This is a genomic window from Pseudomonas sp. PAMC 25886, from assembly GCF_000242655.1.
Taxonomy (GTDB): domain Bacteria; phylum Pseudomonadota; class Gammaproteobacteria; order Pseudomonadales; family Pseudomonadaceae; genus Aquipseudomonas.
The window spans coordinates 1-103753 of the sequence record NZ_AHHC01000023.1; the positions used below are offsets into that span (position 1 = coordinate 1).

Consider the following 103753-nt stretch of genomic DNA (forward strand, 5'->3'; position numbering starts at 1 on the left):
CTGCCGCCAGTGTCTTCACCCGTGATCGGGGTGGTGACTTTCAGCAGCATCGGGCCCGTGTCCAGGCCGGCCTCCATGCGCATCACGGTCACGCCGCTTTCGGCGTCACCGGCTTCGACCGCACGCTGGATCGGCGCTGCACCGCGCCAGCGCGGCAGCAATGAGGCGTGGCTGTTGATGCAGCCCAGACGCGGGATATCCAGCACGGCCTGGGGCAGGATCAAGCCGTAGGCCACCACCACCAGCAGGTCCGGCTTCAACGCCGCCAATTCAGCCTGGGCATCGGCGTTGCGCAGCGTCGGCGGCTGCAACACCGCAATGTTGTTCTCAAGTGCAAGCTGCTTGACCGGGCTGGGCATCAGTTTTTGCCCACGACCGGCCGGGCGATCGGGCTGGGTGTAGACCGCCACGATTTCATAAGGGCTGGCGAGCAGGGCCTTGAGGTGTTCGGCGGCGAATTCGGGGGTGCCGGCAAAAACGATGCGCAGTGGCTCGGTCATGGGAAACGTCTCACAAAAGAAAAAGGCTTGCCGGAGCAAGCCTTTGAAAGAAGGGAATCAAGCTTGCTGGCGATGCTTCTTTTCCAGTTTCTTCTTGATCCGGTCGCGTTTAAGCGTGGACAGATAATCGACAAACAGCTTGCCGTTGAGGTGGTCGCATTCGTGTTGGATGCACACCGCCAGCAGGCCTTCGGCAATCATTTCGAACGGCTTTCCGTCACGGTCCAAGGCCTTGATCTTGACGCGCTGGGGACGGTCGACGTTCTCGTAGAAGTCCGGCACCGACAGGCAGCCTTCCTGGTACTGGCCCATCTCGTCGGTCAGGGTTTCGAACTCAGGGTTGATAAACACCAGAGGCTCGCTGCGGTCTTCGGACAGGTCCATGACCACGACGCGCTGATGCACGTTGACCTGGGTCGCGGCGAGGCCGATACCCGGGGCTTCATACATTGTTTCAAACATGTCATCGACCAACTGACGAACCTTGGCGTCCACTACGGCCACTGGCTTGGCGATAGTGCGCAGGCGTGAGTCCGGAAATTCGAGGATGTTCAAAATAGCCATAAGCGTAATTGCTGCACATGTGAGGTAAAGGCAAGTCGGCGCCGGGGATGGACCCCTGCTGTACCGGTGTAAGTGCCGTGGGAAAACGTCCGAGAGCCGCGAAGGCCAAGGCGTTTCACGCGAATGCACATAATAAAGGAGATTCACCCCATGAGGAAATCGCTACTCGTCTTGCTGCTGTGGGCCCAGGCCGTTGTTGCCCAGGTTCCTGCGAGCTTTCCACAGGCCGGTCAGCCGCTGGCGCTTCATACGCAGCAAGCCATCCAGCGCTTTTTACTGCACAACCACATGCTCGATTCGCCCCAGGAACTGGACCACGCACCCTATATTGTTGCAGCAGATGCCGGCCGGGTACTGGGCGCCAATGGCGAGCGTGTTTATGCGCGGGGCACACTGGACCCTGCCGTCCAAAGCTACGGGATCTTTCGCCGGGGCAAGGTCTACACCGACCCGCAAAGCCAGGAATTGCTGGGCATCAACGCTGACGACATCGGCACTGCACGCTTTGTGACCGCAGGCGATGTCAGCACGCTGGGTGTGCAGCGGGTCACTCAGGAGGTGCGCCCCGGCGACCGATTACTCCGCCCGCCAGCACCCACGGACCTGGCGAGCCTGGTGATGCAGTGGCCTGCCCGCGCCGTTGCCGGACGCATCATCGACGTGCCCCGGGGCGTGACGCAGATCGGCGTACTGGACGCGGTCACGTTGAACAAGGGCCGGCGTGACGGCCTGATGGAAGGTCATTTGCTGGCCGTGGTGAAAGCCGGAGAAACCGTTCGGGACAGGGTAACCGGCGCTCCCGTGAAGATTCCCGACGAACCTGCCGGGACGTTGTTGGTGTTTCGCACTTACGAAAAGCTCAGTTATGCCTTGGTCCTCGACGCGTCGCGGTCCCTGGCCGTAATGGACCGTTTCGAGGTGCCTGAACGAAGGCAATAATTAGGTGGCTAAATAAGTTACCAACAGAGTTATCCACAGCTTGTTCCGATCAAGGACGATCAAATGTTACCGACGAATAACCGTGAAATTTCCCCGGCAGAACTGGAAGCTCGACTACGCTTGCACAGGCTGCCGGAACTGGGTCCCAAGGGCTTTCAAAAACTCATCGAGGCGTTTGGTTCTGCGTCAAAAGCCATCAGTGCACCGGCCAGTGCCTGGCGCTCCCTGGGCCTCAAGATGATCAGCGCCGATGCCCGTCGCAGCGAAGAAGTACGCGATGGCGCCAGCGCGGCACTGGCCTGGCTGGAGCGTCCGGCCCAGCATTTGCTGATGTGGGACCAACCCGACTACCCCGCGTTGCTCGCCGAACTGGATGACGCGCCCCCGCTGTTATTCGTCGCCGGCAACCCGGCGATTCTGGAAAAACCGCAGCTGGCGATGGTCGGCAGCCGCCGTGCCTCCCGGCCAGGAATGGACACCGCCGCCGCGTTTTCCCGCAGCCTGGCGAGTGCCGGTTTTGTCATCACCAGTGGTCTTGCCCTGGGTATCGACGGCGCGGCTCATCAAGCGGCTTTGGATGTTGGTGGACATACAATCGGCGTGCTGGGCACCGGGCTCGAAAACTTTTATCCACAGCGCCACCGTCGCCTGGCCGAGGCGATGATTGCCCAAGGCAGCGCCGTGGTTTCCGAGTTTCCGTTGGACGCCCCGCCCCAGGCCGGCAATTTTCCACGGCGCAACCGCATTATCAGTGGCCTGTCCCTGGGGGTGCTGGTGGTGGAGGCCAGCATGGCCAGCGGTTCGCTGATCACTGCACGGCTGGCGGCGGAGCAAGGGCGCGAGGTATACGCCATCCCGGGCTCCATCCATCACCCTGGCGCCAAAGGTTGCCATCAGCTGATTCGCGATGGCGCCGTGCTGGTGGAAACCATCGAACACATTCTCGAGAACCTGCGCGGCTGGCAGGCGTTATCCCGCCCGGCGCCGATCGCGGTCACTCACCCGCTGGTGGCACTGTTGCACGCCGCGCCCCACACCAGTGAAGCCTTGGCGATTGCCAGCGGACGGGCCTTGTCCGAGGTGCTGGCCAGCCTCACGGAGCTGGAACTGGAGGGCCGGGTGATCTGCGAAAGCGGACGCTGGCTTGCGCGCGGCTAGGTTTTGTAACGAAGATCGGTAAACTGCGCAGAGCTTTAGTCCGGAGAGTGAGCAATGGTCAACAGGTGGCGTGTGCGAGAAGCCGCACGAGAAATTCGCGCAGGCGCAGTGATTGCCTATCCAACCGAGGCGGTCTGGGGCCTGGGCTGTGACCCTTGGAACGAAGAGGCCGTGGATCGTTTGCTGGCGATCAAGGGTCGGTCTGTGGATAAGGGGTTGATCCTGATTGCCGACAATATCCGTCAGTTCGATTTTCTCTTCGAAGACTTTCCCGATGAGTGGATGGACCGCATGGCCAGTACCTGGCCTGGCCCGAATACGTGGCTGGTGCCCCATCAGGACTTGTTGCCCGAATGGATTACCGGGGTGCATGACACGGTGGCGTTGCGGGTGACCGATCATCCGCAAGTGCGGGATCTGTGCTCGCTGGTCGGGCCGTTGATTTCCACCTCGGCCAACCCACAGGGCCGCCCGGCGGCGCGCACGCGGATTCGTGTGGAGCAGTATTTCCGTGGGCAGGTGGATCTGGTGTTGGGCGGGAATCTGGGGGGGCGCAAGAACCCGAGTCTGATTCGGGATCTGGCGACGGGCGAGGTTGTGCGGCCGTCTTAAGGCCGAGTCGCGGCCATCGCGGGCAGGCCCGGCTCCCACACGGATCTCCAGCGAACACAAAATTTATGTTCACCGCAGACTCCAGTGGGAGCCGGGCTTGCCCGCGATGAGGCCCTTACAGGCCCCAGAGACCTAAAGCCCTAAGGCAACAGAATGGTCGACCCAGTCGTGCGCCGCGCCGACAACTCTGCCTGCGCCTTCGCCGCATCCCCCAGCGAAAACCGCTGATTGATATCAATCTGCAGCTTCCCACTGATGATCATCGAAAACAGATCATCCGCCATCGCCTGCAGGTTTTCCGGGTTGTTGGCATAGGTCGCCAAAGTCGGCCGGGTGACATACAGCGAGCCCTTGGCCGCCAGAATCCCCAGGTTGACCCCATCCACAGCACCCGAAGCATTCCCAAAACTCACCACCAGCCCGCGTGGCGCCACGCTGTCCAGCGAGGTGAGCCAGGTGTCTTTGCCTACGCCGTCGTACACCACCGGGCATTTCTTGCCGTCAGTCAGTTCCAATACGCGTTGTGCGACGTTTTCCTTGCTGTAGTCGATGGTTTCCCAGGCGCCGAGGGATTTGGCCAGCGCCGCTTTTTCCGGCGAACTGACGGTACCGATCAACTTCACGCCCAACGCCTTGGCCCATTGGCACGCCAGCGAACCGACGCCACCGGCAGCGGCATGGAACAGAATGGTTTCACCACCTTTCAACTCATAGGTCTGGCGCAGCAGGTACTGCACGGTCAGGCCCTTGAGCATCGCGCTGGCGGCCTGTTCGAAGCTGATATCGTCCGGCAGGTGCACCAGGTTGGCAGCCGGCAGCACATGCAATTCGCTGTAGGCACCCAATGGGCCGCTGCCGTAGGCCACGCGATCGCCGACCTTGAATTGAGTGACTTCGCTGCCCACCGCATCAACCACGCCGGCACCTTCCGCGCCAAGGCCCGACGGCAAGGCCGGTGGTGCATACAGGCCGCTGCGGAAATACGTGTCGATGAAGTTCAGGCCAATGGCCTTGTTCTGCACGCGAACCTGCTGCGGGCCGGGTTCGGCCGGGGTGTAGTCCACATACTCAAGCACTTCGGGGCCGCCATGGGCACGGAACTGGATACGTTTGGCCATCTGCACTCTCCTTAAGTCATTTCGCGTAGCCCCCTATCGGACTCCTAAGCTTGATCTTCGTCAACTGCGGCAGTAGCGGGTGCAGTGGTATCCTGTGCGCCCATTTGCCGCCGACGCCCAATGGCCTCGCGTAGCTTTGCCCGATTCAAGGTGATGTCATGACTACCCGCACCGAGGCTGTCAAAGCCTACCTGCTTGACCTGCAAGACCGCATTTGCAGCGCCCTGGAAACCTTCGAGACGGACACTCGCTTTATCGAAGACGCCTGGACCCGGCCTGCCGGCGGCGGCGGTCGCACCCGTGTGATCGAAAACGGCTCGGTGATCGAGAAAGGCGGCGTTAACTTTTCCCACGTGTTTGGCAGCGGCCTCCCACCGTCCGCCAGTGCGCATCGCCCGGAATTGGCCGGTCGCGGTTTTGAAGCCCTCGGCGTGTCGCTGGTGATTCACCCGCACAACCCGCATGTGCCGACTTCCCACGCCAACGTGCGGTTTTTCATCGCCGAAAAAGACGGCGAAGAGCCGGTGTGGTGGTTCGGTGGCGGCTTCGACCTGACGCCCTACTACGGCAACGAAGAAGACTGCATCCACTGGCACCGCGTGGCCGAACAGGCCTGTGCGCCGTTTGGCCCCGACGTGTATTCGCGCTACAAGGCCTGGTGCGACACCTACTTCCACATCAAGCACCGCAACGAACCGCGCGGCATCGGCGGTTTGTTCTTCGATGACTTGAACGAGTGGGACTTCGACACCAGCTTCGCCTTCATGCGTGCCATCGGCGATGCCTACATCGACGCCTACCTGCCGATCGTCCAGCGCCGCAAAGCCATGGCCTATACCGAGCAGCAGCGCGAATTCCAGGAATTCCGCCGTGGCCGCTACGTCGAGTTCAACCTGGTCTACGACCGTGGCACGCTGTTCGGCCTGCAATCGGGCGGGCGCACCGAATCGATCCTGATGTCGCTGCCACCGCAAGTGCGCTGGAGCTATGACTGGAAAGCCGCACCCGACAGCGAAGAAGCGCGCCTCACCGACTACTTCCTGCAAGACCGCGACTGGCTGGGCGTGCTGCCCAAGGCGGCGGTCTGATGGATCGTTATGTCGTCTTCGGCAACCCCATTGGCCACAGCAAGTCACCGCTGATTCATCGCCTGTTCGCCGAACAAACCGGTGAGCAACTGGACTACAGCACCTTGCTCGCGCCGCTGGAGGATTTCACCGGCTGCGCCCGTGAGTTTTTCCAGCAAGGCCGTGGCGCCAACGTCACCGTGCCGTTCAAGGAAGAGGCTTATCGCCTGGCCAACACCCTGACCGAGCGCGCCCAGCGCGCCGGCGCGGTGAATACCTTGAGCAAGCTCGCCGATGGCAGCTTGTTGGGAGACAACACCGACGGCGCCGGCCTGGTGCGGGATTTGACGGTGAATGCCGGGTTCAGCCTGCAAGGTAAACGCATCCTGCTGCTAGGGGCCGGTGGCGCCGTGCGCGGAGCCCTGGAGCCGTTGCTGGCCGAGCAACCGGCGTCGCTGATCATCGCCAACCGCACCGTGGAAAAGGCCGAATTGCTCGCCGAGCTGTTCGACGACCTCGGCCCGGTCTCTGCCAGCGGTTTCGACTGGCTGCGTGAGCCGGTGGACCTGATCATCAACGCCACGTCCGCCAGCCTGTCAGGCGATGTACCGCCGATTGCAGGCAGCCTGATCGAACCCGGAAAGACTTTTTGCTACGACATGATGTACGGCAAAGAGCCTACGGCGTTCTGCCGCTGGGCCAGTGAGCAGGGCGCAGCGGTGGCGATGGATGGGTTGGGAATGCTGGTGGAGCAGGCGGCGGAAGCGTTCTTCCTGTGGCGCGGGGTGCGGCCGGATTCGGCACCGGTTTTAGCTGAGCTGCGCAGGCAACTGGCCTGACGCCAATCCAAATGTGGGAGCTGGCTTGCCTGCGATAGCGGTGGGTCAGCTACACACTTGGCACTGATACACCGCTATCGCAGGCAAGCCAGCTCCTACAGTTTTAACCGTGCTCAGTCTTCGAAATGGAGGGGGCACTTGTCGGCCCCTTCCAGTTTCTTCAACTCATCCACCACCTGCGGCCGGGCTTTGCGCAACGCCAGGCTGCGCCCCAGTCCATTCAATCGGCGCGCCTCCTGGTGCAGCATCTCCACCCCGGAATAGTCGATAAAGTTGATCTGCTGCGCCTCGATCACCACGCGCTGGCCGTGGAGGCTTTGCAGCCGCACTTGCAGGTAATGGCTGGCGCCGAAAAAGATCGACCCGCCGACTCGCAGCACATCGTCCTCACCGTCGCGCCATTGCTGGACCCGCGGCTGCGAGGTGCGCTTGAGGTAGAAAAACAGCGACGCCAGCACCCCCGCGTAAATCGCCGTTTGCAGCTCCAGCAACAGCGTGGCGATGCAGGTCAGGCTCATCACCACGAACTCCGCACGGCTGACCCGGAACAACGCCCGAATACCACGATGGTCCACCAACCCCCAGCAAATCAGCAGGATGCTCGCGGCCATGCTCGGGATCGGAATATGCGCGATCAATGCTGCGCCGAACAGCGCAAACAGCGCCACCCACAGCGCGGAAAACACCCCCGCCAGCGGCGAACAGGCGCCTGCCTCGTAACTCAGGCCCGACCGTGTGAAGGAACCCGCCGACAAGTACCCGGAGAAAAATCCGCCAACGATGTTGGATAAACCCTGGGCGCGCACTTCCTGATTCGCATCGAGCAATTGCTGAGAGCGAGCCGACAACGAGCGCGCAATCGACAGGCTGGTCACCAGCCCCAGCATGCCCACGGCCACTGCGCTTGGCAGCAGTCGCAGGACCATGTCCAGGTCCATCGACAGCGGGCTGAACGGCGGCAGCTTGCCAACAAATGAACTGACCAGCGCCACCTGCCCGAACATCGCCGGCCACAGCCACGGCACGAGACTGCCCAGGGCTAATGCGATCAACAGCGTGGGCCAGCGCGGTACCCAGAGCTTGAGCAGTATTCCTGCCAGCAAGGTTCCGAGCCCGAGCACCAGGGAAGGATGATTCCACTCCCCGGCATGGTTGATCAGCGCCAGCAGGCTGTTGATCGCCGTGGCCTGGCTCGGAAGGTCCAGCCCCAGCAAGTTGGGCAGTTGGCCCAGGGCGATCACTACCGCAGCGCCAAGGGTGAAGCCGAGTACCACCGAATGCGAGACGAAATTCACCAGGGCGCCGAAGCGCAGCATGCCCAGCAGCCATTGGAAGACGCCGGCCAGGAAGGTCAGCAACAGGATCAGCGTGATGTAGTCCTGGGAGCCGGGCACGGCCAGTGGGCTGACGCTGGCGTAGAGCACGATGGAAATCGCCGCCGTGGGGCCGCAGATCAGGTGCCATGAGGAGCCCCACAAGCAGGCGATCAGTACGGGGATGATTGCAGCGTACAGGCCGTATTCCGGTGGGAGCCCGGCGATCAGCGCGTAGGCAATGGATTGCGGTAATGCCAGGACTGCACCGCTCAGGCCGACGATCGCGTCTCGCCCGACGCTGGCGCGGGTTTGGCGCGGGAGCCAGTTGAGGAAGGGGAAGAGTGTATGGCGGTTGGGCCAGGGCATTTGGGGCTCGGATTGATAGGTTTGAATCAGGGTATCAGGACAAACGCCGGACTGTGGGAGTCCGCTGACTGTGGGAGCCGGGCTTGCCCGCGATGCAGGCGCCTCGGTCCTACAGGGACACCGCGGTGATGCCATCGCGGGCAAGCCCGGCTCCCACAGGGTGCGGCGTCAGCCGTTAGAGCTTGGCTTTTACAGCGGCCAGCGCATCTTGCCCATCGACGGTTTTAACCCCGTCCAGCCACTTGTCCAGCACCGTCGGATTCGCCTTGATCCACGCCTTCGCCGCCTCGGCATTACTGACCTTCTTGTTCACCACCTCAGCCATGATGGCGTTCTCCATCTCCTGGGTGAAGCTCAGGTTGGTCAGCAATTTGCCCACATTCGGGCACGCCTGCGCATAGCCCTTGCGGGTCAACGTATACACGCTGCCGGTGTCACCAAAGTACTTTTCCCCGCCCTTGAGGTAATGCATCTTCAGCTGCACGTTCATCGGGTGCGGCGTCCAGCCGAGGAAGGTCACGAACTTCTGCTTCTTCACCGCTCGCGACACTTCCGCCAGCATCGCCTGTTCGCTGGACTCGATCAGCTTCCACTGGCCCAGGTCAAAGTCGTTCTTCTTGATGATTTCCTGCAGCGAGATATTCGCCGGCGCACCCGAACCGATGCCGTAGATCTTCTTGTCGAACTTGTCGGCAAACTTGTTCAGGTCGGCAAAGTCATGCACCCCGGCGTCCCACACGTAGTCCGGCACGGCGAGGGTGAACTCGGTGCCGTCGAGGTTCTTCGCCAGTTGCACCACATCGCCATTGGCCACGAACTTGTCGTAGAAGCCCTGCTGCGCCGGCATCCAGTTACCCAGGAACACATCCACCTGGCCGTCCTTGAGCCCGCCAAAGGTGATCGGCACCGCGAGGGTGTCGACCTTGGCCTTGTAGCCCATGCCGTTCAGCAAAAATCCGGTAATGGCATTGGTGGCGGCGATATCGCTCCAGCCCGGATCGGCCATCTTCACGGTGTCGCAGCTTGTGTCCGCGTAGGCGCCGGCACTGCTCAATGCCAGCAGCGCAACGCTCACCACGGTGGATAACTTTTGCATGGCCTTCCCCTCAGTTTTATTGGTTTTGGCAGGGTTGTGGAAAACGTGCCTTGCGCTCCAGATCGTCGAGGTCGATGTGGTTGCGCATGTATTGCTGACTGGCGTCTACCAGTGGCTGGTGGTCCCAGCTCTTCAGCTTGCCTTGGGTCAGTGCCTCGAACACCAGGCGGCGACGGCGTTGGCTGGCGAGCACCTTCTGGTGGATCGCCGAGATGTCCCATTTGGCCCGCGCCTCACTCAAAAACGCCTCGAACAGGGGCCGGTGTTCCGGTGACTGGCTGAGGTCTTCCCGCTCGTGCGGGTCGTTGTGTACATCGAACAATAGGCAAGGGTCGTCCTCGCTGTAGATGAACTTGTAGGCGCCACGGCGGATCATCATCAGCGGGCTGATGGTGCCCTCGGCCATGTATTCGCCGAACACTTCGTCATGCCCGCCCTGCCCTTGCAAGTGCGAGACCAGCGAGCGGCCGTCCAGCGGCAGCCTCGGGTCCAGCTCACCGCCGGCCAGTTCCACCAGGGTCGGCAGCAGGTCGGCGGTGGACACGGCGGCGGTCACGCGGCCGGCGGCAAACTGCCCCGGCGCGCTGATCAGCAGCGGCACCCGGGCAGCCATTTCAAACCAGTGCATTTTGTACCAGAGCCCGCGCTCGCCGAGCATGTCGCCGTGGTCGCCGGAGAAGATAATGATGGTGTCGTCGGCCAGCCCTGTGTCTTCCAGGGTTTGCAGGAGCTTGCCGACGTTGCTGTCGATGTAGCTGCACGCGCCGAAGTAGGCGCGGCGCGCATCGCGGATCTTGTTCACCGGCAGCGGCTTGTCCCACAGGTCGTAGACCTTGAGCAGGCGTTGGGAGTGCGGGTCCAGGTCAGCCTGTGGCGGGGTTGTGGGCAACGGGATGTCGTTGTCGTCGTACAGGTCCCAGAACGGCTTGGGAATGGTGTAAGGGTCGTGTGGGTGCGTCATGGAGACGGTCAGGCAGAAAGGCTGCTCGCCGTCCTCGCGGATATGGTCGAACAGGTATTGCTGGGCCTTGAACACCACCTCTTCGTCGAAATCCAGCTGGTTGGTACGCACGCACGGCCCGGCTTGCAGCACCGACGCCATGTTGTGGTACCAGGTGGGGCGCACGTCCGGCTCATCCCAGTTCACTGCCCAGCCATAGTCGGCCGGGTAGATATCGCTGGTCAGGCGTTCTTCATAACCGTGGAGTTGGTCGGGGCCGCAAAAGTGCATCTTGCCCGACAGCGCCGTGCGGTAGCCGAGGCGACGCAGGTAGTGGGCATAGGTCGGCACGTCGGCGGGGAAATCGGCTGCGTTGTCGTAGGCGCCGATCTTGCTCGGCAACTGGCCGCTCACCAGGGTAAAGCGCGAGGGTGCGCACAGCGGGCTGTTGCAGTACGCGGCGTCGAACACCACACCCTCAGCGGCGAGGCGGCTCAAGTTCGGCAGTTTGATAGGCGAAGGACCGTAGAACGGAAGCATCGGCGCGGCCATTTGATCGGCCATGATGAAAAGAATGTTCTTGCGCTTCATGGTTTCGCGGCATTCCATAGTCAACGTTTATGCGAATGAGCATGCAGGCCATGGAAATCGTGGTAAAGCCCATGAGAAGCAATGTCTAGGATAAGCCCAGCTTATGTATGAATCCCTCGGTCACCTGTCACTCGATTTGCTGCGCGCGTTTGAAGCCGCTGCGCGCCAACGCAGCTTTACGGCGGCGGCCATGGAGTTGGGCACCACCCAGCCGGCCATCAGCCAGCAGATCAAGCGCTTGGAAGAACAGCTGAAGGTGCGGCTGTTTGATCGCATTTACCGGGGCATCGAGTTGACCGACGCGGGCGCCCTGTTGTTCGAGCAGGTGCAGGCTGGTCTACAGAGCATCAACCAGGGCCTGAGTGCGATTGCCGAGCAGGACCAGCACGAAGTCCTGCAGGTGGCGACAGACTTTGCCTTCGCCGCCTATTGGCTGATGCCACGCCTGCACCGCTTCCATGAAGCCAACCCGCAGGTGGACGTGAGCCTGGTCACCAGCGAACGCAATCACGCCACGTTGCGCAGCGATATCGATGTGGCGGTGCTGTTCGGTGATGGCCGCTTCAAACAGGGCGACAGTCATTGGCTGTTCAACGAGGAAGTGTTCCCGGTGTGCAGCCCGCAGCTCATTCAGGGCCGCGACGCGCCGCTGCCGGTGCAAAGCCTGCTGGAGTTTCCCTTGCTGCACCTGCGCCAGCAAAACAACAACCAGTGGTTCGACTGGGGTGGCGTATTCCGCGAACTGGGCATCACCACGGCGCCCACTCCGGGCCAATTGCGTTTCGACAATTACACCCTGTTGATCCAGGCGGCGATTGCCGGCCAGGGCGTGGCCATCGGCTGGCGCCACCTTGTGGATAACTTGCTGGAGCAAAAGTGGCTGTGCCGGCCGATTGGCGACACGGTGATCTCGCGCTTCGGCTATTACGTGGTGCTGCCCCAGCGCAAACGTCGCAGCCAGTTGATCGAGCGTTTCGTCGACTGGCTGATGGCCGAGCAGGCCAGTAGCGCACAATCGCTGACCGGTCTGGCCCTGCCGTCCATTGCGGTCTAGGATTTGCCGATCATTGAGCCCGGAGCCTGTCATGCAACGTATCAAGGGCTACCACGCCCACATCTACTTTGACGCCAACACGATCGATCAGGCGCGCAAACTCTGCGAAGACGCCGCGCAAATGTTCCCGCTGCGCATGGGCCGGGTGCATGAGCGCCCGGTGGGCCCGCACCCGGACTGGAGCTGCCAGCTGGCGTTCGACCCGGAATACATCGGCGTCGTGCTGCCGTGGCTGGCACTCAACCGCAACGGCCTGGTGGTGTTCCTGCACCCCACCACCGGCGATGACCTCAAGGACCACACCGAACACGCGATCTGGATGGGGGCGATGCGCACGCTGGACTTGTCGATATTCTGAGTGTTCGTATTCCCTATATATGGGACTGATATTTATATATTGAGACTTTAACGGTCTTGGGTTTATATTCGCCTCATCCGCTCAGAACACTCAGGTGAAGCGATGCAGGCGCAATTGATCGCGCTCGATTGGGGAACCAGTTCCCTTCGTGCTTATAAGCTCGGCCCGGCAGGCGTCGTGATCGAACGACGTGCCCTGGCGTCGGGGATCATGCACTTGCCCACCGAACCCCGGGACATTGCCGGTGTTCGCAGCAGTAACGGTTTCGAGTTGGCATTCGACGCGGCCTGCGGTGACTGGCTCGACGCCCAACCCGGCCTCCCCGTCATCGCCTGCGGCATGGTCGGCAGCGCCCAGGGCTGGAGCGAGGCGGCTTACCGCGACACCCCGGCGGATGTTTCCACCCTCGGCCAGGCGCTGCAGGGTGTGCGCAGCTTGCGCGGCGCTCTGGTGCACATCGTGCCTGGCGTGATTCAACGCGGCGCGTTGCCCAACGTGATGCGCGGCGAAGAAACCCAGGTGCTCGGCGTGTTGCAAAGCCTGCCTGCGACGAACGGGCGCGACGTACTGATCGGCCTGCCGGGCAGCCACTCCAAGTGGGTGGACGTGGTGGAAGGCTGCATCACCCACTTCGACACCTTCATGACCGGCGAGCTGTTCGCCGTGCTCAGCCAGCACAGTATTTTGGGGCGAACCCAACGCCCTTCCGAACAGTTCCAGGCGGCGGCTTTTGATCGCGGCGTGCAGGTGGCGCAGTCGGCAGACGGCCAGGCCGGCCTGTTATCGACCTTGTTCAGCGCCCGCACCCTGGGCCTGACCGGCGAGCTGGCGCCGGACGAGCAGCCGGACTATTTGTCTGGCCTGCTGATCGGCCACGAACTCATGGGCCTGCGCACCCGCCAGCCTGCCCGACAGCGAGACATCGTCCTGGTGGGCGCAACCCAACTCTGCACCCGCTACCAGCGTGCACTCCAACTCTGCGGCTTCCCCCACGTGACCCTGGCGCAGGAGGCTACCGAACGTGGCCTTTGGCAACTGGCCATGGCGGCGGGGCTGCTGCCTGCAACCTGACGAGAGGCCCGACATGCTCAAGCAAGCACTGACACACAACGGTTTGATCGCGATCCTGCGCGGCCTGCGACCGGACGAGGCATTGGCGATCGGCGAGGTGTTGTACAAGGCGGGCTTCAGGGTCATCGAAGTACCGCTCAACTCGCCGGATCCCTACACCAGCATCCGTATCCTGCGGGACAGCCTGCCCGCCGATTGCCTGATCGGCGCCGGCACCGTGCTGACCCCGGAGCAGGTCCATCAAGTCAAAGCGGCCGGTGGCCAAGTGATCGTCATGCCCCACAGTGACGCCAAGGTGCTGCGGGCTGCCAAGGCCGCGGGCCTGTACCTGTCGCCAGGTGTGGCCACCCCGACCGAAGCGTTTGCCGCGCTGGCTGAAGGCGCCGACGTGCTGAAGCTGTTCCCGGCCGAGCAAATGGGCCCGGCGGTGGTCAAGGCCTGGCTCGCGGTACTGCCCGCCGGCACGGTGCTGCTGCCGGTGGGCGGCATCACCCCGGACAACATGCAGGTATTTTTCGACGCGGGCGTCAAAGGCTTCGGCCTGGGCTCCGGGTTATTCAAGCCGGGCATGAGCGTCGACCAGGTTGCCAGCAACGCCCAGGCCTACGTCACAGCCTGGAATGCCCTGGGCTGACCAGCGTTCTCCATCTACAAGAGAGATAAGAAGATGAAAATCACCAAACTGACCACCTTCATCGTCCCGCCGCGCTGGTGCTTCCTCAAGGTTGAAACCGACCAGGGCGTGACCGGTTGGGGCGAGCCTGTGGTCGAGGGCCGCGCCCACACCGTGGCGGCCGCCGTCGAAGAACTTTCCGACTACTTGATCGGCAAAGACCCACGCAATATCGAAGACATCTGGACCGTGCTCTATCGCGGCGGTTTCTACCGTGGCGGCGCGATCCACATGAGCGCCCTCGCCGGCATCGACCAGGCGTTGTGGGACATCAAGGGCAAGGCGCTCGGTGTGTCGGTCAGTGACCTGCTGGGTGGCCAGGTGCGCGACAAGATCCGCGTGTACTCGTGGATCGGTGGCGACCGCCCGGCAGACACCGCCCGCGCCGCCAAGGAAGCCGTGGCCCGTGGTTTTACCGCCGTCAAAATGAACGGCACCGAAGAACTGCAATTTCTCGACAGCTTCGAAAAGGTCGACCAGGCCCTGGCCAACGTGGCCGCCGTGCGTGATGCGGTAGGCCCGAACGTGGGCATCGGCGTCGACTTCCATGGCCGGGTGCACAAGCCCATGGCCAAGGTGCTGATGAAGGAACTCGACCCCTACAAACTGATGTTTATCGAAGAGCCGGTGCTCAGCGAAAACTACGAAGCGCTGAAAGAGCTGGCGCCGCTCACCAGCACCCCGATTGCCCTCGGCGAGCGCCTGTTCTCGCGCTGGGACTTCAAGCGCGTGCTCAGCGAAGGCTACGTCGACATCATCCAGCCGGATGCTTCCCACGCCGGCGGTATCACCGAAACCCGCAAGATCGCCAACATGGCCGAAGCCTACGACGTGGCCCTCGCCCTGCACTGCCCGCTCGGCCCGATTGCCCTGGCGGCGTGCCTGCAGCTGGACGCGGTTTGCTACAACGCGTTCATCCAGGAACAGAGCCTGGGCATTCACTACAACGAGAGCAATGACCTGCTGGATTACGTGCGCGATCCGGGCGTTTTCGACTATGACCAGGGCTTCGTGAAGATCCCCAACGGGCCGGGCCTGGGCATCGAGATCAACGAGGAATACGTGATTGAGCGCGCGGCCATCGGGCATCGCTGGCGCAACCCGATCTGGCGCCATGCCGATGGCAGTTTTGCGGAGTGGTAAGCCTTTATTCCTGACGGAACACGGTCTCTGTAGGAGCTGGCTTGCCTGCGGTAGCGGAGTGTCAGCTTGCATCTGCGGCACTGATACGCCGCTGTCGCAGGCAAGCCAGCTCCCACATGAACCGATGTTTCGTCAGTAAGACCTGTCCTCAATAACCATAAGAAGAGGCAACCCCCATGCAATCCGAGTCCTTCACCGGGCAGGCTTCTTTAGTCACGCCCAGCCGAAAGCGTTTCTTCATCATGGTGCTGCTGTTCATCACGGTAGTGATCAACTACCTGGACCGCAGCAACCTGTCGATTGCCGCCCCGGCCCTGACCAGCGAGCTGGGGATTGACCCGGTGCATGTCGGGCTGATTTTCTCCGCGTTCGGCTGGACCTACGCTGCCATGCAAATCCCCGGTGGCTGGTTGGTGGACCGGGTGCCGCCGCGCATTCTCTACAGCGTTGCCCTGCTGCTGTGGTCGGTGGCCACGGTGATGCTCGGCTTTGCCGCCAGCTTTATCGCGCTGTTCGTATTGCGCATGGCGGTGGGCGCCCTCGAAGCCCCGGCTTACCCGATCAACAGCCGCGTGGTCACCACCTGGTTTCCCGAGCGTGAGCGGGCCACGGCGATTGGGGTCTACACCTCCGGGCAGTTTGTCGGGCTGGCGTTTCTCACGCCGGTGCTGGCCTGGCTGCAACACACCTTTGGCTGGCACATGGTGTTTGTCGCCACCGGCGGCGTGGGCATTGTGTGGGCGTTGATCTGGTACGCGGTGTACCGCGAGCCACGGGATTTCAAGGGCGCCAATGCGGCGGAAATCGAGCTGATTCGCGCAGGCGGCGGGTTGGTGGACATTCAAGCGCAGGCGGCCAAGGCCCCGTTCAGTTGGGTCGACCTCGGCATCGTGCTGAGCAAGCGCAAGCTGTGGGGGATCTACCTGGGGCAGTTCTGCCTGAACTCCACGCTATGGTTTTTCCTGACGTGGTTCCCGACCTACCTGGTGAAATATCGCGGCATGGACTTCATCAAGTCCGGCCTGCTGGCGTCGCTGCCGTTTCTCGCGGCGTTTGTCGGCGTGCTGTGTTCGGGGTTGTTTTCTGACTGGCTGATTCGCCGGGGAACGTCGGTGGGCTTCGCGCGCAAGTTGCCTATCATTGGCGGGTTATTGATTTCCACGGCGATCATTGGCGCCAATTTTGTTGACTCCACGGCGTGGGTCATTGCCTTTCTGGCGGTGGCGTTTTTCGGCAATGGCCTGGCGTCGATCACCTGGTCGCTGGTGTCGACCCTGGCGCCGGCAAGGCTGCTGGGGCTGACGGGCGGGGTGTTCAATTTCATCGGCAATCTGTCGGCGATTACCACACCGATTGTGATTGGCTTTCTGGCCACCGGGGATTCGTTTGCGCCAGCGATCACGTATATCGCGGTGCTGGCGTTGCTGGGGGCGCTTTCGTACATCTTGCTGGTGGGCAAGGTCGAGCGCATCGAACTTTAGAGGACTGATAAGTATCTGTGGCGAGGGAGCTTTTGTGGCGAGGGAGCTTGCTCCCGCTGGAGTGCGCAGCGCTCCCATGATTCTGGGGCCGCTGCGCAGCCCAGCGGGAGCAAGCTCCCTCGCCACAAAAAAGCAGTCCGGCTCTAGTACAGCGCGCCATCCAGAATCTGATAGACGATGCTGGTGCCCACCGCGATCAACACGATGTCCCCTCCCGAACGGCGCCATTCGTAACCCGGGTATTGCGGCAGATGGCCCAGAGCCCGTGGGTCCAGACGCTCGCCATAGTAGTTCGGCGGCAGGCGCTGGCCGCGCACCAGATGGATACCCGGAGGCGGCGGCGCGCCACGGCGGAAGTCGCCGTGGTTATCGCGGATCACTTGCCGTACCGGGCCGAAGTCCTGAGGAGGCCCGCCACGGTGGTTGTCCTGCGGCCCGCGACGGTCATCGCCACGGTGATCGTTTTGTTGGCCCTGGGGGCCGCCACGGTCAGGACCGCCACCTTGGTCATACGGTGCCGCTTGCACCAGGGCACTGGCGCCGAGCACCAGCACGCCTACACCTGCGATCAAGCGTTTGGGGATTTTCATGGGGCTGCTTCCTCAGTACTGCACGAACAAAAAAGGGATTTCGAACCATGTTCGAAATCCCTTGGTCTTGTTAGCTTAGGTACTGATTTGCCAGCATGATTCCTCTGTATCAGGAACTTTACCTATCGCTTACGAGCCGCTTACTTACGGGCGTTGCGCACACCTTCCGACAGCGCCGAACACAGGGTCAATACACCGTCGATGGCCTGCTGATCGTTGCTGGCATTGGCGATGTGATCGATCAGCGCCGAACCCACCACCACACCGTCTGCCAGGCGGGCGATTGCAGCGGCCTGCTCCGGGGTACGGATACCAAAACCGATGCTGATCGGCAGGTCGGTATGGCGACGCAGACGGGTCACGGCTTCTTCGACGTGTTCCAGGGTCGCGGCGCCGGCACCGGTCACACCGGCCACCGACACGTAGTACACAAACCCGGAGCTGCCGTTGAGCACGGTCGGCAGGCGCACGTCGTCGGTGGTCGGCGTGGTCAGGCGGATAAAGTCGATACCGGCAGCCTGGGCCGGGTCGCACAGTTCGCCGTTATGCTCGGGCGGCATGTCGACCACGATCAGGCCGTCGACGCCGGCTTCTTTCGCATCACTGATAAAGCGTGGCACGCCGTACATGTGGATCGGGTTGAAGTAACCCATCAACACCAGCGGCGTGTCGCTGTTGTCCTTGCGGAACTCACGCACCATCTGCAGGGTTTTGGTGAGGTTCTGTTTGGCGGTCAGTGCGCGGATGTTGGCCAGTTGAATGGCCGGGCCGTCGGCCATCGGGTCGGTGAAGGGCATGCCCAACTCGATCACATCGGCGCCGGCCGCCGGCAAGCCCTTGAGGATCGCCAGCGAAGTGTCATAACCCGGGTCGCCGGCGGTGACGAAAGTCACCAGGGCGGCGCGGTTTTGTTCTTTCAGTTGCGCAAAACGTGTTTGCAGGCGGCTCATTTAGTGTTTCTCCTGCTGAGACTGTTCCATATGGTGCATCACGGTCTGCATGTCTTTGTCGCCACGGCCGGACAGGTTCACCACCATCAGGTGATCTTTCGGCAGGGTCGGTGCGCGTTTGAACACTTCGGCCAGGGCGTGGGCGCTTTCCAGTGCAGGAATAATCCCTTCCAGGCGGCAGCATTTGTGGAACGCGTCGAGGGCTTCGTCGTCGGTCACCGAGGTGTACTGCACACGGCCGATGTCGTGCAACCAGGCGTGTTCAGGGCCGATGCCCGGGTAGTCGAGGCCGGCGGAAATCGAGTGGGCGTCGATGATCTGGCCGTCGTCGTCCTGCAGCAGGAACGTGCGGTTGCCGTGCAGTACACCCGGTACGCCGCCGTTGAGGCTGGCCGCGTGCTTGCCGGTTTCGATGCCGTAGCCGGCCGCCTCAACGCCGATGATTTCGACGCTGGTGTCATCCAGGAACGGGTGAAACAGGCCCATGGCGTTGGAACCGCCGCCGATGCACGCCACCAGGCTGTCGGGCAGACGGCCTTCCTGGGCTTGCAGCTGGGTACGGGTTTCCTTGCCGATCACGGCCTGGAAGTCGCGAACCATCGCCGGGTACGGGTGCGGGCCGGCCACGGTGCCGATCAGGTAGAAGGTGCTGTCGACGTTGGTCACCCAGTCACGCAAGGCTTCGTTCATCGCGTCTTTCAGGGTGCCGGTGCCGGCAACGACCGGAATCACTTCGGCGCCCAGCAGCTTCATGCGGAACACGTTGGCCTGCTGGCGTTCGATGTCGGTGGTGCCCATGTAGATCACGCATTGCAGGCCAAACCGCGCGGCGACGGTGGCCGTGGCTACACCGTGCATGCCGGCGCCGGTCTCGGCGATGATGCGTTTTTTGCCCATGCGCCGTGCCAGCAGGATCTGGCCGATGCAGTTGTTGATCTTGTGCGCGCCGGTGTGGTTCAGCTCTTCGCGCTTGAGGTAGATCTTGGCGCCGCCGCAGAACTCGGTCAGGCGTTCGGCAAAATACAGCGGGCTTGGACGTCCGACGTAGTCGCGCTGGAAGTAGGCCAGTTCTTCGTTGAAGGCCGGATCGATCTTGGCCGCTTCGTATTCGCGGGCCAGATCCAGGATCAACGGCATCAGGGTTTCCGCCACGTAGCGGCCGCCGAACGAACCAAACAGGCCATTGGCATCTGGGCCGTTGCGTAAATCGGTCTGGGTCTGAGTCATGGGACGCTCCAGGTAGAAAATGTATAAGAGGCAATGACGGCCACTCTACCCCTGACGCTTCAAGGTGAAAACCGATAAGATCGCCACAACCTGTCAGGAAAACTCACAGATGAGCCGAGACCTTCCCCCACTGAATGCCTTGCGCGCTTTTGAGGCGACGGCACGCTTGAACAGCGTCAGCCAGGCTGCCGAGCAACTGCACGTCACCCATGGCGCGGTCAGCCGGCAGCTCAAGGTGCTGGAAGAGCACCTGGGCGTCAGCCTGTTCGTCAAGGACGGGCGCGGCCTCAAACTCACAGATGCCGGTGTCCGCCTGCGGGACGCCAGCTTCGAGGCCTTCGAACGTTTGCGGGATACCTGCGCAGAGCTCACGCAAAGCAGCGCCGACGCGCCGTTTGTGCTCGGCTGCTCCGGGAGTCTGCTGGCGCGCTGGTTTATTCCCCGCTTGGGCCGCCTGAATGCCGAGTTGCCGGATTTGCGCCTGCACCTGTCGGCGGGCGAAGGTGACCTCGACCCGCGCCGCCCGGGGCTGGATGCGTTGTTGGTGTTCGCCGAGCCGCCGTGGCCGGCGGACATGCAGGTGTACGAATTGGCCAGCGAGCGCATCGGCCCGGTCATGAGCCCGCGTTTTGCCCACTACGAACGGTTGCGCCACGCGCCTGCCGAGGCGCTGCAGAATGAAGCCTTGTTGCACACTACCTCACGCCCTCAAGCCTGGCCCAGCTGGGCGCAGCACCACGGGATCGACGCCGGAGCGTTGAAGTACGGCCAGGGTTTTGAGCATTTGTATTATTTGCTGGAAGCGGCGGTGGCAGGGCTGGGAGTGGCGATTGCGCCGCAGCCGCTGGTGGCAGAGGACCTGCGAGCGGGCCGCCTGGTTGCGCCGTGGGGTTTCAGTGAAACCCCGGCGCAACTGGCGTTGTGGCTACCCAAGCGCGCCGCGGATGGGCGCGCCCGGCAACTGGCGCAGTGGCTCAAGGCTGAGCTTGGGCGCCAGGACGTTTAGTCACCGCGTTTGCACAGCAAGTAAGCAGCCAGCAGGCCCAGCGCACCGACGGCGACGCCAGCGGTAGTCCATGGGTGCTCTTGCGCGTAGTCCCGTGTTGCAACACCGGTTTCGCGGATTTTGACTTTGCTTTCTTCGTAAGCATCGCTGATCAGGTGACGGGAATGCTTGAGGGCATTCTCGGCATTGCTTTTCAGGGCCTTCAGGGTTTTGCGCGACTCGTCAGACGCATCGTCCTTGAGGCTTTCCAGAGATTTGAGCAGGCTCGAAATCTCGGCTTCCATGCTTTCCAATGACGCTTTGCGTAAAGAGGTGTTGGCCATGTGGGCTCTCCTGGAGTGATTGAGTGGCGTGTGTTGTTTCCGACTGCGGCGGTTTCAGAAAGTGCAGTAAATCTGAACTTTCGCGTGGGAATGGTCGCCAGAAGCAGTACGAGAATTCACTGCTAGGCTTCATAAACCATCCAGGAGAAAAACCTTATGAGTGATCATCACACCTACAAGAAAGTCGAACTGGTGGGCTCTTCCACGACAAGCATCGAGGACGCCATCAATAACGCCCTGGCTGAAGCCAACAAGAGCATCAAGCACTTGGAGTGGTTTGAAGTGACCGAAACCCGTGGCCACATCAAGGACGGCAAGGCCGCGCACTTCCAGGTCACCCTCAAGGTGGGGTTCCGAATTGCCAGTAGTTGATCCCGCCGGTTGAACTTGCGCGCTGGCCGATTGCCATAAACTCCGCTACAACCTTTAGGCATGCCGACGTGACGAGCGTCGGCATGCTTCCTTTCGATCAACCCAAGGAAAGTGACGGATGAAGAACTTTTTGTTGGCGGTAGGTTTGTTGAGTATTGCGGGCACAGCCCTGGCGGCGGGCAAGCCTTGTGAAGAGCTGAAAAGCGAGATTGCGGCGAAAATCGACGCTAAAGGCGCTTCGGGCTACTCCCTGGAAATCGTGGACAAAGGTGCTGCACCTAGTGACCACACGGTTGTCGGCAGCTGTGAAGCCGGTACCAAGGAAATCGCCTACAAGCGCGGGTGATCCCGTGTTGCAGACGTAAAAAACCGACGCAAGTGCGTCGGTTTTTTTATGCCTGCGGTTTAGCCCTTCATGACCTGCGCCAGCAGCTCGTAGGAATGAATCCGGTCGGCGTGCTCGTACAGGTCGCAGGTAAAGATCAGCTCATCAGCGCCGGTCTGCTCGACCAACACCTCCAGCTTGGCGCGGATCTTCTGCGGGCTGCCAACCATCGCCAGACCAAGGAAACTGCCCACGGCGTCTTTCTCATGGGGCAGCCACAAGCCGTCCATGGTCTTGACCGGCGGGCGCTGCACCAGGCTTTGCCCACGCATCAGCGCGAGGATTCGCTGGTAAACCGAGGTGGCCAGGTAATCGGCTTGCTCATCGGTGTCGGCGGCCACCAGCGGGATGCCGAGCATCACGTAGGGCTTGTCCAGCACGGCTGAAGGCTTGAAGTGGTTGCGATAGACGCGAATCGCCTCATGCATCAGGCGCGGTGCGAAATGTGAGGCAAAGGCGTAAGGCAAACCGCGCTCGCCCGCCAGTTGCGCACTGAACAGGCTCGAACCCAGCAGCCACACAGGCACATTGGTGCCGGTGCCGGGTACGGCGATCACACGCTGGTCCGGGGTGCGCGGGCCGAGGTAGGCCATCAGTTCTGCTACGTCTTCCGGGAAATCATCAGCGCTGCCGGAGCGTTCACGGCGCAGCGCGCGGGCGGTCATCTGGTCGGAGCCTGGTGCGCGGCCAAGGCCGAGGTCGATGCGGCCCGGGTAGAGGCTTTCGAGGGTGCCGAACTGCTCGGCGATCACCAGCGGCGCATGGTTGGGCAGCATCACGCCGCCGGAGCCAACGCGGATCGTCGAGGTGCCGCCGGCCAGGTAACCCAGCAAAACCGAGGTCGCCGAACTGGCGATGCCGTCCATATTGTGGTGTTCGGCCACCCAGAAACGGTTGTAGCCAAATTTTTCCACGTGCTGGGCCAGGTCCAGGGAATTGCGCAGCGACTGTGCCGGACTGCCGTTGGCGCGCACGGGCACAAGGTCGAGGGTCGAGAATTTTACGTCGGACAGCGGTTTCATAAGCCTGCTTCTCCAAGGGGGCCGCAGGTTTTATGTCGAGCCAAAACCTGCCGCTTCATGTGCATGTCTATGCAATGAGGGCATATACCCGAGATTCAATAGCGACTGTGAAATTTCCTACTTAATCGCTAGGTTTCTCCGACAAGATGAACTTTGCCGGGGCGTCTATCCTCAGAACCCTTACTGACGCAAAACCACCGTTCGAGGAGACCGCTATGAGTATCGTTAAAAAAGCATCCGCGCATTGGGAAGGCGACCTGAAGACTGGCCTGGGTTCCATCTCCACGGAGACCGGCGTGCTGCGCGAAGCGCCCTACGGCTTCAAGGCCCGTTTCGAAGGCGGTAAGGGCACCAACCCTGAAGAACTGATCGGCGCGGCCCATGCCGGCTGTTTCTCCATGGCCTTCTCCATGATTCTCGGCGACGCCGGGCTCAAGGCCGACAGCATCGACACCCAGGCCGAAGTGACCCTGGACCAGGTGGACGGTGGCTTTGCGATCACTGCGGTGCACTTGATCCTCAAGGCGAAGATCCCGGGCGCCAGCCAGGCGCAGTTCGATGAACTGAGCAAAAAGGCCAAGGAAGGATGCCCGGTGTCCAAGGTGTTGAATGCAACCATCACCCTGGATGGCACCCTCGTTAGTTGATCCAGCCCCCTTGCAGGGGTGAGCTTGCTCGCTCCTGCAGGTGCAAGTGTGGTCGAATAGCCGATTGCAGACTTAGCGCACACCCGTGCGCGTGCATTCAGGGAGCTTCACACATGAAACGTATTGCCTTGGCGGTTATCTGCGGTGCGCTGGCCACATCAGCCCTGGCCGCGCCGAAAGACTGTGAAGAGCTGAGGAAAGAGATCGAGGTTAACATCCAGGCCAAAGCGATTCCGTCCTACACCCTGGAAATCATTACCGCCGAAGAGGCCAAAAATCATGACAGCGCCATGATCGTCGGCTCTTGTGAGAACGGAACCAAGCGCATCCTCTACCAGAAGAACAACGACTGATCAGATGCAGTTGACGCTACGTTCTTCCGCCAGCAACTGACCCGCTTTGTTGTACAGCCGGATATTCGGGTTGTAGCCCAGTGACCGCCCTTCCAGGCGATAACGCTGGCCTGCCTCGAAACGCTCGTATTGCAGGGTCATGAAGCAGGTGCGGTCAGTGGTTTGGCCAAACCCGCCGAAGCTTCCGCCGGTAGGCACCTCGAAATCAAAGCGCACCATCAATTCATGGCTGCCTGGCGGCACCTGGAAGAAGCGCCCGTCGTTCAGGTTCTTCCCGTCCAGGCGTTGCGCCATCACCAGCTTGGCACCGGGTGTCGGGGTGGCGAAGTCGACCCAGGCTTGCTGCGGGTCAACCGCAGGGAGCGGCGTCGACGCGCAGGCACTGAGAAAAATCGCGGCGACGGGAAGCAGTAGCTGACGCATGTTAAGCACTCAACTGTAGGAATGATTTTTCGAGCGGCTGCATTCGGCAGCAGACTCCCTATGAGTATAAACACGCCACGCCATGGAAAAATTCCCCACAGGCGAGATAGTCTGGCGGGATGATTACCGGTGAGAGGTTGGAATGGTCAGGCGTTTACTTCCCGGGTTGATGCTGTTGTGGCTCAGTGGCTGTTCCAGCGTCAGCTATTACAGCCAACTGGCAGACGGCCAATGGCAATTGCTGCGGGCCCGGGAGCCGGTCTCCACGGTCATCGCCGACCCGTCCCGCCCGCAGGTGCTGCGTGAGCATCTGGCGCAGTCGCAGAAAGCCCGCACGTTCGCGAGCGAGCACCTGCACCTGCCGGATAACCAGAGTTACCGCTTGTATGCCGATATCGGCCGCCAGTACGTGGTCTGGAACGTCTTCGCCACGCCTGAATTTTCCCTCTCGCCCCAGACCCACTGCTTCCCGATTGCCGGCTGCGTGGCCTATCGCGGTTATTACAACCAGGGTGCCGCGCGCGGCCAGGCGGCGTTGTTGAAGCAGCAAGGCATGGACGTGTCGATTGGCGGCGTCGAGGCCTATTCCACCCTCGGTTGGTTTAACGACCCGATCATGAATTCGATGATGAACTGGGGCGACGAGCGCCTGGCCACGCTGATTTTCCATGAGCTGGCGCACCAGCGGTTTTATGTGAAGGACGACACCGAGTTCAACGAGTCGTATGCCACCTTTGTCGAGCAGGAAGGCACTCGCCAATGGCGCGCAGCACGGGGTTTGCCGCCGGCCAGCGAGTCGGCGTTGAAACAGCGCGACCAATTCACTCGGCTGGTGCTCGACACCCGCAAGCGCCTGGAGCAGCTGTATGCGCAGCCGCTGGCAGCCGATGCCATGCGCCAGGCCAAGGCGGCCGAATTCGAGCGCCTGCGCAGTGACTACCGGCAAATGCGTGATAGCCAGTGGGGTGGTGACAAGCGCTACGACGCCTGGATGAACTTGCCGATGAACAACGCAAGGTTGTTGCCGTTTGGCCTGTATGACCAGTGGGTGCCGGCGTTCGCCGCATTGTTCCGGCAGGAAGGCGGGGATTGGGCGAAGTTTTTTGTCGCGGTGGAGAAGCTGGGCGGGTTGCCGGTGGATCAGCGCAAGGCGGCCCTTGCGCGGCTGGAGGCCGCGCAGAACCCCTAGGCATCAGCGTTGCAAAAACGCCTGATGCATCTCAGCCAATGTTTCGAAATGCCAGGTAGGCGCCTCGGCGCTCAGCTCTTCATGGCTGCCAAACCCATAACCTACCGCCGCCGAATCCAGCCCATTGCTGCGGGCGCCGATCAGGTCGTGCTTGCGGTCGCCAATCATCAAGGTGCTGGCCGCGTCCAGGCCTTCTTCAGCCATCAGGTGGGCGATCAGCTCGACCTTGTTGGTGCGGGTGCCGTCCAGCTCGCTGCCGTAGATCACCTTGAAATGCCGGGCAAAATCAAAGTGCCGGGCGATCTCCCGGGCAAACACCCAAGGCTTGGACGTGGCCACATACAGCTGGCGACCCTGGCCGTTCAGCGCCTCCAGCAGCGGCATCACGCCGTCAAACACGCGGTTTTCGTACAGGCCGGTGACTTTGAAGCGCTCGCGGTAAAAATTCACCGCTTCCCAGGCCTTGGCCTCGTCGAAGCCGTAGAACTGCATGAAGGCTTGCAGCAGTGGCGGGCCGATGAAGTGTTCGAGTTTGGTCAGGTCCGGCTCATCAATGCCCAGTTTGGCGAGGGCGTACTGGATCGAACGGGTGATGCCTTCGCGCGGGTCGGTGAGGGTGCCGTCCAGGTCGAACAAAACGGTTTGGTAATGCATGGGGGTCCTTGTCATTGGTCGAAGCCTTCGGCCAGGTGCAGGTCTTTGAGCTTCACGTAGTTCGCGGCGCTGTAGGTGAAAAACGCCCGTTCCTTGTCAGTCAGCGGGCGGATTTGTTTAACCGGGCTGCCCACATACAAAAAACCGCTTTCGAGTTTCTTGCCCGGCGGCACCAGGCTGCCGGCACCGATGATGACTTCGTCTTCCACCACGGCGCCGTCCATCACAATGCTGCCCATGCCGATCAGGATCCGGCTGCCCACCGTGCAGCCATGCAACATGACCTTGTGGGCGATGGTCACGTCGTCACCGATCAGCAGCGGGAAGCCATCAGGATTGAAGGGCCCTGCGTGGGTAATGTGCAGCACGCAGCCGTCCTGCACGCTGGTGCGCGCACCGATGCGGATGCGGTGCATGTCGCCGCGGATCACCGTCAGCGGCCATACCGAGCTGTCGGCGCCGATTTCGACGTCGCCGATCACCACCGCCGATGCATCGACGAAAGCCCCGGCGGCCAAGGCCGGCGTGTGATTCTGGTAGGTGCGAAGGGTCACGATAGGCTCTCTCTCTTCTGCTGATAGCTGCGGTGGGCGTTGATTGTAATTAAGATGGCCCCATCTTTGTTCTTACATGTTTCTTCAGCCAAGGTGCCAACCGTGAGCGCGAACAACCCTCTTCTGCAGTCCTACGACCTGCCGCCGTTCTCGGCGATCCGTGCCGAGCACGTACAGCCGGCCATTGAACAGATCCTCGCCGACAACCGCGTCGCAATCGAAGGCATCCTGCAAAGCCAGGGTAAAAATCCGACCTGGGCCGGGCTGGTCCTGGCCATGGACGAACTCAATGACCGCCTGGGCGCAGCCTGGAGCCCGGTCAGCCACCTGAATGCCGTGTGCAACAGCGCCGAAATGCGCGAAGCCTACGAGGCGTGCCTGCCGGCACTGAGCGCCTACTCCACCGAGATGGGCCAGAACCGCGAGCTGTTCCAGGCCTTCGAAGCTTTGGCCAACAGCCCGGAAGCCGCCGGCTTCGACGTGGCGCAAAAAACCATTCTGGAACACTCGCTGCGGGACTTCCGCCTGTCGGGTATCGATTTGCCGCCTGAGCAGCAAAAACGTTATGCCGAAGTGCAGAGCAAACTCTCCGAGCTGGGCAGCAAGTTCTCCAACCAATTGCTCGACGCCACCCAGGCCTGGACCAAACACGTCACTGACGAAGCGACCCTCGCCGGCCTGACTGATTCGGCCAAGGCCCAAATGGCCGCCGCCGCCCAGGCCAAGGGCCTCGACGGCTGGCTGATCACCCTGGAGTTCCCGAGCTACTACGCGGTGATGACCTACGCCCACGACCGCGCCCTGCGTGAAGAAATCTACGCGGCCTACTGCACCCGTGCGTCGGACCAGGGCCCGAATGCCGGTCAGAACGATAACGGCCCGGTCATGGAACAGATCCTCGACCTGCGTCAGGAGCTGGCACAGCTGCTGGGCTTCGCCTCGTTTTCCGAGCTGAGCCTGGCCACCAAAATGGCCGAGTCCAGCGACCAGGTGCTGAGCTTCCTGCGGGACCTGGCCAAGCGCAGCAAGCCGTTCGCCACCCAGGACCTGCAACAGCTCAAGGCCTACGCCGCCGAACAAGGCTGCCCGGACCTGCAAAGCTGGGACAGCGGTTTCTACGGCGAAAAGCTGCGTGAACAACGCTACAGCGTGGCCCAGGAAGCCCTGCGCGCCTACTTCCCGATCGACAAGGTGCTCAGCGGCCTGTTCGCCATCGTGCAGCGCCTGTACGGCATCGAGATCGCCGAACAGAAAGGCTTCGACACCTGGCACCCGGACGTTCGCCTGTTCGAAATCAAGGAAAACGGCCAACACGTCGGCCGCTTCTTCTTTGACCTGTACGCCCGCGCCAACAAGCGTGGCGGTGCCTGGATGGACGGTGCCCGTGACCGCCGCCGCACCCTCAATGGCGTGCTGCAAAGCCCGGTGGCCAACCTGGTGTGCAACTTCACCCCGGCGGACAGCGGCAAACCTGCCCTGCTGACCCACGATGAAGTGACCACGCTGTTCCACGAATTCGGCCACGGCCTGCACCACCTGTTGACCCGCGTTGAACACGCTGGCGTGTCTGGCATCAACGGCGTGGCCTGGGATGCGGTGGAGTTGCCGAGCCAGTTCATGGAGAACTGGTGCTGGGAGCCGGAAGGCCTGGCGCTGATTTCCGGTCACTACGAAACCGGCGAGCCGCTGCCTCAGGACCTGCTGGAAAAAATGCTCGCAGCAAAGAACTTCCAGTCCGGCCTGATGATGGTGCGCCAGCTGGAATTCTCGTTGTTCGATTTTGAGCTGCACGCCACCCACGGCGATGGCCGCAGTGTGCTGCAGGTGCTTGAAGGCGTGCGTGACGAGGTGTCGGTGATGCGTCCGCCGGCCTACAACCGCTTCCCCAACAGCTTTGCGCACATCTTTGCCGGCGGTTACGCGGCGGGTTACTACAGCTACAAGTGGGCGGAAGTGCTGTCGGCCGATGCCTTCTCCAAGTTCGAAGAAGACGGCGTGCTCAACGCCGAGACAGGCCGGGCGTTCCGCGAGGCGATTCTGGCCCGTGGTGGCTCCCAGGCGCCGATGGTGCTGTTCGTCGATTTCCGCGGACGTGCGCCGTCGATTGACGCACTCTTGCGCCACAGCGGCCTGAGTGAGGACGCGGCAGCATGAGTGAAGCACCTGTGAAAACCAAAAAACGCTTTATCGCCGGGGCTGTCTGCCCGGCGTGCAGCGAGCCGGACAAGTTGATGATGTGGAGCGAGGACGACGTGCCGCACCGCGAATGCGTGGCTTGCGGTTATTCCGACACGCTCAATGAGCAAGGTCTGTCAGTGCCCAAGGAATTGGGCACGCGGGTGAACACATCGGCACTGAAAGCACCGGATCCCAAGGTGCAGGCGGTGCAGTTTTTCCCGAATCCGAAGTTGAAAAAAGACTGACGGGTCTACGCCCCCTGAGCGGATGGCTCAGGGGGTGATCACCAAGGCTGTTTTTTCGGCTGCAGCGTCCTTGGCGGTGTCTGCGGTATTCAGCCAGCTTTTCATCGAGCACAGTGCAAACGCGCTGGTGCTGCATTCACCGTTGGCCAGTGCCGTGCGTAACTTGTCGACATCGGCCTTCATCATGTAGCGAACGCCGTCTTTAAACCCGCTGCTTGCACCAAAGCCTCCCAAGGTCATTTCGCTCAGCGCCTCCTCCTTGCTCCACCCCTGAACCACCACCCGATACATCGCCGCCATCAGGCCGGTGCGATCGGAGCCGTGTTTGCAGTGCATCAGCACGGGGCCATTGCCTTCTGCGTCCTGAATGGCGCGCAGCGCGGCCAGCACGTCGCTGTCGTCGACATGATTGGTGCGGTAGGTCAGTTGGACTTGTTTGATGCCTGTCGATTTCAGCCACTTGCCGTCGGATTCGGGCAGGAAATTGATCACCGTACCGATCTTCAGCTTTTCCAGGACCGGAACGGCGCTGCTATCCGGCAGTGCGCTGCGATAGAGGGTGGGCGACATTTGATACAGGTTGTATTGGTTGCCCACCGGCTGGGCCCATTCCGCTGACCGGATGGGCGTGAGCTCTTCGGCCTGGGCGTGGAAGGTAGTAAACAGCGCCATGAACGCCAGGCTGAGGGCGGGCAGCAATTGATGGTTGAACATGGGCGATGTAACCGAATAGGAAAGGGCTGATGGGGCCCAGATTCGCCCAAGGAGGGTCAATGCCGCGTGAGGCTCTCGTCAAAGAATCGTGAACGCATGCTGTTTTTTCCGGCTGAATCGATTCTCCTCGATCCTTAGCCTGCTATCCTTTGTAACTATTGATTGCTGCTGTGTTCTATCCCTTTGGGTCCTTTGGATCCCATTTGCTGCCAAAACTAATAAGTCGCTCCATGAAGCGGCTGATAAATCCGTGACCACATGATGAGGTGCCACCATGTCTGATCAAGATCAAGACAACCCCCGGCGTGAGTTTTTGCGCAAATCCTTGACCTTGATCCCCGTGGTCACTGTCGCCAGCACGGGCCTGGGCGGTTCGATGCTGATGGCCGTTCCCGAGCCGGTTCAAGCCAACCCCGAAAAGGCGCCTGTCAGCACCCAGGCGTATGAGCCGAGCTATTTCACTGTCGAGGAATGGGCCTTTATCAACGCGGCCGTGGCCCGCTTGATCCCGGCGGATGACCAAGGCCCGGGTGCCCTGGAAGCCGGCGCGCCGGAATACATCGACCGCCAGATGAACACGCCCTACGCGGCGGGTGCCCTGTGGTTCATGCAAGGCCCGTTCAACGCCGACGCGCCGCCTGAAATGGGTTGGCAGAGCAAATTGGTGCCCAAGGAGATCTATCGCCTCGGCATCGCCGCCACGGATGCCTGGTCGAAGGCGATGAACGGTAAGCTATTTGCCGAGCAAGACAGCGCTACCCAGGAAAGATTGCTACAGCGTCTGGAGGCCGGCGACGCGCAGTTCGACAGCGTCCCGGCGAAGATTTTCTTCAACCTGTTGCTGCAAAACACCAAGGAAGGTTTCTTCTGCGACCCGGTCCACGGTGGTAACAAAGGCATGGTCGGCTGGACCATGATCGGCTTCCCCGGCGCCCGCGCCGATTTCATGGATTGGGTTGAACGCAACGAGCAATACCCCTTCCCGGCTGTTTCCATCCGTGGCGAGAGGGCATAAACGTGGCGACTATCATGAAGAAAGTGGATGCAGTGATCGTCGGCTTCGGCTGGACCGGCGCGATCATGGCCAAGGAGCTGACGGAAGCAGGCCTCAACGTGGTAGCGCTGGAGCGCGGCCCGATGCAGGACACCTACCCTGACGGCAACTATCCCCAGGTCATCGACGAACTGACCTACAGCGTGCGTAAAAAACTCTTCCAGGACATCTCCAAGGAAACCGTGACCATTCGCCATAGCGTGAATGATGTGGCGATGCCCAACCGCCAACTGGGCGCTTTCCTGCCCGGCAACGGCGTCGGCGGTGCCGGCCTGCATTGGTCGGGCGTGCACTTTCGGGTGGACCCGATCGAGTTGCGCATGCGCAGCCATTACGAAGAGCGCTACGGGAAAAACTTCATTCCCAAGGACATGACCATCCAGGATTTCGGCGTCAGCTATGAAGAGCTGGAGCCGTTCTTCGACTATGCCGAGAAAGTCTTCGGCACCTCCGGCCAAGCCTGGACGGTGAAAGGCCAACTGGTGGGCGAAGGCAAGGGGGGCAACCCTTACGCGCCGGATCGCTCGAATCATTTCCCGCTGGAGTCGCAGAAGAACACCGTCTCCGCACAGTTGTTCCAGAAGGCCGCCACCGCCGTGGGTTACAAGCCCTACAACTTGCCTTCCGCGAATACGTCGGGGCCGTACACCAACCCCTACGGCGCGCAAATGGGCCCGTGCAACTTCTGTGGTTTCTGCAGCGGCTATGTCTGCTACATGTATTCCAAGGCTTCGCCGAACGTGAACATCCTGCCGGCCTTGCGCCAGGAGCCCAAGTTCGAACTGCGGCCCAATTCCCACGTGTTGAAGGTCAACCTCGACAGCACCAAGCGCAAGGCCACCGGCGTGACGTACGTCGACGCCCAAGGCCGCGAGTGCGAGCAGCCGGCAGACCTGGTGATCCTCGGGTCCTTCCAGTTCAACAACGTACGCCTGATGCTGCTGTCGGGCATCGGCAAACCCTACGACCCGATCTCCGGCGAGGGCGTGGTGGGCCGGAACTTCGCCTATCAGAACATGGCCACCATCAAGGCGTTCTTCGACAAGGACGTGTACACCAACAACTTCATCGGCGCCGGCGGCAACGGTGTGGCGATCGATGACTTCAACGCCGACAACTTCGACCACGGGCCTCACGGCTTTGTGGGCGGCTCACCGATGTGGGTCAACCAGGCGGGTAGCCGGCCGATTGCCGGTACGTCCAACCCGCCGGGCACGCCGGCGTGGGGCAGTGCCTGGAAGCGCGCCACCGCCGATTACTACACCCACCAGGTGTCGATGGATGCCCACGGCGCCCATCAATCCTACCGTGGCAACTACCTCGATCTGGACCCGGTTTACCGCGATGCCTACGGCCTGCCGCTGCTGCGCATGACCTTCGACTGGCAGGAAAACGACATCAAGATGAACCGCTTCATGGTCGACAAAATGAGCAAGATTGCCGAAGCGATGAACCCCAAGGCGATCGCCTTGTTGGGCAAAAAAGTCGGTGAGCACTTCAACACCGCGGCCTACCAGACAACCCACCTCAACGGTGGCGCGATCATGGGCACCGACCCGAAAACCAGTGCCTTGAACCGCTACTTGCAGTGCTGGGACGTGCACAACGTGTTTGTCCCAGGCGCGTCCGCGTTCCCACAAGGCTTGGGCTACAACCCTACGGGCCTGGTGGCGGCGCTGACCTACTGGTCGGCGCGGGCGATTCGCGAGCAGTACCTGAAAAACCCCGGCCCACTGGTTCAGGCATAAGGAGCGATGACGATGAAAGCATTTGTTATCGCGTCCCTGGCCTTGTTCAGCAGCTGCTCGGTGAGTGCGGCTGAAACCGATCTGGTCAAACAGGGTGAATACCTGGCTCGCGCCGGTGACTGCGTGGCCTGCCACACCGCCAAGGGGGGCAAGCCGTTCGCCGGTGGCCTGCCGATGGAAACCCCGATCGGCACTATCTACTCCACCAACATCACCCCGGACAAAACCGGCCTGGGCGACTACAGCTTCGAAGACTTCGACCAGGCCGTGCGCCATGGCGTCGCCAAGAACGGTAGTACCCTTTACCCGGCGATGCCCTACCCGTCTTATGCGCGGGTCAGCGAAAGCGACATGCAGGCGCTGTATGCGTACTTCATGAAGGGCGTGGAGCCAGTGGCGCAGGTGAACAAGGACAGCGACATTCCCTGGCCGTTGAGCATGCGCTGGCCGTTGGCCGGATGGCGCTGGATGTTTGCGCCCAAGGTCGAAGACTACAAGGCCCAGGCGGGCGCCGATCCGGTGATCAGCCGTGGCGCGTATCTGGTGGAAGGCCTCGGCCACTGTGGCGCCTGCCATACGCCACGGGCCCTGACCATGCAGGAAAAATCCTTGAGTGCGTCGGATGGCAGCGCTTTCCTGTCCGGCAGTGCGCCGCTGGAAGGCTGGATTGCCAAGAGCCTGCGGGGCGACCACAAGGACGGCCTGGGTAGCTGGAGCGAGGAGCAACTGGTGCAATTCCTCAAGACCGGGCGCAGTGATCGCAGTGCGGTGTTTGGTGGCATGAGCGACGTTGTAGTACACAGCATGCAGTACATGTCGGAAGAGGACCTGACGGCTATCGCCCGTTATCTCAAGAGCCTGCCGGCGGTGGATCCCAAGGACCAGCCGCACCAGTACGATAAGCAGGTCGCCGACGCGCTGTGGAAGGGCGATGACAGCAAGCCGGGGGCTTCGGTATACATCGACAACTGTGCAGCCTGTCACCGCACTGACGGCCATGGCTACACCCGGGTATTCCCGGCGCTGGCGGGCAACCCGGTGCTACAGACGGCGGATGCCACCTCGTTGATCAACATCGTGTTGAACGGCGGCACGTTGCCGGCGACTCACACAGCGCCGTCCACCTTCACCATGCCGGCGTTTGCCTGGCGGTTGTCGGACCAGGAGGTGGCGGATGTCGTCAGTTTCGTTCGGGGCAGTTGGGGTAATAAAGGCGCGCCGGTGAAAGCCAGCGACGTGGCGAACCTGCGCAAGAATGACATGCAGACGACCTCCGGCGATGACCTTGGCCAGGTGACCTCCAAGCACTGATTGGACATCGACCGCCCAACGGCACTGGTCAGAAACGCTGCGCCTCTATACTGTATAAAAAAACAGTATAGAGGCGCTTTCATGTCCACTCCTCTGCCGCCTCGCGGGCGCGGCACGGCCACCAACCGGCACAATCGTTTCGCGCCCACTGCCAGCGTGGCGGAAGACGACGGCTGGTATCAGGAAGTGCCACAGACCCAGGGCACCGAAGTCCGTATCGAAACCGCGAAAACCATCATCACCCGCAACAGCTCGCCGGATATCCCGTTTGATCGGGCGATCAACCCGTATCGCGGCTGCGAGCATGGTTGTATCTACTGCTATGCGCGGCCCAGTCATGCGTATTGGGACCTGTCGCCGGGGCTGGACTTCGAAACCAAGCTGATCGCCAAGACCAACGCCGCCGACGTGCTGGAGCAGCAACTGTCGAAGCCGGGCTACAGCTGCGCGCCGATCAACCTGGGCTCCAATACCGACCCGTACCAGCCTATCGAGCGCGAGTACAAGATCACCCGGCAGACCCTGGAAGTGCTGCTGCGCTATCGCCATCCGGTGACGATCATTACCAAGGGCTCGCTGATCCTGCGGGACCTCGACCTGCTGACCGAGCTGGCGCAGCAGCGGCTGGTGGCGGTGATGATCAGCCTCACCAGCCTGGACGATGAGCTCAAGCGTATCCTGGAGCCGCGCACGGCTGCGCCCAAGGCCCGGCTGCGGGCGATTCGGGTGATGCGCGAGGCGGGAATCCCGGTCGGCGTGTTGTGTTCGCCGATGATCCCGATGATCAACGACAGCGAGCTGGAAAGCCTGCTGGCCGAAGCCCATGCCGCTGGTGCACAAAGCGCGGCGTACATGATGCTGCGCCTGCCGCTGGAAGTGGCGCCACTGTTCGAGGAATGGCTGGCGGCCCATTACCCGCAGCGGGCAGCCCATGTGATGAGCCTGGTGCGGCAGGTGCGCGGCGGTGAGGTCTACGACAGCCGCTTCGGTGTACGCATGCGCGGCGAAGGGCCGTTTGCCGATCTGTTGGCGCAACGGTTCGCCAAGGCGATCAAACGATTGGGGCTCAACCGCCGGGAAGGGTTTAATCTGGATTGCACGGCGTTTTGTCCACCGGGCAGGCAGATGGCATTATTGTAAACTGCTGGGCAAGCGTACTTTTCCTGTCGGAATAGTCGCGTTTTGATATCACTGAAAGCCCCGATCTAGAGCGGTTCATTCAGTTTCAGTTAAGTTTCGGCGGGTACCTTGTTCATCGAGTGACTAATGAGTCGGCGCTCCGGTTTGGGCGCCAACCGCACTGGAAAACTCCCCTGCTCCAACCAAGAGGATGAATCATGAGTGACAAGGATAAACAGCCGTTGGCTGCGTCGGCTTCAGCCCCTCACGAGGCGGAATCCGCCGATGCAGCGCTGCAGCACATCGTTGAAGGCTTTTTGCATTTCCATAACGAGATCTTTCCGCAGCAGGAAGAGCTCTTCAAAAAACTCGCCACGGCCCAGAGCCCACGGGCGATGTTCATTACTTGCGCCGACTCGCGCATCGTGCCCGAACTGATCACCCACAGCTCCCCGGGGGATTTGTTCGTGACCCGTAACGTCGGCAACGTCGTGCCGCCTTATGGGCAGATGAACGGCGGTGTTTCCACGGCCATCGAGTACGCGGTACTGGCCCTTGGCGTGCAGCACATCATCATTTGCGGCCACTCCGACTGCGGCGCCATGCGCGCAGTGCTCAACCCCCAAAGCCTGGAAAAAATGCCCACGGTAAAGGCCTGGCTGCGCCACGCCGAGGTCGCCAAGACCATGGTCCAGGACAACTGTGACTGCGCCAACGAACACGAAAGCATGCACGTACTCACCGAGGAAAACGTGATTGCCCAGTTGCAGCACCTGCGCACTCACCCGTCGGTGGCTTCGCGCATGGCCAACGGGCATCTGTTTATCCATGGCTGGGTCTACGACATCGAGACCAGCGAAATCAGGGCCTACGATGCGGATCAGGCAGCGTTCCTGCCCCTGAACGGTACCCAACCGATCCCATCCGCGACGCCTAAAGCGCGCTTCTAAAGAAATCCCCTGTCGGGTAAAGCGATGGCTGCCATTCGAGCAGCCAGGCCTTGCCACGCCCGGCGAATGCCTCGGGAGAGTCATCATGCGTGCTGCTCAATTAAAAGCTGTACTGCCACGGGAGCTGCTGGCCTCCGTGGTTGTGTTTCTGGTTGCCCTGCCGCTGTGCATGGGGATCGCGATCGCATCAGGGATGCCACCAGCCAAAGGCCTGATCACCGGGATCATCGGTGGTCTTGTCGTGGGTTGGTTGGCGGGGTCGCCGCTGCAAGTCAGCGGGCCTGCGGCGGGTTTGGCGGTGTTGGTGTTCGAGTTGGTGCGCCAGCATGGCATGGCCATGCTCGGGCCCATTCTGTTGCTGGCGGGTTTCCTGCAAGTGGTGGCCGGGCGCTTGCGTCTGGGCTGTTGGTTTCGCGTCACTGCGCCTGCGGTGGTGTACGGGATGCTGGCGGGTATCGGGGTGCTGATTGTCCTGTCGCAAGTCCACGTGATGCTCGACGGTGCACCCAAACCTTCCGGGCTGGATAACCTCGCCGGCTTTCCGGCGGCGTTGGTCCAGGCGATGCCTACCCTCGGCGGCGGCCTCGGTTGGCAGGCCGGTTTGCTCGGGCTGTCGACGATTCTGGTGATGTGGCTGTGGGATAAGTTTCGTCCGCAAACGCTGCGCTTTGTGCCGGGCGCGCTGCTCGGCGTGGGCTTGGCAACGGTTGCCAGCCTGGTGCTGGCGCTGCAGGTCAAGCGGGTGGAAGTGCCGGAAAACCTGGCGGACGCCATCGACTGGCTGCGCCCCAGCGACTTGCTGAACCTGGCGGACCCCAACCTGTTGATCGCTGCGTTCGCCGTGGCGTTTATCGCCAGCGCCGAAACATTGCTGTCGGCGGCGGCTGTCGACCGTATGCACGCCGGGCAACGTTCCGACTTCGACAAGGAATTGTCGGCACAAGGCGTGGGCAACATGCTGTGTGGCCTGGTGGGCGCCCTGCCGATGACCGGCGTGATCGTGCGCAGTTCGGCCAACGTCCAGGCCGGCGCTACCACACGGTTGTCGGCGATGTTCCACGGTTTATGGCTGCTGGCGTTCGTGCTGTTGCTGTCCAGTGTGCTGCAAAGCATTCCAGTGGCGAGCCTGGCGGGTGTCCTGGTGTACACCGGGATCAAGTTGGTGGACATGAAGGCGTTTCGTGGCCTGGCGCGTTACGGCCGGATGCCGATGTTTACCTATGCGGCGACGGCCCTGGCGATCATCTTTACCGACTTGCTGACGGGCGTGCTGGTGGGCTTCGGGCTGACGCTGGTCAAGCTGGCGTTCAAGGCTTCGCGCCTGAAGATAAGCCTGATCGACCTGCCGCCGGAGGGCGAGATGGAGTTGCGCTTGACGGGCGCGGCGACCTTTCTCAAGGTGCCGGCGTTGACCCAGGTGCTGTCGACGGTACCCGCCGGCACGACGGTGCATGTGCCCCTCAGTAACCTGAGTTATATCGACCATTCCTGCCTTGAGCTGCTGGAGGAATGGGGGCGCGCCAATGCGGCCAAGGGCTCGACGTTGGTGATCGAGGCGCGGGGGTTGAAACGCAGGTTGGAAGGCAGAGTCAGGACGACGACCGGGATAGGTTCGGCGCCGTCCATTGGCTGACAAAACCGGATCAAAATGTGGGAGCGAGCAAGCCCGCTCCCACATTGGATCTATGTCAGTCCGGAGATTTACGCCGGCTGGTCCAGCTCAAGCCCCACGCCCAACTGCCGCGACAGGCACGGCCAGCGCTTCCAGGCGGCTTCCGTGTCCGGGCTCTTGAGCTTGTCGCGGTACGCTTCGACCGACTCCAGCGCAAAACTCTCTTCGTTGAGCATCTCGTCCACGGCGTGGTGCACCGCTTCATCCAGCTGATTGGCAAAGGTCTCGCCGATCAATTGGTGAGCAATCACGTTCGCCACGGTGGTATCCAGCGGAATCAACGGCTGGCCGAAGTGCTTGATATACAGATCGTTGACCTCTTCCACCAGGCGATGCGCCAGGTAGGCCTCGTCCAGCAAGCCGTCCAGGCCTTCATGCCCGGCCAGGATCGCCGGAGGCTGCAGGAAGAAATGCTCGGCGATTTTCAGCACCGGTTTTATCTGGCTCTCAATACCGGCTTCGCGGGCGACATCGTTGGCCGCGTCCAGCAGATCCGGGACCTGGTCGATGTAGGCGCTGACAAAACGCGTCATCACGCCCTTGGCGTCGACATCCGGCAGGGAGATCGCCGGGTGCAGGTGCGGTAACTGGACTTCCAGCTGCTGAGCAAGCTGGCCAGTGCTGGTTTCGTGTTGATGGGCACGGGAAATCTGCTCGCGCAATGCGGCGGTGTTCATGAAAGCTCCAGTGATGCAGGCGTAGGAAATAGGGAGAGCATAAGGTAGCTCGTTTATACGAGAGCCTAAGACGCATTTGTCATAATTATTTCATGGTTATGCACTGCTGTTATATCAAATCGCCATCGTTCGTCGGATAACGCCCGCCATCGGTCCTGTTGTGTGGTCGGTTCGTCCATTTTCGTTCATTTGCCCGATCACATTGCGGGGTGGCGGTCGCTGTCTATACTCGGTTTTGTACGCAATTAGCTGATGACGCCCGACTGCATGAGCAGGCAAGGCTTGGCGGTTGTAAGCAGTATGGAAGCCGCTCCCTTGGCCGCAGGTGCAAACCGGCGGGATAACAAGAATGATAAGGGGAACCCGCAATGACGCGACATCCACATGTTTGGATGGGCCTCCTGTTGTGGTCAGTATTCGGCCAGGCGCAAGCCGCCTGGACAACGAATATGGCGCCAGGGGCCACTGAAGTCAGTCACGCCGTGTTTGACCTGCACATGACCATTTTCTGGATTTGTGTGGCGATTGGCATCGTCGTGTTTGGCGCGATGTTCTGGTCGATGATCATCCATCGGCGCTCCACGGGCCAAGTGGCAGCCAAGTTTCACGAGAGTACGACGGTGGAGATTCTCTGGACCGTGGTGCCTTTGCTGATCCTGGTGGCGATGGCCATTCCGGCCACCAAGACGTTGATCAACATCTACGACAGCACCGAGTCGGACATCGACATCCAGGTCACCGGCTACCAGTGGAAGTGGCACTACAAATACCTGGGTCAGGACGTCGAATTCTTCAGCAACCTGGCCACGCCCGCCGAGCAGATCCATAACCAGGCCGTCAAAGGCGAGCATTACCTGTTGGAAGTCGACCAGCCGCTGGTGTTGCCGGTGGGTGCGAAGGTGCGTTTCCTGGTGACCGCCGCCGACGTGATCCACTCGTGGTGGGTGCCCGCGTTTGCGGTCAAGCGTGATGCGATTCCAGGCTTCGTCAACGAGGCCTGGACCCGGGTTGAAAAGCCGGGCATCTACCGCGGCCAGTGCGCCGAATTGTGCGGCAAGGACCACGGCTTCATGCCGATCGTGGTGGAGGTCAAATCCAAGGCCGACTACGACACCTGGCTCGGCGAGCGCAAGGAAGAGGCGGCCAAGCTCAAGGAACTGACCTCCAAGGAATGGACCCTGGATGAACTGGTGGCCCGTGGCGACAAGGTTTATCACACCACCTGCGTCGCCTGTCACCAGGCGGAAGGCCAGGGCCTGCCGCCGATGTTCCCGGCGCTCAAAGGCTCGCCGATAGCCACGGGCCCCAAGGAAGACCACCTGCACCGTGTGTACTTCGGCAAGCCCGGCACCGCCATGGCGGCGTTCGGCAAGCAACTGTCGGAAGTCGATATCGCGGCGGTCGTGACCTATGAACGTAACGCCTGGGGCAACAACAAAGGCGACATGGTCACCCCTAAAGACGTGCTGGCTTTGAAACAGGCGGAAAGCAAATGACTTCCTTCATTGCGTCTTCCCTGAACCGTCCCGCCCACTCGTTCGCAGGAGAAAAGCCATGAGCGCTGTGATCGATGACCACGGTCATGCCGGTGACCACGCTCACGGCCCCGCCAAGGGCCTGATGCGCTGGGTGCTGACCACCAACCACAAAGACATCGGGACCATGTACCTGTGGTTCAGCTTCGCCATGTTCCTGCTCGGCGGCTCGTTCGCCATGGTGATCCGCGCCGAGCTGTTTCAGCCGGGCCTGCAGATCGTGGAGCCGGCGTTCTTCAACCAGATGACCACCATGCACGGCCTGGTGATGGTGTTCGGTGCGGTGATGCCGGCGTTTGTCGGCCTGGCCAACTGGATGATCCCGTTGATGATCGGCGCGCCCGACATGGCCCTGCCGCGCATGAACAATTTCAGCTTCTGGCTGTTGCCGGCGGCGTTCCTGATGCTGGTGTCCACCCTGTTCATGCCTGGCGGCGGGCCGAACTTCGGCTGGACCTTCTACGCCCCGCTCTCCACCACCTACGCGCCGGAAAGCGTGACGTTCTTCATCTTCGCCATCCACCTGATGGGCATCAGCTCGATCATGGGGGCGATCAACGTGGTCGCCACCATCCTCAACCTGCGCGCCCCCGGCATGACCCTGATGAAAATGCCGCTGTTCGTCTGGACCTGGCTGATCACCGCCTTCCTGCTGATCGCGGTGATGCCGGTGCTGGCCGGGTGCGTGACCATGATGCTGATGGACATCCACTTCGGCACCAGCTTCTTCAGTGCCGCCGGTGGCGGTGACCCGGTGTTGTTCCAGCATGTGTTCTGGTTCTTCGGGCACCCCGAGGTGTACATCATGATCCTGCCGGCCTTCGGTGCCGTCAGCTCGATCATCCCGACCTTCTCGCGCAAGCCGTTGTTCGGCTACACCTCGATGGTGTACGCCACGGCGAGCATCGCGTTCCTGTCGTTCATCGTGTGGGCGCACCACATGTTCGTGGTGGGCATCCCGCTGGTGGGCGAGCTGTTCTTCATGTACGCCACCCTGCTGATCGCGGTGCCCACGGGGGTGAAGGTGTTCAACTGGGTGAGCACCATGTGGCAAGGCTCGCTGACCTTCGAGACGCCGATGCTGTTCGCCGTGGCCTTCGTGATTTTGTTCACCATCGGCGGGTTCTCCGGGTTGATGCTGGCCATCGCCCCGGCGGATTTCCAGTACCACGACACTTACTTTGTGGTGGCGCACTTCCATTACGTACTGGTGCCCGGCGCGATCTTCGGGATCTTCGCCTCGGCCTACTACTGGCTGCCGAAATGGACCGGGCACATGTACGACGAAACCCTGGGCAAGCTGCACTTCTGGCTGTCGTTCGTGGGGATGAACATGGCGTTCTTCCCGATGCACTTCGTAGGACTGGCCGGCATGCCGCGTCGGGTGCCGGACTACAACCTGCAGTTCGCCGATTTCAACATGGTCTCCTCCATCGGTGCCTTCACCTTTGGCGCGACGCAAATCTTCTTCCTGTTCATCGTCATCAAGTGCATCCGTGGCGGTAAGCCTGCGCCGGCCAAGCCGTGGGATGGCGCCGAAGGGCTGGAGTGGAGCATCCCTTCACCTGCGCCGTACCACACCTTTACCACGCCGCCGGAGGTCAAATGAACACCTCCCTATCCTGTGGGAGCTGGCTTGCCTGCGATGGCATCACCTTGGTGTACCTGAAAGACCGAGTTGCCAGCATCGCAGGCAAGCCAGTTCCCACAGAAAAGCCATTCACAGAATATTCGTTCGCAGGTGGCCGCCATGCTTGAGTCCGTGCCTATCAAGCGCCTGGTCACGCGGCTGCTGATCCTGGTGGTGGCGATGTTCGCCTTCGGCTTTGCCCTGGTGCCGATCTACGACGTGATGTGCAAGGCGTTCGGCATCAACGGCAAGACCGCCGGGCAGTACGAAGGCGAGCAGGTGGTAGACCCGACGCGCCAGGTGCGGGTGCAATTCCTGTCCACCAACGCCATCGACATGGTCTGGGAGTTCCACTCCAAGGCCGACGAGGTGGTGGTCAATCCTGGCGCGGTCACCGAGATGCTGTTCGTGGCCTACAACCCCACCGACAAGCCGATGACGGCGCAGGCGGTGCCAAGCATTTCGCCCGCCGAGGCGGCGATGTACTTCCACAAGACCGAGTGTTTTTGCTTCACCCAGCAAGTGCTGCAGCCAGGTCAGCGCATAGAGATGCCGGTGCGCTTCATTGTCGACCGCGACATGCCGAAGGATGTGAAGCATTTGACCCTGGCGTACACGCTGTTCGATATCACCGCGCGCCAACCGCCCGTGGCTGTCCATACCGGCGGCTAGGCGTTGCTTGCGGGCTCGATTAGGAGAACGAATACATGTCGACTCATGATACGTACTACGTACCAGCGCAAAGCAAATGGCCAATAATTGCCACGTTGGGCATGCTGATTACGGTGTTCGGGCTGGCTACCTGGTTCAACGATCTGAAGGCCGCACGCCCGGAATCCCACGGTCCGCTGATCTTTTTCGTCGGCGGCCTGCTGTTGGCCTACATGATGTTTGGCTGGTTCGGCGCCGTGATCAAGGAAAGCCGCGCCGGTTTGTACAGTTCGCAGATGGACCGCTCCTTTCGCTGGGGCATGACCTGGTTCATCTTTTCCGAAGTGATGTTTTTCGTCGCGTTCTTCGGTGCGCTGTTTTATGTGCGGCATATGTCAGCGCCGTGGCTGGCGGGCGAAGGCCACAAGGGCATCGCACACATGCTGTGGCCGAACTTCGAATTTGCCTGGCCGCTGCTGAACAATCCTGACCCGAAACTGTTTCCCGCACCCAAGGGCACCATCAGCCCGTGGGGCTTGCCGCTGGTCAATACGATCTTGCTGGTCAGCTCCAGCGTGACCATCACCATCGCCCACCATGCCTTGCGCAAAGGCCATCGCGGCGCATTGAAGATCTGGCTGGCGATCACCGTGCTGCTGGGTTGGGCGTTTCTCGGCTTCCAGGCCGAGGAATACATCCATGCCTATAAGGAGCTGGGCCTGACCCTGGGCTCCGGTGTGTATGGCGCGACCTTCTTCATGCTCACCGGCTTCCACGGTGCTCACGTGACCATCGGCACGATCATTTTGTTTGTGATGCTGATGCGCATCCTGAAAGGGCATTTCAACAACGAACACCAGTTCGGGTTCGAGGCGGCCAGTTGGTATTGGCACTTTGTGGACGTGGTGTGGATCGGGCTGTTTTTCTTCGTTTACGTGCTTTGAGGTGTTTCACCACGGCGCATGAGACACCAGCTGGCCGCTGAAGAACCCCCAGGTGATCAACCCCAGGGTGATCACGGCCAGCACCACACGCACGGTCAAGGCAGTGACGAGGCGGTTGGAGTTGCCTTCGTCCTTGACCAGAAAGAACAAGCCACTGAACAGGCTCACGACGGTAGCAATCAGCATCAGGGCAATGGCTGCTTTGAGCATGGTGGGCTCCGGGGCTCTTTTTTGGAGGGGGCGAGCAATGAGATTCAGTATAGCCAGCGCAGCACCGACCTCTGCGGCAATGCCATGAAACCCTTTCGCCCCGGTATCGCGCCGACGCTGGTGGTGCTTGTGCTGCTGCCATTGTTGGTGTCCCTCGGATTTTGGCAGCTGTCGCGGGGCCATGAAAAACAGGCGTTGCTGGAAACCTACGCCGAGCGTCGCGCCGCCGAGCCCATGAGCAGTACGCAACTGCAGGCCACCGAAGACCCGGCCTTTCGCCGCGTGCACTTGCGCGGGCAGTTCGACGCCGAGCACAGCGTATTGCTGGACAACCGCTTTCGGGACGGCAAGGTCGGTGTCGAGTTGCTGCAACCGTTCCATGATCAGCCCAGCGGCCAGTGGCTGCTGCTCAACCGCGGCTGGCTGCCCTGGCCGGACCGGCGCACGCCGCCCGTGTTCACTACCCCCGAACAACCGCTGAATGTCGACGCCTGGGTCTATGTGGCCCCGGGCGAGACCTTCCAGCTGCACGCCGATCCGGCGGGCGCAAAGTGGCCGCGATTGCTGACTGCACTGCATCCCGAAGCGTTGTGGACCGAGTTGGATCGCAGCGGATTCGCCTATGAACTGCGGGCTGAAGCGGGCCCGGCCACCTACGAAACCAACTGGCCTGTGGTCGCCATGGGCCCGGAAAAACACCTGGGCTATGCCGTGCAGTGGTTCGCCATGGCGGTGGCGCTGTTCGGTCTTTACCTCTACCTCGGATGGCACAACACAAAAAAGGAGAAGCGCCATGGGAGCGGCCATGAATCCACTCAACGTGTCTGACGCGCCGGCAGCGCCCAACCGGCGCAAGGGGCGCTGGCAACTGATCCTGATCCTGCTGATGGTGGTCGGCCCAATGGTGCTCGCCACCTTTATGTACAAGTTGCAGTTCTGGGTGCCGGACAGTCGCAGCTACCACGGCGAGATGATCGGCAATGGCCAGACCCGTGCCGATATTGGCGTACAGGCCGACGAAGACCGCTGGCAACTGCTGGTCACCGCGCCCACTGCCTGCGCTGCCGACTGCCAGCAACTGGTTTACCTGGCTCGCCAACTGCAAATCGGCCTGGGCCGTGATGCTTCCCGCGCCAGCCACGCCCTGGCCAGCGCGCAGCCGGTGAGCACCGCCTACGACGCCAAGCTCAAGGCCGAATACCCGCAACTGCAGCGCTACTCCCTGGACCTCTCGACCTTCAACAAAGACGCCGCGGCTCAAGGCAGCGGCGATGCCCAGCTGTGGATCGTCGACCCCCACGGCAACCTGGTGCTGCGCTACGACGCTCGGGTCAAGGGCAAGGACCTGCTCAATGACCTGCGCCTGCTGCTGAAACTGTCGAACATCGGATAAGGACACCGTCATGGCCAAACCTGGATTTCGCCTCGCGTTGTTTGCCACCCTGCTGGCGCTGATCGTAGTGCTGCTGGGTGCCTATACCCGCCTGACCCACGCAGGCCTCGGTTGCCCGGATTGGCCGGGGTGCTACGGCTTTATCAGCGTGCCGAAAAGCGAAGCCCAGTTGGCCCATGCCGAACTGCATTACCCGGACGCGCCGGTGGAGGCGGACAAGGGTTGGAACGAGATGACCCACCGCTATTTCGCCGGCACCCTCGGGTTGCTGATCGTCCTGCTGGCGGCGCGCGCCTGGACCCATCGGCATCATCCGGGGCAGCCGTTGAAGCTGCCGTTGTTCCTGCTGGCGGTGGTGTTTGCCCAGGCGGCGTTCGGGATGTGGACGGTGACGCTGAAGCTCTGGCCGCAGGTGGTCACCGGGCATTTATTGGGCGGGTTTGCGACGTTGAGCCTGCTGTTCTTGCTGACACTGCGCCTGTCCGGCGTGTTGCCGGCGCTGATCGTGCCCAGGCGTTTGCAGTACTGGGCCACGGCCGGGCTGGTGCTGGTGATCGGCCAGATTGCCCTGGGTGGATGGGTCAGTTCCAACTATGCGGCGGTGGCCTGTATCGACCTACCGACTTGTCACGGCCAATGGTGGCCGGCGGCGGATTTTGCCAATGGTTTCCACTTGACCCAGCATATCGGCCCTAATTACCTCGGCGGGCAACTGGACAGTGACGCGCGTACGGCAATTCACCTGACCCACCGGATTGGCGCGCTGCTGGTCACCGTCGTGTTGCTGGGCCTGGCCTGGCAACTCAAGGTGGTCGGTATGACCCGCCTGGCTGGCCTGTTGCTGATCGCCCTGGCGGCGCAAATCTGCCTGGGGCTGAGCAACGTGTATTTCCACCTGCCGCTGCCGGTGGCGGTCGCCCATAACGCCGGCGGCGCAGCGTTGCTGCTGTCGCTGGTGCTGGTCAATTACCACGCCCGTACCAGCCTGGTCCGGGTGCGGCATCAGTTGCCGTTCGGCTGGCGCTTCAGCCCGCGTAAACACGTGTCGGGCCTCATAACAATAAAAGGAGAGATGCCATGGCGACCTTGATCGGCGAGCGTCACAGCCAGGCGATCTGGCGTGATTACCTGGAGCTGACCAAGCCAAAAGTGGTGGTGCTGATGCTTATCACCTCGCTGGTGGGCATGTTCCTCGCCACCCGCGCCGGGGTGCCGTGGCCGGTGCTGATTTTCGGCAATCTGGGCATTGCCCTGTGTGCCGGTGGTGCGGCGGCGGTCAACCATGTGGTGGACCGGCGCATCGATGCGCTGATGGCGCGTACCCATAAGCGCCCGCTGGCGGAAGGGCGTGTATCGCCTGTGGCCGCGCTGACGTTCGCCATGGTGCTGGCGGTGGCCGGGCTGGCGCTGTTGCTGGCGTTTACCAATCCGCTGGCGGCCTGGCTGACTCTGGCTTCGCTGTTGGGCTACGCGGTGATCTACACCGGCTTCCTCAAGCGTGCCACACCGCAAAACATCGTCATCGGTGGCCTCGCCGGCGCTGCGCCGCCGTTGTTGGGTTGGGTGGCGGTCACCGGCCACGTCAGCGCCGAGCCCTTGCTGCTGGTGCTGATCATCTTCGCCTGGACGCCGCCGCACTTTTGGGCGCTGGCCATTCACCGCAAAGAGGAATACGCCAAGGCCGATATCCCGATGCTGCCGGTGACCCACGGCGAGCACTACACCAAGGTGCATATCCTGCTCTACACCTTTGCCCTGCTGGCGGTCAGCCTGATGCCGTATGTGATCCACATGAGCGGCGCGCTGTACCTGGGATGCGCGCTGGTTCTGGGCGGGCGCTTTCTGCAATGGGCCTGGGTGCTGTACCGTGGCAGTCGGCCGCACGCGGCGATCAACACCTTCAAGTACTCTATTGGGTACCTGTTTGCGCTGTTTATCGCCCTGCTCGTAGACCATTACCTATTGTTGAACCTATGACTCGAACTCAAAAAACTGTCTTCATTCTGGTGGCCATTGTCGCGTTGATCATGGGCCTGACCGTCAACAAAGTACTGAGTGGCAAAGGCCAGGGCGACCCCACTGCCTTGATCGACGCGGGCATCATCCTGCTGCCGCAAAGCCGCCAGCTGCCGCCCGTGACCATGACCAACCAGGACGGCCAGCCGGTGGTGGTCAACGAGCTTAAAGGCAAGTGGAGCGTGTTGTTCTTCGGCTACACCTTCTGCCCGGACATCTGCCCGACCACCCTCGCCCAACTGCGCCAGATCAAGAGTGAGCTGCCGAAAGACGTTGTGGACAAGTTGCAGGTGATTTTGGTCAGCGTTGACCCGAATCGTGATACGCCGGCGCAGCTTAAACAGTACCTGGGCTACTTCGATCCGCAGTTCGAAGGGCTGACCGGCGCGAATGTGGAGGATGTGCAGAAGGTTTCGAACGCGGTGAGCATTCCATTTATTCCGGCGGACACCAGCAAGCCCAACTACACCGTCGACCACAGCGGCAACCTGGCGCTGATCGGGCCGGATGGGACGCAACGCGGGTTTATCCGTGCGCCGTTGAATAACCAGAAGCTGGTGGCGCAGTTCCCGGGGTTGTTGCAGCGTAAGTAAGCCTGTCACTTGTCGTGCTGGCACCATGGCGCAACTGTGGGAGCTGGCTTGCTGTGGTGAGGGGGCTTGTCCCCCGTTGGGTTCACCACAGATTGATGGGGCTGCTTCGCAGCCCAGCGCGGGGCAAGCCCGCTCACCACAGCAAGCCCGCTCCCACATTGGTTATGTGCACGGCATTAAAGCTATGTCGTCGGACTTTTCCCGCAACGTGTAGCGGTCGGCGCGAACTTGTTTGGCGTGCGTCGACTGACTAGTCTTTGCCCTGTCGCTGCAAATTCAGTGACAGGGCGTAGGAACCCTTTTATGTACCCTCGGCGTAATAGCGCCATCGTCTGATTGCGGCGTTTTTTTTGCGCCCGTAGTATCAGTCGCGGCGGCTATGCGCGGGCACGTTTCGACGTGGCCGAGATCCCTGGGTACTCGGTTCCTACCCCGCGTATGGCTGCCACCCAAGCCCGTAGGAAGGCCGTTGGCAGCTCCCATGCATACCCGGAGTTGTCGAAATGAAAATGCTTACCCCAGACCCACCCTGCACCCCCGAAGTATTCACCCGCCATCACCAGCAACTGCACGCCATCCTCATCGATGCCCAAGCCTGGTTCAGCGCCCGCGACATTGGCCATCTGATGGGCCTGCATCTCAACGAAGCCTTGCTGCGCAAGCTCGATCCTGACCAACAACAAACACTGACCGCGACCACCCACCGCCGGGCTGCGCCGACGTTGATGCTCAGCGAATCCGGCGTGTACGCAATGTTGATCTATCACTACTGCCCCGAAAACCGCGCCCTGCGCCAATGGCTGACTCACGAAGTGGTGCCCGCCCTGCGCGGTAAACAGCAGGCAAGCGAAAGCCCGGCCCTGAGTTGGCTGGCCTGGTCGACGGTGAGTTTGAGTGTGTTGCGGTGGCGCAATGAGCCGTGGATCCGGCTGCGCGATATGCCCAAGGTGTTGCCGGGCGTGTAGCGCTTAAAAGTGTGGGAGCTGGCTTGCCTGCGATACAGGCGGCGCGGTGTTACTGATACACCGCAGCGATGCCATCGCAGGCAAGCCAGCTCCCACATTTGATCTCCAGTGTTTGGGAGATCGGGTTTTCAGCTCTGGATCAGAACGCCGGCAGGATCGCGCCTTTGTACTTCTCGAGAATGAACGCTTTCACTTCCGGGGTGTGCAGGGCTGCAACCAGCTTCTTCACTGCATCCGAGTCCTTGTTGTCTTCGCGGGTCACCAGGATGTTCACGTAAGGCGAGTCATTGCCTTCGATCACCAGGGCGTCCTTGGACGGATCCAGCTTGGCTTCCAGCGCGTAGTTGGTGTTGATCAGCGCCAGGTCGACCTGGGTCAGCACGCGCGGCAGGGTGGCGGCTTCCAGTTCGCGGAATTTCAGGTTTTTCGGGTTACCGGTGATGTCCTTGATGGTCGACAGGATGTTGGTCGGGTCCTTCAGGGTGATCAGGTTGTGCTTGGCCAGCAGCAACAGCGCACGGCCACCGTTGGTGGCGTCGTTCGGAATCACGACGTTGGCGCCGCTTGGCAGTTCTTCCAGCTTTTTGTACTTGCTGGAGTAAGCGCCCAGAGGCTCAAGGTGCACAGCGCCAACGCTCACCAGGTGAGTGCCCTTGGCTTTGTTGAATTCATCCAGGTACGGCTGGTGCTGGAAGAAGTTGGCGTCCAGGCGCTTTTCGGCCACCTGTACGTTTGGCTGGACGTAGTCGGTGAAGACTTTCACTTGCAGGTCCACGCCTTCTTTGGCCAGCACCGGCTTCACGAATTCGAGGATTTCAGCGTGAGGCACCGGGGACGCAGCCACGGTCAGGGTTTCGGCGGCGTGGGCAGAAAACGCGGCAACGGCGGCGAAAGCAACCAGTAGTTTTTTCATTCAACAAGCTCCTTGTTCGGGTATTGGCCGGCTTCGCGCCGGCAATAGCCGTTATTTTCGAGAAAAGTGCACCACCAGCTTGTCGCCGACGGTTTGCAGAATTTGCACCAGGATCAACAGCAGCACCACGGTGACCACCATCACATCGGTCTGGAAGCGTTGATAACCAAAACGGATCGCCAGGTCACCCAGGCCACCGGCGCCGACCACACCGGCCATGGCCGTGTAGGACACCAGTGTAATCGCCGTCACCGTAATCGCTGCGAAGATGCCGGGGCGGGCTTCGGGCAACAAGGCGTTGGTGATGATCTGCCGGGTCGTGGCGCCCATGGCCTGGGTCGCTTCGATAATCCCGCGGTCCACTTCACGCAGCGCGGTTTCCACCAGGCGCGCAAAAAACGGCGTGGCGCCTACCACCAGCGGCGGAATGGCACCGGCCACCCCCAGCGAGGTGCCGGTGATCAGCACCGTGAACGGAATCATCACGATCAACAGAATGATGAACGGCAGCGAACGCAGGATGTTCACGATCAGCGACAGCAAGGCGTACAGGTTCTTCTGTTCAAACAACTGGCGCGGGCTGCACAGGAACAACAACACGCCCAGCGGCAAGCCCAGCAGCACGGTGAACAGCAGCGAGCCGAACAGCATGGTCATGGTGTCGCCGGTGGCCAGCAGGATTTCCGACCAGTCGATGTTCGAGAAAAAGCTCAACAGGATTTCCATTAGCGCAGCACCTCCATATGGACGTCTGCCGCGGTGAAGGCGGCGAACGCGGCCTCCATGTCACCACCGGTGACGGCCAGGGTCAGTTGCCCGTAGGGAATGTCTTTGATGCGGTCGATACGACCGGCGAGGATGCTGTAGTCCACACCCGTGTCGCGGGCGACGGTACCCAGCAGCGGCGCGTAGGTCGCTTCGCCCTGGAACGTCAGGCGCACGATGCGGCCTGGGACGTGGGCGAAGTCATCGCGCTGCTCGCCTTCGTCAACCTGCTCGGACTCTTGCACAAAGCGCTTGGTGGTCGGGTGCTTGGGGTGCAGGAACACGTCGGCGACGGTGCCTTGCTCGACGATAACACCGGCGTCCATCACGGCCACGTGGTCGCAGACCCGGCGGATCACGTCCATTTCATGGGTGATCAGCACGATGGTCAGCTTCAACTCGCGGTTGATCTCGGCCAGCAGTTGCAGGACCGAGGCCGTGGTTTGCGGGTCGAGGGCGCTGGTGGCTTCGTCGCACAGCAGGATCTTTGGCTTGGTAGCCAGGGCGCGGGCGATGCCGACGCGCTGCTTCTGGCCGCCGGACAACTGCGCCGGGTATTTCCTGGCGTGGTCAGACAGGCCGACCCGGGCCAGCAGTTCGGCTACCCGCAGGTCGATTTCCTTGCGGGAAAGTTCGCCGGCGAGGGTCAGCGGCAGTGCCACGTTGTCAGCGACGGTCTTGGACGCCAGCAGGTTGAAGTGCTGGAAGATCATCCCGACCTGTTGCCGGAAACGGCGCAGGCCGTTGGCATCCAGGGCGGTGACTTCTTCGTCATCGACCTTGATCTGACCGCCGCTGGGCTGTTCCAGGCGGTTGATCAGACGCAGCAGGGTACTTTTTCCTGCACCGGAATGGCCGATCAGACCAAACACCTGGCCATTTTCGACGCGCAGGTTAGTGGGATGCAGCGCGGGGATATCCTTACCGGCGACCCGGTAGGTTTTATGGACGTTATGAAACTCGATCACGTAGCGAACCTTGTGGGGCGCATTAAAAAGGGATCAGCGGTTAGCCGGGCGCGCATTTTAGCCTGTCCGTATAGTGTTTCTTAGCATTTATTTCTCATCTGACCAGCGATTTGGCAATAACGCGATCAAAGGTCATAAAAAAGGAACGGTCCAAAACCGTGTCAGTCACTACTTAAGCAACTCGAAATTCCCGGGTGCCGTGCCTGGGGTTTTGCTCAAGAAGAGCCGGGGATCGCTCTGGCCTACGCAAACGAGGAGTTTTTGTCTGATGAGCACTAAAAAGCCAGTCACCCCGCCCAAGAGCGAACTTGCGGGTACCGACACGCTGGACCGTGGCAACACCAACGCCAAGCTGCAAAGCCTGGAAACATTCCGCTCCGACGCGACCGGCCAGGCGCTGCGCACCAACCAGGGCGTGAAGGTTTCCGATAACCAGAACAGCTTGAAGGTCGGCTCCCGTGGCCCCTCGCTGCTGGAAGACTTCATCATGCGTGAGAAAATCACGCACTTTGACCATGAGCGCATCCCGGAGCGCATCGTCCATGCCCGCGGTACCGGCGCCCATGGTTATTTCCAGACCTATGAAAACCATTCGGCGCTGACCAAGGCCGGCTTCCTGCGTAACCCTGAGCATAAAACCCCGGTATTTGCGCGGTTCTCCACGGTGCAGGGCCCTCGCGGTTCCGGCGATACCGTGCGTGACGTGCGTGGTTTTGCCGTGAAGTTCTTCACCGACGAAGGCAACTTCGACCTGGTGGGCAACAACATGCCGGTATTTTTCATTCAGGACGCGATCAAGTTTCCTGACTTCGTGCATGCGGTAAAACCTGAGCCCCACAACGAGATTCCTACCGGCGGCTCGGCTCACGATACGTTCTGGGATTTTGTCTCGCTGCAGCCAGAGTCGGCGCACATGGTGATTTGGGCCATGTCTGACCGCGCAATTCCAAAAAGCCTGCGGACCATGCAGGGTTTTGGTGTGCACACGTTCCGCCTGGTGAATGCCGAGGGCAAATCCAACTTCGTCAAATTTCACTGGCGGCCTACCGTCGGCACCTGTTCCCTGGTGTGGGACGAGGCGCAGAAGCTTGCAGGTAAAGATACCGACTTCCACCGTCGCGACCTGTGGGAATCCATCGAAGGCGGCGATTACCCGGAATGGGAATTGGGCGTGCAGATCATCGCCGAGGAGGACGAGCACAAGTTCGACTTCGACATCCTCGACCCGACCAAGCTGATCCCCGAAGAGCTGGTGCCGATTACGCCGCTGGGCAAGATGGTGCTCAACCGCAACCCGGACAACTACTTCGCCGAGACCGAGCAAGTGGCGTTCTGCCCGGGGCATATCGTACCGGGCATCGACTTCTCCAATGACCCGCTGCTGCAAGGTCGGCTGTTTTCCTACACCGACACGCAGATCAGCCGACTGGGCGGGCCGAACTTTCACGAGCTGCCGATCAACCGTCCGGTAGCGCCGTTCCACAACGGCCAGCGGGATGCCATGCACCGCACCACCATCGACAAGGGGCGCGCGGCATACGAGCCGAATTCGATTGACGGTGGCTGGCCGAAAGAGACCCCACCTGCCGCGCAGGACGGTGGTTTTGAGACCTATCCAGAGCGTATCGATGCTCACAAGATCCGTGAGCGCAGCGAGTCGTTCGGCGATCACTTCTCCCAGGCGCGGCTGTTTTTCCGCAGCATGAGCAAGCACGAGCAGGAGCACATCATCGCCGCCTACAGCTTTGAGCTGGGCAAGGTGGAGCGTGAGTTTATCCGCGCTCGCCAAGTGAATGAGATCCTCGCCAACATCGACCTGGAGCTGGCCAAGCGCGTGGCGCAGAACCTGGGCTTGCCGGCGCCGAAGAAAGGCACCGTGCCGGAGCGCAAGACGTCTCCGGAACGTTCGCCAGCCTTGAGCCAGGCCAACTTGCTGTCGGGTGATATCAAGACTCGGAAAGTAGCGATTCTGGCGGCGAACGGTGTTGATGGTGCTGCAATTGATGCGTTGAAAAAGGCCCTTGAGGCTGCGGGAGCACATGCGAAGCTGCTGGGGCCTACGTCGGCACCGGTGACCACGGCGGATGGCAAGAGCCTGCCGGTGGATGCGTCCATGGAAGGCTTGCCGTCGGTGGCGTTCGACGCGGTGTTTGTGCCGGGCGGCGCCAAGTCGGTGCAGGCGTTGAGCGGTGATGGTGTGGCGTTGCATTACCTGCTTGAAGCGTACAAGCACCTGAAGGCGATCGCCTTGGCCGGTGAGGCGAAGCAGTTGCTGGATGTGCTCAAGCTTGAGGCGGATGCGGGGTTGATCGTGGGCGGTGATGGGAAGGCGTTGAAGGCGTTTTTTGCCGCGATTGCCCAGCATCGGGTCTGGGAGCGGGAGCCTAAGGCCAAAGCTGTTCCGGCTTAAGCTATTGGTTGTTTGTTAGACCGCTATCGCAGGCAAGCCAGCTCCCACATTTTGAATTGTGAATACATTCAAGTGTGGGAGCTGGCTTGCCTGCGATGCTTTATTCAGTCTTGCGCGGAATCAGCACAACCTGCGCCGGGACCTTCTTCAGAATCTGCCGGTGAATCTTCAGGTCATACCCCGAATCGATGCGTTTTACCCGTTTGGTCAGCAACGTGGCCAGCCATGGGTAATCTTCCGTGCGCGGCGCCTGGATGCTGACATCACACTGGTAATTCACCACATCGGTGGCGATCTCATCCAGTTGGTGGCGCAGCGCTTCAATATCGGTGAGGTTCAGCGCAACGGTTGTGCTTTCAGCTGCGGGGTCGATGACCCTGGCGGGAGGCTTGGCTTCGGCGGCTTTCAGGGCGGCCTCGGCTTTATCCAGCTCGGCTTTGCGGGCGTGGGCGATTGCACTGTTGACGCCACCGGTCAGCGCTGGCGCCTTGGGCATCAGTGCCCGTGCACGGCTCAGGGCCGTGGCGGCAGCGTTGACGTCACCTTTTTGCAGCACGATCTGGCTGCGCTGCAGGTAGGCTTCGGCCAGTTGGCGCTGATAAGGCTCCAGCGCGGGGTCGTTGGGCGACTGGGCCTGCAACGCGGCCAGCTCGTCTTCGGCGGTGGCCAGTTCACTGCTGGCGAGGTTTTGCTCCAGCTGTGCGATCGCCGCAGCGCGCGCGTCCGGGGCCTCAGGGGCGGCGGGCGGGGTGCTTTGGCAGGCGCCCAGCAGCAAGGAAAATGCGGCAAGGAGCAGATAACGGGAGTTGAACAACTTCATTCCTGCGACTCTCTAATTGCGCAAAAAGCGAGCAAGTCTACACCCCACGACGGGGCAGGACAAAACTCAGCAGAAACAGGGCGGCCGCCGTGACCACAATCGACGGCCCGGCCGGGGTGTCCTTGAACCAGGACAGCGCCAGGCCACCACACACCGCAAGCATCCCCAACAGGCTGGCGCCGACCGCCATTTGTTCCGGTGATCGGGCGTGGCGCTGGGCCGCAGCGGCCGGGATGATCAGCAGCGATGTGATCAACAATACGCCGACAATCTTCATCGCGACAGCAATCACCACGGCGATCAGCAACATCAGGGTCATGCGCAACGCGGCCACGGGCAAACCTTCGACGGTGGCCAGTTCTTCGTGGACGGTGATTGCCAGCAGCGGGCGCCACAGCGTTACCAGCAACACCAGCACCGCCGCGCTGCCGCCGAGAATCCAAGCCAGGTCGGTGGGGCTGATCGCCAGCAGGTCGCCGAACAGATAGGCCATCAGGTCGATGCGCACTTCGTGCATGAAGCTCAGCACCACCAGGCCCAGCGACAACGTGCTCGGCGCCAGGATGCCGAGCAACGTATCGGAGGCCAGCGGCTGGCGCTGTTGCAGGGTCACCAGCAGCACCGCCAGCAGCAGGCAGCCGACGGTCACGGCGATGGTCGGGCTGACGTCCAGCAGAAAGCCCATGGCCACGCCCAGCAGCGCGGCGTGGGACAAGGTGTCGCCAAAATAGGCCATGCGCCGCCAGACCACGAACGAGCCCAGTGGACCCGCCACCAGCGCCAAAGCCAAGCCTGCCAGCAGGGCGTAGAGCAGAAAATCAGCCATGCTTGCAGCTATCTCCGTGAACGTGGGTGTGAGGTGTGGCGGGGTCGTCCACGACGGCGCCATGCAAGTCATGGGCGTGGTCGTGATGGTGGTGATAAATCGCCAGGCTCTGGGCGTTCTTGCCGAACAGCTCGACGAAGGCCGGGTCGCCGCTGACCTGTTCCGGGTGGCCGGAACAGCACACGTGGCGATTGAGGCACACCACCTGGTCGGTGGTGCTCATCACCAGGTGCAAGTCGTGGGAAACCATCAGCACGCCGCAGCCGTGGCGGTCGCGCAGGCGGGTGATCAGGCTGTACAGCTCGGCTTGTCCTGCTACGTCGACGCCTTGCACGGGTTCATCCAGCACCAGCAGTTCCGGCTCGCGCAACAAGGCGCGGGCCAGCAGCACGCGCTGCATTTCGCCGCCGGATATGCTTTGCACCGGGCTGTCGATCACCTGTTCGGCGCCGACTTCCTTCAGGGCCGACTGTGCGCGGGCACGGTCTACGCCCGGCACCAGGCGCAGGAAGCGCAGCACCGACAGGGGCAAGGTCGGGTCCACATGCAGCTTCTGCGGCATGTAGCCGACGCGCAGCTTCGGCTTGCGCCACACGCTGCCGCTGTCGGGCTTGAGCAGGCCGAGTACGGCACGCACCAGGGTGGTCTTGCCGGCGCCGTTGGGGCCGATCAGCGTGACGATCTGCCCCGGCTCGACGCTCAGGGCGATGTTGTCCAGCACGTTTTGCCCGGCGAACGTGACCCCGACCTGCTCCAGGCGGATTAACGCAGTGCTCATCAAGCCCCCTGGCAGCCCGAGCACACACCGACGACTTCGACGGTTTGCCCTTCGACCTTGAAGCCGACGTCGCCGGCGCTCTTGATGATGCTGTCGCTGATGCTTTTTTGCTCAAGTTCGATGGCGGCATGGCATTCGCGGCAAATCAGGAACTGGCCCTGGTGCGCGTGTTCCGGGTGGTTGCAGCCGACAAAGGCGTTGAGCGAGGAGATGCGGTGCACCAGGCCGTTGTCCAGCAGGAAGTCCAGCGCGCGGTACACCGTGGGTGGGGCGGCGCGGCGGCCATCTTGCTCACTGAGCACGCCGAGGATGTCGTAGGCGCCCAGCGGCTTGTGGCTTTGCCACACCAGCTCCAGCACCCGGCGACGCAGGGCGGTCAGGCGCAGGCCTTGGCGCGCACACAAGGCGTCGGCCTCTGACAGTGCGCTGTGCACGCAGTGAGAGTGGTCATGGGGACGGCTGGCAAGCGGTGTTTTAGGCATGAGCGGCGACAGATATTTGTGAGAGACGTTATTATGTTACCTGTTCCTGCCTCCTTGAGTGGTCATCGTGTCCAGACTTTTTCCCGTTTTTGTCGTATTTGTCACCAGTTTGTTCCTTGCCGGTGCCGCTCAGGCGGAGGTTCGGGTGCTGACCAGCATCAAACCGTTACAGCTGATTGCCGCCGCCGTGCAGGACGGCGTGGCGATTCCCGAGGTATTGCTGCCGCCGGGCGCGTCGCCGCATAACTATGCGCTGCGGCCTTCCGACGTACGGCGCGTGCAGTCGGTGGACCTGCTGTATTGGATTGGCCCGGACATGGAGAGCTTTCTGCCACGAGTGTTGAAAGGGCGCAGCTTGCCGACAGTGGCGGTGCAGGACCTTCCGGGGATGAAACTGCGCCGGTTCGCCGAAGATAGCCACTCCCACGCCGAAGAGGCTGACGAACACGATCACGATCATCGCCCTGGCAGCCTGGATGCGCATTTGTGGTTGTCGACGGTCAACGCCCGGGTGATTGCCAACCGCATGGCGGCAGACCTCAGCACTGCCGACCCGGCGAATGCCGAGCGTTATCAAAGCAACGTGAAGGCGTTTGATAGCCGTATGGACGCGCTGGATGCGCGTTTGAAGGCGCGCATGGCGGATGTCGCCGGCAAGCCGTACTTCGTGTTCCATGAGGCGTTCGATTACTTCGAAGATGCCTATGGCCTCAAGCACACCGGCGTATTCAGCGTGGCCGCAGAAGTACAGCCGGGCGCCCAGCATGTGGCGGCGATGCGCACGCGTTTGCAGGAAGTAGGCAAGACCTGCGTGTTCAGCGAGCCACCGCTGCGCCCGCGTCTGGCGGAAACGCTGGTAGCCGGTCTGCCGGTGAAGCTGGCGGAACTGGATGCGTTGGGCGGCTATACGCCGGCCACGGCTCAGGGTTATGAGCAGGTGCTGGAGAAGCTGGGGAATGACCTGGCAGGGTGCCTGGAGTCTTTATAAGCCACAACGAAGATCAAATGTGGGAGCTGGCTTGCCTGCGATAGCGGTGGGCCAGCTGACTCAAATGTAACTGACCCACCGCTATCGCAGGCAAGCCAGCTCCCACACTGACCGTGTGCTACAACGCGAACGGCAGCGGAGTCTTGACCTGCTGGCGTTGCGCCAAACGCACTTGAAACTCTCGCGGGTCGTGAATCAGCACGTCCTGCCCGGCAAACGATTCTGCAGCAATCAGGCGTGACAGCCAGAACCGTACGCACGCCACGCGCAACATGGCCGGCCACAGCTCCGCTTCCTTGGCGGTAAACGGTCGCAAGCCCGCATACGCTCCCAGCAATGCGCGCGCCCGCTGGCCGTCGATCACGCCGTCGGCGTCCGAGCACCAGTCATTCAGGGCGATCGCCACGTCGTACAGCATCGGCCCCGAGCAGGCGTTGTAGAAGTCGATCAGCCCGGTCAGGTGCGTGCCTTCGAACATCGCGTTGTCGCGAAACAGGTCGGCGTGGATATTCGCCCGGGGCAGCGCGAGGATCTCTGCCTTATGCGCCTCGATCTCGGTCAGCGCGGCTTGCAGCAGGCCTTGTTGTTCGGCGTCGAGGTGCGAAATCAGTTGCGCGCCTTCGCTCAGCATCCAGTCCAGCCCACGATCGGTCTTGCGTTCCAGCACCTTCTCGCCCTGGGTGGCCAGGTGCAGGTGGCCGAGCAATTCGCCCACTTGCACGCAATGCTGGGCGTTGGCGTCCTTGATGTGCTTGCCCGCCAGGCGCGGTTGCAGGAGCGCCGGTTTGCCGGCCAACTCGCGCAAGGCCACGCCATCGGTGGTGCGCAGGGCGTAAGGCACCGGCAGGTCGGCGTCGTGGAGTACGTCCAGCAGCTCGATGAAGAACGGCATTTCCTGCACGGGGCCGCGTTCAACCAGGGTCAGGACGAATTCGCCCTGTTCCAGGCTGATGAAAAAATTGGTGTTTTCACTACCAGCGGCAATCCCCTGGAAATCAAGCAGGCGGCCGAGCCCGTAAGGGGCAAGAAAGGTTTCCAGCTCGGGCCGAGCCAGGGGGGTGAACACAGACATGGTTAAAACTGCCGTTACGGGCGCTGCGGGGAGCAGCGCCGATTAAAGTTAAGAAATCATTTCCATTCGAAGATCTTCCATGACGGGATCAGCATATCCGGCTGGTCAGAGCGGATGAAATTCGCATCGGTTCCGTCCGCGCGCACCAGGAAATACGGCGGAAAGCCTTTCTGGGTCACCTTGATCGCGTACAGGAAACCATTTTGGCGGTATTCCTGAATGGTCTTGTCGCCCTCCGTGCGAATGGTGACTTCCGGGTCGCCCGAAGGGGCAGTATCTGCCGCCATGGCTGCCATCGGAGTAAGTGCAATCAAGCCGGTCAACAACAGGCGATTTACTGTACGCATGATAACCTTGTCCCTTTGTCGTCATTGGTCCGGCTATTCTAGCGCCTGACCCGCCGAAAAGGTTGATCCTGCTCATGAGCCAAGCCCCCCTCGTCCTGGTGGACGGTTCTTCTTACCTGTACCGCGCCTTTCACGCGCTGCCCCCGCTCACCACCTCCAAAGGCCTGCCCACCGGCGCGGTCAAGGGCGTGCTGAACATGCTCAAAAGCCTGCGCAAGCAGTACCCGAACAGCCCGTTCGCGGTGGTGTTCGACGCCAAGGGCGGGACATTTCGCGATGAGTTGTACGCCGAATACAAGGCCAACCGCGCGAGCATGCCGGATGACATGCGCGTGCAGATCGAGCCGCTGCACCAAAGCGTGATCGCCCTGGGCTTCCCGCTGCTGTGCGTCGAAGGCGTTGAAGCGGACGACGTGATCGGCACCCTGGCCCGTAGCAGCGCGGCCGCCGACCGCCCGGTGGTGATTTCCACCGGTGACAAGGACATGGCGCAGTTGGTGGACGGGCACATTACCTTGGTCAACACCATGACCGGTAGCGCCATGGACGTTGAGGGCGTGAAGGAGAAATTCGGTGTCGCTCCCGAGCAGATCATCGATTACCTGGCGTTGATGGGCGATTCGTCCGACAACATCCCGGGGGTTCCGGGCATTGGTCCAAAGACGGCTTCCGGCTTGCTGGTAGGCGTCAACGGCGGTTTGAAGGAGCTCTACGAGCAGCTCGATATCGTGCCGACCTTGCCGATTCGTGGCGCCAAGACCCTGGTCGCCAAGCTCGAAGAGCACAAGGAAAGTGCATTCCTTTCCTACCAGTTGGCGACGATCAAGATCGACGTGCCGCTGGATGTGGGCCTGGACGATTTGCACCTGATCGAGCCGGATCGCGAGAAGCTTCTGGAGCTGTATACGCTGCTGGAGTTCAAGAGCTGGATTGACGAGATTCAGCGTGATGCCAAGCGAGTCGAGTTGAGTGCGGCGCCCTCGGCCGCTGTCACTGAGGAAGCGGTTGAGATCGTCGCCCCGGTGTCTGTGGAGCCGGTGTATGAAACCATCCTTACCCAGGCTCAATTCGATGCCTGGCTGAAGAAGCTCAACGACGCCAAGCTGTTCGCCTTTGATACCGAAACCACCGGTGTCGATGCGCAGCAAGCCCAGTTGGTGGGTGTGTCCTTTGCCGTAAAAGCCCACGAAGCAGCCTACATTCCGCTGACCCATTCCTACATCGGCGCGCCGGAACAGCTGGATCGGGACACCGTGCTGCTGGCCCTGAAGCCGTTGCTCGAAGACCCGGAAAAACTCAAGGTCGGCCAGCACGCCAAGTTCGACATGAACATCCTGGCCAACTGCGCCATCGGTGGCGACCCGGCACATGGCATCACCGTGCGCGGCATCGCCTTCGACACCATGCTTGAGTCCTACGTGCTGAACTCCGTGGCGACCCGCCACGACATGGACAGCCTGGCGAAGAAGTACCTGGATTACGACACCGTCAGCTTCCAGGACATTGCCGGCAAGGGCGCCAAGCAGCTGACCTTTGACCAGATTGCCCTTGAACAGGCCGGGCCTTACGCGGCGGAAGACGCCGATGTAACCCTGCGCCTGCATCAGGAACTGCATAAGCAGCTTGCGGCTATCCCTAGCCTCGCCAGCGTAGTGTCTGACATCGAGATGCCGTTGGTGCCGGTACTGGCGCGCATTGAGCGCCAGGGTGCCCTGGTGGATGCGGCCTTACTGGGCATCCAGAGTATCGAACTGGGCAACAAGATGGTGGACCTCGAGCGCCAGGCGTACGAAATCGCAGGCGAGGAGTTCAACCTGGGTTCGCCCAAGCAGTTGGGGGCGATCCTCTACGAGAAGCTCGGGCTGCCGGTGCTGAAGAAGACCGGCAAGGGCCAGGCTTCGACGGCCGAGGAAGTCTTGGCCAAGTTGGCCGAAGACGACTATCCGTTGCCGAAAGTGCTGATGCAGTACCGCAGCATGAGCAAGTTGAAAAGTACGTACACCGACCGCCTGCCGGAACAGATCAACCCACGCACCGGGCGCGTTCACACGTCCTATCACCAGGCCGTCGCGGCGACCGGGCGTCTGTCTTCCAGCGATCCGAACCTGCAGAACATTCCGGTGCGTACCGCTGAAGGCCGTCGGATTCGCCAGGCATTTGTCGCGCCCAAGGGCTACAAGCTGCTGGCGGCGGACTATTCGCAGATCGAGCTGCGCATCATGGCGCATTTGTCCAAGGACGAAGGCTTGCTCAATGCGTTCCGCGACGACCTCGACGTGCACACCGCGACGGCGGCCGAGGTGTTCAAGGTTGAACTGGCTGAGGTCACGTCCAATCAGCGTCGCAGCGCCAAGGCGATCAACTTTGGCCTGATCTACGGCATGGGGGCCCAGAAGCTGGGCAAGGACATCGGCGTCGACACCAAGACCGCCAAGGCTTACATCGACGTCTACTTCGCCCGTTACCCGGGGGTTCGCGAGTACATGGACCGCACCCGTGCCCAGGCAGCTGACCAGGGTTACGTGGAAACCCTGTTCGGGCGCCGCCTGTACCTGCCGGATATCAACTCCAACAAGCCTCAGGAGCGTGCTGGCGCCGAGCGTACGGCGATCAACGCGCCGATGCAGGGCACCGCAGCCGATATCATCAAGAAGGCGATGGTGAAGGTCGACAACTGGCTGACGGACTCTGGGCTGGACGCCAAGGTCATCCTTCAGGTGCACGATGAATTGGTGCTGGAGGTGCGTGAGGACCTGGTGGCTGAAGTCAGCGCGAAGATTCGTGAGCACATGAGCGAGGCGGCGAAGCTGGATGTGCCGCTGGTGGTGGATGTCGGCGTGGGCAACAACTGGGACGAGGCGCACTAAGCGCAGGGCTTGGGCCGCGGCATCATGCCGCGGCCGCGCTTTAGATCGGAAAGCGCGGCGAGTTATTTCCAATAGTTTTTGGAGCGTGCCGGAACTTAACCCGTGAATTGCTACTCAGAGTTACTGAATGGGTGGTGAAGCCCTTCAATGCTCCTATGTTGTGTTAAGTGTTGGCAGATATCTGGACCCCGCCCTAGCGGTCCGGAACTTGGACCCCGAACTTCCCCTCCCCATACGAAGTCCGGGGTTTTTTTTGCCCCGAGTTTTTACTCGGCGACCTCCGAACCCTTGTCAGCCAGTTCCATCCAGCCTGCCAGAACAGTGTAGGCGTCTTCCAGGCCCAGGCGTTTTGGCGCCGAGAACAGCTGGATGGTCACCGCATCGCCCCAACCTTTACGGATTTCGGCCTGCACTTTGAGCAGGGTGTTTTTCGCTGCGCCGTAGGTGAGTTTGTCGGCCTTGGTCAGCAGGATGTGCATCGGCATGCCGCTGGCGACGGCCCAGTCGAGCATCAACAGGTCGAAGTCGGTCATTGGATGACGGATGTCCATCATCAGAATCAAACCCTTCAAACTCTCCCGGCCACCCAGATAGGCTTCCAGGTGACGCTGCCAGTGCAGCTTCAGCGGGATAGGTACTTTTGCGTAACCGTAGCCCGGAAGGTCGACCAGACGCCGATCATCGTCTAGCTTGAAGAAGTTGAGGAGCTGTGTGCGCCCCGGGGTTTTCGAGGTGCGAGCCAGGCTGGCGTGGGTCAGGGTGTTCAGCGCGCTGGATTTACCGGCGTTGGAACGGCCGGCGAATGCGACTTCGAAGCCTTCGTCATCGGGGCATTGGTCGACTTTGGCGGCGCTGAGCATGAAGGTGGACTGTTGGCACAGGCCGAGGATGGGATTCTTGAGTTGCATGAGTTTTCCGATGTGGGCGGTGCCGGGAATGGGTGCGGCAAGCGGTGTCGTTTCCGTTTCAGTAGCGCCAGTATATAATGCCGCAGATTTTGTGTGTGCTTTGTCCCAGCGAAGGATGAAGTTCACGGGAGCGATAGACCTTTATTGCGCATTAGAACGCAAAACGCTCTCAAACCCTGAAAAGGTCGATGTATGACCAAGTGGCTGCTGGCTTTCGGTGTCTTGATGCCACTTTACAGTGCGCAGGCTACACAGGATCCGGAGGCTGTGTACAACCGCGTTTGCGGGGCCTGCCATGCCGGACAGTTGCCCAACGCCCCGAAACGGGGTGACCAGGCAGCCTGGAAGCCAAGATTGGCTCAAGGTATGGACACGCTGGTGCAACACGTGACCCAGGGTTTCAAGGCGATGCCGCCGCGTGGTTTGTGCATGGACTGCAGTACCGAGGATTACCAGGCCGTCATTCAGTTGATGGTGAGTAAACCCGGTCCATAACTCTTTAACCCTTAGCCGTAGTTGGATTAGCTGATGAACAAACTGATCGTGAGTCTGCTGTTGACCTTGGGCATCACCGGTGTTGCCCATGCCGCAGGCGACGCCACTGCCGGCCAGGCGAAAGCCGCCGTATGTGGTGCTTGCCATGGACCGGACGGTAATAGCCCGGCGCCAAACTTTCCAAAGCTGGCCGGCCAGGGTGAGCGTTACCTGACCAAGCAGATGCACGACATCAAGGACGGCAAGCGTACGGTCCTGGAAATGACCGGCTTGTTGACCAACCTCAGCGATCAGGACCTGGCGGATATCGCGGCGTATTTTGCCAGCCAAAAGGGCAGCGTGGGGGCTGCTGATCCAAAACTGGTGGCCCACGGTGAAGAACTGTTCCGTGGCGGCAACCTGGAAAAAGGCATGCCTTCGTGCATCGGTTGCCACTCGCCTAATGGCGCAGGTCTCGCGGCTGCCGGCTTCCCGCACTTGAGCGGCCAGCATGCCCAATACATCGGCAAACAGCTGACCGATTTCCGTGAAGGTAATCGCACCAACGACGGCGACACCAAAATCATGCAGAGCATCGCCGGAAAACTCAGCAACAAAGACATCGAAGCCGTGTCCCAATACATCCAGGGCCTGCACTAAGCGCCCCGGCTACGTTAACGCTCGATTAATCCGTCGATGCAAGCATAAAAAGGGTGGCCTAGGCCGCCCTTTTTTGTGGCCGGTGCCGTTACACTAACGAACTCATGTCCGCGTAGACCTGTCACAACAAAGGTCGCGTGAGGCGACTTTATTTGTCCAGGAGTAAAGCATGCGTAATCTGATCCTCAGCGCCGCTCTCGTCACTGCCAGCCTTTTCGGCATGACCGCACAAGCTGCCGACGTGCCGCTTGAAGCCGGTAAAACCTATGTTCAGTTGGAGACGCCTGTACCGGTTTCCGTGCCGGGCAAGATCGAAGTGGTGGAGCTGTTCTGGTACGGTTGCCCGCATTGCTACGCGTTTGAGCCGGTGATTAATCCGTGGATCGAAAAACTGCCTGCGGATGTCAATTTCGTGCGTATCCCGGCCCTGTTCGGTGGCCCATGGGATGCCCATGGCCAACTCTTCATCACCCTGGACACCATGGGTGTAGAGCACAAGGTTCACGCCGCCGTGTTCAATGCCATCCAGAAAGAAGGCAAGCGCCTGCTCAAGCCTGAGGACATGGCTGATTTCGTCGCCACTCAGGGCGTCGATAAAGCCAAGTTTGTTGAAACATTCAACTCGTTCGCCGTGAAGGGCAAGATGGCCCAATACAAGGCACTCGCCCAGAAGTACGGCGTGCAAGGCGTACCGACCCTGATCGTCAACGGCAAATACCGTTTTGACATCGGCAGCGCCGGTGGCGAAGAGCAAGCGCTGAACGTGGCTGACCAGTTGATCGCCAAAGAGCGCGCAGCCAAGTAAGGGGCCCGTCATGCGTCGCTGGGGTACTGAACGTGTCGTTGGCCTGCATGACCCGAAGGTCAACGAACACCACCTGGAATCCACGGGCCTGCCGGCGGACAGCCGGTTGCGCCTGCTCAGTTTCAACATCCAGGTGGGCATCAGTACCGAGAAATACCGGCACTACCTGACCCGTGGCTGGCAGCACCTGCTCCCCCACAACGGGCGTGCCGGCAATCTGCAAAAGATCGGTGACCTGCTGGGCGACTTCGACCTGGTAGCCCTGCAGGAGGCCGACGGTGGCAGCCTGCGCTCCGGCTACATCAACCAGGTCGAGCATCTGGCCCAGCTCGGCGCCTTTCCCTACTGGTATCAACAACTCAATCGCAACCTCGGCAAACTCGGCCAGCACAGCAATGGTGTGCTCAGCCGCCTCAAGCCGTGGGCGATTGAGGATCACCCGTTACCCGGCCCGAAAGGCCGCGGGGCTATTCTCGTGCGGTTCGGCGAAGGGCCGGAAGCGTTGGTGGTGGTCATGATGCACCTCGCGCTGGGGGCTCGAACCCGCACCCTGCAGTTGGCCTATATCCGTGAGTTGATTGGCAACTACAAACACCAGGTGCTGATGGGTGACATGAACACCCATGCCACAGACCTGCTACAGAATTCCCCGTTGCGTGACCTTGGTTTGCTGGCGCCGCAAGTCGAAGCCACCTTTCCCAGCTGGCGTCCGCAACGTTGTCTTGATCACATCCTGCTCAGCCCGACCCTGACACTCGAAAGTGTGCAGGTACTGGCGCAGCCCATCTCCGATCACCTGCCGGTCGCGGTAGAGATTCGTCTGCCGGGTTCGCTCACGGCTGATGCATTGCCCGCGTTGAGCCCCGGCCCTCGCGGACCCCTTGCATGAGCGACGACGCCCAGCGCTGGAAAGAAAAATACCTTAAAAGCATCGAGCAACAAGAAAAGCTCGAACGCCGCTGGGCCGCCCGTCTCGACCTGCTGCGCCGCGGGCTGGTGCGCAGCACCCTGGCAGCTGAAGGCACCGACCGCGCGGTTGACCAATGCATGAAGGAAATGCGCGATGTTGTCCGCACGGACGACATGGACGCCGCCCTCGCCGCGTTGCTGCCGCGCCTGGAAAAGGCCGTACTGGATTCGGAACAGCGCCGTGAAACCCGGGTCGATCAGATCGGCACGGCGTTGACGGCCCTGGTCACCCAGTTACAGAAACTGCCCTTGCCGCGTGAGGTGAGTCGCCCGCTGAAGGCGTTTGCCAAACAGCTGGACGGTCGGGTCGGCCAGGCGCGGGAGATCCCGCTATTACTGAGTGAGTTGAGCGGCCTTCAGGGCCAGGCATTGAGTAACCTGGAGCCGGAGGGCGAAACCAGCCGTTCGAGCCCGGGGCTGTTGCAGCGTCTGTTTGGCGCCAGGGACGCCGCGGCAGAAGCTTCGGAGGTGGAGGCCCCCGCGCCATCCCGTCCTGTGGTTCACGCGCCTGCTGCGCCAAACCCTGTGGATGAGGTTGATGTGCCAGCGCAATCGGCGGAGCTGACTCAAGCACTGCGGGCTTTTGCGCCGCAGCCGAAAGCCCCGGCTTCCGTTGAACCACTGCCTGAGCGTGTACCGCAAGTAAAGGCTGCCGAGGTTGTCATCGAAGTGGCGCCTGTGGCTCCCGACGTCGTGGCCGTCGCGCCCGTCATCGAAGTGCCCGCAGCGATGATCGAACCGCTGGAGCCCGAACAACCGGTCGAAACGGACGTTGAACCTGCCGTTGAGAGCGCGCTCGCCGCCATGCTCGAAGCGCCAGAGGTGCAGGTCCGGGAGCCGGAGCAGACGGAGATCGGCAGTCTCTCCTTGCCACCGGTCCTGGCTGACGAGCTGGAAGAGTCGCCCGAGTCGGCAGAGCTGAACCCCGACGAGCTGCAAGCGGATCAGGCCTACGCCTTGCCCGACACCCCCGAGCCGTCTTACAGCTCGGTGGCCAAACACATTGAAGACACCCTGATCGGCTTGCTGGAAGACCTGTCGCTGCCAGAGCGCCATCGGCCCCAGGCCGAAGCCATGCGTGAACGTCTGGCCCATGGGTTGAACTGGTACGAACTGCTGCCGATCCTCGATGACCTGGCGGTGTTGATGCTGGCAATCACCGACAGCGGCCAGCACGAGTTTGAGGCCTACCTCAAGCAGCTTAACGAGCGCCTCGAAGCGTTCCAGGGGCACTTGCAGGTGGCCAGTGATGGCCACGCGGACAGTCGCTCGGCCGCCAGAGAACTGGATACCCAGATCCGTGAACAGGTGGATGGCTTGCAAACCAGCGTCCAGGACGCCGCCGACCTCGACAGCCTCAAGCATGTGCTGGAGAGCCATCTCGAAGGTCTGCTGGGCACCATGGACGAACACCAGCACCAGCGTGACCAGCGCGAACAGGAAGTCGCCGCGCGCCTGAAAGGCCTGGCCGAACGGGTGGCCAATATGGAGCAAGAGGCTCAAGGCTACCGTGAGCACCTGGAGGTTCAGCGCCAGAAAGCCTTGATCGACCCACTCACCGGCTTGCCCAACCGCGCCGCCTGGAGCGAGCGCCTGGAGCACGAGGTCAACGCCTGGCACCAGCGTGGCAATAGCCTGTCGCTGGCGATGCTGGACCTCGACCATTTCAAACGCATCAACGACGGTTATGGTCATCTGGCGGGCGACAAGGTGCTGAAAATCATCGCCACGGTGCTTCGAAAGCGCCTGCGCCCCAACGACTTCATTGCGCGCTTTGGCGGTGAAGAGTTTGTGCTGCTGATGCCCAACTCATCGCTGTCCGATGCCTTGGCCGTGGGTGAAACCTTGCGGGCCGCCATCGAAGCCTGCCCGTTTCACTTCAAGGGCGAGCCGGTGACGATTACGGTGTCCATGGGCATGGCGCAGTTTCAGCCGGGCGAACGCAGTGACCTGGCCCTCAAGCGCGCCGACGAGGCGTTGTATCGCGCCAAGGCAGCGGGGCGTAACCAGGTGCAGGCGGCCTGAAAATGTTCCATTTTGTTTAAAACGTCGCATTTGGCCGCTGGGCAGCAAACGGTACGTTACACTGTTGCATTATCGTCTTAAGCGTATTGTCTGCTGCCATGAAATTTCTGTGTTCTGCCTTTCTGCTTCTCCTGCTCGCCGGTTGCGCGAGCGGCCCTCGCCTGGACACCAGCCACCCGTCGTCGAACCACGACAACCGTGTGCAGTTCGTCATCGTGCACTACACCTCGGCGTCCCTTGAGCGTTCCCTCGCGCTGTTGACCCACGGCCAGGTCAGCAGCCATTACCTGATCGGCGACGATGCTTCAGGCACCATCTACAAGCTGGTGGATGAAAGCCAGCGCGCCTGGCACGCCGGAGAAAGTGAGTGGATGGGCCGCACGTGGCTCAACTCCAGCTCCATCGGGATCGAGATCGTGAACCCGGGGTACCGCGATTTGCCGACAGGCCGCGTCTGGTACCCGTACACCGAGGCGCAGGTGCAGTCGCTGGTGGTGCTGCTCAAGGACATCAGCAAGCGCAACGGCATCGACCCGCGGAACATCATCGGCCACAGCGATATTGCCCCGCTGCGCAAGCTGGACCCGGGCCCGCTGTTCCCCTGGAAGCGCCTGGCGGATGAAGGGCTGGGCATGTGGCCGGACGCCAAGGCGGTTGCCCGTTACCAGGTGCAGTACGCCAGCGATTTGCCGAGCATTACCTGGTTCCAGGAAGAGTTGGCGAAGTTGGGCTATCCGACGCCGCAGACCGGCGAGCTGGATGTGGCGACGCGGCATGTAATGGCCGCGTTCCAGATGCACTTCCGGGCGTCGCTGTTTGACGGGACGCCGGATGCCGAAAGTGCTGCGATCCTGCGGGCGTTGAATCACCAGTAACTGTTGCCGGCGATAGCCTCCTCAGCATCGCCGTCGCCGGCAAGCCGGGCTTCTACAAAGGCAGCGCCATGTAGAACTGCGTCCCCTGCCCCGGCCGTGAATAAACCCCCATGCGCCCACCGTGCAACTGCACAATTTCCTTGCACAGCGCCAGGCCCAGGCCGGCGCCGCCTTTCTTGCGGCCTACCTGCACAAACGGTTCGAAGATCCGTCCCTGCTGGCCGTAGGCAATGCCTTCACCGTTGTCTTCGACGCTGACAATCACTCGTTCGCCATGGCGACGCGCCTGCAGGCGGATCTGACCACCGTCGGCCGTGTGTCGCAGGGCATTGCCCAGCAAGTTGTCGAGCACCCGCTCCAACTGCGCCCGATCGGCATGCAACCTCGGCAGCGGGGACTGTTCCTCAACCAGCAATTCGATGTTTTGCGCATTCGCCTGCTCGGCGAAGCGGGCGCGGGCATGTTCGAGCAGGTCGCTGATGTCGCACGGGCCCAGGGTGAGCTTCTGCAAGCCATTCTGGTAACGCGAGAAGTTGAGCAAGTCGTTGATCAACTGCATCAGGCGCTGCATTTCCTCGTTGACCGTATCCAGCAAGTCCGCTTCGCGAGACTCCGCAGGAAACTTCGCCCGTTCACGGAACAAGCCGAATGCCATGTGCATGCCCGTTACCGGCGTGCGCAACTCATGGGATGCGCGTAATACAAACTCACTGCGCACCCGTTCAAAGGCACGTTGTTCGGTGACGTCGTGCAGCACCATCACCGCCCCCAGAATATGCCCCTGGGTATGGCTGACCGGCGTCAGGCTGTACGTCAGCAAGCGCAACTCGCCTTCGACCTCCACTTCCAGGTCTTCGGGTGCGCGCTCCAGGTTGCCGCCGCGCAGCACCAGGTGCAGTTGCTCATCCAGTTCCGGGCGGTCCAATGCATCACCAAGGCCCTGGCCCAGGCGCTCCTCGTCCCAGCCCAGTTGGCGCTGTGCCACCGGGTTGAGGTGCTCAAGGCGGCCTTGGCGGTCGATCATCAGCAGGCCATCGTCGATGCTGTCGAGCACCGCCTGCAGGCGTTGCTGCCCGGCGAGCAGTTCATCGACATTGGTTGCCTGATGCTGGCGCAAGGCTTCGGCCATGATGCCGAAGCGGCGGGTCAGCAGGTTCATCTCGGCGGCCGAGGAAATGGGCAGGGTGACTTCGAAGTTACCCTGGCCGATCTTGTCGGCGGCCTTGGCCAAGGCTTCGATTGGCCCGCCAAAGCGCCGGGCGATACCGTGAGCGGTCACGAAGCCAATGATCAGCACTGCCAGCCCGACCAGGCCCAGCAGACCGGCAATCAACAGTGCGCGTTCCCGGGACTTGTGTTCGGTGTCGTTGATGTTGTCCAGGGCCTTCTTGTGCTCGGCGATCAGGCCGTTGCGCAAGATGTTGAAGCGCTCGGTCAGCTCGTCGTTGTTGCGCAGTGCCGGCGGGGCATTTTCATTTTTGTCGAATGCCTCGAGAAAGCTCAGGTAGTTGGTTTTCGCCTGGGTAAAGCCGCTGGTTGCGGCATCCTTGTGCTCGTGATCGATGCCTTGCTGCAACAGGCTGAAATAGCGCTGCTTGGAGTCCTCAAGGGCGGCACGATTGGGCTGCTCGTTGAGCATGATCATCAACTGGTCGCCGAGGGTTTGCCGAAGCTTGAGCCCCAGGTCCAGGGTGATGAAGTTGCTGCGAATCAACGATTCCTGGGTCTTGGCCATTTGCATGACACTCACCAGCCCCAGCAGCAATCCCAACAGGGCAACGGTGATCAGCGCAGAAATGCTCAGGAACAGCCGAGTGCGCAGCTTCATCGCAAGCTTCATAAGTTACAGCTCACAGGTTGTATTGTTTGCGTTTGCGGTACAGCGTCGACGCATCAATGCCAAGGGTCCGGGCTGCCTGGTCCAGGGTGTCACTGGTGGCCAGCACTGCGCCGATATGGGCTTTTTCCAATTCATCCAGGCTGAGCGCCGCGCCAATTCGCGGGGCGTTGTTGGTTGGCTGTTCGGCCATGCCGAGGTGGCTGATTTCGACCTTTTCCTGTGGGCAGATGATGCTGGCCCGCTCCACCACGTTGCGCAGTTCACGGATGTTCCCCGGCCAGCGGTAGTTGAGCAGCGCCTCACGGGCTTCATCGCTGAATCCTCGAGCCGGTCGTGCATATTCCTTCACGAAGCGCGCAAGGAAGCGGTCGGCCAGGGTCAGGATGTCTTCGCTGCGTTCGCGCAGGGGCGGCAGGTGCAACGTGATGACATTCAGGCGATACAGCAGGTCTTCACGGAAACGGCCGTCGCGGACCATGTCTTCCAGGTTCAGGTTGGTGGCGGCAAGGATTCGTACGTCGGCACGGCGAGTCACCGGGTCGCCGACGCGCTCGTATTCCTTGTCCTGGATGAAACGCAGCAACTTGGGTTGCAAGGTCAGCGGAAAATCGCCGATCTCGTCGAGAAACAGCGTGCCGCCGTCTGCCTGGTTGACGCGGCCGAGGGTGCTTTCGCTGGCGCCGGTAAACGCGCCGCGACTGTGGCCGAACAGTTCACTTTCCATCAATTCTGCGGTCAGCGATGGGCAGTTGATGGTGACGCAGGACTTCTTCGCCCGCTTGCTCCAGCCGTGGATGGCCCGGGCCAGCTCCCCTTTACCGGTGCCGGACTCGCCAAGAATCAGGATGTTGGCGTCAGTGCCGGCCACTTGGCGTGCGGTTTCCAGCACCACCATCATCGCCGGGCTGTGGGAGTCGAGGCCGTCCTTGGGCTGGCGCACTTCGCCTTCCAGGGCTTCCAGGCGCGCCGAGAGCTGGCGCACTTCCAGCTGCTTGGCCGTGGCCAGACGCAATTGGTCGGGGCTGCACGGTTTGACCAGGTAGTCGGCAGCGCCGGCCTGGATCGCATCCACGGCGGTGTCGACGGCCGAATGGGCGGTGACGATTACCACGCGCATCCAGGGCGCCTGAATGCGCATTTGCGCCAGGACGTCGAGGCCGTTGTCTTCGCCCAGCCGCAGGTCCAGGAAGCACAAGTCAAACACCTGACGTTGCAACAAGGCATCGGCCTGGGCGGCGCTGTTGGCGGTGGCTACGGTGTAGCCTTCATCTTCCAGGCAGTAACGGAAGGTGCGAAGGATCGCGGATTCGTCATCCACTAAAAGAATGCGGCCTTGAAGTTCCTTGGCTGATTCCATCTGTCCCGCGCTCCTTAAGAATGAATGATGTTGTTTAGTCCCGGAATAATCGGGCAAGTTGCATGGTTTATTCTGATTGATTAAAGCCGTCATCGTGCAGCTATCTGCGCTTCTTCTTACAGAGACGCCGATTCAAGGCGTTTTTATCTCCCTCTAGCCACTTCGGCAGCCGAACGTTGCGTTCCTATCCCCCGATCCGACCAGTGACCATCGTGCATTTCGCACGGTATGGATAGGGGCATCGTGCAGGATGCTCGTGGTGTCAAAGCGCTTTTGTTTTTAACTAATTGATTTTATTGAGTTTTATTTTGTTAAAAAACTGGCACGCCGGCTGCAATACACCTCATACGAGCTTCATCAACGAATAATCAGAATGCGGGAGAGATACAGCATGACTCGCCAAAGCCTCACCCAACTGCGTGTATCGCCACTGCGTCTGCAACAGGGGTTGTTTGCCAGCCTGGCCCTGATGGTGACCTTGATCGGCGGTCAGCAATTGGCGCATTGGCAGCAGAGTCAGCCGCAGGCCGCGCATTTTGAACGCCCGATGATGACCCAGACCCATTTCCGTTCCGTCGGTGGTTCCGCCGCCGACGTGACAACCCCGCAACTGACGGCGGTTGAACAGGATTCCACCCTCGGCGACCTGCCTTATCAGGAACGCTGGGTGTTCTAGGCACGACACGGTCCTTCAATCGAGCGACCGCACGCATCACCGCTGTTACCCCTAAAAGAAGCGTAAGGAGAATCACCATGTTGAGTTGGGCAATCACATTTCTGATCATCGCCATTGTGGCTGCAGTCCTGGGCTTCGGTGGTATCGCGGGCACCGCCACGGGTATCGCCAAGATTCTGTTTGTGGTCTTCCTGGTGATGTTCATCGCGTCCTTCTTCTTTGGCCGTCGTGGCCGAGGCTAAACATGTTCAATTCGTCCCTTAAAGCCCTGGCTGCCGCCCTGTTGTTGGGCGGCAGCGGTCTGGCACTGGCCGCCAATGACGGCCAGTCCCGGGCCAACGAACTGCTGAGTGCGGACCCGCAGTACCGCGAAACCTGGCAGAGCGTGGTCAAGAAGGAAGAGCGTCTGCCGGAATGGGTGATGAACCTGTCGGGCAGCGCTGAACAAATGAACGCCGTTGAAGAGGATGGTGACAAGTACTTGGTAGGGCCACTCTGCGAAACCGCAGACACGTGCCTGAACAAGCGCCTGATCGTCGCCTTCAGCTTTGACAAGGAAGATGCCTACGCCATGTTGGTGGAAGTTCCGGCCGGCCTGCCGTCGGACAAATCGCCAACACGGCACGCCGACTACCGTTTTCTTGGCAAGCCGGACGAAGGCATGCAGAAGCTGTTGATGGAACAGCTCAAGAAAGATCCGAATTGGTACTAGGTTTGGTCTGACGACGCTGTCGTCTACCGGCTTATCGTCCATAGAAAGGAGCGCCACGCTTCTTTCTGTCTGCACGGCCCGACAAGGGCGGTGCATGACCAGGGGGCCGGGTTGCTCTGATCGATAGGATCGGCGTGACCTACGGGGACAGGGAGTGCCTGCGCAAGGGCCGGGTCAGGTGAAAAGCTGCGACGCAAGTTCGCAAGCCGATGGCTTGTGGAACTTGCGACGGGCTTATGGCTCTTATCCCCGCTTCCGTCATACCGCCCATAGCGGCAATTTTCCTTTTTGCATCGCCACAACCATTTCCTGGTGTTTCCACGTGACCATCTATCGAGAAAGTTTGTCTCCTGCCAGACGGGTTTTTCGATGGTATGCGTAGGAATTTTCAGGGGTTTTCATCTGAGGCCGTAGATTTTCAAAAAACCCTGCGCGAGCCTGAAATGGCCGGTTCGCGGCATTTATGCCTGCCGAAATGTCGTATTCGAACTGACCGGTCAGACAGAAAAACTCAAAAAATCTCATGCCGATTCGGCATAGGGTAGGCGTTTACGGCATTAGACGTCGCCTCCTTGCATCGGAATAGTTGCGCCTTTTTTCGCCTGCCAGTGAGCCATATCGGCCAACTGCGGTGACCTTCTACGGGGGCAGATGCACACACTTTTTCGCTCTCGAGCGTTCCAGCTGCTGGCGCATCTGCCTGAGTCCACTTGAAGTAAGGGTAATGACATGAAGAAGGCAAAGCTAAGCCTCGCCTGGCAGATCCTCATCGGTCTGGTGCTGGGGATTGCAATCGGTGCGGTGCTTAACCATTTCAGTGCTGAAAAGGCCTGGTGGATCAGCAACGTGTTGCAGCCCGCTGGCGATATCTTTATCCGCCTGATCAAGATGATCGTTATCCCGATCGTGATTTCGTCGCTGATTGTGGGAATCGCCGGCGTTGGGGATGCGAAAAAGCTCGGTCGGATCGGCGTGAAAACCATCCTTTACTTCGAAGTGGTCACCACCATCGCCATTGTGGTCGGCCTGCTGCTGGCCAACCTGTTCCATCCGGGTACCGGCATCGACATGAGTACCCTGGGTACCGTCGACATCTCCAAATACACCGCCACCGCCGCCGAGGTTCAGCACGAGCACGCGTTCATCGAGACGATCCTCAACCTGATCCCGTCGAACATCTTCGCCGCCGTGGCCCGTGGCGACATGCTGCCGATCATCTTCTTCTCGGTGTTGTTCGGCCTCGGCTTGTCGAGCCTCAAGCCTGAACTGCGCGAGCCCCTGGTGACCATGTTCCAGGGCGTGTCCGAGAGCATGTTCAAAGTCACCCACATGATCATGAAGTACGCCCCGATCGGTGTATTTGCCCTGATTGCGGTGACCGTCGCCAACTTCGGTTTCGCCTCGCTGCTGCCGCTGGCCAAGCTGGTAATTCTGGTTTACGTCGCGATCCTGTTCTTTGCTTTTGTGGTGCTGGGCCTGATCGCTCGCCTGTTCGGTTTCTCGGTGATCAAGCTGATGCGCATCTTCAAGGATGAGCTGGTACTGGCCTACTCCACCGCCAGTTCCGAAACCGTGCTGCCGCGTGTGATCGAGAAGATGGAAGCCTACGGCGCGCCGAAAGCGATCTGCAGCTTCGTGGTACCCACCGGTTACTCGTTCAACCTCGACGGTTCGACCCTGTACCAGAGCATCGCGGCGATCTTTATCGCTCAGCTGTATGGCATCGACTTGTCGATTGGCCAGCAACTGATGCTGGTACTGACCCTGATGGTCACCTCCAAAGGCATCGCCGGCGTGCCGGGCGTGTCCTTCGTGGTGCTGCTGGCGACCCTGGGCAGCGTGGGCATTCCGCTGGAAGGCCTGGCATTTATCGCCGGTGTCGACCGCATCATGGACATGGCCCGTACCGCACTGAACGTGATCGGCAACGCCTTGGCCGTACTGGTCATCTCCCGCTGGGAAGGCATGTACGACGACGCCAAGGGCGAGCGCTACTGGAACTCCCTGCCGCACTGGCGCACCAAGGAAGCACTGCCGGCCGGCGAGACCACTCGCGGCTGATCGCCAGGACTGCCTCCTACACAAACCCCGGAAAATCCGGGGTTTGTCGTTTCTGCCAGCCCCGCTATCATTCGCCCCATCTTTCGGGGGATTCAACTGATGCTCAATGGCCTGTGGCTTGGCTTTTTTATCGTGGCGATGGTGTCCGCGCTGGCGCAATGTCTGATCGGCGGCAACGCCGGCATCTTTGCAGCGATGGTGGAAAGCATCTTCGCCATGGCCAAGTTGTCGGTCGAGGTGATGGTGCTGCTGTTCGGCACCCTGACCTTGTGGCTGGGCTTCCTGCGCATCGCCGAGAAAGCCGGGATCGTCGACTGGCTGGCCAAGGCGCTGGGGCCGCTGTTCCGCCGCCTGATGCCGGAAGTGCCCGCCGGCCATCCGGCCATCGGCTTGATCACCCTCAACTTCGCCGCCAACGGCCTGGGCCTCGACAACGCCGCCACGCCCATCGGCCTCAAGGCCATGAAGGCGCTGCAAGAGCTCAACCCCATTCCCAATACGGCCAGTAACGCGCAAATCCTGTTCCTGGTGCTCAACGCGTCTTCCCTGACCCTGCTGCCGGTGACGATCTTCATGTACCGCGCCCAGCAAGGTGCGGCTGACCCGACGCTGGTGTTCCTGCCGATCCTGCTGGCGACCAGCGCTTCGACCCTGGTGGGCCTGCTGTCGGTGGCGGTGATGCAACGCCTGCGGCTGTGGGACCCGGTGGTGCTTGCGTATCTGGTTCCGGGTGCGCTGGTACTGGGTGGCTTCATGGCCTTGTTGGCGACGCTCTCAGCCACTGCGCTGGCGGGGCTGTCTTCGATCCTCGGCAACCTGACGCTGTTCGGGCTGATCATGCTGTTCCTGGTGATTGGCGCGTTGCGCAAGGTCAAGGTCTATGAGGCGTTTGTCGAAGGCGCCAAAGAAGGCTTTGATGTGGCCAAGAACCTGCTGCCGTATCTGGTGGCGATGCTGTGTGCGGTAGGCGTGTTGCGCGCGTCCGGCGCGCTGGATTTCGGCCTGGAAGGCATTCGCCATCTGGTGGCCTGGACCGGCATGGACACGCGCTTTGTCGATGCGTTGCCGACGGCGATGGTCAAGCCGTTCTCTGGCAGTGCGGCGCGGGCGATGCTGATTGAGACGATGCAGACCCAGGGCGTGGACAGCTTCCCGGCGTTGGTGGCGGCGACGATCCAGGGCAGTACCGAAACCACCTTTTATGTGCTGGCGGTGTACTTCGGCTCGGTGGGCATCCAGCGGGCGCGGCATGCGGTGGGGTGTGCGTTGTTGGCGGAGTTTGCTGGTGTAGTGGCGGCAATTGCCGTCTGCTACTGGTTCTTCGGTTAACACCTAGGTCAACTGTGGCGAGGGAGCTTGCTCCCGTTGGGCCGCGAAGCGGCCCCAGCAAGGTTTCGCAGTGTGTCAGTCACAGCTCATTGGCTGGTTTTGGGGCTGCTACGCAACCCAACGGGAGCAAGCTCCCTCGCCACGAAAGCGCGGCTTCCCAGGCCCACCACCCAATCCACCACTTGCTTGTTCAACGCATCCCCGGCCTGACCAAATCCTGCGACTACGGCAGGCACCTTTGTATCCCCCACCGGCTGCCTCACCTCAAACCGCTTGCTGGCAATAATCCGCTGATCACTCCCGCGTACCAGCCGCGCATCCAGCCGTATCACCACCTCCACCGCGCTGCCACGATACTCACTCTGAAACGCCTGCAACTGCCCGCCCAGTTCAAAGTCCGCCTGCAGATTGGTCTCGTCGGTACTGAGCAACGTCACACGTCCATCCCGCTGAAACCCGTCCAGCAACCGGTTACGCAACAGCACCGGCGCAGGATCGCTCCAGCGTGAATTCGCATAGCTGCTGATCAAGTCGCCATTGGGCACCACGGCAATCCGCGGGCTGTCGAGGAATTCGCTGGTCTGCGGCTTGGCCACCCGCAGCGACCACGCCACAGGGCTGGCCTGTGCGGTGGTCTGCGCCGATGGCAACCGGTACACGTCCGAGGGATCCGCCTTCGGCAGGATGGAACACGCACTGACCAATACCAGCGCAACGGGGGCGATCATTTGGTACGCACGCTTCATGGCGTGAACTCCTTGTTCTTGTCGCTGCCCAGCAGGTAACCGCTGGGGTTGGCTTCCAGGCGGCGGGAAATCGCGCGTAACGAGCCCAGGGTTTCCCGCAGCTCGCGTACCGCAGGCGCCAGTTCGTTGAGGCCCTGCATGCCGCTGTTCAGGGAATCCTTGTTGTTGGTCAGCAAGGTGTCGATGGTGGCTGTGCTTTGTTGAAGGGACTGCATGGCCTTCTCGGCGCTGCCAAACATCTGCTTGCCCTGGTCGTTGAGCAAACCGTTGGCGTTGCGCATCAGCGCGGTGGTCTGCTCCAGCGTGGCACTGGCCTGTTTGCTCACCTGCATCAATTGCTGCATCACCACTTTGATGTCGCCGCGTTGATCGGCAATCGCGCCAGTGGTCTGTTGCAGGTTATCCAGGGTATTGCTGAGGCGGTCGACGTTCTCTCGGGAGAACATATGATTGGCGTTGTGCAGCAGCAGGTTGATGCTGGTCATCAAGTCATTGCTGTTGTTCAGCAGGCGCGCGATAGGCGATGGAGAGGCGATGATTTGCGGCAGTTCGCCGTCCTTGCCCTTGAGTTCCGGGCTTTGGGGCGTGCCGCCGCTGAGCTGGATGATTGAAGTGCCGGTGATGCCGGTCAGGGCCAGCTTGGCCTGGGTGTCTTCCTTGATCGGCGTTTGCCCGGCCAGGCGGATGCGCGCCAGCACCCGGCGCGGGTCTTTCGGGTCGAGGCGCAGGCTGGTGACATCGCCGACCTTGATCCCGCTGTACTGCACTGCGCTGCCCTGGGACAGGCCACTGACGGCCTCGTTGAAGATCACTTCGTAATCCTGAAACGCGCTGTCGACGCTGGATTTGGCCAGCCACAGGCCAAACAGCATCGCACCGACCACGACGATCACGCTGAACAGACCGATCATCACATGATGGGCTCGGGTTTCCATGTCATACCTCGTTGAGCAGTTGAGCGGCATCCAATGCCGCGCGGCCCCGTGGGCCATGGAAGTATTCGTGAATCCAGGCGTCGTCGGTTTCCGAGACGACATCGATGGCGTCCGCCACCAGTACCTTTTTCTGTGCCAGCACCGCCACGCGGTCGGTGATGGTGTACAGCGTGTCGAGGTCGTGGGTGACCAGGAACACGCTCAGGCCCAGCGCATCGCGCAGGGTCAGGATCAGTTGATCGAAGGCGGCGGCGCCGATCGGGTCGAGGCCGGCGGTGGGTTCGTCGAGAAACAGGATGTCCGGGTCCAGCGCCAGGGCGCGGGCCAGGGCCGCGCGCTTGATCATGCCGCCGGAAAGTGACGATGGGTATTTGTCGGCGGCCGACAACGGCAGCCCGGCCAACGCCAGTTTCACTGCCGCCAGGTGTTCGGCGTCGGGACGGCTGAGGCCGGCATGCTCGATCAGCGGCAAGGCGACGTTTTCCGTGACCGTCAGCGAGGAAAACAGCGCGCCCTTCTGGAACAGCACGCCGAAGCGCCGTTCCACCATCGAACGCTCATGCTCCGACAAGCTCGGCAAGTTCTGCCCGAATACCCGCACCTGCCCTTCGCTCGGCTGGCGCAGGCCAATGATGCTGCGCAGCAGCACCGACTTGCCGCTGCCCGACCCGCCGACCACCGCGAGGATCTCGCCCTTGTACAAATCCAGGTCGAGGTTCTCGTGCACGCTTTGCGGACCAAAGCGGTTACACAGGCCACGGACTTCAATCACCGCCTCGGTGGGCGCACGGCGTAAGCGACTCACCAGCCCATCTCCATGAAGAACAGCGCTGCGACCGCATCCAGCACGATCACCACGAAAATCGATTGCACCACGCTGGAGGTGGTGTGGGCGCCGACCGACTCGGCGCTGCCGCTGACCTTGAAGCCTTCGAGGCAGCCGATGGCGGCGATCAAAAAGGCGAAGATCGGCGCCTTGACCATGCCGACCAGGAAATGCTGCACGCCGATGTCCGATTGCAGCAGCGAGAGGAACATCGCCGGTGAAATATCCAGGGCCACGGCGCACACCACGCCGCCGCCGATAATCCCCGAGATCATCGCCAGGAACGTCAGCATCGGCAGCGCCACCAGCAACGCCAGCACCCGGGGCAACACCAGCAATTCCATCGGGTCCAGGCCCAGGGTGCGGATCGCGTCGATTTCTTCGTTGGCCTTCATCGAGCCAATTTGTGCAGTGAAGGCACTGGCGGTGCGACCGGCCATCAGGATCGCGGTGAGCAACACGCCAAATTCCCGCAGGAACGAGAACGCCACCAAATCGACGGTAAAAATGCTCGCGCCAAAGCTGGCCAGCACCGTGGCACCGAGAAACGCCACCACTGCGCCCACCAGGAAGGTCAGCAAGGCCACGATGGGGGCCGCGTCGAGGCCGGTCTGTTCGATATGCGCAACCATCGGCGTCACGCGCCAGCGCTTGGGCCGGAACACGCCACGGGCGAAGGTTTCGAGGATCAGGCCGATAAAGCCGAGCAACTTCATGCCGTCTTGCCAGACGGTGTACACCGCGCTGCCGATGCGTGCCAGCAACATAATGCCGGCGGCCTCTTCCGGTTCCTTGACCGGCACACAGAAGTCGTTCAGGGAGCGGTAGACCGTTTTCAGCAGCGCGCGGTCGGCGGTCGAGAGGCTGCAGTCAGTGTGTTCGGCGGATTGTTCGATGCGCTCGGGGCCGAGCAGCTCCACCAGCAGCGAAGCGCCGGCCGTGTCCAGGGCGCCCAGGCCGTTAAGGTCGATGCGCGTGCCCGCGTCGTACTGGCCGTCGAGCTTTTCCGACAGCTTCTTCAGGTTGGCATAGTGGGCAAGCGTCCAATCCCCCGTAATCCTCAGTTGTGGAGGTTGGGTGGACGTGTCCAGATGGGCTGCACCGGCCGTTGTGCTACTGGTCATAAGCTCCGAGCTTGTTTGGCTATTCCAGAATTCCTACGTAATAGCACGATCCTGCCTACTTTGGCGCGTCCGGCGTTGCTGGGGCCTGACCGGGGTCAGTCACCTTGAAGCGCAGCACGCCTATCACTTGGCCATCTTCGGTCAGCACCCGTACCTGCCAGCGGCCCACCGAGTCGGGTGGGAAGTTCTGTTTGTGGGTCCAGGCCCGATAGCCTTCCTTGCGCCCGCCATGAATGTCCAGGGCGATGCGGTCGACTTCCTTGCCGTTGAATTTCCACACATGGTAGATGCGCTCATCCAGCCCGCGCGGTGCGTTGATCGCGGTGTAGGCATACAACCCGCTGCTGCGCAGTTGGGCGGCGCTGACTTCTTTCAAGTCATCGCCGGGCGTGCGGTCCTGCAATTGAGTGCTGATGGCCACTTCGGTCATCCACAACGTCGCGGGCGGCACCCAACTGCGCAGGAACCAGCCGGCGCAACCAATCGCTGCCGTAACCCCCAACAGCATCGCCCAGCCCTTGATGCTGCGTAGCGGCAGGCTCACGGCCAGGCTCGGGATCGAAAGCAGCATCGCCACGCCAAGGGCCAGTTTGTAGCTCTCGGCGGTGGTCAGGTGCAGGATGATCGGCAGCGCGGTCAGCAGGGCCGCAAACAGGGTCAGGGTGTGCAGCGCCAGGAACAGCGAACGCTTGGGCGCCAGCCACTTGTAGTAAAGCGGGTCGGTAATCGAGACCAGCGCCGCCGCGCCCAACAGGCCGGTAAAGATCGACTGGCCGCTGTTCCAGGTGGTGGTGACAAAAAAGAACGGCAGCACAAAAAACAGGCTTTCCTGGTGGATCATCTGCGTGGCGTAGCGCAGCAGCGGTTCGGGGATTTCCCGTTTGAAGACTTTGCTGAACAGCTGGGTGAAGCTGTTTTCCAGCATCAGCCATAACCAGCTCACCAGCATGATGATTGCGATCCAGCTGGCCATGCCTTGCTGGCGATCCACCAGGATGAAGCTGCCCACACCGGAGATGAAACCGCCGAGTGCAATCACCCCTGGGTAGCGCTTCATCAGTTCGAGGACGCGCTGGATGGTCTGGGTCAGGATAGGCATTCGGCAGTTCACAGTCTTTGTAGGAAAAATCCCAGACAGAATAACGTTTTAGCCGTTTTCCCGGGGCCTCATTACGCAATCCCTTTGCGATAACGCCACACGCCGAGCAACACAATCGCGATCAGCCCCAGCGCGCCGGCGGCGATCCAGTTGAGAGTGTCGTAGCTGAACAGCGGCTTCTCGATGCGCCAGTAGCCGTTCTGCTTGAACAGCTCGCGCATGGCCTGGTTGGTTTGCTCCAGGCTGACGGCCTTGATGCGCTTGGCCGGGTCGCTGAAACGCCCCTTGGCGTAGTCGCCCGAAGCGCTCCAGTAATAGTCGGCCAACGCACTGTTGCCCTGAACCGCCCACGCCTGGCGAGCGATGGCGGCTTGTTGCAGGCGGGCGAAGGTGGCGGGGTCGAGGCCGTCCTGGAGCAGTTGGGCCTTGAGGGTTTCCAGGACTTGTTCGGCTTCGGGCAAGTCTTCGCGCTCGAGGTCGGCGTTGAGGCTCATGAAGCCGACGCCGCCGAGCACTTCGCGTTCGCTCCATGGGCCGTAGGACAAGCCGTGCTGCAGCCGCAGTTGGCGATACAACGCCCAATCCAGATAGTCCTTGAGCAGGTCGAAGGTTTCATCGTACTGGTCGTCCAGCACCGGCTCGGGGAACAGCCAGTGCAGCTTGGCGTTGTCACCCACCCAGCCATGGATCAGGTCACGGCGAATCGCGGCGGCGTGTTGAATCTCCGGCAGTGCACGATGTTCCGTGGGGTCAACCGGATCCAGCTCGCCGTAGGTGCGTTCGAGGTAGGCCGGCAACAGCTTGTCGAGGTCGCCGACGATGATCAGGGTCATGTTGTTGGGGGCGTACCAGGCCTTGCGCAGTTTTTCCAATTGCTCGCGGGTCAGGTGGTCGACGTCGGCACGTTCGGCGCATTTGAGCCCCAGTTCCACCGCAAGCTGGCTGCTGGCCTTGTGGCCGAGGTCCTGGCGGTCCAGCAGGCGTTGCAGGTGCGAGTAATGGCCGCCGTCCTCGCGTTCCACCACCTGTTTGGCGGCATTGATGTTGGCGTCGGTCAGTTCGGTGCGGGTGATGATGGCCAGCAGCAGGTCGAGCACCTTGCGCTGGTTTTGCGCCGGTGCCTCGATGACGAAAGTGGTGTCGGCGTTGCTGGTATAGGCGTTCCAGTCGCCGCCGAGGGCTTGCATGCGTTCTTCCAGCTCACCTTCGCCGCCACCGTCGATTCCGCTGAACAGCAGGTGTTCCAGCAGATGCGGCAGCTCTTTGTCTTCGCAACTGAAGTCGTCCAGACCGACGCCTACCACCAGGCGAATGGCCACGTGGCCGCGCTCGGTGCCCGGCTTGAGCAGCAGTTGCAGGCCGTTGGGCAGTGTGTAGCCCTCGACTTGCAAGCGGTCAAAGGCAAAGGTGTGTGCCGAGCCCATAAGCAGGCAGGCGAATAACAGGCGACGCATAACAAGCTTCCTGGCGAGTGAGGTCCTTGTTAACTGACTTCACTCGCCACCTTACGTTCAGGGCGAATGGGTGATGTCGGCAATATCGTCCGCCGAAAGGGCGCCGGTGTCGGTGGTTTCCAGCACCACATACGCGCTGCTGCAGAACAGCGAGTTGAGGCGCTTCATGTCGGCAATCAGTTCCAGGTGCAGGGAACTGGTCTCCAGGCTCTGTACGATTTTACGTTGCAAGCGGCTGACGTGAGCGTGGGCCAGGCGACGCTCCTGGGCGCGAAAGCGACGTTTCTCCCGCAGCAATTGCCGGGCGCTTTCCGGGTCGGCGCTGAGGAACACCGACAGGCCCAGGCGCAGGTTGGCGATCAACTGCGTTTGCAGACCGGCCAGCTCTTCCAGGCCGACTTCGGAGAACGAGCGGCGCTGGGAGGTTTTTTGCTGCTGGACCTTGCGCAGCATGCGTTCGATCAGGTCACCGGCCAGCTTCAGGTTGATCGACAGCTCAATGATTTCGGCCCAGCGTCGGCTGTCGTGCTCGCTGAGGTCTTCGCGAGGCATTTGCGCGAGGTAGAGTTTGATCGCGCTGTAGAGCGCTTCAACGTCGTCGCTCAGGCTGCGCATTTCCTGGGTTATGGCGGTCTGCTTGCCCCGCAGCACTTCCAGCGTCGAGGTCAACATATTGTCGATCAAGTCACCCAGGCGCAGGGTTTCGCGGGCGGCGTTGGCCAGCGCCAGGCTTGGCGTGGCGAGCGCCGCCAGGTCCAGGTGACGGGGCTTGGCCAGGCCGTTGACCTCTTCACGCTCCGGCAGCAACCAGGCGCACAAGCGGGACATCGGGCCAATAGTCGGCAACAGGATCAGGCAGCGGATGACGTTATAGAGCAGGTGAAAGGTGATCACCATGCCTTGGGCGCTGTAGTCCAGGGTGTCCATCCACAGCGCCAGCGGGTCGAGGGCCGGGATGATCAGCAGCAGGCCGATCAGCTTGTAGAGCAGGCTGCCCAGGGCCACCTGGCGACCGGCGGCGTTCTGCATGCTGGTGCTGAGGAAGGCCAGCACGCCACTGCCGATGTTGGCGCCGATCACCAGGCCGATGGCCACGTGCAGGCCGATCACGCCGGCGCCGGCCAGGGTCGCGGTCAGCAGGACGGCGGCCAGGCTGGAGTAGGAAATCATCGCGAACAGTGCGCCGACCAAGGCATCGAGCAAGATATCGCCGGTCAGCGAGGCGAACAGGACCTTCACGCCCTGCGCGTGGGTAATCGGGCCTGCGGCTTCGACGATCAATTGCAGCGCAAGAATGATCAGGCCCAAGCCAATACCGACACGGCCCATCTGTCCGGCGCGCGTCTGTTTGCGCGACAGGAAGAAAATCACCCCGAGAAAAATCAGCAGCGGCGACAGCCACGACAGGTCAAAGGTCAGCACCCGGGCCATTAATGCCGTACCGACATCGGCTCCGAGCATGGTCGCCAGGGCGGGCATCAGGCCCATCAGGCCCTGGCCGACAAACGAGGTCACCAGCATCGCCGTGGCGTTGCTGCTTTGCACCATGGCTGTCACCAGGATGCCGGCGACAAACGCCAGCCAGCGCTTGGACATGTTCTGCCCGATGACCTGGCGCAAGTTGGAACCGTAGACCCGCAGGATGCCGGTACGGACGATGTGCGTGCCCCAGATAAGCAGGGTCACGGCGGAAAGCAGATTGAGCAAGGTCAGCATGCTCGGCCCCCCGTGTGGGTTAGCTCAAAAAGAGCAAATAAGAATTGCCGCGTGCCGTTCTACGTCTTGTACTTAAGCTGTAGTTGGCGAATGGGCTCTGCGCCAGCATCGCATAGCTAAAGTCGGGATTGAAACAAAACTGTCATGAAATCAGTTTTTTGCAGATGAAAAAAAGGGGCTCGAGAGCCCCTTCTTCAGCAGCGGGTCAAGGTTACTGACCCGGAATGTCCTTGCGCAGTTTCACAGGGTCCTGCTGTTTTTTCTTTTTCGCGATGGCGGTACGCATCTTGATGTTCACCGCTTCCACCGCCAGGGAGAACGCCATGGCGAAGTAAACGTAGCCTTTTGGCACGTGAACATCGAAGGCTTCAGCGATCAGAACGGTACCCACCACCAGCAGGAACGACAGCGCCAGCATCTTCAGCGACGGGTGTTTGTCGATGAATTCGCTGATGGTGCCAGCGGCCAGCATCATCACCAGTACGGCGACGATAATCGCAGCCACCATCACCGGTACGTGGGAAACCATACCGACTGCGGTAATCACCGAGTCCAGGGAGAATACGATGTCGATGATCGCGATCTGGATGATGGTGTAGATGAACTTGCCACCGGCGCCTTTTGGCTCGTCGTGGGTTTCGTCCTCACCTTCCAGGGCGTGGTACATCTCCTGGGAGCTTTTCCACAGCAGGAACAGGCCACCGAAGAACAGGATCAGGTCGCGACCGGAGATGCCTTGGCCGAACACCACGAACAGGTCGTCGGTGAGGCGCATCACCCATGTGATCGACAGCAGCAACAGGATCCGCGTGACCATCGCCAGGGCCAGGCCGAAGATCCGGGTACGCGCCTGCATGTGCTTGGGCATGCGGCTGACCAGGATCGAAATCATGATGATGTTATCGATGCCCAGGACGATCTCGAGGGCCGTCAGGGTGAAGAAAGCAATCCAGATTTCCGGATTGGTCAGCCATTCCATGTGTATTCCTTTGAACGAGTGTTAGACCGCGCCGGCTTTAAGCGCCGGCGTAGTGAGTTGTACGATTATAGAGTGCTGAACAGCGGAAAAATCCCCATCAGCAATGCGGCGACCATTATGCACAGGCACACCAGTACCGCCCACTTGAGGGTGAAGCGCTGGTGATCGCCAAATTCGATACCCGCCAGGGCCACCAACAGGTAAGTGGATGGAACCAGTGGGCTCAACAAGTGCACGGGTTGGCCAACGATCGAGGCGCGAGCCATTTCCACGGCGGTGATGCCGTAGTGGCTGGCGGCTTCGGCCAGTACGGGCAGTACGCCGTAGTAGAACGCGTCGTTGGACATGAAGAACGTGAACGGCATGCTCACCAGTGCGGTGATCACGGCCAGGTAAGGGCCAAGGGCGTCGGGGATGACCGCCAGCAGGCTCTTGGACATGGCATCGACCATGCCGGTGCCGGACAGGATGCCGGTGAAGATGCCGGCGGCGAAGATCAACCCGACCACCGCCAATACGCTGCCGGCGTGGGCGGCGACGCGGTCTTTCTGCATTTGCAGGCACGGGTAGTTGACGATCATCGCGATACTGAAGGCCACCATGAACAGCACGGGCAGCGGCAGCAGGCCGGCGATCAGGGTGCACATCAGGGCCAGCGTCAGGGCGCCGTTGAACCAGATCAGCTTAGGACGGCGGGCGTCCGGGTACTGCGAAACGCTGATTTCGCTGTGGTCAATTTCGTCACCGTGCAGGTGCAGTTCACCGAGACGCGCACGTTCGCGCTTGCCGTACATGTAGGCAATCACCAGGATGGCAACCACGCCGGCCAGCATCGCCGGGATCATCGGTACGAAAATGTCCGACGGGTCTACATGCAGCGCACTGGCCGCACGGGCGGTCGGGCCGCCCCATGGCGTCATGTTCATCACGCCGCCGGCCAGGATGATCAGGCCGGCCATGATCCGCGGGCTCATGCCGATGCGCTTGTACAACGGCAGCATGGCGGCCACGCAGATCATGTAAGTGGTGGCGCCGTCACCGTCCAGCGAGACCACCAGGGCCAGTACGGCAGTGCCGACCGAGACCTTCAGCGGGTCGCCCTTGACCAGCTTGAGGATCTTGCGCACGGCCGGGTCGAACAGGCCGGAATCGATCATCAAGGCGAAATAGAGGATGGCGAACATCAGCATCACGCCGGTCGGCGCGAGCTTGGTGATGCCTTCGAGCATCATCGGGCCGATCTTCGGTGCAAAGCCGCCGAACAGCGCGAACAGGATTGGCACGATGATCAAGGCGATCAGCGCGGACAGGCGCTTGGTCATGATCAGGTACATGAACGTGATGACCATGGCAAAGCCAAGGAAAGTCAGCATAGGAATACTCCAGGCGTAGCGCGGCTAGGGAATGGCGAACCGGTTGGGGTCAGCGCAGAACGAACAGCACGAGGCGTACGGGTGGAGTTGGGGCAAACAGGCGGGTACGAGCGGACATCGGGAATCACCATTGTTGTTGTTAACAACCGGTCTGTTGCCGGTAGTGGTGGGCGATCCTAGTCCCGGAAGCTTTCAGCCAGCTTTCGCTTAAGAAACAGGCTACGTTGAGTGACGACTGGTCTTATATGAAATAAGGATGTGGGAGACGGGGCATGCATGAGCAACACCAAGGCGGCTGCCATTGCGGGCGGGTGCGTTATCAATTCAGCGGGGCGTTGGTGGACATTGCCCACTGCCACTGTTCGGTTTGCCGGCGGGTCAGCGGTGGGTTGGTGACCACCTGGATCACCCTGCCCCGTCCCGCGTTTGCGTGGGTGGCGGGAACGCCGGCGCAGTACGAATCGTCATCGACGTGCGTGAGGTATTTCTGTTCGAACTGTGGGGCGCACCTGGCGTTGGAGACTCGCCTGAGTCCCGAGAGTATCGATGTGACCATCGCGACCCTGGATCATCCGGAACAGGCCCCGGCAGAACGGCACATCTGGGTAGAGAGCCGATTGCCGTGGCTGCGCCTGGATGAACAGTTGCCGCAAGAGGATGGGGAAACGCTCTAGGGCAGCTCGAACCCGCCGGAGGCCTTGTGCAGCGCACGCAAGTGCTCGCCCAATTGCTTGAGGTTGGCTTCACACGCGGCAATTTCCGCTGCGCGGGACGGCTCCAGCAGCGCCCTCACCTCCTTGTCCAGGTCGCCGGTCAGCGACTGCAACTGTTTCTGGCGCGCGGCGCTTTCAGATTCCAGGCGTTGGGATTCGGTCGGCTGGGGCAGGCCGTAACCGCTGGTGCCCAACAGCTCTGCCGGACGACTGAGGAAGCCGCTGTTGGCGAGGATCTGCTGCAAGGTTGCGTTGGCTTTCTCCATACCGCCGTTCTTCAGCTCGCGGGCACCGAGGTAGCGTTGTTTGACTTCATCCTGGGCCAGCATGAGTTGCTTGCGAAAGCTTGCCTGCTCCAGCAGCAACAAGGCCGCGCTGGCGCGCAGGTCGGCCTCGGCGAACCATGGGCGCCGCTCTTCGGCGCTCAGTGACAGCCAGTCCTCTACCTCGGCCTGCTTGATCGGCAGGCGCTTTTTCAGCACCTCGAACATCGCCTGGTACCGCTCGCGGAAAGAATCGAAGTGATAGCCCAGGCGCAGCGCGCGTTTTTTGTCATCCAGCACGCTGGTATCGGCCAGCCCCCGGCCCTTGAGGACTTCCAGCAGACCATTGGGCGTGATGTTGTCCAGGCCGGTCAGCTGCGGGTTGGCGCTGCCGCTGCGTAACAGTTTCAGGCTCTCCACCGCGCAGTTGTTGGAGATGAAGAAGTAGTTGCCGTCGTAGCTCCAGTGCATTTCGGCGGCGTGTTCGACAGTGTCGTTGATCTCTTGGCGTGTCAGCTTCAGCGGCACTGACGCCAGGCCACGCAGTTCGGTCTTGGTGTACTCGTCGATGACTTGTGACAGCGGCAGCACGAACAGCCGTGATGGGTATTTGCCGATCAAGCCGTCCCAGCTCGACAGCTGTACGTCACCGACGAATGCGCGGTAGGACAGAACCAGGTGCTGGTCCAGGTCCAGCCGGCAATCCGGGCCCCGTGGCCGGCCTGGGGCGCAGATCACCAGGCGCAACATGCTATGGCCCCAGCGGCTTACCAGGTTCTGGTTGGCCTCGGCCAGCAGGTAGTCGATTTCGTAGACTCTCTCGGGGTCGACCTGACCCAGCGGGGTCTTGGCGAAGTCGTTGCCGGCGTTGAGGAAGGCGTAGGTCTTGGCGCAGGTGTCCTTGGCCGGTGGTGCCCAGCCAAAGTGTTCCTTGTAATAGCGGTACAACGAAGGCCGGCGGCAGGCGTAGCTCGGGTCGAGGAGGAAGTACTCCATGTTGACCGCGACGAATTCCAGCGGGCTGGTGGTTTCGTAGATGTCCGGGCTGCGGGCGACCTGGTGGTTGTTCTGTTCACGTTCGCCGCGACGCCCGACGTATTGCGGCCAGCCGGCAAGGTCCAGCAGGCGTGGGTCATCGCTGAGGGTAAAGCGGCGATCGTTCTGGCCACGGCATTGATCGGGCAGGCCGATCAGGCCGGTGATGTTGTTCTGGCGGCTGCAACGCTGGATCAGCGTGCGGTCGGCGCTGGACCACAGCCGGGCGCGGTCGTAGATGTGGGTCAGTTCATGCAACACAGTGGCGAGCATTTCCCGGCGCACGGTGCCATGGGGGCGGTTGGTTTTTTGTGTCGCGGCGCTGCCGTCGGTGAGGCTTTCCAGCAGGTTGCTGTTGAGGTCCAGTTCGGACACCAGCGAGGCCTGGCCGTAGGCATTCTCGGGCATCTTGTCGGTCCAGCCGACGTCGATGGTCCGGTCCAGTTGCTCGATGAAGCGCGGCGGCAACGCCTGCATCGCCTCATCCAGCAATGCCTGGCTTGCCTGCTGCTGGGCCGGGCTCAAGCCATCAGTCTTGAGCCGCAGTTGCAGGGCGGCCTGAGCCGCGCTGGCGCCGAGCAGCAGCGTGCCGGCCAGTAGCCAGGCGGCAATTCGCCTCACAGTGCGAGGATAGCTTCGGCGAGGACCTGGTCGCTGGCGTCGCGGGCTTCTGGCACGCGGGTTCGCAGGGTATCGAACGCGGCTTCCAGCTGAGCGCCGCGAATCTCGCCATTGCTGGCGACGAAACTGGCGGCATCGTCGTGGGCTTCGCGCACGACTTTGGAGTCGCGGATGGACGTGGTGGTGTCCGAGGTGAAATCAATGGTACGGGCCGAGGCACGGACGATGATGTTACTGGTGGCCTTCAGGGTTTGCGCCTGGGCAACACCGGCCAACAACAGCAGGCCGAGAGCGGCGGCGATCAGCGGGCTACGCATGGAATGACTCCGAAATACAAAGATGATTATTGGACGAGAATTGCTTGAGCCAGTTCAAGGTCACTGGCGTTAAGTTTTGGCTGGGTATGGCGCAGATAATCCAGCGCTGATTCCAGTCGGGCTCCCCGCCATTGGCCGTCAGTGGCAATGAAAGCGGCAGCGTCATCCTGGGCGGCCAGTATCAGTTTATGGTCGAACGGTGCGGAGGTCACTTTGCTGGTGGCATACGCACTGACAACGAGGCTCTGGGTTGACAGGTCAAAGGCCGGAGCTTGGGTGGACCAGCAGGTGCAAAACACTACGGGAGCGATCAACAGGCGGTATGAAAAAGCCATGGGACTCGACAACTGAAAACGAGCGCCAAGGCTAGCGCAATGCCCGGGCGAGAGCCAGCGCGCAGGATCAGGGAGCGCCTGGCGCTCCCGTCTTCCCCACCCGCGGTCAGATGGCCAGGATCGCCTGGGCCAGTTGAGCGTCAGTCGCGGTATTCAGTTGTGGAGCCTGTTGACGGATCTGGGCCAGGGCGCTTTCCAGTTTCACGCCACGGATGGCGCCGTCGCTGGCCACAAAGCTGGCGGCGTCGTCGCGGGCGGCACGTACGACCTTGTTGTCACGCAGGGAGGACGTGGCATCGGAGGTCGCATCCGAGGTGGCTTTCAGAGCGCCGACGATCGAATCCGTGGTCACGATCAGGCTGGAGGCGTTGGCATTGGCAGCCAGGGCCAGCAGGGCTGCAGCGCTCAGCAGACGAAGACGGGACATGGGGTGACTCCTGTAAATGAACGAATAAAAGTGGCACAAAGCCGCTATTTGATCAGCGGGACCATGGGCATCAGACGCCCGTTCTACAGGGTTCGCCACGTGGTAACCGGATATTAAGCCGCCGTTTATCCGTTCGGATAGTCACCCGTGGTGATTACTCGCTCCAGAACGACTTGGATAGTTCGGCTGCTCGGTCGCCGTGGCTGATGCCCGCGTCAGATAATTCCCGCGGGTCCAGTTGAGCCAGCAACCTGCGTGTACGGGCACGTTGCTCCCAGCGGGCGAGTCCCGAGGCCGTGCGTTGCAGTAGCCTTATCAATAGAGGGCGTTGCTGGGCTTGGGTGTTCATGGCGAGCGCCTTTTATGAGGTTCTGAAACTCCATGTTGGGCGCGAAAGTTTTACCGGTACAGATACACCAGGGCTAAATTGTACTGCTTAATTGTTATGCTTTTTAAACTGTACCTGTGGATATGAAAGCCTATTGTTTTTGCTCTTAAAAATCCAAATCCCAGAAACAACAAAACCCGCCTCCGGTTACCCGGGGCGGGTTTTGCTTGATCAATTCTGAGTGCTGGCTGTGGACCCGGTGGGTCAGGGCCAGCGGACGCTAATTAGCGCCAGAACGGCTTGCTCAGCTCTTCGTAGCGTTGTGCTTCGCTGATACCGGCGTCAGCCAGCAGGCGCGAATCCAGACGAGCCAGTTGATGGCGGCTGGAGATGCGGCGCTGCCACAACATCAGGTTGGCGATAACGCGCAGAGGCAGGGAAGCCTGGGTGTTTACAGCTTTTTCTTCGAAGAACAGATCGGAACTGAGTGTACGTTCCATGATGACATCCTTCCGCTTGTGGCGGGATTAGGTAGTGGTTTAACTGATGCCAATGATCCTCTTCCGGCGCAAGACTCTCTAGATACAGTTCACCTGTATTGTGAGGGGCCAGTTAACTGTTTATAGGGGCTGTACTGTACGAAATTGGGGCAACTGTACCTGTCGGCACTTTTATGGTGCGTTTTAGGCGTTTTTAGAGATTGGGGTAGGAGATTTAGGTAGGAAATGACCGGTACAGCAGTACAGTTTTTTCTAAACGATGGGTTTACAAGCCCGGACTGATGAAACTGTGTTTGCATCAGTCCGAATCTGTATCAATTACGCTTTCAGCATATGCCCGGTTTCTTCCAGGTTGATGTGCCAACTCAGTGCTTCCCGCAGGATGTGCGGGGTGTGACCGCCCAGCGCGCAGGCTTGGGCGAAGTACGTGTTCAGGGCGTCGCGGTATGCCGGGTGCACGCAGTTGTCGATGATGACCCGAGCCCGCTCACGCGGCGCCAGGCCGCGAAGGTCTGCCAGGCCGACCTCGGTCACGAGGATGTCGACATCATGCTCGGTATGGTCCACATGGCTGACCATCGGCACGACGCTGGAGATTGCCCCGGCCTTGGCGATCGACTTGGTGACAAAGATCGCCAAGTGCGCGTTGCGTGCAAAGTCACCCGAGCCGCCAATCCCGTTCATCATCCGCGTGCCGCAGACGTGGGTGGAGTTGACGTTGCCGTAGATGTCGAACTCCAGCGCAGTGTTGATGCCGATAATGCCCAGGCGCCGTACCACTTCCGGGTGGTTGGAGATTTCCTGGGGCCGCAGCACCAATTTGTCTTTATAGCGCTCCAGGTTGCCGAACACGTCGGCGTTGCGCCGTTCTGACAAGGTGATCGAGCTGCCCGAGGCGAAGCTCAGCTTGCCGGCGTCGATCAGGTCGAACGTCGAGTCCTGGAGTACTTCCGAATACATTGTCAGATCTTCGAACGGCGACTCGATCAAGCCACACATCACCGCGTTGGCAATGTTGCCGATGCCGGCCTGCAGCGGGCCGAGCTTATTGGTCATGCGCCCGGCGTCGACTTCTTCTTTAAGGAAGTTGATCAGGTGGTTGGCGATCGATTGGGTGTCGCTGTCGGGTGGCGTCACGGTGGAGGCCGAGTCGGCCTGATTGGTGATGACGATGGCGACGATCTTCTCCGGTGGGATTGGAATTGCGGTGCTGCCGATGCGGTCGTCCACGGCCACCAACGGAATCGGTGTGCGGGTCGGGCGATAGCTCGGGATATAGATGTCGTGCAGGCCTTCCAGGTTCGGGTTATGCGCCATGTTGATCTCGACGATCACGTGCTTGGCGAAAATCGCGAAACTGGCGGAGTTGCCCACGGATGTGGTCGGCACAATATGGCCTTGCTCGGTAATGGCCACGGCTTCGATTACCGCGATGTCCGGCAGCTTGAGCTGATTGTTACGCAGCTGTTCGACGGTCTCCGAAAGGTGCTGGTCGATAAACATCACTTCGCCGGCGTTGATCGCCTTGCGCAGAGTGCTGTCTACCTGGAATGGCATGCGTCGCGACAGTACGCCGGCTTCGGTCAGTTGCTTGTCCAGGTCATTGCCCAGGCTGGCACCGGTCATCAGGGTGATTTTCAGCGGCGAGGTCTTGGCGCGTTCGGCCAAGGCGTGGGGCACGGCCTTGGCTTCACCGGCGCGGGTGAAGCCGCTCATGCCGACGGTCATGCCGTCCTGGATCAGTGCGGCAGCGTCAGCCGCGCTCATGACCTTGTTCAACAACGAAGGCAAGCGGATACGATCACGGTACATGGATTGTTATCTCGGGCTACGGAAGCAAGATGCGCAGTCTAGTGATTTCAAAAAATTTCGTCCCGCTACCATGGTCGAATGCCAGGCAGCGATTTAGAGCCTTCTGTCGGTTTTTTACCGGCAATAAAAAACCCCAGCCTACTAAAGGCCAGGGTTTTGGGTATTGCGCTGGCGCAGTGTTTATTCGACGGCTTTGACCATGTCTTCGATGACCTTCTTGGCGTCGCCGAAGACCATCATGGTCTTGTCCAGGTAGAACAGTTCGTTGTCCAGGCCGGCATAGCCGCTGGCCATGGAGCGCTTGTTGACGATGATGGTCTTGGCCTTGAACGCTTCGAGAATCGGCATCCCCGCGATTGGCGACTTGGGATCATTCTTGGCGGCCGGGTTGACCACATCGTTGGCGCCGAGCACCAACACCACGTCGGCCTGGCCGAACTCGGAGTTGATGTCTTCCATCTCGAACACCTGGTCGTAAGGCACTTCTGCCTCGGCCAGCAATACGTTCATGTGGCCGGGCATGCGGCCGGCAACCGGGTGGATCGCGTACTTCACGGTCACGCCGCGATGGGTCAGCTTCTCGGTCAGCTCTTTCAGCGCATGTTGCGCCCGTGCCACCGCCAGGCCATACCCCGGGACAATGATCACGGTGTCCGCGTTGGTCAACAGGAAGGTTGCGTCATCAGCCGAACCGGACTTCACCGGGCGAGCTTCTTTAGAGCCCGCGGGGCCCGCGGCGTCTGCCGTGTTGCCGAAACCGCCGAGCAGCACATTAAAGAAGGAACGGTTCATCGCCTTGCACATGATGTACGAGAGGATCGCGCCGCTTGAACCCACCAGGGAGCCGGCGATGATCAGCATCGAGTTGTTCAGCGAGAAACCGATACCCGCCGCCGCCCAGCCGGAGTAGCTGTTCAGCATCGAGACGACCACTGGCATGTCGGCGCCACCAATCGGGATGATGATCAGCACGCCCAGTACGAACGCCAGGGCCAGCATCAATGCGAATGCGCTGAGGTTTCCGGTGAGCATGAAGGCCAGGCCCAGGCCCAGGGTCAGCAGGCCCAGCACCAGATTCAGCTTGTGCTGACCGCCGAACTGTACCGGTGCGCCCTGGAACAGGCGGAACTTGTACTTGCCCGACAGCTTGCCGAAGGCAATGACGGAGCCGGAGAACGTAATCGCGCCGATGGCAGCACCAAGGAACAGCTCCAGGCGGTTACCGGCAGGGATCGAATCCCCCAGGTGTTTGACGATGCCCAGGGATTGCGGCTCCACGACTGCGGCAATGGCAATAAACACCGCAGCGAGGCCGATCATGCTGTGCATGAACGCCACCAGTTCCGGCATCTTGGTCATTTCTACGCGCTTGGCCATGATCGAGCCGGCGGTGCCGCCGACCAGCAGGCCAACGATGACGTACCCGATGCCGGCAGTCGCCAGCTCCGCGCCGAGCTTATAGATGAGGCCCACGGTGGTGAGCACTGCCAGCGCCATGCCGAGCATGCCGAACAGGTTGCCGCGCCGCGAGGTGGTTGGGTGTGACAAGCCCTTGAGGGCCTGTATAAAGCAGATCGACGCGATCAGGTAGAGCGTCGTAACCAGATTCATGCTCATTACTTCGGCGCCTCTTCTTTTGCTTTCGGGGCTTTCTTCTTGAACATCTCAAGCATCCTGCGGGTAACCAGGAAGCCGCCGAATACATTGACCGCAGCCAGGGCCACGGCCAGGGTGCCCATGGTCTTGCCCAGCGGCGTCACGGTGAGTGCGGCCGCCAGCATGGCGCCGACGATTACGATCGCCGAAATTGCGTTGGTCACGGCCATCAGCGGGGTGTGCAAGGCTGGGGTGACGTTCCAGACCACGTGGTAACCGACATAAATTGCCAGCACAAAGATGATCAGGTTGTAGATACCGGGGGAGATAAGCTCTTCCATCGTCTGAATCCCTGCTTAGGCGTTTTTGCGGATGACTTGGCCGTCGCGGCACATCAGGCACGCGGCGACGATGTCGTCTTCGAGGTTGATTTCAAACTGCCCTTCCTTGGTGAAGACCAGCTTCAGGAAGTCCAGCAGGTTGCGCGCGTACAGCGCCGAGGCATCGGCTGCGACGGCGCCTGCCAGGTTGGTCGGGCCGCAGATGGTCACGCCGTTTTCCACGACCACCTGGTCTGCCACGGTCAGTGGGCAGTTGCCGCCCTGGGCTGCCGCGAGGTCGATGACCACCGAACCTGGCTTCATCTGTGCGACGGTCTCGGCGCTGAGCAGGGTTGGCGCCTTGCGGCCCGGGATCAATGCAGTGGTGATGACGATGTCGGCTTGCTTGGCGCGCTCGTGCACGGCCAGGGCCTGACGCTGCATCCAGCTGGTGGGCATCGGACGCGCATAGCCGCCAACACCGACGGCGCATTCGCGCTCTTCATCGGTTTCGTAGGGCACATCGACGAACTTGGCGCCCAGGGACTCGATCTGTTCCTTTACGGCCGGCCGCACGTCGGACGCTTCGATGACGGCGCCCAGGCGTTTCGCGGTAGCAATCGCCTGCAGCCCTGCTACGCCCGCGCCGAGGATCAGCACGCGAGCGGCTTTCACCGTGCCTGCGGCGGTCATCAACATTGGCATGAAGCGTGGGTAGTGATGGGCGGCGAGCAACACGGCCTTATAGCCAGCAATGTTCGCCTGGGAAGACAGCACATCCAGGCTTTGCGCGCGGGAGGTGCGCGGTGCGGCCTCAAGGGCAAAGGCCGTGATGCCATGCTCGGCCAGTCGGGTGATGGTTTCGTTGCTGAACGGATTGAGCATGCCCACCAACACCGCGCCGCGTTTGATCAGCGTCAGTTCGCTGTCATTCGGGGCTACGACCTTGAGAATCAGTTCGGCACCGAATGCCTCGCTGGCGTTGCCAATGGTTGCGCCTGCCGCTTCATAGGCACTGTCGACGACACTGGCATTGATGCCTGCCCCGCTTTGCACAGTGACCTTGTGGCCCTGGCCGATCAGCTTCTTGATGGTTTCCGGGGTGGCAGCCACCCGCGTTTCACCGGTCTGGGTTTCGAGAGGAACACCAATGTGCACGTCAAATCTCCTGCATGATCTTTTTGCTTTGATTTTTGTAAAAGGCCAGTGCACCGCAAGAGGTGCATCTGGGCGGCCGATCAGCACGATCCCGCTGAAATACAGCGGGGCGCGGCATTTTGCAGGCGAACTTTACGGCCTTCAAGAGATTATGACGGGTGACGAAAAATTAACTACAAGTCACCCTGTGACTGATTGTCGCAATGCTTGGGTATAACTCTTTCAAATACAGGTATTTAAAGGGGTTTAGCTAAAATATTGGCTTGTCGTCATGGTTGATGTGAATGGCTGTCTATTGCTGTCACTTTATGGCTACAGGCCAATATACGTATGGCTTTAAGGCCGATTTATCGTCAAAAGATGCGGTCTTCTAAATTGCGACATATATATACATATGTAGGTATTTTAATTTGCTGACTACAGAGTCAATAAGCCAGCGTTCGCCTTTAGCTATTGGGGTTGTAGCGCAGTGACTGATCGATCAGCCAGTCTCTGAACGCGTGAAGAGAAGCCGATTCGACTTTTCTCTCGGGAATCATCAAGTAATAGGCCTTTGAACTCGCCAGTACCTGGGGGCTTGCGATCACCAGGTGCCCTTCGTTCAATTCCCTTTGAATGAGGAACGGCGGGATCAGTGCAATGCCCATGTCGTGCATGGCTGCCTGGGACAACATGGAGAATAGCTCGTAACGCGGGCCTGTCATGTCGCGGGGTATGTCCAGCTGTTGCGCGTTGAACCACTGGCGCCAGGCGTAGGGTCGAGTGGTTTGCTGCAGCAGCGGCAGTTCGGCAATTTCCTGCGCGCTGAAGTGCGTACGTTCACCCAGCAAGTGCGGGCTGCACACAGGGAGCGGGTTTTCTCCCATTAGTTTGTGGGATTCGGTACCGGACCAGTCGGCGTCGCCAAAGTAGATTGCCGCGTCGAATTCGGTGTCGGCAAACAGGAACGGCCGCGTGCGGTTGGTCAGGTTGACGGTGACCTCCGGGTGCTGATGCTGAAAGTCCTTGAGGCGCGGGATCAGCCACTGGGTGCCGAAGGTGGGGACTACCGCCAGTTCGATAACGTTGGTGCCCTGCTGGCCCATCACCGACAAGGTGTCACGCTCGACCGCGTCCAGCTGGGTGGCTACCCGGCGACTGTAGGAAAGCCCGGCTTCTGTCAGCTTCACGCCTCGGCGCGAGCGTCGAAACAGCTCGACACTCAAAAACTCTTCGAGGCTGGCGATCTGTCGGCAGATTGCGCCTTGGGTGATCGAAAGCTCCTGCGCAGCCTTGGTAAAGCTTTCGTGGCGGGCCGCCGCCTCAAAACTGACCAGGGCCGTGGTGCTGGGAATCTTTCTGCGCATGTACCGTAGCCTCACAAGTAACTAGCATCTATGGCGGTTTTTTATGTTTCGGAGTGAGAAATTAGCACAAGGCTATGCAAAAACCTCGTTTGCCCTCCTCGCCTGCCCGGCCTAGGCTCCATGCACGACTTTTGATTTACTTCGCGAGGACTCACTCATGGGCGGTAAGGCAAGCTTCAACTGGATCGATCCACTGCTGCTGGATTCACAGCTCACTGAAGAAGAACGCATGGTGCGCGACAGCGCCGAGCAGTTCGCCCAGGACAAGCTGGCGCCGCGTGTGCTCGAAGCCTTTCGCCATGAAAAGACCGACCCTGCGATCTTCCGCGAAATGGGCGAGACCGGTCTGCTGGGTGCAATGATTCCCGAGCAGTACGGTGGCAGCGGTTTGAACTACGTCAGCTACGGCCTGATCGCTCGTGAAGTCGAGCGCGTGGACTCCGGCTACCGCTCGATGATGAGTGTGCAGTCATCGCTGGTAATGGTGCCTATCAATGAATTCGGTACCGAAGCGCAAAAGCAGAAATACCTGCCGAAGCTGGCTTCTGGCGAATGGATTGGCTGCTTTGGTCTGACCGAGCCTAACCATGGCTCTGACCCGGGCGCGATGATTACCCGTGCACGCAAGGTGGATGGCGGCTACAGCCTCACCGGCAGCAAGATGTGGATCACCAACAGCCCGATTGCCGATGTCTTCGTGGTGTGGGGCAAGGACGATGCGGGCGACATTCGTGGCTTTGTATTGGAGAAGGGCTGGAAAGGCCTGAGTGCTCCGGCGATCCACGGCAAGGTCGGGCTGCGCGCCTCGATCACCGGTGAAATCGTCATGGATAACGTGTTTGTGCCTGAAGAAAACATCTTCCCGGATGTGCGTGGCTTGAAAGGCCCCTTCACTTGCCTTAACTCGGCGCGCTACGGGATCTCGTGGGGTGCCTTGGGGGCTGCGGAGTTCTGCTGGCATACCGCGCGCCAATACACCCTTGATCGTCAGCAGTTCGGGCGTCCATTGGCGGCAACCCAATTGATCCAGAAGAAGCTTGCGGACATGCAGACCGAGATCACCCTCGCCCTGCAAGGTTGCCTGCGGTTGGGTCGCATGAAGGATGAAGGTACAGCGGCGGTGGAGATTACGTCGATCATGAAGCGCAATTCCTGTGGCAAGTCTCTCGATATTGCGCGGATGGCACGTGACATGCTCGGTGGCAACGGTATCTCCGATGAGTTCGGCATTGCCCGTCACCTGGTCAACCTTGAGGTGGTGAACACCTATGAGGGTACCCACGACGTGCATGCGCTGATCCTGGGGCGTGCGCAAACCGGTATTCAGGCGTTCTATTAATAGGAGAGCGACCATGGGCGCGCTATCGCACCTGCGGGTGCTGGATTTGTCGCGAGTGCTGGCGGGCCCCTGGGCCGGGCAGATACTTGCGGACCTTGGCGCTGAAGTGATCAAGGTCGAGCGGCCTGGTAATGGAGACGACACTCGTGCCTGGGGGCCACCCTTCCTCAAGGATGCGTATGGGGAGAACACCACAGAGGCGGCGTATTACCTGTCGGCCAACCGTAACAAGGAGTCGGTAACCATCGACTTCACGCGGCCGGAGGGGCAGAAGCTGGTACGTGACCTGGCGGCGAAGTCCGACATTCTGATCGAGAACTTCAAGGTGGGTGGCTTGGCGGCCTATGGACTGGACTATGAGTCGCTCAAAGAGATCAATCCGGAGTTGATCTACTGTTCGATTACCGGGTTTGGCCAGACTGGGCCCTATGCGGCTCGGGCGGGCTACGACTTCATGATCCAAGGGCTTGGCGGGTTAATGAGTCTGACGGGCCGTCCCGAGGGGGAAGACGGTGCTGGCCCAGTCAAGGTAGGTGTGGCGCTGACGGATATCCTGACGGGGCTCTATTCGACAGTGGCGATTCTGGCCGCCATGGCTCACCGGGATCATGATGGTGGTGGTCAGCATATCGATATGGCGCTGCTGGATGTGCAGGTGGCTTGTCTGGCTAACCAGGCGATGAACTACCTGACGACGGGCGTTCCTCCCAAGCGCTTGGGCAATGCTCATCCGAATATCGTGCCGTATCAGGATTTTCCTACGGCAGATGGCGACTTCATTCTCACCGTGGGCAACGATGGACAGTTTCGCAAGTTTGCCGAGGTGGCCGGGCATCCGCAGTGGGCGGATGATCCGCGGTTTGCGACTAATAAGCTGCGGGTGGCCAACAGAGCTGCGCTGATACCGTTGATTCGCCAGGCGACCGTATTCAAGACAACTGCTGAATGGGTGGCTCAGTTGGAGCGGGTGGGCGTGCCTTGCGGGCCTATCAATGACTTGGCGCAGGTGTTTGCCGACCCGCAGGTAAAGGCGCGCGGGCTGGCGATGGAGTTGCCTCATGCGTTGGCGGGGATGGTGCCCCAGGTAGCGAGCCCTATGCGACTGTCCAAGACGCCTGTTGAATACCGCAGTGCGCCTCCCCTGTTGGGTGAGCATACTCATCAGGTCCTGCAGCAGGTGCTGGGTTTAACGCCGGCGAGTGTGTCGGCGTTAAGGGATGCCGGGGTCATCTGAAGCTTCCCTTCTATATAGAGGGCTGTTTAAGTTCTCTATATAGAGGGGAGTTGGTTGATTTTTAGCCAGGAATGTCTATTTGATAGAAAAGCTGAATTAAGGGTTGACGGCAGATTCTGGAAGTCTATAATTCGCCCCACTTCCGGCGCAGTCGAAACGGAAAACTCCTTGGTAAACAAAGAGTTATGTAGGTTTCGACAGCGAGCTGCTTCAGATCATCGAAGCCTGGAAGGAGTTGATAGAGCGGTGTAGTTTGGCTCTGTTAACGGTTCGATCTTCTCGGTCGAAAGCGGAGAAAAAGAGGTGTTGACAGCAGCGTGTAACGCTGTAGAATTCGCCTCCCGCTAACGAGAGATCGGAAGCGCAAGTGGTTGAAGTTACAAAGGAAACTTTGAAAACTTCTGAAAATAATCACTTGACAGCAAATGAGGCTGCTGTAGAATGCGCGCCTCGGTTGAGACGAAAGATCTTAACCAACCGCTCTTTAACAACTGAATCAAGCAATTCGTGTGGGTGCTTGTGGAGTCAGACTGATAGTCAACAAGATTATCAGCATCACAAGTTACTCCGCGAGAAATCAAAGATGTAACCAACGATTGCTGAGCCAAGTTTAGGGTTTCTTAAAAACCCAAAGATGTTTGAACTGAAGAGTTTGATCATGGCTCAGATTGAACGCTGGCGGCAGGCCTAACACATGCAAGTCGAGCGGTAGAGAGAAGCTTGCTTCTCTTGAGAGCGGCGGACGGGTGAGTAATGCCTAGGAATCTGCCTGGTAGTGGGGGATAACGTCCGGAAACGGACGCTAATACCGCATACGTCCTACGGGAGAAAGCAGGGGACCTTCGGGCCTTGCGCTATCAGATGAGCCTAGGTCGGATTAGCTAGTTGGTGGGGTAATGGCTCACCAAGGCGACGATCCGTAACTGGTCTGAGAGGATGATCAGTCACACTGGAACTGAGACACGGTCCAGACTCCTACGGGAGGCAGCAGTGGGGAATATTGGACAATGGGCGAAAGCCTGATCCAGCCATGCCGCGTGTGTGAAGAAGGTCTTCGGATTGTAAAGCACTTTAAGTTGGGAGGAAGGGCAGTAAATTAATACTTTGCTGTTTTGACGTTACCGACAGAATAAGCACCGGCTAACTCTGTGCCAGCAGCCGCGGTAATACAGAGGGTGCAAGCGTTAATCGGAATTACTGGGCGTAAAGCGCGCGTAGGTGGTTCGTTAAGTTGGATGTGAAATCCCCGGGCTCAACCTGGGAACTGCATTCAAAACTGACGAGCTAGAGTATGGTAGAGGGTGGTGGAATTTCCTGTGTAGCGGTGAAATGCGTAGATATAGGAAGGAACACCAGTGGCGAAGGCGACCACCTGGACTGATACTGACACTGAGGTGCGAAAGCGTGGGGAGCAAACAGGATTAGATACCCTGGTAGTCCACGCCGTAAACGATGTCAACTAGCCGTTGGGAGCCTTGAGCTCTTAGTGGCGCAGCTAACGCATTAAGTTGACCGCCTGGGGAGTACGGCCGCAAGGTTAAAACTCAAATGAATTGACGGGGGCCCGCACAAGCGGTGGAGCATGTGGTTTAATTCGAAGCAACGCGAAGAACCTTACCAGGCCTTGACATCCAATGAACTTTCTAGAGATAGATTGGTGCCTTCGGGAACATTGAGACAGGTGCTGCATGGCTGTCGTCAGCTCGTGTCGTGAGATGTTGGGTTAAGTCCCGTAACGAGCGCAACCCTTGTCCTTAGTTACCAGCACGTAATGGTGGGCACTCTAAGGAGACTGCCGGTGACAAACCGGAGGAAGGTGGGGATGACGTCAAGTCATCATGGCCCTTACGGCCTGGGCTACACACGTGCTACAATGGTCGGTACAGAGGGTTGCCTATCCCCTGTGTGCCTTGGCAGTCTCAGCAGAAAACCGATCGTAGTCCGGATCGCAGTCTGCAACTCGACTGCGTGAAGTCGGAATCGCTAGTAATCGCGAATCAGAATGTCGCGGTGAATACGTTCCCGGGCCTTGTACACACCGCCCGTCACACCATGGGAGTGGGTTGCACCAGAAGTAGCTAGTCTAACCTTCGGGTGGACGGTTACCACGGTGTGATTCATGACTGGGGTGAAGTCGTAACAAGGTAGCCGTAGGGGAACCTGCGGCTGGATCACCTCCTTAATCGACGACATCAGCTGCTCCATAAGTTCCCACACGAATTGCTTGATTCATTGAAGAAGACGATAAAGAAGCAGCCCGAAATTGGGTCTGTAGCTCAGTTGGTTAGAGCGCACCCCTGATAAGGGTGAGGTCGGCAGTTCGAATCTGCCCAGACCCACCAATTTTGTGTGGGAAACGCCTGTAGAAATACGGGGCCATAGCTCAGCTGGGAGAGCGCCTGCCTTGCACGCAGGAGGTCAACGGTTCGATCCCGTTTGGCTCCACCACTAACTGCTTCTGTCTTGAAAGCTTAGAAATGAGCATTCCATCATTGTGATGGTGAATGTTGATTTCTAGTCTTTGATTAGATCGTTCTTTAAAAATTTGGGTATGTGATAGAAAGATAGACTGAACGTTACTTTCACTGGTAACGGATCAGGCTAAGGTAAAATTTGTGAGTTCTCTTAGTTGAGAAATTCGAATTTTCGGCGAATGTCGTCTTCACAGTATAACCAGATTGCTTGGGGTTATATGGTCAAGTGAAGAAGCGCATACGGTGGATGCCTTGGCAGTCAGAGGCGATGAAAGACGTGGTAGCCTGCGAAAAGCTTCGGGGAGTCGGCAAACAGACTTTGATCCGGAGATGTCTGAATGGGGGAACCCAGCCATCATAAGATGGTTACCTTACACTGAATACATAGGTGTATGGAGCGAACCAGGGGAACTGAAACATCTAAGTACCCTGAGGAAAAGAAATCAACCGAGATTCCCTTAGTAGTGGCGAGCGAACGGGGACTAGCCCTTAAGTGGCTTTGAGATTAGCGGAACGCTCTGGAAAGTGCGGCCATAGTGGGTGATAGCCCTGTACGCGAAAATCTCTTAGTCATGAAATCGAGTAGGACGGAGCACGAGAAACTTTGTCTGAATATGGGGGGACCATCCTCCAAGGCTAAATACTACTGACTGACCGATAGTGAACTAGTACCGTGAGGGAAAGGCGAAAAGAACCCCGGAGAGGGGAGTGAAATAGATCCTGAAACCGTATGCGTACAAGCAGTGGGAGCAGACTTTGTTCTGTGACTGCGTACCTTTTGTATAATGGGTAGCGACTTATTTTCAGTGGCGAGCTTAACCGAATAGGGGAGGCGTAGCGAAAGCGAGTCTTAATAGGGCGTCTAGTCGCTGGGAATAGACCCGAAACCGGGCGATCTATCCATGGGCAGGTTGAAGGTTGGGTAACACTAACTGGAGGACCGAACCGACTACCGTTGAAAAGTTAGCGGATGACCTGTGGATCGGAGTGAAAGGCTAATCAAGCTCGGAGATAGCTGGTTCTCCTCGAAAGCTATTTAGGTAGCGCCTCATGTATCACTGTAGGGGGTAGAGCACTGTTTCGGCTAGGGGGTCATCCCGACTTACCAAACCGATGCAAACTCCGAATACCTACAAGTGCCGAGCATGGGAGACACACGGCGGGTGCTAACGTCCGTCGTGAAAAGGGAAACAACCCAGACCGTCAGCTAAGGTCCCAAAGTTATGGTTAAGTGGGAAACGATGTGGGAAGGCTTAGACAGCTAGGAGGTTGGCTTAGAAGCAGCCACCCTTTAAAGAAAGCGTAATAGCTCACTAGTCGAGTCGGCCTGCGCGGAAGATGTAACGGGGCTCAAACCATACACCGAAGCTACGGGTATCACCTTCGGGTGATGCGGTAGAGGAGCGTTCTGTAAGCCTGTGAAGGTGAGTTGAGAAGCTTGCTGGAGGTATCAGAAGTGCGAATGCTGACATGAGTAACGATAATGGGTGTGAAAAACACCCACGCCGAAAGACCAAGGTTTCCTGCGCAACGTTAATCGACGCAGGGTTAGTCGGTCCCTAAGGCGAGG

Annotated in this window: 101 protein-coding genes, 2 tRNA genes and 1 rRNA gene; 55 read left to right on the forward strand and 49 right to left on the reverse strand. The window is 60.6% G+C overall.

Translation table 11 applies throughout. The annotated features are described in order from the left end of the window. The coding region (locus MUM_RS0107115) for a methionyl-tRNA formyltransferase (RefSeq protein ID WP_010168529.1) at positions 1 to 500 on the reverse strand (500 nt) is incomplete at its 3' end. Between the two features lie 57 nt (positions 501 to 557). Next, complete coding sequence (def, locus tag MUM_RS0107120) at positions 558 to 1064, reverse strand: peptide deformylase (RefSeq protein ID WP_010168531.1); 507 nt, start codon at positions 1062 to 1064, stop codon at positions 558 to 560. A 150-nt stretch (positions 1065 to 1214) separates the two neighbouring features. On the opposite strand from def, the gene MUM_RS0107125 reads away from it, so the two are divergent. The 3 genes from MUM_RS0107125 (at position 1215) to MUM_RS0107135 (ending at position 3773) form a co-directional block, all read left to right on the forward strand. Then, complete coding sequence (locus MUM_RS0107125) at positions 1215 to 2003, forward strand: hypothetical protein (RefSeq protein WP_010168533.1); 789 nt, start codon at positions 1215 to 1217, stop codon at positions 2001 to 2003. A 63-nt stretch (positions 2004 to 2066) separates the two neighbouring features. Further along, positions 2067 to 3161, forward strand: coding sequence for a DNA-processing protein DprA (gene dprA, locus MUM_RS0107130; protein WP_010168535.1), 1095 nt, complete (start codon positions 2067 to 2069; stop codon positions 3159 to 3161). A 54-nt stretch (positions 3162 to 3215) separates the two neighbouring features. Further along, positions 3216 to 3773, forward strand: coding sequence for an L-threonylcarbamoyladenylate synthase (locus MUM_RS0107135; RefSeq protein ID WP_003213622.1), 558 nt, complete (start codon positions 3216 to 3218; stop codon positions 3771 to 3773). Between the two features lie 140 nt (positions 3774 to 3913). On the opposite strand, the gene MUM_RS0107140 is transcribed toward MUM_RS0107135, so the two are convergent. Then, on the reverse strand, positions 3914 to 4891 hold the full coding sequence (locus MUM_RS0107140) for an NADPH:quinone reductase (protein WP_010168537.1): 978 nt from the start codon (positions 4889 to 4891) through the stop codon (positions 3914 to 3916). Positions 4892 to 5049: 158 nt separating this feature from the next. On the opposite strand from MUM_RS0107140, the gene hemF reads away from it, so the two are divergent. Continuing rightward, positions 5050 to 5979 carry an oxygen-dependent coproporphyrinogen oxidase gene (gene hemF / locus MUM_RS0107145; RefSeq protein ID WP_010168540.1) on the forward strand — a complete coding sequence of 310 codons (930 nt, stop codon included), beginning with the start codon at positions 5050 to 5052 and terminating at the stop codon, positions 5977 to 5979. Beyond that, positions 5979 to 6797 carry a shikimate dehydrogenase gene (gene aroE, locus MUM_RS0107150; protein ID WP_010168542.1) on the forward strand — a complete coding sequence of 273 codons (819 nt, stop codon included), beginning with the start codon at positions 5979 to 5981 and terminating at the stop codon, positions 6795 to 6797. The genes hemF and aroE overlap by 1 nt, the downstream gene beginning before the upstream one ends. A 113-nt stretch (positions 6798 to 6910) precedes the next feature. On the opposite strand, the gene MUM_RS0107155 is transcribed toward aroE, so the two are convergent. From MUM_RS0107155 to betC, 3 genes are all read right to left on the reverse strand, one after another. Next, a complete protein-coding gene (locus tag MUM_RS0107155) occupies positions 6911 to 8479 on the reverse strand; it encodes a SulP family inorganic anion transporter (RefSeq protein WP_010168544.1) in 1569 nt (522 codons plus the stop codon). Between the two features lie 175 nt (positions 8480 to 8654). Then, positions 8655 to 9575, reverse strand: coding sequence for a choline ABC transporter substrate-binding protein (gene choX, locus MUM_RS0107160; protein ID WP_010168546.1), 921 nt, complete (start codon positions 9573 to 9575; stop codon positions 8655 to 8657). Positions 9576 to 9591: 16 nt separating this feature from the next. After that, the gene (gene betC, locus MUM_RS0107165) at positions 9592 to 11106 is read right to left on the reverse strand and encodes a choline-sulfatase (protein ID WP_010168547.1); all 1515 of its coding nucleotides are present in this window, start codon (positions 11104 to 11106) and stop codon (positions 9592 to 9594) included. A gap of 103 nt (positions 11107 to 11209) precedes the next feature. Here betC and MUM_RS0107170 point away from each other — a divergent pair, with 103 nt between their 5' ends. The 6 genes from MUM_RS0107170 to MUM_RS0107195 all read left to right on the forward strand — a co-directional run bounded on the left by MUM_RS0107170 (position 11210) and on the right by MUM_RS0107195 (position 16886). Continuing rightward, positions 11210 to 12160, forward strand: a complete 951-nt coding sequence (locus tag MUM_RS0107170) for a choline sulfate utilization transcriptional regulator (RefSeq protein WP_010168548.1) — start codon at positions 11210 to 11212, stop codon at positions 12158 to 12160. A gap of 31 nt (positions 12161 to 12191) precedes the next feature. Further along, the gene (locus MUM_RS0107175; RefSeq protein ID WP_010168549.1) at positions 12192 to 12518 is read left to right on the forward strand and encodes a DOPA 4,5-dioxygenase family protein; all 327 of its coding nucleotides are present in this window, start codon (positions 12192 to 12194) and stop codon (positions 12516 to 12518) included. Positions 12519 to 12620: 102 nt separating this feature from the next. Then, the gene (locus MUM_RS0107180) at positions 12621 to 13589 is read left to right on the forward strand and encodes a 2-dehydro-3-deoxygalactonokinase (protein WP_010168550.1); all 969 of its coding nucleotides are present in this window, start codon (positions 12621 to 12623) and stop codon (positions 13587 to 13589) included. Between the two features lie 13 nt (positions 13590 to 13602). Beyond that, complete coding sequence (locus MUM_RS0107185; protein WP_010168551.1) at positions 13603 to 14223, forward strand: 2-dehydro-3-deoxy-6-phosphogalactonate aldolase; 621 nt, start codon at positions 13603 to 13605, stop codon at positions 14221 to 14223. A gap of 33 nt (positions 14224 to 14256) precedes the next feature. Continuing rightward, on the forward strand, positions 14257 to 15405 hold the full coding sequence (dgoD, locus tag MUM_RS0107190; protein ID WP_003213645.1) for a galactonate dehydratase: 1149 nt from the start codon (positions 14257 to 14259) through the stop codon (positions 15403 to 15405). A 176-nt stretch (positions 15406 to 15581) separates the two neighbouring features. Further along, positions 15582 to 16886: an MFS transporter gene (locus tag MUM_RS0107195; protein ID WP_010168554.1), complete on the forward strand. Its 1305-nt coding sequence runs from the start codon at positions 15582 to 15584 to the stop codon at positions 16884 to 16886. A gap of 143 nt (positions 16887 to 17029) precedes the next feature. Here the strand turns inward: MUM_RS0107195 and MUM_RS0107200 are convergent, their stop codons facing one another. The 3 genes from MUM_RS0107200 to trpB all read right to left on the reverse strand — a co-directional run bounded on the left by MUM_RS0107200 (position 17030) and on the right by trpB (position 19653). Next, the gene (locus tag MUM_RS0107200; RefSeq protein WP_010168555.1) at positions 17030 to 17476 is read right to left on the reverse strand and encodes an anti-virulence regulator CigR family protein; all 447 of its coding nucleotides are present in this window, start codon (positions 17474 to 17476) and stop codon (positions 17030 to 17032) included. A gap of 140 nt (positions 17477 to 17616) precedes the next feature. After that, on the reverse strand, positions 17617 to 18426 hold the full coding sequence (gene trpA, locus MUM_RS0107205; RefSeq protein WP_010168557.1) for a tryptophan synthase subunit alpha: 810 nt from the start codon (positions 18424 to 18426) through the stop codon (positions 17617 to 17619). Then, complete coding sequence (trpB, locus tag MUM_RS0107210; RefSeq protein ID WP_010168558.1) at positions 18427 to 19653, reverse strand: tryptophan synthase subunit beta; 1227 nt, start codon at positions 19651 to 19653, stop codon at positions 18427 to 18429. A 109-nt stretch (positions 19654 to 19762) separates the two neighbouring features. Here trpB and MUM_RS0107215 point away from each other — a divergent pair, with 109 nt between their 5' ends. Beyond that, positions 19763 to 20659 carry a LysR family transcriptional regulator gene (locus tag MUM_RS0107215; RefSeq protein ID WP_010168560.1) on the forward strand — a complete coding sequence of 299 codons (897 nt, stop codon included), beginning with the start codon at positions 19763 to 19765 and terminating at the stop codon, positions 20657 to 20659. Here MUM_RS0107215 and MUM_RS0107220 read toward each other — a convergent pair. Beyond that, entirely contained in the window at positions 20656 to 20982 is a 327-nt protein-coding gene (locus MUM_RS0107220; RefSeq protein ID WP_003170746.1) for a DUF883 family protein, read from the reverse strand. The two genes, MUM_RS0107215 and MUM_RS0107220, sit on opposite strands and share 4 nt — an antisense overlap. Before the next feature lie 156 nt (positions 20983 to 21138). Between MUM_RS0107220 and MUM_RS0107225 the strand changes: the two genes are divergently transcribed. Then, the gene (locus MUM_RS0107225; protein ID WP_005783406.1) at positions 21139 to 21354 is read left to right on the forward strand and encodes a dodecin; all 216 of its coding nucleotides are present in this window, start codon (positions 21139 to 21141) and stop codon (positions 21352 to 21354) included. A 118-nt stretch (positions 21355 to 21472) separates the two neighbouring features. Next, on the forward strand, positions 21473 to 21700 hold the full coding sequence (locus MUM_RS0107230) for a DUF1161 domain-containing protein (protein ID WP_003214893.1): 228 nt from the start codon (positions 21473 to 21475) through the stop codon (positions 21698 to 21700). A 59-nt stretch (positions 21701 to 21759) separates the two neighbouring features. On the opposite strand, the gene MUM_RS0107235 is transcribed toward MUM_RS0107230, so the two are convergent. Next, positions 21760 to 22761, reverse strand: a complete 1002-nt coding sequence (locus MUM_RS0107235) for an LLM class flavin-dependent oxidoreductase (RefSeq protein WP_010168579.1) — start codon at positions 22759 to 22761, stop codon at positions 21760 to 21762. Positions 22762 to 22976: 215 nt separating this feature from the next. Between MUM_RS0107235 and MUM_RS0107240 the strand changes: the two genes are divergently transcribed. Both MUM_RS0107240 and MUM_RS0107245 read left to right on the forward strand, forming a co-directional pair. After that, positions 22977 to 23408 (forward strand): OsmC family protein, encoded by a 432-nt coding sequence (locus MUM_RS0107240; RefSeq protein WP_010168580.1) that lies wholly within the window; start codon positions 22977 to 22979, stop codon positions 23406 to 23408. A 113-nt stretch (positions 23409 to 23521) separates the two neighbouring features. Continuing rightward, entirely contained in the window at positions 23522 to 23761 is a 240-nt protein-coding gene (locus MUM_RS0107245) for a DUF1161 domain-containing protein (RefSeq protein WP_010168581.1), read from the forward strand. On the opposite strand, the gene MUM_RS0107250 is transcribed toward MUM_RS0107245, so the two are convergent. Then, a complete protein-coding gene (locus tag MUM_RS0107250) occupies positions 23762 to 24184 on the reverse strand; it encodes a PA0061/PA0062 family lipoprotein (protein WP_010168582.1) in 423 nt (140 codons plus the stop codon). Between the two features lie 142 nt (positions 24185 to 24326). Here MUM_RS0107250 and MUM_RS0107255 point away from each other — a divergent pair, with 142 nt between their 5' ends. Then, positions 24327 to 25373, forward strand: a complete 1047-nt coding sequence (locus MUM_RS0107255; protein WP_029615793.1) for an aminopeptidase — start codon at positions 24327 to 24329, stop codon at positions 25371 to 25373. Between the two features lie 3 nt (positions 25374 to 25376). Here MUM_RS0107255 and MUM_RS0107260 read toward each other — a convergent pair whose 3' ends face one another. Beyond that, positions 25377 to 26027 carry an HAD family hydrolase gene (locus MUM_RS0107260; protein WP_010168585.1) on the reverse strand — a complete coding sequence of 217 codons (651 nt, stop codon included), beginning with the start codon at positions 26025 to 26027 and terminating at the stop codon, positions 25377 to 25379. An 11-nt stretch (positions 26028 to 26038) separates the two neighbouring features. Next, positions 26039 to 26581: a gamma carbonic anhydrase family protein gene (locus tag MUM_RS0107265; RefSeq protein ID WP_010168587.1), complete on the reverse strand. Its 543-nt coding sequence runs from the start codon at positions 26579 to 26581 to the stop codon at positions 26039 to 26041. A 54-nt stretch (positions 26582 to 26635) separates the two neighbouring features. Between MUM_RS0107265 and prlC the strand changes: the two genes are divergently transcribed. Further along, a complete protein-coding gene (gene prlC / locus MUM_RS0107270) occupies positions 26636 to 28735 on the forward strand; it encodes an oligopeptidase A (RefSeq protein ID WP_177324991.1) in 2100 nt (699 codons plus the stop codon). Beyond that, complete coding sequence (locus MUM_RS0107275) at positions 28732 to 29004, forward strand: YheV family putative zinc ribbon protein (protein ID WP_003214872.1); 273 nt, start codon at positions 28732 to 28734, stop codon at positions 29002 to 29004. The genes prlC and MUM_RS0107275 overlap by 4 nt, the downstream gene beginning before the upstream one ends. A 27-nt stretch (positions 29005 to 29031) precedes the next feature. On the opposite strand, the gene MUM_RS0107280 is transcribed toward MUM_RS0107275, so the two are convergent. Continuing rightward, positions 29032 to 29718, reverse strand: a complete 687-nt coding sequence (locus MUM_RS0107280; protein WP_010168592.1) for a dual specificity protein phosphatase family protein — start codon at positions 29716 to 29718, stop codon at positions 29032 to 29034. Positions 29719 to 29992: 274 nt separating this feature from the next. On the opposite strand from MUM_RS0107280, the gene MUM_RS0107285 reads away from it, so the two are divergent. The 6 genes from MUM_RS0107285 to MUM_RS0107310 all read left to right on the forward strand — a co-directional run bounded on the left by MUM_RS0107285 (position 29993) and on the right by MUM_RS0107310 (position 37533). After that, positions 29993 to 30733 (forward strand): gluconate 2-dehydrogenase subunit 3 family protein, encoded by a 741-nt coding sequence (locus MUM_RS0107285; RefSeq protein WP_010168594.1) that lies wholly within the window; start codon positions 29993 to 29995, stop codon positions 30731 to 30733. A gap of 2 nt (positions 30734 to 30735) precedes the next feature. Continuing rightward, complete coding sequence (locus MUM_RS0107290) at positions 30736 to 32520, forward strand: GMC family oxidoreductase (RefSeq protein ID WP_010168596.1); 1785 nt, start codon at positions 30736 to 30738, stop codon at positions 32518 to 32520. Between the two features lie 12 nt (positions 32521 to 32532). Further along, complete coding sequence (locus tag MUM_RS0107295; RefSeq protein WP_010168598.1) at positions 32533 to 33831, forward strand: cytochrome c; 1299 nt, start codon at positions 32533 to 32535, stop codon at positions 33829 to 33831. A gap of 81 nt (positions 33832 to 33912) precedes the next feature. After that, positions 33913 to 34971 (forward strand): PA0069 family radical SAM protein, encoded by a 1059-nt coding sequence (locus MUM_RS0107300; RefSeq protein ID WP_010168600.1) that lies wholly within the window; start codon positions 33913 to 33915, stop codon positions 34969 to 34971. Positions 34972 to 35168: 197 nt separating this feature from the next. Continuing rightward, positions 35169 to 35900, forward strand: a complete 732-nt coding sequence (locus tag MUM_RS0107305; RefSeq protein WP_003214859.1) for a carbonic anhydrase — start codon at positions 35169 to 35171, stop codon at positions 35898 to 35900. Between the two features lie 85 nt (positions 35901 to 35985). Then, positions 35986 to 37533 carry a SulP family inorganic anion transporter gene (locus MUM_RS0107310; RefSeq protein ID WP_010168603.1) on the forward strand — a complete coding sequence of 516 codons (1548 nt, stop codon included), beginning with the start codon at positions 35986 to 35988 and terminating at the stop codon, positions 37531 to 37533. A gap of 68 nt (positions 37534 to 37601) precedes the next feature. On the opposite strand, the gene MUM_RS0107315 is transcribed toward MUM_RS0107310, so the two are convergent. Next, positions 37602 to 38249, reverse strand: coding sequence for a hypothetical protein (locus tag MUM_RS0107315; RefSeq protein ID WP_010168604.1), 648 nt, complete (start codon positions 38247 to 38249; stop codon positions 37602 to 37604). A gap of 368 nt (positions 38250 to 38617) precedes the next feature. Between MUM_RS0107315 and coxB the strand changes: the two genes are divergently transcribed. From coxB to MUM_RS0107335, 4 genes are all read left to right on the forward strand, one after another. Next, entirely contained in the window at positions 38618 to 39745 is a 1128-nt protein-coding gene (gene coxB, locus MUM_RS0107320; RefSeq protein WP_010168606.1) for a cytochrome c oxidase subunit II, read from the forward strand. Positions 39746 to 39803: 58 nt separating this feature from the next. Next, entirely contained in the window at positions 39804 to 41393 is a 1590-nt protein-coding gene (gene ctaD / locus MUM_RS0107325) for a cytochrome c oxidase subunit I (protein WP_010168608.1), read from the forward strand. Between the two features lie 141 nt (positions 41394 to 41534). Beyond that, a complete protein-coding gene (locus tag MUM_RS0107330; RefSeq protein ID WP_008439615.1) occupies positions 41535 to 42086 on the forward strand; it encodes a cytochrome c oxidase assembly protein in 552 nt (183 codons plus the stop codon). Between the two features lie 35 nt (positions 42087 to 42121). After that, entirely contained in the window at positions 42122 to 43009 is an 888-nt protein-coding gene (locus MUM_RS0107335) for a cytochrome c oxidase subunit 3 (protein ID WP_010168610.1), read from the forward strand. Positions 43010 to 43015: 6 nt separating this feature from the next. On the opposite strand, the gene MUM_RS0107340 is transcribed toward MUM_RS0107335, so the two are convergent. Next, positions 43016 to 43219 (reverse strand): twin transmembrane helix small protein, encoded by a 204-nt coding sequence (locus tag MUM_RS0107340; protein WP_010168612.1) that lies wholly within the window; start codon positions 43217 to 43219, stop codon positions 43016 to 43018. An 84-nt stretch (positions 43220 to 43303) separates the two neighbouring features. Here MUM_RS0107340 and MUM_RS0107345 point away from each other — a divergent pair, with 84 nt between their 5' ends. From MUM_RS0107345 to MUM_RS0107370, 6 genes are all read left to right on the forward strand, one after another. Then, positions 43304 to 44047, forward strand: coding sequence for an SURF1 family protein (locus MUM_RS0107345; RefSeq protein ID WP_010168613.1), 744 nt, complete (start codon positions 43304 to 43306; stop codon positions 44045 to 44047). Continuing rightward, positions 44013 to 44612 (forward strand): hypothetical protein, encoded by a 600-nt coding sequence (locus MUM_RS0107350; RefSeq protein WP_029615794.1) that lies wholly within the window; start codon positions 44013 to 44015, stop codon positions 44610 to 44612. Before MUM_RS0107345 ends, MUM_RS0107350 begins: the two co-directional genes overlap by 35 nt. A gap of 10 nt (positions 44613 to 44622) precedes the next feature. After that, positions 44623 to 45702 carry a COX15/CtaA family protein gene (locus MUM_RS0107355; RefSeq protein WP_010168615.1) on the forward strand — a complete coding sequence of 360 codons (1080 nt, stop codon included), beginning with the start codon at positions 44623 to 44625 and terminating at the stop codon, positions 45700 to 45702. Next, entirely contained in the window at positions 45690 to 46589 is a 900-nt protein-coding gene (gene cyoE, locus MUM_RS0107360; RefSeq protein WP_010168616.1) for a heme o synthase, read from the forward strand. Before MUM_RS0107355 ends, cyoE begins: the two co-directional genes overlap by 13 nt. Then, a complete protein-coding gene (locus MUM_RS0107365) occupies positions 46586 to 47221 on the forward strand; it encodes an SCO family protein (protein ID WP_010168617.1) in 636 nt (211 codons plus the stop codon). Before cyoE ends, MUM_RS0107365 begins: the two co-directional genes overlap by 4 nt. A 503-nt stretch (positions 47222 to 47724) precedes the next feature. Further along, positions 47725 to 48186, forward strand: a complete 462-nt coding sequence (locus MUM_RS0107370; protein ID WP_010168618.1) for a BRO-N domain-containing protein — start codon at positions 47725 to 47727, stop codon at positions 48184 to 48186. A 139-nt stretch (positions 48187 to 48325) separates the two neighbouring features. On the opposite strand, the gene MUM_RS0107375 is transcribed toward MUM_RS0107370, so the two are convergent. Genes MUM_RS0107375 through MUM_RS0107385 form a run of 3 tightly spaced genes read right to left on the reverse strand, consistent with a single transcriptional unit; the run spans position 48326 to position 50832 of the window. Then, entirely contained in the window at positions 48326 to 49099 is a 774-nt protein-coding gene (locus MUM_RS0107375; protein ID WP_010168620.1) for a MetQ/NlpA family ABC transporter substrate-binding protein, read from the reverse strand. Positions 49100 to 49150: 51 nt separating this feature from the next. Further along, entirely contained in the window at positions 49151 to 49825 is a 675-nt protein-coding gene (locus MUM_RS0107380) for a methionine ABC transporter permease (protein ID WP_010168623.1), read from the reverse strand. Continuing rightward, positions 49825 to 50832 carry a methionine ABC transporter ATP-binding protein gene (locus tag MUM_RS0107385; protein WP_010168624.1) on the reverse strand — a complete coding sequence of 336 codons (1008 nt, stop codon included), beginning with the start codon at positions 50830 to 50832 and terminating at the stop codon, positions 49825 to 49827. The genes MUM_RS0107380 and MUM_RS0107385 overlap by 1 nt, the downstream gene beginning before the upstream one ends. Positions 50833 to 51100: 268 nt before the next feature. On the opposite strand from MUM_RS0107385, the gene katE reads away from it, so the two are divergent. Further along, a complete protein-coding gene (katE, locus tag MUM_RS0107390) occupies positions 51101 to 53242 on the forward strand; it encodes a catalase HPII (protein ID WP_010168627.1) in 2142 nt (713 codons plus the stop codon). Between the two features lie 100 nt (positions 53243 to 53342). Here the strand turns inward: katE and MUM_RS0107395 are convergent, their stop codons facing one another. The 4 genes from MUM_RS0107395 to MUM_RS0107410 are packed head-to-tail and all read right to left on the reverse strand — an operon-like array spanning position 53343 to position 56148. Further along, positions 53343 to 54062 carry a PA5502 family lipoprotein gene (locus tag MUM_RS0107395; protein ID WP_010168629.1) on the reverse strand — a complete coding sequence of 240 codons (720 nt, stop codon included), beginning with the start codon at positions 54060 to 54062 and terminating at the stop codon, positions 53343 to 53345. 37 nt (positions 54063 to 54099) lie between these two features. After that, complete coding sequence (gene znuB, locus MUM_RS0107400; RefSeq protein ID WP_010168631.1) at positions 54100 to 54888, reverse strand: zinc ABC transporter permease subunit ZnuB; 789 nt, start codon at positions 54886 to 54888, stop codon at positions 54100 to 54102. After that, entirely contained in the window at positions 54881 to 55666 is a 786-nt protein-coding gene (gene znuC, locus MUM_RS0107405; RefSeq protein ID WP_010168633.1) for a zinc ABC transporter ATP-binding protein ZnuC, read from the reverse strand. Before znuC ends, znuB begins: the two co-directional genes overlap by 8 nt. Next, complete coding sequence (locus MUM_RS0107410; RefSeq protein ID WP_003214819.1) at positions 55666 to 56148, reverse strand: Fur family transcriptional regulator; 483 nt, start codon at positions 56146 to 56148, stop codon at positions 55666 to 55668. Before MUM_RS0107410 ends, znuC begins: the two co-directional genes overlap by 1 nt. 58 nt (positions 56149 to 56206) lie before the next feature. Between MUM_RS0107410 and MUM_RS0107415 the strand changes: the two genes are divergently transcribed. Beyond that, positions 56207 to 57136, forward strand: a complete 930-nt coding sequence (locus tag MUM_RS0107415) for a zinc ABC transporter substrate-binding protein (RefSeq protein ID WP_010168636.1) — start codon at positions 56207 to 56209, stop codon at positions 57134 to 57136. A 118-nt stretch (positions 57137 to 57254) separates the two neighbouring features. Here the strand turns inward: MUM_RS0107415 and MUM_RS0107420 are convergent, their stop codons facing one another. Both MUM_RS0107420 and MUM_RS0107425 read right to left on the reverse strand, forming a co-directional pair. Then, complete coding sequence (locus MUM_RS0107420) at positions 57255 to 58208, reverse strand: homoserine kinase (RefSeq protein ID WP_010168638.1); 954 nt, start codon at positions 58206 to 58208, stop codon at positions 57255 to 57257. 56 nt (positions 58209 to 58264) lie between these two features. Continuing rightward, complete coding sequence (locus tag MUM_RS0107425) at positions 58265 to 58555, reverse strand: DUF2782 domain-containing protein (RefSeq protein WP_010168640.1); 291 nt, start codon at positions 58553 to 58555, stop codon at positions 58265 to 58267. Positions 58556 to 58629: 74 nt separating this feature from the next. On the opposite strand from MUM_RS0107425, the gene polA reads away from it, so the two are divergent. Next, a complete protein-coding gene (gene polA / locus MUM_RS0107430; protein WP_010168642.1) occupies positions 58630 to 61422 on the forward strand; it encodes a DNA polymerase I in 2793 nt (930 codons plus the stop codon). Positions 61423 to 61688: 266 nt separating this feature from the next. Here the strand turns inward: polA and yihA are convergent, their stop codons facing one another. Further along, complete coding sequence (yihA, locus tag MUM_RS0107435) at positions 61689 to 62330, reverse strand: ribosome biogenesis GTP-binding protein YihA/YsxC (protein WP_010168644.1); 642 nt, start codon at positions 62328 to 62330, stop codon at positions 61689 to 61691. 192 nt (positions 62331 to 62522) lie between these two features. Here yihA and MUM_RS0107440 point away from each other — a divergent pair, with 192 nt between their 5' ends. From MUM_RS0107440 to MUM_RS0107465, 6 genes are all read left to right on the forward strand, one after another. Next, complete coding sequence (locus MUM_RS0107440) at positions 62523 to 62825, forward strand: c-type cytochrome (protein WP_010168645.1); 303 nt, start codon at positions 62523 to 62525, stop codon at positions 62823 to 62825. Between the two features lie 33 nt (positions 62826 to 62858). Continuing rightward, positions 62859 to 63464, forward strand: a complete 606-nt coding sequence (locus tag MUM_RS0107445; protein WP_010168648.1) for a c-type cytochrome — start codon at positions 62859 to 62861, stop codon at positions 63462 to 63464. A 169-nt stretch (positions 63465 to 63633) separates the two neighbouring features. After that, positions 63634 to 64269: a thiol:disulfide interchange protein DsbA/DsbL gene (locus MUM_RS0107450; RefSeq protein ID WP_010168650.1), complete on the forward strand. Its 636-nt coding sequence runs from the start codon at positions 63634 to 63636 to the stop codon at positions 64267 to 64269. A 10-nt stretch (positions 64270 to 64279) separates the two neighbouring features. After that, positions 64280 to 65158, forward strand: a complete 879-nt coding sequence (locus tag MUM_RS0107455) for an endonuclease/exonuclease/phosphatase family protein (protein WP_010168652.1) — start codon at positions 64280 to 64282, stop codon at positions 65156 to 65158. After that, positions 65155 to 67263, forward strand: a complete 2109-nt coding sequence (locus tag MUM_RS0107460) for a GGDEF domain-containing protein (protein ID WP_010168654.1) — start codon at positions 65155 to 65157, stop codon at positions 67261 to 67263. The genes MUM_RS0107455 and MUM_RS0107460 overlap by 4 nt, the downstream gene beginning before the upstream one ends. A 98-nt stretch (positions 67264 to 67361) precedes the next feature. Then, positions 67362 to 68138: an N-acetylmuramoyl-L-alanine amidase gene (locus tag MUM_RS0107465; protein WP_010168656.1), complete on the forward strand. Its 777-nt coding sequence runs from the start codon at positions 67362 to 67364 to the stop codon at positions 68136 to 68138. A 52-nt stretch (positions 68139 to 68190) separates the two neighbouring features. On the opposite strand, the gene MUM_RS0107470 is transcribed toward MUM_RS0107465, so the two are convergent. Beyond that, complete coding sequence (locus tag MUM_RS0107470; protein WP_010168657.1) at positions 68191 to 69978, reverse strand: KinB sensor domain-containing domain; 1788 nt, start codon at positions 69976 to 69978, stop codon at positions 68191 to 68193. A gap of 10 nt (positions 69979 to 69988) precedes the next feature. Then, positions 69989 to 71335, reverse strand: coding sequence for a sigma-54-dependent response regulator transcription factor AlgB (gene algB / locus MUM_RS0107475; RefSeq protein WP_010168658.1), 1347 nt, complete (start codon positions 71333 to 71335; stop codon positions 69989 to 69991). A gap of 391 nt (positions 71336 to 71726) precedes the next feature. Here algB and MUM_RS0107480 point away from each other — a divergent pair, with 391 nt between their 5' ends. The 5 genes from MUM_RS0107480 to MUM_RS0107500 all read left to right on the forward strand — a co-directional run bounded on the left by MUM_RS0107480 (position 71727) and on the right by MUM_RS0107500 (position 76113). Further along, the gene (locus tag MUM_RS0107480) at positions 71727 to 72011 is read left to right on the forward strand and encodes a hypothetical protein (protein WP_010168659.1); all 285 of its coding nucleotides are present in this window, start codon (positions 71727 to 71729) and stop codon (positions 72009 to 72011) included. A 77-nt stretch (positions 72012 to 72088) separates the two neighbouring features. Continuing rightward, the gene (locus tag MUM_RS1000000133095; RefSeq protein WP_003170804.1) at positions 72089 to 72253 is read left to right on the forward strand and encodes a DUF1328 domain-containing protein; all 165 of its coding nucleotides are present in this window, start codon (positions 72089 to 72091) and stop codon (positions 72251 to 72253) included. A 2-nt stretch (positions 72254 to 72255) separates the two neighbouring features. After that, positions 72256 to 72723, forward strand: a complete 468-nt coding sequence (locus MUM_RS0107490) for an inhibitor of vertebrate lysozyme family protein (RefSeq protein WP_010168664.1) — start codon at positions 72256 to 72258, stop codon at positions 72721 to 72723. A 729-nt stretch (positions 72724 to 73452) separates the two neighbouring features. Then, entirely contained in the window at positions 73453 to 74784 is a 1332-nt protein-coding gene (gene gltP, locus MUM_RS0107495; RefSeq protein WP_010168665.1) for a glutamate/aspartate:proton symporter GltP, read from the forward strand. 99 nt (positions 74785 to 74883) lie between these two features. Continuing rightward, positions 74884 to 76113 carry a nucleoside recognition domain-containing protein gene (locus tag MUM_RS0107500; RefSeq protein ID WP_010168666.1) on the forward strand — a complete coding sequence of 410 codons (1230 nt, stop codon included), beginning with the start codon at positions 74884 to 74886 and terminating at the stop codon, positions 76111 to 76113. Between the two features lie 86 nt (positions 76114 to 76199). Here the strand turns inward: MUM_RS0107500 and MUM_RS0107505 are convergent, their stop codons facing one another. The 9 genes from MUM_RS0107505 to MUM_RS0107545 all read right to left on the reverse strand — a co-directional run bounded on the left by MUM_RS0107505 (position 76200) and on the right by MUM_RS0107545 (position 86365). Next, positions 76200 to 76859, reverse strand: a complete 660-nt coding sequence (locus MUM_RS0107505) for an ABC-type transport auxiliary lipoprotein family protein (RefSeq protein ID WP_010168667.1) — start codon at positions 76857 to 76859, stop codon at positions 76200 to 76202. Further along, positions 76856 to 77794, reverse strand: a complete 939-nt coding sequence (locus tag MUM_RS0107510) for an MlaD family protein (protein ID WP_010168668.1) — start codon at positions 77792 to 77794, stop codon at positions 76856 to 76858. The genes MUM_RS0107505 and MUM_RS0107510 overlap by 4 nt, the downstream gene beginning before the upstream one ends. 1 nt (position 77795) lies before the next feature. After that, positions 77796 to 78599 (reverse strand): ABC transporter ATP-binding protein, encoded by an 804-nt coding sequence (locus MUM_RS0107515; RefSeq protein WP_010168669.1) that lies wholly within the window; start codon positions 78597 to 78599, stop codon positions 77796 to 77798. Continuing rightward, the gene (locus MUM_RS0107520; protein WP_010168671.1) at positions 78596 to 79744 is read right to left on the reverse strand and encodes an ABC transporter permease; all 1149 of its coding nucleotides are present in this window, start codon (positions 79742 to 79744) and stop codon (positions 78596 to 78598) included. The genes MUM_RS0107515 and MUM_RS0107520 overlap by 4 nt, the downstream gene beginning before the upstream one ends. A gap of 55 nt (positions 79745 to 79799) precedes the next feature. Continuing rightward, entirely contained in the window at positions 79800 to 80843 is a 1044-nt protein-coding gene (locus MUM_RS0107525; protein WP_010168673.1) for a DUF5924 family protein, read from the reverse strand. Positions 80844 to 80914: 71 nt separating this feature from the next. Then, a complete protein-coding gene (locus MUM_RS0107530; protein ID WP_010168675.1) occupies positions 80915 to 82297 on the reverse strand; it encodes a M16 family metallopeptidase in 1383 nt (460 codons plus the stop codon). Positions 82298 to 82354: 57 nt separating this feature from the next. After that, a complete protein-coding gene (locus MUM_RS0107535; RefSeq protein WP_010168677.1) occupies positions 82355 to 84013 on the reverse strand; it encodes a Na/Pi cotransporter family protein in 1659 nt (552 codons plus the stop codon). A gap of 211 nt (positions 84014 to 84224) precedes the next feature. Next, positions 84225 to 84992 carry a TerC family protein gene (locus tag MUM_RS0107540; protein WP_010168680.1) on the reverse strand — a complete coding sequence of 256 codons (768 nt, stop codon included), beginning with the start codon at positions 84990 to 84992 and terminating at the stop codon, positions 84225 to 84227. Positions 84993 to 85057: 65 nt separating this feature from the next. After that, positions 85058 to 86365, reverse strand: a complete 1308-nt coding sequence (locus tag MUM_RS0107545) for a CitMHS family transporter (protein WP_010168681.1) — start codon at positions 86363 to 86365, stop codon at positions 85058 to 85060. Between the two features lie 272 nt (positions 86366 to 86637). Here MUM_RS0107545 and MUM_RS0107550 point away from each other — a divergent pair, with 272 nt between their 5' ends. Beyond that, positions 86638 to 87039, forward strand: coding sequence for a GFA family protein (locus MUM_RS0107550; RefSeq protein ID WP_010168683.1), 402 nt, complete (start codon positions 86638 to 86640; stop codon positions 87037 to 87039). Here MUM_RS0107550 and MUM_RS0107555 read toward each other — a convergent pair. The 11 genes from MUM_RS0107555 to MUM_RS0107605 form a co-directional block, all read right to left on the reverse strand. Then, a complete protein-coding gene (locus MUM_RS0107555) occupies positions 87036 to 88997 on the reverse strand; it encodes a DUF7844 domain-containing protein (RefSeq protein WP_010168685.1) in 1962 nt (653 codons plus the stop codon). The genes MUM_RS0107550 and MUM_RS0107555 overlap by 4 nt on opposite strands. Next, positions 88994 to 89314: a DUF2388 domain-containing protein gene (locus tag MUM_RS0107560; RefSeq protein WP_010168687.1), complete on the reverse strand. Its 321-nt coding sequence runs from the start codon at positions 89312 to 89314 to the stop codon at positions 88994 to 88996. The genes MUM_RS0107555 and MUM_RS0107560 overlap by 4 nt, the downstream gene beginning before the upstream one ends. Before the next feature lie 26 nt (positions 89315 to 89340). After that, positions 89341 to 89649, reverse strand: a complete 309-nt coding sequence (locus MUM_RS0107565; protein WP_008439654.1) for a DUF2388 domain-containing protein — start codon at positions 89647 to 89649, stop codon at positions 89341 to 89343. A 106-nt stretch (positions 89650 to 89755) separates the two neighbouring features. Continuing rightward, positions 89756 to 90076 carry a DUF2388 domain-containing protein gene (locus MUM_RS0107570; RefSeq protein WP_010168690.1) on the reverse strand — a complete coding sequence of 107 codons (321 nt, stop codon included), beginning with the start codon at positions 90074 to 90076 and terminating at the stop codon, positions 89756 to 89758. Between the two features lie 154 nt (positions 90077 to 90230). Next, positions 90231 to 90425, reverse strand: coding sequence for a DUF1127 domain-containing protein (locus MUM_RS0107575; protein ID WP_010168692.1), 195 nt, complete (start codon positions 90423 to 90425; stop codon positions 90231 to 90233). A gap of 263 nt (positions 90426 to 90688) precedes the next feature. Beyond that, positions 90689 to 90904 carry a DUF1127 domain-containing protein gene (locus MUM_RS0107580; protein WP_010168694.1) on the reverse strand — a complete coding sequence of 72 codons (216 nt, stop codon included), beginning with the start codon at positions 90902 to 90904 and terminating at the stop codon, positions 90689 to 90691. Between the two features lie 318 nt (positions 90905 to 91222). Then, positions 91223 to 92716 (reverse strand): acetyl-CoA hydrolase/transferase family protein, encoded by a 1494-nt coding sequence (locus MUM_RS0107585; protein WP_010168696.1) that lies wholly within the window; start codon positions 92714 to 92716, stop codon positions 91223 to 91225. Between the two features lie 180 nt (positions 92717 to 92896). Continuing rightward, positions 92897 to 94333 (reverse strand): NAD(P)(+) transhydrogenase (Re/Si-specific) subunit beta, encoded by a 1437-nt coding sequence (locus tag MUM_RS0107590; RefSeq protein ID WP_010168698.1) that lies wholly within the window; start codon positions 94331 to 94333, stop codon positions 92897 to 92899. Then, complete coding sequence (locus MUM_RS0107595) at positions 94333 to 94653, reverse strand: NAD(P) transhydrogenase subunit alpha (protein ID WP_003220416.1); 321 nt, start codon at positions 94651 to 94653, stop codon at positions 94333 to 94335. The genes MUM_RS0107590 and MUM_RS0107595 overlap by 1 nt, the downstream gene beginning before the upstream one ends. 15 nt (positions 94654 to 94668) lie before the next feature. Beyond that, complete coding sequence (locus MUM_RS0107600; protein WP_010168702.1) at positions 94669 to 95790, reverse strand: Re/Si-specific NAD(P)(+) transhydrogenase subunit alpha; 1122 nt, start codon at positions 95788 to 95790, stop codon at positions 94669 to 94671. A 446-nt stretch (positions 95791 to 96236) separates the two neighbouring features. Next, positions 96237 to 97136: a LysR family transcriptional regulator gene (locus tag MUM_RS0107605; RefSeq protein WP_010168704.1), complete on the reverse strand. Its 900-nt coding sequence runs from the start codon at positions 97134 to 97136 to the stop codon at positions 96237 to 96239. A gap of 157 nt (positions 97137 to 97293) precedes the next feature. On the opposite strand from MUM_RS0107605, the gene MUM_RS0107610 reads away from it, so the two are divergent. From MUM_RS0107610 to MUM_RS0107635, 5 genes are all read left to right on the forward strand, one after another. Continuing rightward, the gene (locus MUM_RS0107610) at positions 97294 to 98475 is read left to right on the forward strand and encodes an acyl-CoA dehydrogenase (RefSeq protein ID WP_010168706.1); all 1182 of its coding nucleotides are present in this window, start codon (positions 97294 to 97296) and stop codon (positions 98473 to 98475) included. A 13-nt stretch (positions 98476 to 98488) separates the two neighbouring features. Next, entirely contained in the window at positions 98489 to 99709 is a 1221-nt protein-coding gene (locus MUM_RS0107615) for a CaiB/BaiF CoA transferase family protein (RefSeq protein WP_010168708.1), read from the forward strand. A gap of 2265 nt (positions 99710 to 101974) precedes the next feature. Beyond that, a tRNA-Ile gene (locus tag MUM_RS0107625) sits at positions 101975 to 102051 on the forward strand. A 30-nt stretch (positions 102052 to 102081) separates the two neighbouring features. Next, positions 102082 to 102157 (forward strand) — tRNA-Ala (locus MUM_RS0107630). Positions 102158 to 102403: 246 nt separating this feature from the next. After that, a 23S ribosomal RNA gene (locus MUM_RS0107635) occupies positions 102404 to 103753 on the forward strand; the annotation flags it as partial.

Bases quoted from the DNA above. Each gene is read 5' to 3' on its own strand.
- def (WP_010168531.1), bottom strand. From the start codon at position 1,064: ATGGCTATTTTGAACATCCTCGAATTTCCGGACTCACGCCTGCGCACT.
- MUM_RS0107125 (WP_010168533.1), top strand. From the start codon at position 1,215: ATGAGGAAATCGCTACTCGTCTTGCTGCTGTGGGCCCAGGCCGTTGTT.
- dprA (WP_010168535.1), top strand. From the start codon at position 2,067: ATGTTACCGACGAATAACCGTGAAATTTCCCCGGCAGAACTGGAAGCT.
- MUM_RS0107135 (WP_003213622.1), top strand. From the start codon at position 3,216: ATGGTCAACAGGTGGCGTGTGCGAGAAGCCGCACGAGAAATTCGCGCA.
- MUM_RS0107140 (WP_010168537.1), bottom strand. From the start codon at position 4,891: ATGGCCAAACGTATCCAGTTCCGTGCCCATGGCGGCCCCGAAGTGCTT.
- hemF (WP_010168540.1), top strand. From the start codon at position 5,050: ATGACTACCCGCACCGAGGCTGTCAAAGCCTACCTGCTTGACCTGCAA.
- aroE (WP_010168542.1), top strand. From the start codon at position 5,979: ATGGATCGTTATGTCGTCTTCGGCAACCCCATTGGCCACAGCAAGTCA.
- MUM_RS0107155 (WP_010168544.1), bottom strand. From the start codon at position 8,479: ATGCCCTGGCCCAACCGCCATACACTCTTCCCCTTCCTCAACTGGCTC.
- choX (WP_010168546.1), bottom strand. From the start codon at position 9,575: ATGCAAAAGTTATCCACCGTGGTGAGCGTTGCGCTGCTGGCATTGAGC.
- betC (WP_010168547.1), bottom strand. From the start codon at position 11,106: ATGAAGCGCAAGAACATTCTTTTCATCATGGCCGATCAAATGGCCGCG.
- MUM_RS0107170 (WP_010168548.1), top strand. From the start codon at position 11,210: ATGTATGAATCCCTCGGTCACCTGTCACTCGATTTGCTGCGCGCGTTT.
- MUM_RS0107175 (WP_010168549.1), top strand. From the start codon at position 12,192: ATGCAACGTATCAAGGGCTACCACGCCCACATCTACTTTGACGCCAAC.
- MUM_RS0107180 (WP_010168550.1), top strand. From the start codon at position 12,621: ATGCAGGCGCAATTGATCGCGCTCGATTGGGGAACCAGTTCCCTTCGT.
- MUM_RS0107185 (WP_010168551.1), top strand. From the start codon at position 13,603: ATGCTCAAGCAAGCACTGACACACAACGGTTTGATCGCGATCCTGCGC.
- dgoD (WP_003213645.1), top strand. From the start codon at position 14,257: ATGAAAATCACCAAACTGACCACCTTCATCGTCCCGCCGCGCTGGTGC.
- MUM_RS0107195 (WP_010168554.1), top strand. From the start codon at position 15,582: ATGCAATCCGAGTCCTTCACCGGGCAGGCTTCTTTAGTCACGCCCAGC.
- MUM_RS0107200 (WP_010168555.1), bottom strand. From the start codon at position 17,476: ATGAAAATCCCCAAACGCTTGATCGCAGGTGTAGGCGTGCTGGTGCTC.
- trpA (WP_010168557.1), bottom strand. From the start codon at position 18,426: ATGAGCCGCCTGCAAACACGTTTTGCGCAACTGAAAGAACAAAACCGC.
- trpB (WP_010168558.1), bottom strand. From the start codon at position 19,653: ATGACTCAGACCCAGACCGATTTACGCAACGGCCCAGATGCCAATGGC.
- MUM_RS0107215 (WP_010168560.1), top strand. From the start codon at position 19,763: ATGAGCCGAGACCTTCCCCCACTGAATGCCTTGCGCGCTTTTGAGGCG.
- MUM_RS0107220 (WP_003170746.1), bottom strand. From the start codon at position 20,982: ATGGCCAACACCTCTTTACGCAAAGCGTCATTGGAAAGCATGGAAGCC.
- MUM_RS0107225 (WP_005783406.1), top strand. From the start codon at position 21,139: ATGAGTGATCATCACACCTACAAGAAAGTCGAACTGGTGGGCTCTTCC.
- MUM_RS0107230 (WP_003214893.1), top strand. From the start codon at position 21,473: ATGAAGAACTTTTTGTTGGCGGTAGGTTTGTTGAGTATTGCGGGCACA.
- MUM_RS0107235 (WP_010168579.1), bottom strand. From the start codon at position 22,761: ATGAAACCGCTGTCCGACGTAAAATTCTCGACCCTCGACCTTGTGCCC.
- MUM_RS0107240 (WP_010168580.1), top strand. From the start codon at position 22,977: ATGAGTATCGTTAAAAAAGCATCCGCGCATTGGGAAGGCGACCTGAAG.
- MUM_RS0107245 (WP_010168581.1), top strand. From the start codon at position 23,522: ATGAAACGTATTGCCTTGGCGGTTATCTGCGGTGCGCTGGCCACATCA.
- MUM_RS0107250 (WP_010168582.1), bottom strand. From the start codon at position 24,184: ATGCGTCAGCTACTGCTTCCCGTCGCCGCGATTTTTCTCAGTGCCTGC.
- MUM_RS0107255 (WP_029615793.1), top strand. From the start codon at position 24,327: ATGGTCAGGCGTTTACTTCCCGGGTTGATGCTGTTGTGGCTCAGTGGC.
- MUM_RS0107260 (WP_010168585.1), bottom strand. From the start codon at position 26,027: ATGCATTACCAAACCGTTTTGTTCGACCTGGACGGCACCCTCACCGAC.
- prlC (WP_177324991.1), top strand. From the start codon at position 26,636: ATGGCCCCATCTTTGTTCTTACATGTTTCTTCAGCCAAGGTGCCAACC.
- MUM_RS0107275 (WP_003214872.1), top strand. From the start codon at position 28,732: ATGAGTGAAGCACCTGTGAAAACCAAAAAACGCTTTATCGCCGGGGCT.
- MUM_RS0107280 (WP_010168592.1), bottom strand. From the start codon at position 29,718: ATGTTCAACCATCAATTGCTGCCCGCCCTCAGCCTGGCGTTCATGGCG.
- MUM_RS0107285 (WP_010168594.1), top strand. From the start codon at position 29,993: ATGTCTGATCAAGATCAAGACAACCCCCGGCGTGAGTTTTTGCGCAAA.
- MUM_RS0107295 (WP_010168598.1), top strand. From the start codon at position 32,533: ATGAAAGCATTTGTTATCGCGTCCCTGGCCTTGTTCAGCAGCTGCTCG.
- MUM_RS0107300 (WP_010168600.1), top strand. From the start codon at position 33,913: ATGTCCACTCCTCTGCCGCCTCGCGGGCGCGGCACGGCCACCAACCGG.
- MUM_RS0107305 (WP_003214859.1), top strand. From the start codon at position 35,169: ATGAGTGACAAGGATAAACAGCCGTTGGCTGCGTCGGCTTCAGCCCCT.
- MUM_RS0107310 (WP_010168603.1), top strand. From the start codon at position 35,986: ATGCGTGCTGCTCAATTAAAAGCTGTACTGCCACGGGAGCTGCTGGCC.
- MUM_RS0107315 (WP_010168604.1), bottom strand. From the start codon at position 38,249: ATGAACACCGCCGCATTGCGCGAGCAGATTTCCCGTGCCCATCAACAC.
- coxB (WP_010168606.1), top strand. From the start codon at position 38,618: ATGACGCGACATCCACATGTTTGGATGGGCCTCCTGTTGTGGTCAGTA.
- ctaD (WP_010168608.1), top strand. From the start codon at position 39,804: ATGAGCGCTGTGATCGATGACCACGGTCATGCCGGTGACCACGCTCAC.
- MUM_RS0107330 (WP_008439615.1), top strand. From the start codon at position 41,535: ATGCTTGAGTCCGTGCCTATCAAGCGCCTGGTCACGCGGCTGCTGATC.
- MUM_RS0107335 (WP_010168610.1), top strand. From the start codon at position 42,122: ATGTCGACTCATGATACGTACTACGTACCAGCGCAAAGCAAATGGCCA.
- MUM_RS0107340 (WP_010168612.1), bottom strand. From the start codon at position 43,219: ATGCTCAAAGCAGCCATTGCCCTGATGCTGATTGCTACCGTCGTGAGC.
- MUM_RS0107345 (WP_010168613.1), top strand. From the start codon at position 43,304: ATGAAACCCTTTCGCCCCGGTATCGCGCCGACGCTGGTGGTGCTTGTG.
- MUM_RS0107350 (WP_029615794.1), top strand. From the start codon at position 44,013: ATGGGAGCGGCCATGAATCCACTCAACGTGTCTGACGCGCCGGCAGCG.
- MUM_RS0107355 (WP_010168615.1), top strand. From the start codon at position 44,623: ATGGCCAAACCTGGATTTCGCCTCGCGTTGTTTGCCACCCTGCTGGCG.
- cyoE (WP_010168616.1), top strand. From the start codon at position 45,690: ATGGCGACCTTGATCGGCGAGCGTCACAGCCAGGCGATCTGGCGTGAT.
- MUM_RS0107365 (WP_010168617.1), top strand. From the start codon at position 46,586: ATGACTCGAACTCAAAAAACTGTCTTCATTCTGGTGGCCATTGTCGCG.
- MUM_RS0107370 (WP_010168618.1), top strand. From the start codon at position 47,725: ATGAAAATGCTTACCCCAGACCCACCCTGCACCCCCGAAGTATTCACC.
- MUM_RS0107375 (WP_010168620.1), bottom strand. From the start codon at position 49,099: ATGAAAAAACTACTGGTTGCTTTCGCCGCCGTTGCCGCGTTTTCTGCC.
- MUM_RS0107380 (WP_010168623.1), bottom strand. From the start codon at position 49,825: ATGGAAATCCTGTTGAGCTTTTTCTCGAACATCGACTGGTCGGAAATC.
- katE (WP_010168627.1), top strand. From the start codon at position 51,101: ATGAGCACTAAAAAGCCAGTCACCCCGCCCAAGAGCGAACTTGCGGGT.
- MUM_RS0107395 (WP_010168629.1), bottom strand. From the start codon at position 54,062: ATGAAGTTGTTCAACTCCCGTTATCTGCTCCTTGCCGCATTTTCCTTG.
- znuB (WP_010168631.1), bottom strand. From the start codon at position 54,888: ATGGCTGATTTTCTGCTCTACGCCCTGCTGGCAGGCTTGGCTTTGGCG.
- znuC (WP_010168633.1), bottom strand. From the start codon at position 55,666: ATGAGCACTGCGTTAATCCGCCTGGAGCAGGTCGGGGTCACGTTCGCC.
- MUM_RS0107410 (WP_003214819.1), bottom strand. From the start codon at position 56,148: ATGCCTAAAACACCGCTTGCCAGCCGTCCCCATGACCACTCTCACTGC.
- MUM_RS0107420 (WP_010168638.1), bottom strand. From the start codon at position 58,208: ATGTCTGTGTTCACCCCCCTGGCTCGGCCCGAGCTGGAAACCTTTCTT.
- MUM_RS0107425 (WP_010168640.1), bottom strand. From the start codon at position 58,555: ATGCGTACAGTAAATCGCCTGTTGTTGACCGGCTTGATTGCACTTACT.
- polA (WP_010168642.1), top strand. From the start codon at position 58,630: ATGAGCCAAGCCCCCCTCGTCCTGGTGGACGGTTCTTCTTACCTGTAC.
- yihA (WP_010168644.1), bottom strand. From the start codon at position 62,330: ATGCAACTCAAGAATCCCATCCTCGGCCTGTGCCAACAGTCCACCTTC.
- MUM_RS0107440 (WP_010168645.1), top strand. From the start codon at position 62,523: ATGACCAAGTGGCTGCTGGCTTTCGGTGTCTTGATGCCACTTTACAGT.
- MUM_RS0107445 (WP_010168648.1), top strand. From the start codon at position 62,859: ATGAACAAACTGATCGTGAGTCTGCTGTTGACCTTGGGCATCACCGGT.
- MUM_RS0107450 (WP_010168650.1), top strand. From the start codon at position 63,634: ATGCGTAATCTGATCCTCAGCGCCGCTCTCGTCACTGCCAGCCTTTTC.
- MUM_RS0107455 (WP_010168652.1), top strand. From the start codon at position 64,280: ATGCGTCGCTGGGGTACTGAACGTGTCGTTGGCCTGCATGACCCGAAG.
- MUM_RS0107460 (WP_010168654.1), top strand. From the start codon at position 65,155: ATGAGCGACGACGCCCAGCGCTGGAAAGAAAAATACCTTAAAAGCATC.
- MUM_RS0107465 (WP_010168656.1), top strand. From the start codon at position 67,362: ATGAAATTTCTGTGTTCTGCCTTTCTGCTTCTCCTGCTCGCCGGTTGC.
- MUM_RS0107470 (WP_010168657.1), bottom strand. From the start codon at position 69,978: ATGAAGCTTGCGATGAAGCTGCGCACTCGGCTGTTCCTGAGCATTTCT.
- algB (WP_010168658.1), bottom strand. From the start codon at position 71,335: ATGGAATCAGCCAAGGAACTTCAAGGCCGCATTCTTTTAGTGGATGAC.
- MUM_RS0107480 (WP_010168659.1), top strand. From the start codon at position 71,727: ATGACTCGCCAAAGCCTCACCCAACTGCGTGTATCGCCACTGCGTCTG.
- MUM_RS1000000133095 (WP_003170804.1), top strand. From the start codon at position 72,089: ATGTTGAGTTGGGCAATCACATTTCTGATCATCGCCATTGTGGCTGCA.
- MUM_RS0107490 (WP_010168664.1), top strand. From the start codon at position 72,256: ATGTTCAATTCGTCCCTTAAAGCCCTGGCTGCCGCCCTGTTGTTGGGC.
- gltP (WP_010168665.1), top strand. From the start codon at position 73,453: ATGAAGAAGGCAAAGCTAAGCCTCGCCTGGCAGATCCTCATCGGTCTG.
- MUM_RS0107500 (WP_010168666.1), top strand. From the start codon at position 74,884: ATGCTCAATGGCCTGTGGCTTGGCTTTTTTATCGTGGCGATGGTGTCC.
- MUM_RS0107505 (WP_010168667.1), bottom strand. From the start codon at position 76,859: ATGAAGCGTGCGTACCAAATGATCGCCCCCGTTGCGCTGGTATTGGTC.
- MUM_RS0107510 (WP_010168668.1), bottom strand. From the start codon at position 77,794: ATGGAAACCCGAGCCCATCATGTGATGATCGGTCTGTTCAGCGTGATC.
- MUM_RS0107520 (WP_010168671.1), bottom strand. From the start codon at position 79,744: ATGACCAGTAGCACAACGGCCGGTGCAGCCCATCTGGACACGTCCACC.
- MUM_RS0107525 (WP_010168673.1), bottom strand. From the start codon at position 80,843: ATGCCTATCCTGACCCAGACCATCCAGCGCGTCCTCGAACTGATGAAG.
- MUM_RS0107530 (WP_010168675.1), bottom strand. From the start codon at position 82,297: ATGCGTCGCCTGTTATTCGCCTGCCTGCTTATGGGCTCGGCACACACC.
- MUM_RS0107535 (WP_010168677.1), bottom strand. From the start codon at position 84,013: ATGCTGACCTTGCTCAATCTGCTTTCCGCCGTGACCCTGCTTATCTGG.
- MUM_RS0107540 (WP_010168680.1), bottom strand. From the start codon at position 84,992: ATGGAATGGCTGACCAATCCGGAAATCTGGATTGCTTTCTTCACCCTG.
- MUM_RS0107545 (WP_010168681.1), bottom strand. From the start codon at position 86,365: ATGCTGACTTTCCTTGGCTTTGCCATGGTCATCACGTTCATGTACCTG.
- MUM_RS0107550 (WP_010168683.1), top strand. From the start codon at position 86,638: ATGCATGAGCAACACCAAGGCGGCTGCCATTGCGGGCGGGTGCGTTAT.
- MUM_RS0107560 (WP_010168687.1), bottom strand. From the start codon at position 89,314: ATGCGTAGCCCGCTGATCGCCGCCGCTCTCGGCCTGCTGTTGTTGGCC.
- MUM_RS0107565 (WP_008439654.1), bottom strand. From the start codon at position 89,649: ATGGCTTTTTCATACCGCCTGTTGATCGCTCCCGTAGTGTTTTGCACC.
- MUM_RS0107570 (WP_010168690.1), bottom strand. From the start codon at position 90,076: ATGTCCCGTCTTCGTCTGCTGAGCGCTGCAGCCCTGCTGGCCCTGGCT.
- MUM_RS0107575 (WP_010168692.1), bottom strand. From the start codon at position 90,425: ATGAACACCCAAGCCCAGCAACGCCCTCTATTGATAAGGCTACTGCAA.
- MUM_RS0107580 (WP_010168694.1), bottom strand. From the start codon at position 90,904: ATGGAACGTACACTCAGTTCCGATCTGTTCTTCGAAGAAAAAGCTGTA.
- MUM_RS0107585 (WP_010168696.1), bottom strand. From the start codon at position 92,716: ATGTACCGTGATCGTATCCGCTTGCCTTCGTTGTTGAACAAGGTCATG.
- MUM_RS0107590 (WP_010168698.1), bottom strand. From the start codon at position 94,333: ATGAGCATGAATCTGGTTACGACGCTCTACCTGATCGCGTCGATCTGC.
- MUM_RS0107595 (WP_003220416.1), bottom strand. From the start codon at position 94,653: ATGGAAGAGCTTATCTCCCCCGGTATCTACAACCTGATCATCTTTGTG.
- MUM_RS0107605 (WP_010168704.1), bottom strand. From the start codon at position 97,136: ATGCGCAGAAAGATTCCCAGCACCACGGCCCTGGTCAGTTTTGAGGCG.
- MUM_RS0107610 (WP_010168706.1), top strand. From the start codon at position 97,294: ATGGGCGGTAAGGCAAGCTTCAACTGGATCGATCCACTGCTGCTGGAT.
- MUM_RS0107615 (WP_010168708.1), top strand. From the start codon at position 98,489: ATGGGCGCGCTATCGCACCTGCGGGTGCTGGATTTGTCGCGAGTGCTG.